The 115343-nt window shown below is 72.9% G+C and carries 92 protein-coding genes and 4 pseudogenes (1 of these 96 running past the window's edge); 47 read left to right on the top strand and 49 right to left on the bottom strand.

Features of this window, described 5'->3' with window-relative positions; translation table 11 throughout:
* Positions 1-506 carry the 5' portion of a hypothetical protein gene (locus tag ACZ5OX_RS00480; protein ID WP_465627847.1) on the bottom strand. The gene continues 157 nt to the left of window position 1, outside the view, so 506 of the gene's 663 nt are visible here — the first part of the coding sequence; it begins with the start codon at positions 504-506; its stop codon lies beyond the left edge, outside the window.
* Positions 507-758: 252 nt separating this feature from the next.
* Here ACZ5OX_RS00480 and def point away from each other — a divergent pair, with 252 nt between their 5' ends.
* The 4 genes from def to ACZ5OX_RS00460 all read left to right on the top strand — a co-directional run bounded on the left by def (position 759) and on the right by ACZ5OX_RS00460 (position 4962).
* Positions 759-1304 carry a peptide deformylase gene (gene def, locus ACZ5OX_RS00475; RefSeq protein WP_449789457.1) on the top strand — a complete coding sequence of 182 codons (546 nt, stop codon included), beginning with the start codon at positions 759-761 and terminating at the stop codon, positions 1302-1304.
* 64 nt (positions 1305-1368) lie between these two features.
* Positions 1369-2307, top strand: a complete 939-nt coding sequence (gene fmt, locus ACZ5OX_RS00470) for a methionyl-tRNA formyltransferase (protein ID WP_465627845.1) — start codon at positions 1369-1371, stop codon at positions 2305-2307.
* Between the two features lie 114 nt (positions 2308-2421).
* A complete protein-coding gene (locus ACZ5OX_RS00465) occupies positions 2422-3855 on the top strand; it encodes an RsmB/NOP family class I SAM-dependent RNA methyltransferase (RefSeq protein WP_465627843.1) in 1434 nt (477 codons plus the stop codon).
* Between the two features lie 102 nt (positions 3856-3957).
* Positions 3958-4962: a MerR family transcriptional regulator gene (locus ACZ5OX_RS00460; protein ID WP_465627841.1), complete on the top strand. Its 1005-nt coding sequence runs from the start codon at positions 3958-3960 to the stop codon at positions 4960-4962.
* Between the two features lie 60 nt (positions 4963-5022).
* On the opposite strand, the gene ACZ5OX_RS00455 is transcribed toward ACZ5OX_RS00460, so the two are convergent.
* The 9 genes from ACZ5OX_RS00455 to ACZ5OX_RS00415 form a co-directional block, all read right to left on the bottom strand.
* Positions 5023-5472, bottom strand: a complete 450-nt coding sequence (locus tag ACZ5OX_RS00455) for a hypothetical protein (RefSeq protein WP_465627839.1) — start codon at positions 5470-5472, stop codon at positions 5023-5025.
* 41 nt (positions 5473-5513) lie between these two features.
* Positions 5514-6497 (bottom strand): ChbG/HpnK family deacetylase, encoded by a 984-nt coding sequence (locus ACZ5OX_RS00450; RefSeq protein ID WP_465627837.1) that lies wholly within the window; start codon positions 6495-6497, stop codon positions 5514-5516.
* Positions 6498-6593: 96 nt separating this feature from the next.
* Positions 6594-6902: a sulfurtransferase TusA family protein gene (locus tag ACZ5OX_RS00445; protein ID WP_449789452.1), complete on the bottom strand. Its 309-nt coding sequence runs from the start codon at positions 6900-6902 to the stop codon at positions 6594-6596.
* Positions 6899-7588, bottom strand: coding sequence for a class I SAM-dependent methyltransferase (locus ACZ5OX_RS00440; protein WP_465627835.1), 690 nt, complete (start codon positions 7586-7588; stop codon positions 6899-6901). The genes ACZ5OX_RS00445 and ACZ5OX_RS00440 overlap by 4 nt, the downstream gene beginning before the upstream one ends.
* 169 nt (positions 7589-7757) lie before the next feature.
* Entirely contained in the window at positions 7758-8267 is a 510-nt protein-coding gene (locus ACZ5OX_RS00435) for a MarR family winged helix-turn-helix transcriptional regulator (protein WP_465627833.1), read from the bottom strand.
* A 76-nt stretch (positions 8268-8343) separates the two neighbouring features.
* The gene (locus tag ACZ5OX_RS00430) at positions 8344-8700 is read right to left on the bottom strand and encodes a DUF6204 family protein (protein WP_465627831.1); all 357 of its coding nucleotides are present in this window, start codon (positions 8698-8700) and stop codon (positions 8344-8346) included.
* A gap of 168 nt (positions 8701-8868) precedes the next feature.
* Positions 8869-9798 carry an aminoglycoside phosphotransferase family protein gene (locus tag ACZ5OX_RS00425; RefSeq protein WP_465627829.1) on the bottom strand — a complete coding sequence of 310 codons (930 nt, stop codon included), beginning with the start codon at positions 9796-9798 and terminating at the stop codon, positions 8869-8871.
* 385 nt (positions 9799-10183) lie between these two features.
* Complete coding sequence (locus ACZ5OX_RS00420) at positions 10184-10873, bottom strand: dienelactone hydrolase family protein (RefSeq protein ID WP_465627827.1); 690 nt, start codon at positions 10871-10873, stop codon at positions 10184-10186.
* A 32-nt stretch (positions 10874-10905) separates the two neighbouring features.
* The gene (locus ACZ5OX_RS00415; protein WP_465627825.1) at positions 10906-11235 is read right to left on the bottom strand and encodes a hypothetical protein; all 330 of its coding nucleotides are present in this window, start codon (positions 11233-11235) and stop codon (positions 10906-10908) included.
* A 758-nt stretch (positions 11236-11993) separates the two neighbouring features.
* Here ACZ5OX_RS00415 and ACZ5OX_RS00410 point away from each other — a divergent pair.
* The 3 genes from ACZ5OX_RS00410 to ACZ5OX_RS00400 all read left to right on the top strand — a co-directional run bounded on the left by ACZ5OX_RS00410 (position 11994) and on the right by ACZ5OX_RS00400 (position 16063).
* Entirely contained in the window at positions 11994-13505 is a 1512-nt protein-coding gene (locus ACZ5OX_RS00410; protein ID WP_465627823.1) for an outer membrane protein assembly factor BamB family protein, read from the top strand.
* 196 nt (positions 13506-13701) lie between these two features.
* Positions 13702-14511 (top strand): alpha/beta fold hydrolase, encoded by an 810-nt coding sequence (locus ACZ5OX_RS00405; RefSeq protein WP_465627821.1) that lies wholly within the window; start codon positions 13702-13704, stop codon positions 14509-14511.
* A 157-nt stretch (positions 14512-14668) separates the two neighbouring features.
* Positions 14669-16063 (top strand): alpha/beta fold hydrolase, encoded by a 1395-nt coding sequence (locus tag ACZ5OX_RS00400; RefSeq protein ID WP_465627819.1) that lies wholly within the window; start codon positions 14669-14671, stop codon positions 16061-16063.
* Between the two features lie 121 nt (positions 16064-16184).
* Here ACZ5OX_RS00400 and ACZ5OX_RS00395 read toward each other — a convergent pair whose 3' ends face one another.
* Together ACZ5OX_RS00395 and ACZ5OX_RS00390 are read right to left on the bottom strand one after the other, a co-directional pair.
* Positions 16185-16751: a hypothetical protein gene (locus ACZ5OX_RS00395; protein ID WP_465627816.1), complete on the bottom strand. Its 567-nt coding sequence runs from the start codon at positions 16749-16751 to the stop codon at positions 16185-16187.
* Positions 16739-17881 (bottom strand): serine hydrolase domain-containing protein, encoded by a 1143-nt coding sequence (locus ACZ5OX_RS00390; RefSeq protein ID WP_465628861.1) that lies wholly within the window; start codon positions 17879-17881, stop codon positions 16739-16741. The genes ACZ5OX_RS00395 and ACZ5OX_RS00390 overlap by 13 nt, the downstream gene beginning before the upstream one ends.
* Positions 17882-18000: 119 nt before the next feature.
* Here ACZ5OX_RS00390 and ACZ5OX_RS00385 point away from each other — a divergent pair, with 119 nt between their 5' ends.
* Positions 18001-18582: a DUF3885 domain-containing protein gene (locus tag ACZ5OX_RS00385; RefSeq protein WP_465627814.1), complete on the top strand. Its 582-nt coding sequence runs from the start codon at positions 18001-18003 to the stop codon at positions 18580-18582.
* A 213-nt stretch (positions 18583-18795) separates the two neighbouring features.
* Positions 18796-19629: a VWA domain-containing protein gene (locus tag ACZ5OX_RS00380; protein WP_465627812.1), complete on the top strand. Its 834-nt coding sequence runs from the start codon at positions 18796-18798 to the stop codon at positions 19627-19629.
* Positions 19630-19692: 63 nt separating this feature from the next.
* On the opposite strand, the gene ACZ5OX_RS00375 is transcribed toward ACZ5OX_RS00380, so the two are convergent.
* Positions 19693-20019 (bottom strand): hypothetical protein, encoded by a 327-nt coding sequence (locus ACZ5OX_RS00375; protein ID WP_465627810.1) that lies wholly within the window; start codon positions 20017-20019, stop codon positions 19693-19695.
* Positions 20020-20230: 211 nt separating this feature from the next.
* On the opposite strand from ACZ5OX_RS00375, the gene ACZ5OX_RS00370 reads away from it, so the two are divergent.
* Positions 20231-21610 (top strand): pyridoxal-phosphate dependent enzyme, encoded by a 1380-nt coding sequence (locus tag ACZ5OX_RS00370; protein WP_465627808.1) that lies wholly within the window; start codon positions 20231-20233, stop codon positions 21608-21610.
* Between the two features lie 111 nt (positions 21611-21721).
* Here the strand turns inward: ACZ5OX_RS00370 and ACZ5OX_RS00365 are convergent, their stop codons facing one another.
* A complete protein-coding gene (locus ACZ5OX_RS00365; RefSeq protein WP_465627806.1) occupies positions 21722-22396 on the bottom strand; it encodes a TetR/AcrR family transcriptional regulator C-terminal domain-containing protein in 675 nt (224 codons plus the stop codon).
* Positions 22397-22611: 215 nt separating this feature from the next.
* Here ACZ5OX_RS00365 and ACZ5OX_RS00360 point away from each other — a divergent pair, with 215 nt between their 5' ends.
* The 5 genes from ACZ5OX_RS00360 (at position 22612) to ACZ5OX_RS00340 (ending at position 27152) form a co-directional block, all read left to right on the top strand.
* A complete protein-coding gene (locus ACZ5OX_RS00360; RefSeq protein WP_465627805.1) occupies positions 22612-23634 on the top strand; it encodes an ATP-binding cassette domain-containing protein in 1023 nt (340 codons plus the stop codon).
* The gene (locus tag ACZ5OX_RS00355; protein ID WP_465627803.1) at positions 23634-24455 is read left to right on the top strand and encodes an ABC transporter permease; all 822 of its coding nucleotides are present in this window, start codon (positions 23634-23636) and stop codon (positions 24453-24455) included. Before ACZ5OX_RS00360 ends, ACZ5OX_RS00355 begins: the two co-directional genes overlap by 1 nt.
* Before the next feature lie 78 nt (positions 24456-24533).
* Positions 24534-25520, top strand: coding sequence for an aldo/keto reductase (locus tag ACZ5OX_RS00350; protein ID WP_465627802.1), 987 nt, complete (start codon positions 24534-24536; stop codon positions 25518-25520).
* 198 nt (positions 25521-25718) lie between these two features.
* A complete protein-coding gene (locus tag ACZ5OX_RS00345; RefSeq protein ID WP_465627801.1) occupies positions 25719-26351 on the top strand; it encodes a DUF4188 domain-containing protein in 633 nt (210 codons plus the stop codon).
* Between the two features lie 87 nt (positions 26352-26438).
* Entirely contained in the window at positions 26439-27152 is a 714-nt protein-coding gene (locus ACZ5OX_RS00340) for a C39 family peptidase (protein ID WP_465627800.1), read from the top strand.
* A 16-nt stretch (positions 27153-27168) separates the two neighbouring features.
* Here ACZ5OX_RS00340 and ACZ5OX_RS00335 read toward each other — a convergent pair whose 3' ends face one another.
* A complete protein-coding gene (locus tag ACZ5OX_RS00335; RefSeq protein ID WP_465627799.1) occupies positions 27169-28020 on the bottom strand; it encodes an SCO6745 family protein in 852 nt (283 codons plus the stop codon).
* Positions 28021-28285: 265 nt separating this feature from the next.
* Here ACZ5OX_RS00335 and rpe point away from each other — a divergent pair, with 265 nt between their 5' ends.
* The 3 genes from rpe (at position 28286) to ACZ5OX_RS00320 (ending at position 31983) form a co-directional block, all read left to right on the top strand.
* Positions 28286-28969: a ribulose-phosphate 3-epimerase gene (gene rpe, locus ACZ5OX_RS00330; protein WP_392874914.1), complete on the top strand. Its 684-nt coding sequence runs from the start codon at positions 28286-28288 to the stop codon at positions 28967-28969.
* A gap of 150 nt (positions 28970-29119) precedes the next feature.
* Entirely contained in the window at positions 29120-30079 is a 960-nt protein-coding gene (locus ACZ5OX_RS00325) for a pirin family protein (RefSeq protein WP_465627798.1), read from the top strand.
* Between the two features lie 461 nt (positions 30080-30540).
* Positions 30541-31983 (top strand): MFS transporter, encoded by a 1443-nt coding sequence (locus ACZ5OX_RS00320; protein ID WP_465627797.1) that lies wholly within the window; start codon positions 30541-30543, stop codon positions 31981-31983.
* 240 nt (positions 31984-32223) lie between these two features.
* Here the strand turns inward: ACZ5OX_RS00320 and ACZ5OX_RS00315 are convergent, their stop codons facing one another.
* A complete protein-coding gene (locus ACZ5OX_RS00315; protein ID WP_465627795.1) occupies positions 32224-33198 on the bottom strand; it encodes a M56 family metallopeptidase in 975 nt (324 codons plus the stop codon).
* 10 nt (positions 33199-33208) lie between these two features.
* A complete protein-coding gene (locus ACZ5OX_RS00310; protein WP_465627793.1) occupies positions 33209-33589 on the bottom strand; it encodes a BlaI/MecI/CopY family transcriptional regulator in 381 nt (126 codons plus the stop codon).
* Positions 33590-33809: 220 nt separating this feature from the next.
* Here ACZ5OX_RS00310 and ACZ5OX_RS00305 point away from each other — a divergent pair.
* Together ACZ5OX_RS00305 and ACZ5OX_RS00300 are read left to right on the top strand one after the other, a co-directional pair.
* Positions 33810-33971: pseudogene (locus tag ACZ5OX_RS00305) on the top strand (ABC transporter ATP-binding protein); the annotation flags it as partial.
* Between the two features lie 2 nt (positions 33972-33973).
* Positions 33974-36526, top strand: a complete 2553-nt coding sequence (locus ACZ5OX_RS00300; RefSeq protein WP_465627791.1) for an ABC transporter permease — start codon at positions 33974-33976, stop codon at positions 36524-36526.
* A gap of 412 nt (positions 36527-36938) precedes the next feature.
* Here the strand turns inward: ACZ5OX_RS00300 and ACZ5OX_RS00295 are convergent, their stop codons facing one another.
* Positions 36939-37490 (bottom strand): Chromate resistance protein ChrB, encoded by a 552-nt coding sequence (locus tag ACZ5OX_RS00295; RefSeq protein WP_465627789.1) that lies wholly within the window; start codon positions 37488-37490, stop codon positions 36939-36941.
* Between the two features lie 81 nt (positions 37491-37571).
* Here ACZ5OX_RS00295 and ACZ5OX_RS00290 point away from each other — a divergent pair, with 81 nt between their 5' ends.
* On the top strand, positions 37572-38213 hold the full coding sequence (locus ACZ5OX_RS00290) for a DedA family protein (protein ID WP_465627787.1): 642 nt from the start codon (positions 37572-37574) through the stop codon (positions 38211-38213).
* Between the two features lie 132 nt (positions 38214-38345).
* On the opposite strand, the gene ACZ5OX_RS00285 is transcribed toward ACZ5OX_RS00290, so the two are convergent.
* On the bottom strand, positions 38346-38756 hold the full coding sequence (locus ACZ5OX_RS00285) for a (2Fe-2S) ferredoxin domain-containing protein (RefSeq protein WP_465627785.1): 411 nt from the start codon (positions 38754-38756) through the stop codon (positions 38346-38348).
* Positions 38753-40720, bottom strand: coding sequence for a heavy metal translocating P-type ATPase (locus ACZ5OX_RS00280; RefSeq protein WP_465627783.1), 1968 nt, complete (start codon positions 40718-40720; stop codon positions 38753-38755). The genes ACZ5OX_RS00285 and ACZ5OX_RS00280 overlap by 4 nt, the downstream gene beginning before the upstream one ends.
* 104 nt (positions 40721-40824) lie before the next feature.
* Here ACZ5OX_RS00280 and ACZ5OX_RS00275 point away from each other — a divergent pair, with 104 nt between their 5' ends.
* From ACZ5OX_RS00275 to ACZ5OX_RS00255, 5 genes and pseudogenes are all read left to right on the top strand, one after another.
* Positions 40825-41202 (top strand): ArsR/SmtB family transcription factor, encoded by a 378-nt coding sequence (locus ACZ5OX_RS00275; protein ID WP_465627781.1) that lies wholly within the window; start codon positions 40825-40827, stop codon positions 41200-41202.
* Between the two features lie 285 nt (positions 41203-41487).
* Positions 41488-41643, top strand: a complete 156-nt coding sequence (locus tag ACZ5OX_RS00270; RefSeq protein ID WP_465627780.1) for a hypothetical protein — start codon at positions 41488-41490, stop codon at positions 41641-41643.
* Positions 41644-41676: 33 nt separating this feature from the next.
* Positions 41677-42198 (top strand): annotated as a pseudogene (locus ACZ5OX_RS00265) (transposase); the annotation flags it as partial.
* Between the two features lie 398 nt (positions 42199-42596).
* Positions 42597-42761 (top strand): annotated as a pseudogene (locus tag ACZ5OX_RS00260) (pirin family protein); the annotation flags it as partial.
* Between the two features lie 686 nt (positions 42762-43447).
* The gene (locus ACZ5OX_RS00255; protein WP_465627778.1) at positions 43448-47554 is read left to right on the top strand and encodes a hypothetical protein; all 4107 of its coding nucleotides are present in this window, start codon (positions 43448-43450) and stop codon (positions 47552-47554) included.
* On the opposite strand, the gene ACZ5OX_RS00250 is transcribed toward ACZ5OX_RS00255, so the two are convergent.
* Positions 47555-47737: a hypothetical protein gene (locus ACZ5OX_RS00250; RefSeq protein ID WP_465627776.1), complete on the bottom strand. Its 183-nt coding sequence runs from the start codon at positions 47735-47737 to the stop codon at positions 47555-47557.
* A gap of 227 nt (positions 47738-47964) precedes the next feature.
* Positions 47965-48936 carry a LuxR C-terminal-related transcriptional regulator gene (locus ACZ5OX_RS00245; RefSeq protein WP_465627774.1) on the bottom strand — a complete coding sequence of 324 codons (972 nt, stop codon included), beginning with the start codon at positions 48934-48936 and terminating at the stop codon, positions 47965-47967.
* 569 nt (positions 48937-49505) lie between these two features.
* On the opposite strand from ACZ5OX_RS00245, the gene ACZ5OX_RS00240 reads away from it, so the two are divergent.
* The 9 genes from ACZ5OX_RS00240 to ACZ5OX_RS00200 all read left to right on the top strand — a co-directional run bounded on the left by ACZ5OX_RS00240 (position 49506) and on the right by ACZ5OX_RS00200 (position 66881).
* Positions 49506-49820 (top strand): hypothetical protein, encoded by a 315-nt coding sequence (locus ACZ5OX_RS00240; protein ID WP_465627772.1) that lies wholly within the window; start codon positions 49506-49508, stop codon positions 49818-49820.
* Between the two features lie 277 nt (positions 49821-50097).
* Positions 50098-57468 (top strand): RHS repeat domain-containing protein, encoded by a 7371-nt coding sequence (locus ACZ5OX_RS00235; RefSeq protein ID WP_465627770.1) that lies wholly within the window; start codon positions 50098-50100, stop codon positions 57466-57468.
* Between the two features lie 305 nt (positions 57469-57773).
* Complete coding sequence (locus ACZ5OX_RS00230) at positions 57774-58331, top strand: hypothetical protein (RefSeq protein ID WP_465627768.1); 558 nt, start codon at positions 57774-57776, stop codon at positions 58329-58331.
* 457 nt (positions 58332-58788) lie between these two features.
* The gene (locus ACZ5OX_RS00225; protein ID WP_465627766.1) at positions 58789-59040 is read left to right on the top strand and encodes a phosphopantetheine-binding protein; all 252 of its coding nucleotides are present in this window, start codon (positions 58789-58791) and stop codon (positions 59038-59040) included.
* Positions 59034-62282: a non-ribosomal peptide synthetase gene (locus tag ACZ5OX_RS00220; RefSeq protein WP_465627764.1), complete on the top strand. Its 3249-nt coding sequence runs from the start codon at positions 59034-59036 to the stop codon at positions 62280-62282. Before ACZ5OX_RS00225 ends, ACZ5OX_RS00220 begins: the two co-directional genes overlap by 7 nt.
* On the top strand, positions 62279-63025 hold the full coding sequence (locus ACZ5OX_RS00215; protein WP_465627762.1) for an alpha/beta fold hydrolase: 747 nt from the start codon (positions 62279-62281) through the stop codon (positions 63023-63025). The genes ACZ5OX_RS00220 and ACZ5OX_RS00215 overlap by 4 nt, the downstream gene beginning before the upstream one ends.
* Positions 63022-63795 carry an SDR family NAD(P)-dependent oxidoreductase gene (locus tag ACZ5OX_RS00210; RefSeq protein WP_465627760.1) on the top strand — a complete coding sequence of 258 codons (774 nt, stop codon included), beginning with the start codon at positions 63022-63024 and terminating at the stop codon, positions 63793-63795. Before ACZ5OX_RS00215 ends, ACZ5OX_RS00210 begins: the two co-directional genes overlap by 4 nt.
* A gap of 100 nt (positions 63796-63895) precedes the next feature.
* Positions 63896-65470, top strand: coding sequence for an AMP-binding protein (locus ACZ5OX_RS00205; RefSeq protein ID WP_465627758.1), 1575 nt, complete (start codon positions 63896-63898; stop codon positions 65468-65470).
* A 61-nt stretch (positions 65471-65531) separates the two neighbouring features.
* Positions 65532-66881 carry a condensation domain-containing protein gene (locus ACZ5OX_RS00200; RefSeq protein ID WP_465627756.1) on the top strand — a complete coding sequence of 450 codons (1350 nt, stop codon included), beginning with the start codon at positions 65532-65534 and terminating at the stop codon, positions 66879-66881.
* A gap of 115 nt (positions 66882-66996) precedes the next feature.
* Here the strand turns inward: ACZ5OX_RS00200 and ACZ5OX_RS00195 are convergent, their stop codons facing one another.
* The 24 genes from ACZ5OX_RS00195 to ACZ5OX_RS00080 all read right to left on the bottom strand — a co-directional run bounded on the left by ACZ5OX_RS00195 (position 66997) and on the right by ACZ5OX_RS00080 (position 97616).
* The gene (locus ACZ5OX_RS00195; RefSeq protein ID WP_465627754.1) at positions 66997-69048 is read right to left on the bottom strand and encodes an AfsR/SARP family transcriptional regulator; all 2052 of its coding nucleotides are present in this window, start codon (positions 69046-69048) and stop codon (positions 66997-66999) included.
* Positions 69049-69080: 32 nt separating this feature from the next.
* On the bottom strand, positions 69081-70427 hold the full coding sequence (locus ACZ5OX_RS00190) for a lysine N(6)-hydroxylase/L-ornithine N(5)-oxygenase family protein (RefSeq protein ID WP_465627752.1): 1347 nt from the start codon (positions 70425-70427) through the stop codon (positions 69081-69083).
* A 73-nt stretch (positions 70428-70500) separates the two neighbouring features.
* The gene (locus tag ACZ5OX_RS00185) at positions 70501-72492 is read right to left on the bottom strand and encodes an FAD-dependent oxidoreductase (RefSeq protein WP_465627750.1); all 1992 of its coding nucleotides are present in this window, start codon (positions 72490-72492) and stop codon (positions 70501-70503) included.
* A gap of 37 nt (positions 72493-72529) precedes the next feature.
* Positions 72530-74122, bottom strand: a complete 1593-nt coding sequence (locus ACZ5OX_RS00180; protein WP_465627748.1) for a methionine--tRNA ligase — start codon at positions 74120-74122, stop codon at positions 72530-72532.
* Entirely contained in the window at positions 74119-74487 is a 369-nt protein-coding gene (locus tag ACZ5OX_RS00175) for a cupin domain-containing protein (RefSeq protein ID WP_392874953.1), read from the bottom strand. The genes ACZ5OX_RS00180 and ACZ5OX_RS00175 overlap by 4 nt, the downstream gene beginning before the upstream one ends.
* A gap of 67 nt (positions 74488-74554) precedes the next feature.
* Complete coding sequence (ddaH, locus tag ACZ5OX_RS00170; RefSeq protein WP_449792556.1) at positions 74555-75421, bottom strand: dimethylargininase; 867 nt, start codon at positions 75419-75421, stop codon at positions 74555-74557.
* Positions 75422-75567: 146 nt separating this feature from the next.
* On the bottom strand, positions 75568-76431 hold the full coding sequence (locus tag ACZ5OX_RS00165) for a hypothetical protein (RefSeq protein ID WP_465627746.1): 864 nt from the start codon (positions 76429-76431) through the stop codon (positions 75568-75570).
* 118 nt (positions 76432-76549) lie between these two features.
* Positions 76550-77140 carry a cupin gene (locus tag ACZ5OX_RS00160; RefSeq protein WP_465627744.1) on the bottom strand — a complete coding sequence of 197 codons (591 nt, stop codon included), beginning with the start codon at positions 77138-77140 and terminating at the stop codon, positions 76550-76552.
* 45 nt (positions 77141-77185) lie between these two features.
* Complete coding sequence (asnB, locus tag ACZ5OX_RS00155) at positions 77186-79027, bottom strand: asparagine synthase (glutamine-hydrolyzing) (RefSeq protein ID WP_465627742.1); 1842 nt, start codon at positions 79025-79027, stop codon at positions 77186-77188.
* Positions 79028-79032: 5 nt separating this feature from the next.
* A complete protein-coding gene (locus ACZ5OX_RS00150; RefSeq protein ID WP_465627740.1) occupies positions 79033-79788 on the bottom strand; it encodes an SDR family oxidoreductase in 756 nt (251 codons plus the stop codon).
* Between the two features lie 14 nt (positions 79789-79802).
* The gene (locus ACZ5OX_RS00145) at positions 79803-80501 is read right to left on the bottom strand and encodes an SDR family oxidoreductase (RefSeq protein ID WP_449792551.1); all 699 of its coding nucleotides are present in this window, start codon (positions 80499-80501) and stop codon (positions 79803-79805) included.
* A gap of 55 nt (positions 80502-80556) precedes the next feature.
* Entirely contained in the window at positions 80557-82278 is a 1722-nt protein-coding gene (locus ACZ5OX_RS00140; RefSeq protein WP_465627738.1) for an HAD hydrolase-like protein, read from the bottom strand.
* A gap of 21 nt (positions 82279-82299) precedes the next feature.
* On the bottom strand, positions 82300-82686 hold the full coding sequence (locus ACZ5OX_RS00135; protein ID WP_449792549.1) for an L-rhamnose mutarotase: 387 nt from the start codon (positions 82684-82686) through the stop codon (positions 82300-82302).
* Complete coding sequence (locus tag ACZ5OX_RS00130; RefSeq protein WP_465627736.1) at positions 82683-83603, bottom strand: dihydrodipicolinate synthase family protein; 921 nt, start codon at positions 83601-83603, stop codon at positions 82683-82685. Before ACZ5OX_RS00130 ends, ACZ5OX_RS00135 begins: the two co-directional genes overlap by 4 nt.
* An 89-nt stretch (positions 83604-83692) precedes the next feature.
* A complete protein-coding gene (locus ACZ5OX_RS00125; RefSeq protein WP_465627734.1) occupies positions 83693-84748 on the bottom strand; it encodes an NAD(P)/FAD-dependent oxidoreductase in 1056 nt (351 codons plus the stop codon).
* Between the two features lie 368 nt (positions 84749-85116).
* Positions 85117-86394: an MFS transporter gene (locus tag ACZ5OX_RS00120; RefSeq protein WP_465627732.1), complete on the bottom strand. Its 1278-nt coding sequence runs from the start codon at positions 86392-86394 to the stop codon at positions 85117-85119.
* Positions 86395-86456: 62 nt separating this feature from the next.
* The gene (locus ACZ5OX_RS00115) at positions 86457-87809 is read right to left on the bottom strand and encodes a hypothetical protein (RefSeq protein WP_465627730.1); all 1353 of its coding nucleotides are present in this window, start codon (positions 87807-87809) and stop codon (positions 86457-86459) included.
* A 97-nt stretch (positions 87810-87906) separates the two neighbouring features.
* Positions 87907-89136: a pyridoxal phosphate-dependent aminotransferase gene (locus tag ACZ5OX_RS00110; RefSeq protein WP_465627728.1), complete on the bottom strand. Its 1230-nt coding sequence runs from the start codon at positions 89134-89136 to the stop codon at positions 87907-87909.
* Positions 89136-90386 carry a glutamate-5-semialdehyde dehydrogenase gene (locus tag ACZ5OX_RS00105; RefSeq protein WP_465627726.1) on the bottom strand — a complete coding sequence of 417 codons (1251 nt, stop codon included), beginning with the start codon at positions 90384-90386 and terminating at the stop codon, positions 89136-89138. Before ACZ5OX_RS00105 ends, ACZ5OX_RS00110 begins: the two co-directional genes overlap by 1 nt.
* Positions 90387-90388: 2 nt before the next feature.
* Positions 90389-91471 (bottom strand): glutamate 5-kinase, encoded by a 1083-nt coding sequence (gene proB / locus ACZ5OX_RS00100; protein ID WP_465627724.1) that lies wholly within the window; start codon positions 91469-91471, stop codon positions 90389-90391.
* A gap of 361 nt (positions 91472-91832) precedes the next feature.
* A complete protein-coding gene (locus ACZ5OX_RS00095; RefSeq protein WP_465627722.1) occupies positions 91833-93248 on the bottom strand; it encodes a lanthionine synthetase LanC family protein in 1416 nt (471 codons plus the stop codon).
* Complete coding sequence (locus ACZ5OX_RS00090; RefSeq protein WP_465627720.1) at positions 93245-96355, bottom strand: lantibiotic dehydratase; 3111 nt, start codon at positions 96353-96355, stop codon at positions 93245-93247. Before ACZ5OX_RS00090 ends, ACZ5OX_RS00095 begins: the two co-directional genes overlap by 4 nt.
* A 123-nt stretch (positions 96356-96478) precedes the next feature.
* Positions 96479-96622, bottom strand: coding sequence for a hypothetical protein (locus tag ACZ5OX_RS00085; protein ID WP_392874996.1), 144 nt, complete (start codon positions 96620-96622; stop codon positions 96479-96481).
* A 106-nt stretch (positions 96623-96728) separates the two neighbouring features.
* Positions 96729-97616, bottom strand: a complete 888-nt coding sequence (locus tag ACZ5OX_RS00080) for an alpha/beta hydrolase (protein WP_465628860.1) — start codon at positions 97614-97616, stop codon at positions 96729-96731.
* Between the two features lie 208 nt (positions 97617-97824).
* Between ACZ5OX_RS00080 and ACZ5OX_RS00075 the strand changes: the two genes are divergently transcribed.
* The 9 genes from ACZ5OX_RS00075 to ACZ5OX_RS00035 all read left to right on the top strand — a co-directional run bounded on the left by ACZ5OX_RS00075 (position 97825) and on the right by ACZ5OX_RS00035 (position 107603).
* Positions 97825-98502, top strand: coding sequence for a TetR/AcrR family transcriptional regulator (locus ACZ5OX_RS00075; protein WP_465627717.1), 678 nt, complete (start codon positions 97825-97827; stop codon positions 98500-98502).
* Positions 98503-98844: 342 nt separating this feature from the next.
* A complete protein-coding gene (locus ACZ5OX_RS00070) occupies positions 98845-100137 on the top strand; it encodes an extracellular solute-binding protein (protein WP_465627716.1) in 1293 nt (430 codons plus the stop codon).
* A 153-nt stretch (positions 100138-100290) separates the two neighbouring features.
* Complete coding sequence (locus ACZ5OX_RS00065) at positions 100291-101142, top strand: carbohydrate ABC transporter permease (protein WP_465627715.1); 852 nt, start codon at positions 100291-100293, stop codon at positions 101140-101142.
* Positions 101139-101978 carry a carbohydrate ABC transporter permease gene (locus tag ACZ5OX_RS00060; protein WP_465627714.1) on the top strand — a complete coding sequence of 280 codons (840 nt, stop codon included), beginning with the start codon at positions 101139-101141 and terminating at the stop codon, positions 101976-101978. Before ACZ5OX_RS00065 ends, ACZ5OX_RS00060 begins: the two co-directional genes overlap by 4 nt.
* Before the next feature lie 464 nt (positions 101979-102442).
* The gene (locus ACZ5OX_RS00055; RefSeq protein WP_465627713.1) at positions 102443-103711 is read left to right on the top strand and encodes a PucR family transcriptional regulator; all 1269 of its coding nucleotides are present in this window, start codon (positions 102443-102445) and stop codon (positions 103709-103711) included.
* Between the two features lie 107 nt (positions 103712-103818).
* Complete coding sequence (locus ACZ5OX_RS00050; protein WP_465627712.1) at positions 103819-104649, top strand: alpha/beta fold hydrolase; 831 nt, start codon at positions 103819-103821, stop codon at positions 104647-104649.
* A 130-nt stretch (positions 104650-104779) separates the two neighbouring features.
* A complete protein-coding gene (locus tag ACZ5OX_RS00045; protein WP_465627711.1) occupies positions 104780-105655 on the top strand; it encodes a helix-turn-helix domain-containing protein in 876 nt (291 codons plus the stop codon).
* 161 nt (positions 105656-105816) lie between these two features.
* Entirely contained in the window at positions 105817-106848 is a 1032-nt protein-coding gene (locus ACZ5OX_RS00040) for an alpha/beta hydrolase (protein ID WP_465627710.1), read from the top strand.
* Between the two features lie 185 nt (positions 106849-107033).
* Positions 107034-107603: a histidine phosphatase family protein gene (locus ACZ5OX_RS00035; protein ID WP_465627709.1), complete on the top strand. Its 570-nt coding sequence runs from the start codon at positions 107034-107036 to the stop codon at positions 107601-107603.
* A 122-nt stretch (positions 107604-107725) separates the two neighbouring features.
* Here the strand turns inward: ACZ5OX_RS00035 and ACZ5OX_RS00030 are convergent, their stop codons facing one another.
* Positions 107726-108238, bottom strand: coding sequence for a DinB family protein (locus ACZ5OX_RS00030; protein WP_465628859.1), 513 nt, complete (start codon positions 108236-108238; stop codon positions 107726-107728).
* A gap of 455 nt (positions 108239-108693) precedes the next feature.
* Between ACZ5OX_RS00030 and ACZ5OX_RS00025 the strand changes: the two genes are divergently transcribed.
* The 3 genes and pseudogenes from ACZ5OX_RS00025 (at position 108694) to ACZ5OX_RS00015 (ending at position 112298) form a co-directional block, all read left to right on the top strand.
* Positions 108694-111621, top strand: coding sequence for a helix-turn-helix transcriptional regulator (locus tag ACZ5OX_RS00025; protein ID WP_465627708.1), 2928 nt, complete (start codon positions 108694-108696; stop codon positions 111619-111621).
* Positions 111554-111721: pseudogene (locus ACZ5OX_RS00020) on the top strand (alpha/beta hydrolase fold domain-containing protein); the annotation flags it as partial. The gene ACZ5OX_RS00025 and the pseudogene ACZ5OX_RS00020, both read left to right, overlap by 68 nt.
* Positions 111722-111833: 112 nt before the next feature.
* A complete protein-coding gene (locus ACZ5OX_RS00015; RefSeq protein ID WP_465627707.1) occupies positions 111834-112298 on the top strand; it encodes a helix-turn-helix domain-containing protein in 465 nt (154 codons plus the stop codon).
* Between the two features lie 22 nt (positions 112299-112320).
* Here ACZ5OX_RS00015 and ACZ5OX_RS00010 read toward each other — a convergent pair whose 3' ends face one another.
* Both ACZ5OX_RS00010 and ACZ5OX_RS00005 read right to left on the bottom strand, forming a co-directional pair.
* On the bottom strand, positions 112321-113760 hold the full coding sequence (locus tag ACZ5OX_RS00010) for a PucR family transcriptional regulator (RefSeq protein ID WP_465627706.1): 1440 nt from the start codon (positions 113758-113760) through the stop codon (positions 112321-112323).
* A 262-nt stretch (positions 113761-114022) separates the two neighbouring features.
* Complete coding sequence (locus ACZ5OX_RS00005) at positions 114023-115003, bottom strand: AraC family transcriptional regulator (protein WP_465627704.1); 981 nt, start codon at positions 115001-115003, stop codon at positions 114023-114025.
* Positions 115004-115343 lie beyond the last annotated feature (340 nt).

Here is a 115343-nt window from a genome sequence, read left to right as displayed (position 1 = left end):
CTGCCGCGCTCCAGGCTGCTGCGGTCCAGGCCGCCCTGGCGGGCCGCCGGGACGGTCGCGGCCAGCCCGGTGCGCTCGGCGCCGCCGGGCAGTTCCTCGGAGCGGTCCGGGCGGCTCTGGCCCGGGACGGCGCCGCTCGCGGCCAGGAGTTCGCTGGTCGGGCGGCGCATCCCGTAGCGCCGGTGCACCGCCTGCTTGGTGACCCCGAGGGCGGAGCCCACCGAGTCCCAGGAGAAGCCCAGCGCCCGGTCGAACTCGACCGCCGCCGCCACCAGCGTCTCCACGCTCTCCCGCAGCTCCTGCGCCAGGCGCACGGTCGGCGCCGGCGCCCGCCCGTACACCACGAAGCCGGCCGAGGTGCTCGGTCGGCGCGGACGGTAGACGTTGCCCAACTGGGCGGTGAGCGTCCGCAGCGCGTCGACCTGCCGCCTCACCCGCTCGATGTCCCGCACCAGCAGGTGCAGGCTCGCCCGCGCCCGGGCGTCGTGGTTGATCTGCTCGGCCATGGCCTACGTGCCACCTTCCGTACGGTTCGCTCGGCCGGGACGCGGTGTCCCGTGTGCCCGGCCACGGTCAATCTCTCTTGACCAACGCCGAAGCGGGGGCCGGGGTAACGCGGCTCGGCACAGTCGGCCGTGCCGGCCGCCGATCCGGGCCCGGGGAAGCCCCCGGCGGGCGGCCGCGCGGGTTGCATAGACTGGCGGGTGAACCAGCGGCCGACCGCAGCCCGCGCCCCTACGGACAGGAGCCCGTACCCCGTGGCGATCCAGCCGATCCGTCTCTTCGGAGACCCCGTCCTGCGGTCCACCGCCCAGCCGGTGACCACTTTCGACAAGGAACTGCGCAAGCTGGTCCGCGACCTCACCGACACCATGCTGGACGCCCCCGGCGCCGGTCTCGCCGCTCCCCAACTCGGCGTCTCCCTGCGGGTGTTCACGTACCACGTGGACGGTGTCACCGGGCACCTGATCAACCCGGACCTGTCGCTGAGCGAGGAGGAGCAGGACGGCCCCGAGGGCTGCCTGTCGCTGCCCGGGCTGCGCTACGACACCAAGCGCGCCTACGGCGTGGTGGCCAAGGGCTTCAACATGTACGGCGATCCGGTGACGGTCGAGGGCACCCAGCTGCTCGCCCGGTGCATACAGCACGAGACCGACCACCTGGACGGCATCGTCTTCATCGACCGGCTCGACCGCGAACAGCGCAAGGCCGCGCTGAAGGCGATCCGGGAGACGGACTGGGGCGGCGGGCCGGCCCCGGTGGTCAAGGTCTCGCCGCACAGCACCTTCGGCTCCGCCCGCTGAGGCCGTTCGGCTTCTCTGTTCGTCCGCTCCTCCGTTTCGACTCCCGTTCGCAGAAAGGCACTTGATGCGTCTCGTTTTCGCCGGCACCCCCGAGGTCGCCGTTCCCGCCCTGGACGCCCTGCTCGCCTCGGACCGGCACGAGGTCGTCGCGGTGGTCACCCGCCCCGACGCCCCGGCCGGGCGTGGGCGCAAGCTGGTCGCCAGCCCCGTCGCCCAGCGCGCCGAGGAGGCCGGGATCGAGGTCCTCAAGCCGGCGAAGCCCAGCGACCCCGACTTCGTCGCCCGGCTCACCGAGCTCGCCCCCGACTGCTGCCCGGTGGTCGCCTACGGCGCGCTGCTGCGCCCCGGCACCCTGGAGATCCCCGAGCACGGCTGGGTCAACCTGCACTTCTCGCTGCTGCCCGCCTGGCGCGGCGCGGCCCCGGTCCAGCACGCCGTGCTGGCCGGCGACGAGGTCACCGGCGCGTCCACCTTCCTGATCGAGCAGGGCCTGGACTCCGGCCCGGTCTACGGCGTGATCACCGAGGAGATCCGCCCCGCCGACACCAGCGGCGAGCTGCTCACCCGGCTCTCGCACTCCGGCGCGCGGCTGCTCGCGGCCACCATGGACGGCATCGAGGACGGCTCCCTGCACGCCGTGCCGCAGCCGGCCGAGGGCGTCACGCTCGCGCCGAAGATCACCGTCGAGGACGCTCGGATCGACTGGAACCACCCCGCGCTGCGGGTCGACCGGGTGGTGCGCGGCTGCGCGCCGGCGCCGGGCGCCTGGACGGAGTTCCGGGGCGAGCGGCTGAAGGTCACCGGCCCGGTCAGGCTGCTGCCGGACTCCACCGAGCTGGCGCCGGGCGAGGTCGCGATGGTGGGCAAGAACAGCGTCCGGGTCGGCACCGGCAGCCACGACGTCGAGCTCGGGGAGGTGCGGCCGCAGGGGAAGAAGGAGATGCGGGCCGCCGACTGGGCCCGGGGCGCGCGGCTGGAGGCGGGGGAGCGCTTCGGGGGCTGAGGCTCCGGTTTGGCGTTACTGTTCGTTTGATCCGTACTGTTCGTTCGATCGTTCGTGTACCTGATCCGTTCGTGTACCTGATTCGTTTGAGTACCGCAGCACCTTGAGGCACCTGTGACCACCCCCAGCGCCCAGCGCGCCCCCCGCCCGCACCGCCGTCCGAAGAAGGACCCGGCCCGGATCGTCGCGTTCCGCGCGCTGCGCGCCGTCGACGAGCGCGACGCGTACGCCAACCTGATCCTGCCCTCGCTGCTCCGCGAGGCCGAGCAGAAGGGCATGGACCGGCGCGACGCAGCCCTCGCCACCGAACTGGTCTACGGCACCCTGCGCCTGCAGGGCACCTACGACGCGATCATCGCCGCCTGCATCGACCGGCCGCTCGGCAAGGTCGACCCGCCGGTGCTGGACGTGCTCTCGCTCGGCGCGCACCAGCTGCTCACCACCCGCATCCCCAGCCACGCGGCCGTCTCGGCGACCGTCGAGCTGGCCCGGGTGGTGCTCGGCGACGGCAAGGCCAAGTTCGTCAACGCCGTGCTGCGCCGGATCAGCGCCCACGACCTGGACACCTGGATCGAGCAGGTCGCCCCGCCGTACGACAAGGACGCCGAGGACCACCTGGCGGTCGTGCACTCGCACCCGCGCTGGGTGGTCTCCGCGCTCTGGGACTCGCTCGGCCGCTGGCAGCCGGACGCCTCCGGGCGCACCGCTATGGAGGACCTGCTGCGGGCCGACAACGAGCGGCCCGAGGTCACCCTGGTGGCCCGCCCCGGCCGGGCCACCGTCGGCGAGCTGGCCGACGCTCTGCCGGAGGCCCAGCCGGGCCGCTGGTCCCCGTTCGCGCTGCGGCTCGCCGAGGGCGGCGACCCGGGCTCGGTCACGGCGGTGCAGGAGAACCGGGCGGGCGTGCAGGACGAGGGCAGCCAGCTGGTCGCGCTGGCGCTGGCCACCGCGCCGCTGGAGGGGCCGGACCGGCTCTGGCTGGACGGCTGCGCGGGCCCCGGCGGCAAGGCCGCGCTGCTCGGCGCGCTGGCCGCCGAGCGGGGTGCGGGGCTGGTGGCGAGCGAGAAGCAGCCGCACCGCGCCCGGCTGGTGGCGCGGGCCCTGGACGGCAACCCCGGCCCGTACACCGTGATCGCGGCGGACGGGACGCGCCCGGCCTGGCGGTCCGGCGGCTTCGACAGGGTGCTGGTCGACGTGCCGTGCTCCGGCCTCGGTGCGCTGCGCCGCCGCCCGGAGGCGCGCTGGCGGCGCCGGCCCGCCGACGTCGCCGCCTTCGGCCCGCTCCAGCGGGACCTGCTGCGCTCGGCGATCGAGGCCACCCGGGTCGGCGGCGTGGTCGGCTACGCGACCTGCTCGCCGCACCTGGCGGAGACCCGCGCGGTCGTGGACGACGTGCTGCGGGGCGGGGGCGGCCGGGTCGAGTGGATCGACGCGCGGCCGCTGCTGCCCGGCGTCCCGGCGCTCGGCGAGGGGCCGGACGTGCAGCTGTGGCCGCACCTCCACGGGACGGACGCGATGTACCTGGCGCTGCTGCGGCGTACTGCCTGAAGTCCTTCGGGTGTCGCAGCCCCGGCCGGGGTCGCCTCCGGTCGGGGTCGCCTCCGGCCGGGGCTTGCACCTCCCGTAGGGGGAGGTAGCAGGGTGGTGGCCATGAACGGCGACACGGCGTACACCATCGGTGAGTTGGCCCGGCGGACGGGGCTGACGGTCAAGACCGTCCGCTTCTACTCGGACCGGGGGATCGTGTCGCCGACCGGCCGCAACCCGGCCGGCCACCGGCGGTACGGCGCCGACGCCGTCGCGCGCCTGGAACTGGTCCGCACCCTGCGGGAACTCGGGCTCGGACTGCCCGCGATCCGGCGGGTGGTGGAGCGCGAACTGACGCCGGCCGACGCCGCCGCCGTGCAGGCGGAGGCGATCGACCTCCAGATCCGGGTGCTGCGGCTGCGGCGGGCGGTGCTCGGGGTGGTGGCCAGGCTCGGGTCGACACCTGAGGAGTTGACGCGCGTGCACCGGTTGGCCCGGCTCACGGAGGACGAACGGGGGCGCCTGGTCGGGGAGTTCCTGGCGGCGGTGTTCGACGGGATCGACGGCGGAGGTGGCGACGACGGGCAGGGCGATGGTGGAGGGGGCGAGGGTGGAGGGGTGGGCCGCGGCGGGTGGTTCGCCGCTGTGGCGCGCTCGTTGACGCCGGAGCTGCCGGAGGACCCGTCGCTCGAACAGGTCGAGGCCTGGGTCGAGTTGGCCCGGATGGCGGAGGACGCGGGGTTCCGGGCGCTGCTGCGGGGGCTCGCGGAGGCGGAGGCCGCGGAGGCGACTTCTGCGGAGGCGGCGGGCGGTACGGGGCTGCCGAAGCCAGGGCTGGCGGTGGCGGTGCGGGAGTCGGCCGCAGCGGCGGTCGCGGCCGGGGTGGAGCCGGGGTCGGCGGAGGCGGCGGCGGTCGTCGTGGCGCTGGTGGAGCGGTACGGACAGTGGTGCGCGGGGGCGGTGCCGGCGGACGCCGGGGCGGTGCGCGACCGGTTGGCGGAGCGGCTGAGGGCGATGGCCGATCCTCGGCGGGAGCGGTACCTGGAGCTGCTGGCGGTCGTCAACGGTTGGGCTGCGCCTGAGAGTTGGGCGGCTGAGGTGGACTGGGCGGTGCGCGCCGTGGGATGAGCCGGTGCGCGGGGGTGTGCGCGGCCGTAGGGCTGCGGGGGACGGCAGCGGCGGTGCGGCCTACCGGCGGGCGGGGCCGGGGTAGGCGGTCAGGAAGGCGTGGGCCTGGGCGCGGAGGTGATCGATCGGCGGGTCCTCGCAGATCACCTCCAGGCCGAGTCCGGTGGCCCGGCCCAGGTCGTAGTATGACTGGTAGGCGAGGTACGGGCGGTGGTCGTCGGTGGGGTCGAGGCCGACGGCGAAGGTCGCGAAGTGGGGCTGCTGCTCGCCCCGGGCGGCGGTCGAACCGGGGCGGGAGAGCTGCCACTCGAACTCGTACGGCTCGGGCTCGGCGGGCAGGTCCAGCAGGGCCTGGGCGAGTCGGCGGACCTCGTCCGGGTTCGCGAAGGGGATCGACTCGGACCAGTAGGGGGCCGAGGCGAGCAGTTCCCAGCCGTCGCCGTTGTGGCCGACGGTCAGGGCCCACTCGCCGCTCCGGTCCTGCCAGCGGCAGCTGATGATCGGGTCCACGGCGGTCAACCTCCCTGTGGCGCTGGGGTGTTCGTGTCTCCTCATCGTGGCACACCGGGCGGCCCCGGGGGCTCGGCCGTGAGCCGTTCCCGGGCTCGCTGCCAGGCCTCCTGGAGCGTGCGGTAGCCGAGGACGGTGATGCCGTGCTCGGTGAGCAGCCGGCGTGCCTCGGGGGAGACGAGGAACGCGTGGTCGGTGTGCCGCACGCGCCGACCGTCGTCCGGGGCGGGGTGCGGGGTGGGATGCGGGGCGGGGTGCGGGCCGGGGTGCGGCGCGGGGCGTAGGGCGGGGTGCAGCGCGGGGTGCAGGGCCCACTCGGTGAGGCCCGGCGGGAGGGCGGCGAGCAGGTGGGCGTAGTGGGCGGGCTTGTCGTCCAGGGGGACGGTGAAGCTGTCGAGGAAACCGTGGTCCACCACCGGCAGCCCGCGCTCGCGCATCCGGGCCAGCGCGGGCGGCAGCCAGACCCGGACCGCCAGGCCGTACTCGGCGCCGAGAGAGAGGGCGAGGTCGAGGACGTCCTCGCGGCCACCGTCGGCCAGGCAGTGGAAGTCGAGGTGGGTCGGGGCGAGGCCGGCCGCCGCCACCGCGTCGATCTGGGCGCGGAACTCGCGCTCCACGTCGTCGATCCGGGCCCGGGCGAGCAGTGCTGCGCGCCCGGCGGGGGTGGGGGCGAAGAACTCGCCGGAGGCGTCGAGGAGGGAGGGCACTCGGTCGCGGGCGGCGAGCGGGCCCCAGCGGCGGTCCGGGGTCTCGCAGACCAGCGTGAGGTGGACGCCGAAGGGGACCTCCGGGTGCCGGCGCAGCAGCCCGAGCGCGTGCGGCGCGGCGGCGCAGGGCGTCATCAGGCTGCACGAGGCGGCGATGCCGTTCCGGACGGCGTCGATCACGGCGAGGTTGACGGACTCGTCCAGGCCGAGGTCGTCGCAGTTGAGCAGCAGGAGACGGGCTTCGGGCGGGTGGCCGAGGAGGTGGTTGGCGGTGGTGAGTGGGGGTGGGGGTACGGGAGTGGGGCCGGCTGCGGGCATGGGCGCAGTCTGTCCCGGCGGCGGCGTCGGGCGCGCGGGGTTTTCCGGGCGACGGGGTCGGGCGGTGAGGCCCGCCGACGGGGACGGGCGGACCGGTCAGTCGGCTGCGGGGGCCGGGTGCCAGGGGCGGTCGGGGCGGGTCCGGACCGGGGCGGATGTGAGGCGCAGCGCGTACACCTCGCGGTCGGTGGCCTCGTACGGGACCCGGCCGAGGTACTCGTGGCCGGTCAGGTGACACCAGGCGGGGAGGTCGAGAGGGGCGGCGGGGTCGGTGGTGTGGATGTGGACCACCGCGCCGGCGGGGAGGTGCGCGATCCGGGCGCGCAGCCGGAGCAGGAGCTGGACGCAGAGCAGGCCGGTACCGTCGACGGTGAGGTCGGGGGCGGCGGTGTCGGGTGCGCTCATCGAGAGGTCTCCTGGGTGACGCGCCACAGGCGGCGGGGCAGGTCGCCCTCCTCGAAGGGGTGGACCTCGGTCAGGCTCCAGCCCTCGCCGGCGAGCGAGTCGACCAGCTCGCGGGGGAAGAAGTGGACGGCGAAGCCGCCGTGCTCCCAGACGTCGTCCCCGTGGCCGGTACCGGCGCCGTAGTGGGCGTCGCCGGTGTGGCGGACGGTGTAGACGAAGGTGCCGCCCGGGCGCAGAACCCGGCGGACCTCGGCGACCAGCGCCTCGATCTCCTCGGTGGAGAGGGCCATGCAGAGCAGCATGTGGGCGAAGACCCCGTCGACGGAGGCATCGGGGAGGGGCAGCGGGTCGCGGACGTCGTGGGTGAGGACCGAGAGCCGGTCGGCCAGGCCCTGCTCCGCCGCGGCGGAACGCAGTTGCCGCAGGCCGGTCGGGCTGAAGTCGGCGGCCACCACGCGGAAGCCCGCCCGGGCGAAGTGCAGTGCGTCGCGTCCGTGGCCGGCGCCGAGTTCCAGCACGTCCCGCGCCCCGGCGGCGGTGAACACCCCGGCCGCGTACTCGGCCGGGGCGGAGGGCTGCTCGCCGTACATCCCCGGGTTGGCGGTGTAGGTCCGCTGCCAGTGGTCGCGTTGGGCCTCGGCGAGGCCGCGCTCCAGGCCGGGCCCGGTGCCGGGGGTGTCGGTCATGGTGCCGTCCTTCGCGGGGTGAGGTGGTGTGGGTGGTGCCACCGGTGCGGGTGGTGCGGGTAGTGCCAGCAGTGCGGGTGGTGCGGGACCAGCCTAGGACGTGGGGGTGCGCGGTGGGTGGGGCAGGGTTTGCCGGTGGGGCCCGCGGCGGGGCGGGCGGATCGGCGGGTCAGCCGAGGCGCTGGCCGGGGGCGGTGCCGCCGAGGCGGGTGAGCAGGGCGGACAGCAGATTGAGGTCCTCGGTGCTCCACTGTTCGGCCGCGAAGTGGTCGGCGGCCACCTGGCGGGCGGTGTGCAGCATCTCGGCGAGCCGCTCGCGGCCGGTCGGGGTGAGCGCGGCGTAGGCGACCCGGGCGTCACGGGCAGCGGCCTCGCGGCTGACCAGGCCGATCCGCTCCAGCGGCGCGAGGCCACGGGTCACGCCGGAGGCGGTGAGCCCGAGGGCCTCGGCGAGGTCGACCCGGCGCATCCGGCCGCCGGGGGCCTGGGAGAGGTGGAGCAGCATGGTGAAGTCGGCCAGGCTGACGCCGTGCAGGCCGCTGAGGCTCGCGTCGAAGCGCTTGACCACGGCGGTCTGGGCGCGGACGAGCCGCAGGGCGGTGTCCAGCGGATCGGGGCCGGGGGCCGGTGTGGTGCGGGCGGGCTCGGTCTGCTCGGTCCGGTCCGAGTGGTCTGTCATTGCCACCTCCTTGACTGCTCAAGTATATCGCGAGGGGGAGCCGTCAAGGAGGTGGCGGAGGGGGGAGGGGGTCGGGTCAGTGCGCGGTGCCGGCGGCGCGGCGCTGACGCTTGCCGAGCGGCGCCTGGGAGAGGTCCTCGGCCTGGGAGCGGAGGTTCTTGTAGCCGTAGCCGTGTTCGGCGAGCCACTGCTGCGCCGACTGCTCGGCCCGCTCGGTGGCTTCCAGGATGTCCTCCTCGGCCTCGCCCTCGTCGAGGAAGCGGAAGGTGAAGGCGGCCCGTGCGGAGAGGTCGTAGCTCAGGTGGCCCTCGCGGGTGAAGGCGGCCCGCAGCACGTCGTGCTCGGGGGCGGCGGCGAGCAGTTCGGCGCGCTGTTCGTCGGTGAGGCCGTCGAAGACGCCGCGCACCATGATGCGGAAGGTTCGAGTGGTCATCCCCCGACCATAGGCACTACGGGCCGCCGACCGCCAACACGATTCCGGGCGCCGGGGCCTGCACAGCCGGAGGCGCGGCGGCGGACGAGGTCTCGGTGCTGTCGGAGTCGGCTCCTTTCACTGTCGGGACGGAGGGCCGTCGCGGGCTGGTCAGGTTGGGGCGGGCCCTCAGCTCGGGGTGAGGGCTTCGGCGAGCCCGTCCGCGTAGCGGATGAGCCGGTCGAGTTCGGGGCCGCCCCGGGCACGCCGGAAGCCGCTGCGCCGGCCCTGGAAGGCGGCCTGGACGGCGTGGAGTTGGGCCCAGCGGCGGGTGCGTTCGCGGTCGAGCTCGGCTGCTTCGGCGAAGACGTCGAGTGCGCGGAGGGCCGTGCGGCGCAGGTCCGTCGAGCCGAACAGCGTCAGGGCGTGGACCTTGAGCAGGGTGCCGCCGTCGTAGGCCCTGTCCCCTGCGTAGCCCTTGGGATCCACGGCCAGCCAGGGCTCGCGCTCCGCCCGCAGGATGTTGCGGGGGTGGAGGTCGCCGTGGATGAGCACATCCGGCTGGGAGCGGGCGAGTTCGTGGATGGTCGCGAGGGCGGCGCCCACCGTGCGGGCCGGCAGGGCGTGGGGCAGGGAGGCCGCGTCGGCGCGTAGCCGGGCCTCCCAGTCCGTAGCCCGCTCGCTCAGCCGGGGCAGGCCTGGTGGCGCCGGTACGTCGAGCCACCGGCTGAGCCGCCCGGCGACCGTCGCCACCTCGTCGCCGTCCCGGACCTCCGCGAGCGTGGCCGGGCCGGCCCGTTCGAGCAGCATGGCGAAGCGCTCGTCGTCTCGTTCGTACAGCCGGACGGCGCTCCGGCCCGCCCACACCGCGAAGGCGTCCGGCTCGTGCACGTTGCCCGGGTGGGGGAAGGAGACCTTCAGTACGGCCGCGCGCCCCGTGCCCTGCCGGACCGGGAGGATCAGGCCGACACCGCCGTGGGTGGCCTCGCCGTCCGGCATGCAGCCCCAGCGCTCCACCAGTTCGGCGGCGAGGCCGGGCAGTTCGGCGATCCAGGACGCACCGGCGGCCCCTGCGCGGTCGATGGTGGTGCGGGCGAACTCGTCGGGGACGGTGATCATGCGGGTCCTCTCGACTGGCGGGGTGGGCAGATCCTGCAACTGCCGGGGTGGCAGGAGCTCGCCGTCCGGCAGGGCGCGGGGGAGGCGGTCGCGTGCTCTTCGGTGCCGTCGGGGGCGGCTGTGGGTGGGCTGACGTGCCTTGGAGAAAGCAGAGTTGGCGATGGTTCAGGTGCGGCTCGGTGGTGCGGAGGTGGAGAGTGCGCTCGCGGAACACGGTGAGGGCCTCCCTTCGCGGTGGCCCGGATGGCCGCCGTCGTGGTGCCTCCCAGACTGATCGTCGGGGCCCGGTTCGCGCATGTGCCGATCGGCAGAATCCTGCCGGAAGACGGCCGGGCCTCCCCTGCCGATCGGCAGGGGAGGCCCGGGAAGTGGGCAAGGAGAGGGGCTACACCCGCGCCGGGAGTCGGGTGCAGACCGCCCCCGCCATCAGGGGGGCGGGCTCGGCGCCCAGGGTGGAGAGGGTGAAGGCGGTGGTCAGAGCGCTGATGTCGCGGGACTCGCGGATCAGGAGGTGGTTGGCGCCCGGGGCTTCGTACCGCGCGAGGTCCGGCACGACCGGCCGGGCGCGCAGCGCGTACTCCAGGGACTGGGTGGCGCCGGCGGAGCTGTGGTCCCCGGTGCCGTGGACGATCAGCACCCGCCGGCCGGCCAGCTGGTCGACCGGGTCGCCGCTGGGCAGCCAGGGCGCGATCCCGGCGACGCCGACCACCGACGGGTGCCCGGCGCACCAGAACGCGGCCCGCCCGCCCAGCGAGTTGCCGATCAGCACGACGGGTGCGCCCGGGTGCAGCCGGGCGAGTTCGTCGAGCGCCCAGCGGGTGTCGACGGCGGTGTCGGCGTCGGCGCCGTTCCAGCCGCCGTGGCGGTAGCGCAGCAGGTGCACCGCGAGCCCGTGCGCCCGGCCGCGGTCGGTGAGCTCCGTGGCGAGGTCCCGCAGGCCGAGCTCGGCGACCTTCAGTGGTGCGCGCCGGCTGCGGATGAATCCGCCCGGCAGCAGCAGGGCGACGCCGTTGACCGGCCCCTCTCCCTGCCACGGGGTCAGCTCTGCGGTGCGCGGACGCTGCGCTCGGAACACGCGAAATCCCTCCTGATGTGTACAGGCGGATTCTACGGTTGCGAGGACGGGTCCCTGTGCGCCAGTAAGGACCACAGGACCCAGCCGGAGACCCGGCTGCGCACCACCATGACCTTCGCCCAGCGGGCGCCGAGCGGCGAGGTCCAGGTGTCCACCACCTCGACCCGGTCACCCGAACGGGCGAGTCCGACGACGGTCTCCTCGCCGAAGTGGTCGACCCGGACGTTGGCGGCGGTGGCCGACACCTCCCACCAGCCCGCACCGGGCTCGGGCGGCAGGCCGGCGCCCGCCGTGACGGCCGCCGGGACGAGCAGGATGCCCAGCGCGACCACGGTGGCCGTCGCACGGCCGATCACTGCCACGGGAACCTCCGGATGGTGTCGAACGCGGGCAAGGGCGATGGCGTCGGGATCGAGGACGGCATGTACAGCAGAACGAGCCGACCGGGCGTGCGCGTACTGTCCGGGGCCGAGATCTACCCGGTCGGCTCAGCCCGACGCGGAGCTCGGGTGCTTCGGCCGCCCGGGCCAACTGTCGCTCCATGGCGAAGGGTTGGCGTGCCGTGGCGGACGGCTGGCGCGCCGGCCGGCCCGTTCGGTCCGTTGCAGGTTCCGCGCGGGAGTGACCTGTCGGCGTACCTCACCGGGTGCGGCCGCGCCTGGCGGGAGCGGGCGGTCGCCGAACCCGGCTGCTGCCGCGTGATGTTCGAGCGGCCGTCGCCCGGATCCCGGCCGGGCGGCGCCCAGGAGCGGTGTTCGGTTCGGCGTACCCGGCCACCGCTGCGAGCCGGCCCGTGCCCGGTATCCGATGGCGTACGTCCACGACCCGGGCCGGGGCGCGCGGCGGACCCGGTGGTCCTCGCCGCGAGGGACTGCCGGGCCGGTGCTGCCGGGCCGGGGCTGAAGGGCCAATACTGGCCCGTGTCCCGCCACGGGCTCCGGGCCGCGCTCCGTGGGGTGCGGCCCCGGGGATTCGTCACGATCCTGGCGATCGGGCCTGGTACGTGCGGTCATAACCTGGGTTTTCCCTGCTCTTTGTTCAGGATCACGGCGCGCTCTGCGACGATCCGATGATCGTCGCCCCGACGCGGTGGGCGGCGCGTCGCAGGGGAGAGACCGGCATGGCCGTTCGGCCCGAGGACAGTGTCGTCCGGGCGAGGAGGAGAGCCAGGTTCGCCTGGGACAAGGAGACCTGGATGGTGGTCTCCGGCGGGGTGCTGGGGGCGATGTTCGCGAGCATGGGCCTGGCGGTGCTGTTCGGCCCGGCGAACGGGTTCGGCGGCGACAGCCTCGCGTTCATGGGGATCATCAGCATCCTCGGGCTGATGCCCTGCGGCGCGGGCTTCGTCTGGGCGCTGATCCACCCCAGGGCCGGGTTCCCCTCGGCCGCCGTCGGCGCGCTGTTGGGGATCGGGATCTTCGTCGGCTTCGCCGGGGACGGCCTCAACGACGCCTGGAAGGCGCCGCTCGACCGGCCGTCCACGATCCGCGCCGTGGGCAGCTGGACCAGCGGGGACCTGGTGGTGCGGGTCCGGCCGGACCTGGTGGTGGCGTACCGCCGCGCCACCGGGGCCGTCGCCTGGCACTGGGCCCCGCCCGGGGAGGACACGGTGTGCGCGATGAGCCGGGGTACCGGGCCCGACGGGACGGGCCGCGGCGGCGCCCTCGGCCTGATCGGCCACGCGCCGCACGACAAGCCGTGCTCCGCCGTCACCGCCCTCGACCTCGCCGACGGCCGGCAGGGCTGGACCGCCGCCGTGGACGCCCCCGCCCGTGACGGGGACGACGCGGCGCCGGACGTGGTCGCGGTGGCCGGGCAGCAGGCCCTCCTCCAGGAGAAGGCCGGCTGGCGCGCCGTACGGCTGGCGGACGGCCGGGACCTCTGGCGCGGCGCCGCCGACCCCGGCTGCACCCCGCTGCAGGTCGCGGGCGGGCCCGCGGACGCCGTCACCGTCGCGCAGTGCGGCGACGCCGCGCCCGTGCTGCGCTCGCTGGCCCCGGCGGATGGCCGGGAGCAGCAGCGGATCGCGCTGCCCGCGGCGGGCGGGCTGAAGAACCTCGCCGTGGTGTCGGTCGACCCGCTCGCGGTCTGGGTGGACGCCCAGGCCGAGCGCGGCACCCACGCGGTGCTCAGCTACGACCGGACCGGTCGGCAGCGGGCGGCGATACCGGTCGCCGGGGACGAGTACGACCTGGACGTGATGCTGGGCGGGCTGCACGCCTTCGACGAGTTCAGTGCCCGCCCGCTGTTCGGCGGGGTGGTGGTGGGGGACCTGTTCGTCGTGCCGGGGGAGAAGCCCGGCGACATCGGCATCAGCGGCGGCCCGCACCCGAGCCGGACCGCCACCGGACGGCTGCTGGCGTACTCGCTCACGGACGGCGGCAAGCGGTGGACGGCCGGGCTGGACGACCAGGTGACCGGTCTGGTGGTGGACGGCGGCTCGGTGTGGGCGATGACCCGGGGCCGGATGACCAGGGTGGAGGCGGCGACCGGGCGGCAGAGCGCCGTGCTGGACGTCAACGACACCGCGTCGCTCTACCCGGTGGACCTGTCGGTGTCCGGCCCGGAGCGGTTCACGGTGGTCGCGGAGGACGGGACGCGGGACGAGCCGCCGGTGCGGGCGATGAGCTGACGGTGCCACGCGACGGGCGGTCACCGCACCGGAGCCGTACGGAGCTGCGCAGAGCCGCACGGGGCCGTACGGAGCCGCACCGGGCCGCACCAGGTGGCCGGTGACGCCGGGTGACCGCGACGGGCGCAGGACCGGAGCCTTCCGGACGGTTGTGTCAGGCTGGTGGGGGAGTACCGCCGAGACCGGGAGGCTCGTGATGGCCGAGATCAGGGTGAACGGGGTGGCGCTGTACTACGAGGCCCACGGCGCGGGCCCCGGCGTCGTCCTGGTGCACGGTTCCTGGAGCGACGCGGACTCCTGGGCACGGGTGCTGCCGGGCCTGGCCGAGTCCACCACCGCGGTCGTCTACGACCGCCGGGGGCACAGCCGCAGCGAGGACCTGCTCACCCAGGGGTCGGTGCACGAGGACGCGGCCGACCTGGCCGGGCTGATCCACGGGTTGGGCCTCGCGCCGGCCTTCGTCTACGGCGACTCCTACGGCGCACTGATCACCCTGCGGCTCGCCGCGGCCAGGCCCGACCTGCTGCGCGGGATCGCCGTGCACGAGCCGCCGGGCACCGGCATCCTGCTCGCCGACCCGGACCTGCGACCGATCGGCACCGACTTCTCCGGCCGGATCGCCGCCGTCCGGGAGCTGCTGGAGCAGGCCGAGTCGGCCGCCGCCGCCGAACTGTACGTGGACAGCCTCGCCTTCGGCCCCGGCGCCTGGGAGCAGCTGCCCGCGCCGGTGCGGCACACGTACGTCCGCAACGCGGCCACCTACCTCGACGAGTTGCGCGACCCGGACGCGTTGGACCTCGACCTCGCCGAGCTCTCCCGGTTCGGCGAACCGGCGCTGCTGACCCAGAGCGACGACAGCCCACCGATGTTCGGCGAGGTCCTGGACCTGATCGACCTCGCCCTGCCCAAGGCGGAACGCCATCTGTACCAGGGCGCGGGGCACGCCCCGCACCTGGCGCAACCGGAGGAGTGGGTGCGGGTGGTGCTGCCGCGGGCGCTGCGCTGAGGAGGCCGCCTTCCGTCCTCCATCGGTGTGCATTCCCGCTCCGGGGATTCGCTCCCGGGCGAATTCACCGATAACCGCTCGCGTTCGAAGTCTCCCGGGGCGCAGGCTGCTTCCATGACCGTGTCAGCCCGGACGCGGTGCGAGCGGAAGGACGAACATGAGGAGCACGCGTGCCCGCGTCGCCGCCCTGCTGGGCGCCGTCGCGGTGGTCGCCGGCACCACCCTGGCCACCCCCTCGGTCGGCTTCGCCGCCCCGGCGGACCAGGCCCGCCCCGGCGGCGGCATCACCGGACAGGCACCCTGCCCGAACGCGCCCGAGTTCACCTGCGGGACCCTCACCGTCCCGCTCGACCACCGCGGCGCCACCCCCGGGAGCCTCGACCTCGCGGTGGCCGTCGCCGGCAACACCACGGCGCCCAAGGGCGACCTGCTGTTCCTCACCGGCGGCCCCGGCCAGCCCGGCGTCCCGCTGATGAAGCGGATCGCCGGCAAACTGGAGCCCGTCCTCAAGGACTACCGCCTGGTGATGTACGACCAGCGCGGCACCGGCGCCCACGCGCTCCAGTGCCCGGGCCTCCAGGAGGACATGGGCTCCTCCGACCTCGCCGTGCCGCGCAGGCAGTCGATCGCCGACTGCGCCGCCGCCCTCGGCCCCGACGCCCGGTTCTACAGCACCGCGGACACCGTCGCCGACATCGACCTGCTGCGCCGCGCCCTCGGCGACCGGCGCCTCACCCTGGACGGCGTCTCCTACGGCACCTTCGTCGCCGAGCGGTACGCGCTCGCCCACCCCTCGCACGTGGCCCGGCTGGTGCTCGACTCGGTGGTGCCGCAGCAGGGGGACGACCCCCTCGACCTGGCCGCGCTGCCCGCCACCGCCCGGGTCCTGCGGGCCGCCTGCCAGGCCACCGGCTGCGGCACCGACCCGGCCGCCGACCTCGCCACCGTCGTGCGGCGGTACGGCGACGGGGCGCAGATCCTGGACGCCCTCACCAGCTACGAGTTCACCGACCCGAACTACGGCGGGGTCCCCGAGGTGCTGCACGAGGCCGCCGCCGGGCAGCCGGCCAAGCTCCAGGCCTTCGTCAAGGCCGTCCACGAGGGCGACGCCGCCCCGGCCGAGGCGCTCAGCCAGGGCCTGCACGCCGCCACCCTCTGCGCCGACTCGCACTTCCCGTGGGGCACCACGGACACCCCGGTCGAGGGGCGGGCGGCCGCGCTGGAGCGCACCCGTCAGCGGCTGACGGCCGAGCAGACCTGGCCGTACGACCCGGCGACCGCGACCGGGCTCGGCAGCCAACTGGTCTGCCTGGACTGGCCGCGCGAGCCCGTACCGCCGTCCCCGCCGGCGCACCGCAAGCTGCCGAACGTGCCGGTGCTGCTGCTCGGCGGCGACCGGGACCTCTCCACGCCCAACGAGTGGCTCTACCAGCAGGCGGAGCTGACGCACGACCCGCAGATCGTGATCGTCCCGGGGGCGGCGCACTCCGTGCAGAACCGGGCGGCGAACCCGGCCGGACGGCAGGCGGTGTACGACTTCCTGCTGAAGTAGCGGGCACTCGGACGGCGGGCCGTTCCGCACAGGGGACGGAACGGCCCGCCGCCGCGAGCCCGAAGAGCGGCCCGCCGCCGCGAGCCCGAAGCGCGGCCCGCCGCCAGTTCGAGGACCGGCCCTACCGTCCGGCGGCGCCCCAGCCGTCGTCGGGGAGCGAGCGGTCCGGCTCGGGGCAGTCGACGTGCTCGAAGCCCCACAGCACCGCCTTGTACAGCACCCACTCCGGAAGCGGCGGCTGGTCGTAGCCGTCGCGGTCGGTGAGCACCAGCTCCACCCGGACCTCCTCGGCCGGCGAGAACTCCAGGTTCCGCTGGCCCGGGAGGTTCTCGTACGTCACCGTCCGCCAGCCGTGGCCGGTGGCGGTCAGCGCCGCCATCAGGTCGGCCTCGCCGACGTGGGTGTCGAGCGTCACCGAACCGCCGTCCGGCAGCGGGAGGTCGAGCTCGCCGTGCCAGACCGGCAGGGACAGCGAGCGGAGCCGGCGGCAGCGGCAGAACACCGTCTGGACGTCGCCCCAGCCGAAGGCGTGCGGCCAGCGGTCGCCGCGGTGGATGCCGCCGCCGTCCCACGGATCGCCGTAGCGGGCGGCGAGTTCGGGCAGCGAGGCGCCGTAGCGCAGCTCGCCGATGCCGCCGGTGGTGGCCAGAGCGGTGACGAGCGGGAGGAAGCCGGTCAGTCCAGGCACCCGCGCACCGCCTCGATCAGGCGGTTCGCCCGGGCATCGCCGTGACCGATCATCCGGTTGGCGACGTAGCCGAAGCCGACGCCGAACTCGTCGTCCCCGAAGGCGAACTGGCCGCCGGCGCCGTCGTTGCCGAAGCTGCGCGCCCCGAGCAGCGGGCGGAAGGCGGGGGAGTCGAGCAGCAGGCCGGAGCCCCAGCGGGCACCCATGTCGAAGCCCAGGAAGCCCGCGCCGGAGGAGACTTCGCGCACCGCGTCGGTCACGGTGTCGTGCGCGAGCAGGCGGGGCGAGCCGTCCAGGCCGGTGGCCGCCGCCGCGTAGAGGCCCGCCAGGCCGGTGGCGGAGGCGACGGCGCCCGCGCCGGGCAGCTCGATCGCGTGCAGGGCCGGGTCGTTCCAGCCGTGCGGCACGTCCAGGCCGGGGAAGACCAGCGCGCCGTTCATGGTGACGATCCGGGTGAGCAGGTGCTCGGGGCTGGGCATCGGGCGGCGGCCCTCGGCCTCGACCAGCCGGGCCAGGCGCGGGAGTTCGCTCTCCGGCAGGCCGATCCAGACGGGCAGCCCGAGCGGCTCGGCGATCTCCTTGCGCAGGAACGCGCCCGGCGTCAGCCCGGTGATCCGGCGGATCACCTCGCCGACCGCGAAGCCGAACACGTGGCCGTGGTACTCGTGGGTCGTGCCCGGCTCCCAGAGCGGCTGCTGCGCCTCGACCGCCCGGATCACCGGATCCCAGGCGGCGACCTCCTCGAAGGAGAGCACCGCGTCCAGCGCCGGGAGGCCGGCGCGGTGGCCGAGGATCATCCGGGTGGTGACGGCCTCCTTGCCGTGGCGGGCGAACTCCGGCCAGTAGCGGGCGACCGGCGCGTCCAGGTCGAGCCGGCCCTGCTGGGCGAGCAGGTGCGCGCAGATGCTCACCGGGCCCTTGGCGCAGGAGAACACCGGGACGACGGTGTCCCGCGTCCAGGCCCGGCCGGTGCGGTCGTCGGCCGTGCCGCCCCACAGCTCGACCACCTTCCGGCCACCCGCGAACACGGTGACGGCGGCGCCCAGTTCGGGGAACTCGGCGAAGTTGGCGGCGAAGACGTCCGCGACGGCGCCGAAGCGCTCGTCGGCCCAGCCGTGGTGCTGCTGCATGGTGGGGTGCCCCGTTCTGTCCTCAAGATCCACCGAACCACGCTACGGGAGCCGGGCGGTCGTGACGAGAGGATTTCACCAGGCCGGGGCCGCTGGGGCGGATGTGGCACACTCGCCCGGTGAAGCGGGGCAGGAACCGGGTGGACCGCGAGGAACTGACGGCGCTCTGGGAGCGGCGGTGGCCCGGCGTGGAGCCCGTCGGGTACGAGATCGGCACCCGGACGCGGGACGTCTGGGTGCGCTTCCACAGCCTGCCGCAGTCCAAGCGGTACCCCGACGACGAGCGCGAGTACGCGATCGTCCTGGAGCGCCACAACACCGTGCTGGACGAGCTGTTCGCCGGTTCCGAGGTGTACGTCCTCACACCGCGGTGGAGCGGCCGGACGAGCGTGCCCCGGATGCGCCGGGACGCGAAGCACTGGCGCACGTGGCTCCAGGCGGACGACCCGGGGCCGGAGTTCCGCACCTACTGCCACGTGTTCGTGGAGCGGCGCCGGTGGCGGCGCGGCGAGCTGGACCGGCTGCTGCGCCGGGTCGCCGACGAGCGGGAGGGCGGGGTGATCGTCACCGACACCGGCATGCGGCGGCTCTACCACCCGTACGACGGCGGCGCGGACGTCTACCTGACCACGGCGGAGGAGCGCGACCGGCTGAAGGAGCGGCATGCCGACTGGCTCTCGCGGCACCCCGGCGGTTGGTGAGCGGCGCTCCCGGCCGGTGCGGACCCGGCCGGTGCGGACCCGGCCGACGCGCACCGGCCGGTGCGGGCCCGGCCGGTGCGGGCCCGGCCGGTGCGGGGCCGGCCCGCGCGAGGGCTTGCCGCCGTCCGGGTTCGCCCCACAGAGTGTCCGGAGCGCGTTGACGATCACGCGCCCCGGCAGTCCGGCTGCCGCACTGAGCAAGGGAGCGAGCCCATGGCCGTCAGTCTGAGCAAGGTCGAGCAGAGCGCGCCCGCGTTGGTGAGCCTCTACAAGACGGCCGGCGCCTCGGTGGAACGGCGCGGGCTGAGCGGTCAGCGCCTCGCGGTGTACCTGGTGATCGACTACTCCGGCTCGATGAGGCCCTACTACAAGGACGGCAGCGTCCAGGCACTCGCCGACCGGGTCCTGGGCCTGTCCGCCCACCTGGACGACGACGGGAGCGTGCCGGTCGTCTTCTTCTCCACCGAGGTCGACGCCCAGGCCGAGATAGCCCTGGCCGACCACGAGGGCTGGATCGACCGGATCGTCGCGAGCCTCGGCCACATGGGCAAGACCAGCTACCACCTGGCGATGGAGGCGGTGGTCCGGCACTACCGCGCGAGCGGCTCCACGGCGCCGGCCCTCGTCCTGTTCCAGACGGACGGCGGGCCGATCAACAAGAGGGCGGCGGAGGTGGGCCTGTGCGAGGCGGCGAAGCTGCCGATCTTCTGGCAGTTCATCGGCTTCGGTGACCCGGGCAGCCGGCAGTTCGACTTCCTGCGCAAGCTCACCGGGCTCGCGGTTCCGGAGATGCGCCCCATCGACAACGCGGGCTTCGTCCACCTGGGGCGTGATCCCCGGAAGGTCTCCGACCGGGACCTGTACGACCTGCTGCTCGCCGACGTCCCCGCCTGGCTCGCGGCAGCCCGGGCCCAGGGCATCGCGCCCCAGGGCCCGGCGGTGCGGCCGCCGGCCGAGCCGGTGGCCGAGCCGGCTCCGGAGCCGCCGCAGCGCCGGGGCCTCTGGGCCGCGCTGACCGCGTGGCTGGGGCGGCGAAGGGGCGCGTGAGCCCGGCTGCCGGGGTCCGCGCTCGGCGCCGCCGCGAGCGCGGTCGCGGGACCGGTCGCGGGCTCAGTCGAGGACGGGCTCGAAGAGGGGAAGGAAGTTGATCACCGCCTCCTCGTACGGGTGGACGGCACGGACGGCTCGCAGCACGGCGGCGGCCCGGTCCTGGTCGCAGACGGACTCCACGCGGACCTCCGGGGCCGTCTGGACGACACCCGCCGTGCCCTGGTAGGGCTGGGCGTCGGGCGAGGGCAGCCAACTGCCGGTGATGCGCCAGACGCTGGTGCAGCGGACGTACTCGCCGACCCGGCCCGCACCGGCCGTGTGGAGGGCCTCGAGGACCTGGTCGAGATGGCTCTCGGGGACGGATGTCTCGATCTTCAGACGCGTCATGCCGGGACTCTAGCGATCGCCACGGGCCGCGCCGCCCACGCGCCGAGCGCCACGGGCCTCGCCGCCCACGCGCCGAGGGGCGCGAATGCGCCTCCTCGCGCCCTCCGTGCTCCTCGGACCGTGTTTCGGCCGGATGAGCAGGGTGCCAGCGCCGTCTACCGACCCGCCGGGCTGGGCAGGCTCGGGCGGACAGCACCAGTGAAGGAGTCGGATGATGACCGCAGTGCACGAATCCGTCCTCGACGCGATCGGCGGCACGCCGCTGTTCCGCCTCGCCCGGCTCGGCGCCGGGATCGCCGCGCCGATCTACGCCAAGGCCGAGTTCCTCAACATCGGCGGCAGCGTCAAGGACCGCGCCGCGCTGTCCATGATCCTGGCCGCCGAGCGGGACGGTCTGCTGAAGCCGGGTGGGACGATCATCGAGGCGACCTCCGGGAACACCGGCATCGGCCTGGCGATCGTCGGCCGGCAGCGCGGGTACCGGGTGATCGCCGGGGTGGCGGACAAGTCGGCGCCCGAGAAGGCGGACATCCTGCGGGCGTACGGCGCGGAGGTGGTGCTCGCCCCGACGGCGGTGCCGCAGGAGGACCCGAGGCACCTGTTCAAGGTGATGGAGCGGCTGACCGAGGAGATCCCCGGGGCCTGGCTCGCCAACCAGTACGACAACCTGGCCAACCCCGACGCCCATGTCCGGACCACCGGTCCCGAGATCTGGGAGCAGACCGGCGGCCGGGTGACCCACTTCGTCGCGGGCGTCGGCACCGGCGGCACCATCACGGGTACGGGCGCCCACCTGAAGGAGGTGTCCGGCGGCTCGGTGACGGTGGTCGGCGCGGACCCGGAGTCCTCCTCGTACGGGGGCGGGGACGGCAGCCCGTGGTACGTCGAGAGCATCGGGCACTACCTGCACCCGGAGACCGTCGAGGACCGCTGGCCGCAGGCCTACCGGTCGGAGGTGGTCGACTCCTACGAGCGGATCCCGGACCGCGAGTCGCTGCTGACGGCGCGCCGGCTCGCGCGCGAGGAGGGCCTCCTGGCCGGGCCGTCCTCCGGGACGGCGGTGGCGGCCGCGCTGCGGGTGGCGCGGGAGCTGGGCCCGGACGACCTGGTGGTCGTGCTGCTGCCGGACTCGGGGCGCTCGTACCTGTCCAAGGTGCACAGTGACGCCTGGATGCGGGGGTGGGGCTTCCTGGAGGACGCGGACGGGCTGCGGCCGCTGCTGGAGGCCGCCCGCCCGCTGGTGACGGTCGACGCCGACGCGACCGTCGGCGAGGCGGTGGAGGCGGTGCGGGAGGCACCGGGCGGCGTCGCCCCGGCGGTGCTGGCGCGGGCGGAGCGCCCGTTCGGGGTGAGCGCGACCGAGGTGGTCGGCTCGGTGTCCCGGGAGGTGCTGACGGCGGCGCTCGCGGACGGCGCGGCCAAGCCGGGCGACCCGCTGGGCGCGCTGCTCGGCCCGGCGCTGCCGACGGTCGGCGTCGGGCAGTCGGCGGCCGAGGCACGGGCGGCGCTGACGGGCGGGCGGCCGGCGGTGCTGGTGCTGGTGGACGGCCGGGTGGCGGGGCTGCTCCCCAGGGAGGACCTCGCGGGCTGACGGAGCGTCAGGGCGACGGGTCCGGGGGTAGCTTGCCGGGCCCCCGCGGGATGGCTGGGCGTCAGGGTGGCGGGGCCGCTCCCCGGGGGCTCTCGCGGGATGGCCGATGTATCAGTTGTCGCCCGTCGGCGTCAGGATGGCGGGGATCACTCGGGCCAGGGCGCGCTCGAACGCCCGGTCCGGGTCGGCCGGCGGGCCCGCGGCGGCGAAGGCCTGTGCCAGGTGCGGGTACTCGCCGCTCGCCGCCGCCTGGCCGAGGTAACCGGCCAGCTCGGCCTGCCACTTGGCGCCGGCTGCCGCCGTCCGCTCGTACTGTGCGAACTGGCCGATGAAGCCGTTGAACAGGGCCATCGCCTCCAGTCGGGAGCCCCCGTCGAGGCCGGTGGGGGCGGTGATGGCGAGGAAGCGGTCGGTGTAGCGCAGGGCGTTGGGGCCGATGCCCGGGCGGGCCAGCACCAGTGCGGGCAGCCACGGGTGGCGGCGGCAGATGTCGAGCTGCTGGTGGGCGAGGTCGGCGAGGTCGGCCCGGACGTCGCCGCTCGGCGCGGGCGGGAAGCGGTACTCGGCGGCGACCGCGTCGAGCATCAGGTCGAGCAGGTGCTCCTTCTTCGGCACGTAGTTGTAGAGCGACATGGTGCCCGCGCCGAGTGCCGCCGCGACCCGCCGCATGGAGACCGCGTCCAGGCCCTCGGCGTCGGCGATCCCGATGGCCGCGGCGGCGATCGAGGCCCGGCTGTGGGCCGGGCGCGGGCCGCGGCCGGTGCGCTCGGGGCGCAGCCAGATCACCTCGGGGGCCTCGGGGGGCGTGGGCCTGCTCGATGGCGCGGGGCCGCTGGGCGGCGTGGGTCCGCTCGATGGCGCTGCGCTGCTCGACGGCGTGGACTCGCTGGACGGCACTGGAAGATCACCTCGGTTCCCCATCTTAGATACGTACGGCGTACGTAGTACGATGGCGCTCGCGCGCGCTTCTACGTACGCTGTACCTAGAGAAGGGCAGAGCCATGTCCGACACCACCCGACCCGCCATCGAGATGGCGGGCGTGGCGAAACGCTTCGGCGCCACCGAGGCCCTGCGCGGCCTCGACCTCGCCGTCCCGGCCGGCACCGTCTGTGGCCTGCTCGGCCCCAACGGCGCCGGCAAGACCACCGCCGTGCGCGTCCTCGCCACCCTGGTCGCCCCCGACCGCGGCACCGCCAGGGTCGCCGGACACGACGTCGTCCGCGCCGCCGAGGAGGTCCGCCGCGTCATCGGCCTCGCCGGGCAGCACGCCGCCGTCGACGAGGGCGTCACCGGCCGCGACAACCTCCGGCTGTTCGGCCGGCTGCACCACCTCGGTGCTCGCCGGGCCCGGGAGCGCGCCGACGAACTGCTCACCCGCTTCGGCCTCGCCGACGCCGCCGACCGGCTCGTGCGCACCTACTCCGGCGGCATGCGCCGACGCCTCGACCTCGTCGCCAGCCTGGTCACCAGCCCGTCCGTGCTCTTCCTGGACGAGCCCACCACCGGACTCGACCCGCGCAGCCGGCAGGCGATCTGGGACACCGTCAAGGAGTTGGCGGACGGCGGCACCACCGTGCTGCTCACCACCCAGTACCTGGAGGAGGCCGACCGGCTCGCCGACGACATCGTGGTGGTCGACCACGGCGCCGCCATCGCCACCGGCCCGCCCGACCGGCTCAAGGCCGCGATCGGCAGCCAGGTCGCCGTCACCCTGGCCGATCCGGCGCAACTCGCCGCCACCGCCGTGGTGTTGTCCTCGATGACCGGCGGCGACGCGCGGGTGGACGTCGCCGAGCGGACCGTCACGGTGCTGACGATGCCCGGAGTGTCCGTCCTGCTGCCCTCGCTGGTACGGGAGTTGGACGGCGCCGGGGTCGTCGCCGAGGACGTCGCGGTGCGCACGCCCTCACTGGACGACGTGTTCCTCGCGCTCACCCAGGAGTCCGCGGACGCCCGGGAGTTCGCGGGTACCCGGGAGTCGGCGGGCACCCGGGAGTCCGCGGACGCCGGGAGGGCCGCCTGATGGCCGTCGTGTACGCCGCCGCGGCGCGGCCCTCCGCCCTCGGCCGGCTCGCCTCCGGCACCTGGACCTCGATGCTCCGCGTCCTGCTCAACTACCGCCACTCGCCCGGGCTGTTGGCCGCCTCGCTGGGCGTCCCGGTGGTGATGGTGGTGGTCTTCGGGTACGTCCTCGGCAGCGCCATGCGGGTGCCCGGGGGCGGCGACTACCGGGAGTTCCTGATGCCCGGCCTGTTCGCCATGGTGGCCACCAACGGCGTCATGCCCACCATGGTCGGCGCCGCCCGCGACGTCGGGCGCGGGGTCACCGACCGGCTGCGCTCCATGCCCGTCTCCCGCACCGGACTGCTGCTCGGGCAGACCCTCGCCGACCTGCTGGTCAGCGTGGTCGTCCTGGCGCTGCTGGCCGGGGTCGGGCTCGCCGCCGGCTGGCGCGCCCGGCACGGACTCGCCGACGCGGCAGGGGCGTTCGCCCTGCTGTTGCTCTTCCGCTTCGTGATGACCTGGGTCGGCACACTGCTCGGACTGGCCGTCGGCAAGGAGGAGGCGGCCGGCCAGCTGTCCGTCGCGGTCTTCCCGCTGGCGATGGTCACCAACGCCTACGTGCCGACCGGCGGCATGCCCGGCTGGCTGCGGTTCCTCGCCGACTGGAACCCGGTCAGCTCCGTCGTCCAGGCCTGCCGGGAGCTGTTCGGCAACCCCTCGGCGGCCGGCACCGCCTGGCCGACGCAGCACGCCCTCCTCGCCGCGCTGCTCTGGAGCTCCGTACTGCTCGCGGCCTGCATGCCGCTCGCCGTAAGGAAGTTCGCCACCCACGGGCGGTGATCCCTCCGCGGGCGGTGATCCGCCGCGTCCGGTGGAATCCGCTGGACACCGGGGCCGGTGCGACGGAAGGTGGGCGCCATGGAGTACACCCACCTCGGCCGCACCGGCCTGACCGTCTCCCGCCTCTGCCTCGGCACCATGAACTTCGGCCCCCACACCGAGGAGGCCGAGGCCCATCGCCTCATGGACACCGCCCACGAGCGCGGCATCAACTTCTTCGACACCGCCAACAGTTACGGCCGCGACAGCGAGGGCCGACTGCGGGGCCGCACGGAGGAGATCATCGGCCGCTGGTTCGCCAAGGGCGGTGGCCGCCGCGAGCGCACCGTCCTCGCCACCAAGGCCTACGCCGACATGAGCGACTGGCCCAACGAGGGCAAGCTCTCCGCGCTCGCCATCCGCAAGGCCGTCGAGGCCAGCCTGCGCCGCCTGCAGACCGACCACATCGACCTGTACCAGATGCACCACATCGACCGGGCCACGCCGTGGGAGGAGATCTGGCAGGCGATGGAGGTCCTGGTCGCCCAGGGCAAGATCATCTACGTCGGCTCCAGCAACTTCGCCGGCTGGCACATCGCCCAGGCCCAGGAGGCCGCCCGTTCCAGGAACTTCCTCGGCCTGGTCAGCGAGCAGTCCCTCTACAACCTGCTCGACCGGGCGATCGAGCTCGAGGTCATCCCCGCCCTGCAGCACTACGGCCTCGGGCTGATCCCGTGGTCCCCGCTGCGCAGCGGCCTGCTCGGCGGCGTCCTGCGCAAGGAACGCGAGGGCACCCGCGACCGCAGCGCCATGCCGTACGTCAGTGAACTCCTCGCCAGGCACCGCGACCGCATCCAGGCCTACGAGGACTTCGCCGACGAACTCGGCGCCGACCCCGCCGCCCTCGCCCTCGCCTGGCTCCTCTCCCGCCCCGCCGTCACCGCCCCGATCGTCGGCCCCCGCACCCCGGCCCACCTCGACGCCGCCATCGGCGCGCTCGACCTCGAGCTCGACCGGAAGACCCTCGACCGCCTCGACGAACTCTTCCCGGGCCACAAGCCCGCCCCGGAGGACTACGCCTGGTAGGCCGCCGCACAGGCCGGCCCCGGCCCCCGCCCTTCGCGGGGGCCGGGGCCCCGGTGCGTCCGGAGGGGCCGGCCCGGGTTCGGCACCATCGGTGGTGGGGAGTGCCAACTGCCCAGCGCAGTAGCCGAATTGTGAGGGCGGCGAGCCTTGACCGGGGCGTCCGGCGCTGATGTAGTCACCGCTTGTACGGGCAAGGGGATGGGGGAGGAACAGTTGGCCTTGTTCGCCAAACCACAGCGGGGCATCACCACGGCGGCAGCCACCGGCGACACCGTGGTGCTGCTGATCGGCATGCGGATCAACCGGTTCTGGGCCGTGCACCACTGGGGCCCGGTGATGTTCGCGATGCTCCGGATGTTGTACGAGCTGCGCCGCGCCCCCGAGCGCGGCCTGCGCGGCCGCGTCCTGCTGACCGCCTCGCCGCGCACCTACTACGTCGTCCAGTACTGGGAGTCGAAGGAGAAGCTGTACGGCTACGCGCACGCGCCGGACGGCTTCCACCACACCGTGTGGGGCATCGCCAACCGCAAGCTGCGGGACGGCAAGGTGCGCGGGCACGTCGGGATCTGGCACGAGACGTACATCGCGCCGCCGGGCGGGTACGAGTCGATCTACCTCGACATGCCGCTGTTCGGGCTGGCCGGTGCCACCGGCTCGCTGCCGGTGGAGGCGCGCGGGCGGCACGCGGCGCAGCGGCTGGCCTACCGGGAGCCGGCGTCGGCGCCGACACCGGAGCCGCAGCCGCAGCCGGGCCCGCAGTCGCAGCCGGAGCCACAGTCGGAGTCGGAGTCGCAGCCGGTGCCAGTTGCGGGGCCCGAGTCCGGCGTCTGAGTCCTGGGCCCGAGTCCTGGGCCCGACTCCGGCGGCCCCGGGAGTGTCGCGGGTCGCCCGGCCGTCGGGCCGTGAGAGCGTCGGGGGATGGTGGATCGGGGCGACGCGCGGCCGCAGGCGCCGGCGCGGTCGGTGCGGGTGGTGCACGAGGTGCCGTACCACGCGCAGTGGGAGTCGGCGGAGCTGGTGCGGGAGATCGTCGACGGGCGGCTGGACGCGTCCGCCGACCCGCGCTGGGGGCAGTCCGGTGCGGCCACCGCGGAGGAGTACGCGTGGTGGTCCTGGCGGCTGTGCGGGGTGGCCTGCCTGCGGATGGCGCTGGCGCACTGGTGGGGCATGGCCCCGGCGGCGGTGGCGCTCGCGGGCGAGTGCCTGGCGGCCGGCGCGTACCTGCGGGACGGCGACAGCCTGCACGGGCTGATCCACGCGCCGTTCGCCGCGTACGTCCGGCAGCGCTGGGGACTGGCCGCGCAGGCAAGGGAGTTGACGCCCGGGGAGGTGTCGGCCGAGGTGGCCGGCGGCGCGCTGGTGATGGTCTCGGTGCACCCGTCGATCCGGGAGCCGTACGGGCCCGAGCCGGTGCGGCGCGGCGGGCACCTGGTGCTGGCGGTGGGCGCCACGGACACGGCGCTGCTGGTCCACAACCCCTCGGGGTTCCCGGGGGAGTCGCAGGCCTTCGCGCGCGTGCCGTGGCGGTCGTTCGGCCGGTTCTACGCCGGGCGGGGGATCGTGCTCGGCCCGCCCTGTGGCGAGGCCCAGGGGCGGCTCCGGGACCCGCTCCGGGCGTCGATCGCGCCCTGATCGCGCGGGCCGGTCGTCACTGGTTGTCCGGCAGCCCCATCGGGTTGATCGGCAGCTCGCCGCGACAGAGCGCCGAGATCGGCTTCAACGCCGCCGCCAGCCGGTCGAGTTCGGCGCGCGGGTAGTCGTTCCAGACCCGGGCGGCGGCCAGGTCGGTGGCGGCCTCCAGGGCCTGGTGGCGGGTCCGGCCGAGTTCGGTGACCGTCCCCTCGGCGGTCAGCCAGCCGCGCTCGACCAGGCGCGCGGCGGCCGCCTCCCACTCGGCGTCGGTCCACCCGCGCAGCGGCTGGATCATCTCGCGCCGCATGTCCATCGCGCAGCGGACCACCAGGGCCTCGCAGCCGTCCAGCCCGGCCGTCACCAGCGCGGCCACATGGCCGTCGCCGCGGTGCTCGCGCATCACGGTGGCGGCCTGCCAGAGCCGCTCGTACAGGCCGCTCGGGCGGGGGAGCGCGGCGTTGGCGGCGGCCAGCACCCGGCCGGCGCAGTCCAGCCGGGCGGCGGCCTGCTCCAGGGTCTCGGCGACCAGCTCGACCTGCTCCCGGTCCACGTGCTCCAGCAGCCGGCCCAGGATCGCCGCCGAGGCCTTCAGTCGGGCGGTGAGCGCCTCCTCCGGGCTCGCGTGGCCCCACACCTCCGGCAGGGCCCGTTCGACCATCGCCGGGGCGAAGTTGAAGAACGCGGCGGTCACCGGCGGGGCGTCCACCGCGCCGAGCGGGGCCGCTCGGGTGCCGAAGTAGCCGTGCAGGCGGCCGTGCAGACCGGCCTCCTCGAAGGCGGTGCGGCCCTCGGGCAGGAAGTAGGTGACGGCGTGCACCGGCTCGAAGAGCCACCACAGCGCGCGGGCGGGGTGGACGAGATCGGTCATCGGGGGACCTTCCTCGGACGGAGCCCCCGGCTGGGCCGGGGCGCTCGGCTGGTCGGGACGGCCCGGCGGGAGCCGCGGCGGGTCGTGGCCCGTTCCAGGGCTGATGACCACGGTGACGGCCCCGGTAACCCCGCGAGGGGTGTGATGACGGTCACGCGGGGGTCACCGTGTGCGGTCGGGGGCGGTGCGGCGCGGGATGATGGGACGAGGTGCCCGCTCCGGGGGTGCCCAGCCCTCGCAAGCCCTCGTACGAAGGTAGTCGGTCATGGCCCAGATCAACCCCAGCATCCTGTCCGCGGACTTCGCCCGGCTCGCCGACGAGGCCGAGGCCGTCCGGGGTTCCGACTGGCTGCACGTGGACGTCATGGACAACCACTTCGTGCCCAACCTCACCCTCGGCGTCCCGGTGGTCGAGTCCCTCGCCCGCGCCACCGACATCCCGCTCGACCTCCACCTGATGATCGAGGACCCGGACCGCTGGGCCCCGCAGTACGTCGAGGCCGGCGCCGGCTCGGTCACCTTCCACGTCGAGGCCGCAGCCGCGCCCGTCCGGCTCGCCCGCGAGATCCGCGCCAAGGGCGCCCGCGCCTCGATGGCGCTCAAGCCGGGCACCCCGATCGAGCCGTACGAGGACTTGCTGCCCGAGCTCGACATGGTGCTGATCATGACCGTCGAGCCCGGCTTCGGTGGCCAGGCCTTCCTGGACATCATGCTGCCGAAGATCCGCCGCACCCGGGAGCTGATCGCCAAGCACGACCTCGAACTGTGGCTCCAGGTGGACGGCGGCGTCGCGGCGAGCACGATCGAGCGCTGCGCGGAGGCCGGCGCGGACGTGTTCGTGGCCGGCTCGGCGGTGTACGGGGCCGAGGACCCGGCCGCGGCGGTGCGCAACCTGCGGGAGCGCGCCGACAAGGCGTCGGCCGAGGCCTGGTGGGCCTGCGGGCACTGAGCCGGCGGCCGTCCGGCGGTGCCGCGCCCTCGCGGGCGGGGGGCCGCCGGATGGCCGGGCACGGGTGGAGGAACGTCGCACCGTGACGCATGATCGGTGACGATGCCCCCGGGGGCCGCCCGGACCCTCTCGTACGGTGGTGGAACCGCGATGAGCAACCTCGACCTCCAGCCCACCCCGACCGTCTGCGGCCGCGAGGCCGGCACCGGACCAGTGAAGGATCTGCTGACGGCGCGTCAGGTCCCGCTCGGCGCAAGCACGGTGGTCCGCCGCCTGCTGCCCAACCTCGGCCGCCGGATGGTCGGGGCCTGGTGCTTCGTCGACCACTACGGCCCCGAGGACATCGCCGACGAGCCCGGCATGCAGGTCCCGCCGCACCCCCACATGGGCCTCCAGACGGTCAGCTGGCTCCACCAGGGCGAGGTGCTGCACCGCGACAGCCTCGGCAGCCTCCAGACCGTCCGGCCGTACGAACTGGGCCTGATGACCTCCGGCCGGGCGATCTCGCACTCCGAGGAGTCCCCCCGCCCGCACGCCCGTCACCTGCACGGCGCCCAGCTCTGGGTCGCCCTCCCGGAGGCCGGCCGGCACGTCGCCCCCGCCTTCGAGCACCACCCCGACCTGCCCGTGGTCACCGCCCCGGGCCTGCGCGCCACCGTCATCCTCGGCACCCTCGACACCGCCACCTCGCCGGGCACCACCCACACCCCGCTGGTCGGCGCCGACCTCGCCCTCGCCGGGGGCGCGGACCTCCGCCTCCCGCTCGTCCCCGACTTCGAGTACGCCGTCCTCGCCATGTCCGGCCGGGTCGACGTCGACGGCGTCCCGGTCGAGCCCGGCTCCATGCTCTACCTCGGCTGCGGCCGCCCCGACCTCCCCCTGCGGGCCGACGCCGACGCGGCCGTCCTCCTCCTCGGCGGCGAGCCCTTCGACGAGAAGATCGTCATGTGGTGGAACTTCATCGGCCGCACCGGCGAGGAGATCGCACAGGCGCGAACGGATTGGGAGAAGGGTTCCCGGTTCGGTGAGGTGCACGGCTACGACGGTGCGCGGCTGGCCGCCCCGGAGCTGCCGTCGATTCCGTTGAAGTCGCGCGGACGGGTGCGCTGACCTGCGGAAACGCTGGGCCCGCATTCCGCCCGTGTGCACCGAGGGCCTCGTCGCCTGTGGTGGACGGCACGCGGCGTGTGCGGCGCCGTACACGAAGTCGACATGGCGCCGCACACGACACGATCGCTCCTCGGCCGCGGCCCGGACCAGCGGATTCAGCGCCACGGGCTGGACCACGGCAGATCACTGACGCTGGGGTCGGATCTCGTGTGCGGTTCAGTGCGCCCGAAGGGGCGCTGCCCAGTGGTCGCCGCCGGTCAGGTACGGCCAGGGGTGTCGGCGCGCCTGAAAGGTGGACCACCGGGAGGAGCGTGCGAAGTCGTCCCACCATCGTCGATTACCCCTAGGGGGTAAGGGAAGGGGCCGTTGCATCGCGCCAATGTCCTTGCCAGAGATACCCAGTGGGGGTATGTTCCTCGACGTTGCCCGGTGATACCCCACCCCCGTATAGGAGTCTGGCTGTGTCGGACGTCAGTGCACCTCCCTCACCGCGCCGCTGGACGGCGCTCGGCCTGATCGCGCTCGCCCAGTTCATGGTGATCATGGACACCTCGATCATCGGCGTGGCGCTGCCGAAGATGCAGACCGCGCTCGGCTTCTCGCCGGAGAACCTGTCCTGGGTCTTCAACGCCTACGTCGTCGCCTTCGGCGGCTTACTGCTGCTCGGGGGTCGCCTGTCCGACCTCCTCGGCGCCAAGCGGCTGTTCGCGGCCGGCTGGGTCGTCCTCGGGATCGGCTCCCTGGTGGCGGGGCTCGCCGGCACCGCGTGGGTCGAACTCGCCGGCCGCGCCCTCCAGGGCGCCGGCTCCGCGCTGATCGCGCCCTCCGCACTCACCCTGCTGATGATGCTCTTCGGCAGCAGGCCGCAGGAGTTGGGCAAGGCGCTCGCCCTGTACGGCGCCGCGGCCCCGGCCGGCGGCACGGCCGGGGTGTTCCTCGGCGGCGTCATCACCCAGTACCTGAGCTGGGAGTGGGTGTTCTTCGTCAACGTCCCGGTCGCGCTCGCGGTGCTGGCCCTCGCGCCCGGCGTCATGCCCGCGGCCGCCGCCCGCCGGGGCTCGGTCGACTGGCTCGGTGCGATCACCGTCACCGCCGGCCTCGCCATCTCCGTCTACGCCATCGTCCGTGCCCCGGAGACCGGTTGGGGCTCGGCGAGCACCTGGCTCGTCCTCGCCGCCGGCGTCCTGTTGATTGCCGCCTTCGTCGGTATCCAGGCCCGGCGCCGCGAGCCGCTGATGCGTCTGGGCATCTGGCGCAGCCCCAACCTCGCCGGCGCCAACCTCGCCCAGTTCCTGATGGCCGCCGCGTGGATCCCGATGTGGTTCTTCCTCAACCTCTACCTGCAGCAGGTGCTCGGACTGAAGGCCTTCGCCTCCGGCGCGGCGCTGCTGCCGATGACCGCCGCGATCATGGTGATGATGATCGTGCTGGCGCCGAAGCTCATCGCCCGCTTCGGGCCCAAGCCGCTGATCGTCACCGGACTGGCCGCCCTCGCCGGCGGGATGCTCTGGCTCTCCTTCGCCCGCCCGGACGGCAGCTTCGTGGTCGACGTCCTGCCCGCCTCGCTGCTCGCCGCGGTCGGCATGTCGCTGGCCTTCATCCCCTCGCTCGGCACGGCGCTCTCCAGCGCCCGCCCGGAGGAGGGCGGTCTCGCCTCCGGCATCGTCAACACCGGCTACCAGGTGGGCTCCGCGCTCGGCCTGGCCGCGATGACCGCCGTCGCCGCCGCCCACGGCTCCCGGGAGACCGGCGACGCGACCGCGCTCACCGACGGCTTCTCCGCCGCCTTCCTCGGAGCCGCCGCCATCGCCCTCGTCGGGGCGATCGCCTCGGCCGTCACCATCCGGAGCGGCAACGCTCCGGCGCCCGCCGAGGCGTCGGCGGAGCAGACCGCCGGGGGCTGACCGGCACCGAACAGCAGCAGCCCGTCGTCGACCAGGGGCCTCGCCTGTGGTCGGCGGCGGGCCTTGGCGCTGCCCGGGAGTGAACGGTGCTCGATGAGCCGATCGAAACGACGTCTGCCAGGCCGACTGCGCAGTGCCGGGATGCCTTGCGGCCCCCGCGCGCCGGGCAGCCGGGGCGGTGGGAAGAGCCGTGACCACGCCGGCGGAACACCGGGAGGCCGTCCCTCGCGCTGGGGCCCGTCAGCTGCGCGTGGCGGCGTTCTTGGCCAGCTCCAGGAGTGCTTCCAGGTCATGTGCGGCTTTGGCCGCGCACAGCGCGGTCGCCACTGTGAGACCCGCGAGTGCGGCGATGGACCACACGTGGCGGCGCGGGGCGGGGGCGAGCAGGGCGGTGACCCGGCGCGGTACGGGGCCGAGGCCGCTGGGGTGGGCACGGCCCAGGCTGTCGAGTCGGCCGAGGACGCCGAGGGCGGCGGCCGGAATCCAGCTGCGGGCGCGGGTGCGGCGAGCGGCGAGGGCGGCCTTGCCGACGGTGCGGGCGACCCGTTCGCGGTCGCCGATGATGGCGGCGGCGCTCTCGTCGGCCCAGCGTTCGACGGTGAAGGTGACGGTGTCGGCCAGCGGGCGCAACAGCGGGTTGGCGGCGGCGGCGAGCTGGGCGAAGGCGACGAACAGGTAGTGGTGGTGCGCGAGGTGGGCGCGCTCGTGGGCGAGCAGGATCTGGTGCTCGGCGGGGTCGAGGGCGTCCAGCATGCCGGTGGAGACCACGATGCGGCCGGGGAGTCCCGGTATGGCGTACGCCTCGGCGGCCGGGTCGTCGATGACGACGAGCTGGTCGCGGCCGGGCAGGCAGGCGGCCTCGCGTGCGGCCTCGGCCAGGGTGCGCGCACGCCGCCAGAGCATCCGACCGGCCAGCACGGCCACGGCAGTCAGCAGCACGCCGGCGAGCACGGCCATGGAGAACGACGCGGGGTCGTGGTGCTGGGCGGCGTACGGCGACCAGTGATCCTGGGCGAGCCGGGCGAGGAGGGGGATGCGGATCAGGCCGGTGATCGCGAGCATGCCGAGCACCGCCGTGCTTCCGGCGGCGAGCACCAGGGCGCCGACGGTCAGCAGCCAGGTAGCCAGGCGGGGCGGCAGCTTCTCGCCGGCCGGCCGGGCGATGAGCGCGGCGAGCAGCGGGAAGAGCAGTGGCAGGTAGACGGCGACGCGCACCCGGCCGAGCCTACTTTCCGCTGTCCAGGAGCTGCCGCAGGAAGTCCTCGTCGGTGTCGGAGAGCTCGTCGACGAAGCGGGCCAGGACCGCTTCGCGGTCGCTGCCGCCGTCCAGGACCCGGCGCATCGTGCGGGCGGCCAGCCCCGAGTCGTCGGCGAGGGCGGTGTAGGCGAAGGCCCGGCCGCGCTTGGCGCGGGTCAGCAGGCCCTTGTCGTGCATCCGGGTGAGGGCGGTGACGACGGTGGTGTAGGCGAGCCGGGCGTCGACCCGCTCCAGAACCTCGCCCGGCGTCAGCGCTTCGGGGGCCGCCTGTTGCAGGGCGGCCAGGACCGCCGCCTCCAGCTCGCCCCTGCCCCGACCCGTGGCTGTGGTGGGTTCGTGTACGCCCACGGACTTGGTCACCTCCCGCGCTATCTTCTACATTCCACGTAGAAGTTCTACGTTCTCGTAGAAGCTGCTGCCTGCCCAGAGTCTGCCATGCCCGCCGCGCCCGATGAGTGGTGGGGCAGCGAACCCAGGAGGACGTGCCGTGAGCACAGCAACGGCGGCGGGTGCCCCGCCCCAGGCCATCGCGGCTCGCGCCGAGGGCCTGACCAAGGCCTACGGCTCCGGCGAGACCCGCGTGGTCGCCCATGACCCGGTCGCCGCCTCCCACGCCGATCGCGTGCTGTTTCTCGCGGACGGCCGGATCGTCGACGAACTGCTCGACCCGACGGCCGATTCGGTGCTCGACCGGATGCGCCAGTTCGACGGTGCCGGACGGACCAGCTGACGATGATCAAGGCAAGCATCCGCAACTTCCTGGCCCACAAGGGCCGGATGGTGCTGTCCACCCTCGCCGTTCTGCTCGGCGTCGCGTTCGTCTCCGGCACCCTGGTGTTCTCCGACACCATCAACCAGGCCTTCACCAACATCGCCGGCTCGACCGCCGCCGACGTCACCGTCAAGCCCAAGCAGGCCTTCACCCCCGAGGTCGAGGACCGCGGCCTGTCCGGCGAGACCCCGACCCTGCCCGCCTCCGCCGTCGCCAAGGTCGCCGCCGTGCCCGGCGTCAAGGCCGCGCACGGCCAGGTCGGCCTGCAGAACCTCACCGTCGTCGACAAGGACAACAAGCCCGTCGGCCCCACCACCGGCGCCCCGACACTCGGCCAGAACTGGTACGACGACCCCCAGGTCCACCTCGCCCAGGGCCATGCCCCCACCAAGGCCGGCGAGATCGTCCTCGACCAGGCCAGCGCCCAGCACAAGAACATCCACCTCGGCGACCCGCTGCACCTGCTCACCCCCACCGGCTCCACCCCCGGCACCCTGGTCGGCATCGTCACCTTCAAGGCCGGCAACCCCGGCGTGACCATGGCCTACGTCGACACCGCCACCGCCCAGGCCCAACTGCTCGGCAAGCCCGACCAGTTCACCGGCATCACGGTCGACACCGCGCCCGGCACCAGCCGCACCACCGCCCAGACGGCGATCAAGGCCACGCTCGGCGAGGGCTACTCGGTCGCCACCAAGGAACAGCAGGCCGCCACCGCAGCCCAGCAGATCAGCTCCTTCCTCAGCGTCGTGACCATGGCCCTGCTCGGCTTCGCCGGACTGGCGGTGCTGGTCGGCATCTTCCTGATCCTCAACACCTTCTCCATGCTCGTCGCCCAGCGCACCCGCGAACTCGGGCTGTTGCGCGCCCTGGGCGCGGGGCGGGGGCAGGTGATGCGGTCGGTCCTCGTCGAGGCGCTGCTGCTCGGCGTCATCGGCTCCACCCTCGGCCTCGGTGCCGGCATCGGCCTGGCCGCCGGGCTCACATCGCTGATCTCCCGCTTCGGCGTCGACCTCTCCGGCACCGCCCTGGTCATCAACCCCGTCACCCCGGCCGCCGCCTACGCCGTCGGCGTGATCGTCACCCTGCTCGCCGCGTACCTCCCGGCCCGCCGTGCGGCCCGGATCTCCCCGATGGCCGCCCTGCGCGAAGCCGCCACCCCGGCCGCGCCGAGGCTCGGCCGCCGCACCGCGCTCGGTGCCGTGCTGCTCGCGGCGGGCCTGGGCCTGCTGTACGGCGCCGCCACCCACCACGCCACCATCATCACGGCGGGCGCCCTGCTCGGCGGCGGCATCGTGCTGTCGCTGCTCGCCCCGGTGGTGCTCGGCCCGGCGCTGTCGCGGGTGGTCGTGTACGGGCTGGGTGCGCCGTACCCGGCGGTCTTCGGCGCCGTGGGGCGGATGAGCCGGCTGAACGCCGTGCGCAACCCGCGCCGCACCGGGGCCACCGCGGGCGCGCTGATGATCAGCCTGTCCCTGGTCGGCGCGGTCGCCGTGCTGGCGGCCTCGCTCACCACCTCGGTGGACAAGGGCGTGGACAACACCTTCGGCGCCGACTACGTGCTCTCCGGCAACGGCGCCACACCGATCGGCCACGAGGTCAACGACCGAGTGAAGGCGATCCCCGGTGTGCAGGCCGTCACCCGGGAGCGCTACGCCGTGGCGCACTTGAACGGGTTCCAGCTGGTGCTCTCCGGTGTCGACGTCGCCACCGTCGACCAGGCCGTCAAGCCGCAGTACGTGCTGGGTTCGACGGCGGATGTCGCGGAGGGCAAGGTGATGGTTGACCAGACCACCGCCAACGCCGACCACCTCTCGGTGGGGTCGCAGGTCGAACTTCACTTCCTGAACGGCAACGTGGGCACCCTGACTGTCGGCGCGATCAGCAAGCCGCCGGCGGGCGCGGGCAAGGACGGCGGCAGCTGGGAGGTCTCCCTCGACACCCTGAACAAGTACGCGCCCGAGGCCCAGGACTTCGCCCTCTACCTCAACACCGCGCCCGGCGCCGACCGTTCGAAGGTCCAGAACGCCCTGGACACGGCCCTTGCGGGCTACCCGCAGGTGACGGTGCAGAGCCAGGCCGACTACAAGAAGTCGATCACCGGCCAGGTCGACACCATCCTCTACCTGGTCTACGCCCTGCTCGCCCTCGCGATCGTCATCGCGGTGCTCGGGGTGGTCAACACCCTTGCCCTGTCGGTGATCGAGCGCACTCGCGAGATCGGCCTACTGCGGGCCGTCGGCACCTCGCGGGGCCAGGTCGGCCGGATGGTCCGCCTGGAGTCCGTCCTGATCGCCGTGCACGGCGCGCTGCTCGGCCTCGGCCTCGGCCTGGCCTGGGGCATCGCCGGGCAGAAGGCCCTCGCCCTGTACGGGATCACCGCGCTCAGCATCCCGTGGGCCACCATCCTGACCATCCTCGTCGGCGCGGCCCTCGCCGGCCTCGCCGCGGCCGTCCTGCCCGCGATGAAGGCCGCCCGCACCCGGGTCCTGACCGCCATCGCCACCTCCTGAGCCGCTGGTCGGTCCCGCAACTCCCCGGAACGGGACCGACCAGCACCTGACCGCCGCCCGCCGACGGGCGCGCCCCCGAGCGCCCGTCGGCGGGCGGCGCCGTCATGCGATCCTGCGGCGACACCCGGGCCAAGCCCGCGCCCTGGTGTCGCCCCTGGCCGTCGTCGCGGCCTTCGCCGTCGCCGAGGTCGCCAGGAAGCTGGTCGCCGAGGCACGGCCCTGCTACGCGCTGCCGCACGACTGCTTCGTCGATTCCTGCCCAGCCCCGGCCGACTACGCCTTCCCAGCGGCTACTCCCTCACGGCCTTTGCTCCCGTAGCCGCCCTGTGGCCGGCCGACCGGCGCCTGTCAGTGATCGCCGCCGCGTTCCCGCAGGGCCCGTTCGTCGGTGGTCGTAGGCGCCGTCATGACGTCAGCTCTGGTGGAGAGCGGCGAAGACCCGCTCGGTGTAGTCCTCCAGCCGGGCCGTGCACTCCTTCAGGCGCCCGGTGGCCTGCCCGGCCTCCGGCGTGCCGAACACGTCCCTGGCCTGCAGGTCGCGGTGCCAGCGGCGCAGCCGTTCCAGGCTCTGCTCCTCCTCCTCAAGCTCGGCGAGGGTGAACTTGCCCTGGCGGATGTCCTTGTCCAGCTCGGCCTCGTACTTGACGCAGTCGGCCAGGAACTCCTGCCAGCCCTCCTGCCGGGCCGCGTCGAACACGGCCCGCAGTCGGGCGGCGTCGGCGGGTGTACGGCCGGCGGCCTCCAGCACCGTCGCCTCGCCTTCGGCCCGTTCGCTCAGCTCGACCGCGCGGGCGAGCCCGGCAGCGAACACCGGCACGTCCGGCATCGCCCACAGGCCCTGCCCGAGCGAGACCGCGCCGACCTTGCGCAGCTCCCGCCACACCGCCACCCGGTGCCGGGACGGATCGGCCGGAAGCCGCACCAGCAGCAGCAGCCACCGCACATCAGGGTCCTGAGTCGTCACACCATCGACAGTAACAGGCGTTACATTGGGAAGGGCAGGGGTGCTGACCCGGTGCTGACCCCCTGGGAGCGAGGTGGCCTGATGCACGCGATCACCGACTGGCTGGGCGGCCTGTCCGGCCCGGTCGTCTACGCGGTCGTCGCCGCCCTCGTCTACGCCGAGGACGCGCTCTTCGTCGGCTTCGTCATCCCCGGCGAAACCGCCGCCGTCCTCGGCGGGGTCCTCGCCCACCAGGGAAAGGTCTCCATCGGCTGGCTGATGCTCGCCGTGGTCGGCGCGGCCATCCTCGGCGACTCCACCGGCTACGAGATCGGCCACCGCGCCGGCCCGGCCATCCTCAACACCCGCCCGCTGCGGCGCCACAAGGACCGGATCGCCAAGGCCCAGGACCTGATCAGACGACGAGGACCGGCCGCCGTCTTCTTCGGCCGCTTCATCGCCTTCTTCCGCGCCATGATGCCCGCCCTGGCCGGCATCTCCCACATGCCCTACCGCCGCTTCCTGCTCTTCAACGCCCTCGGCGGCCTCACCTGGGGTGTCGGCTTCACCCTCCTCGGCTTCTTCGCCGGCGCCGCCTACACCCAGGTCGAGGGAGCCGTCGGCCGCGCCATCGCCATCCTGCTCGCAGCCGTCGTCGTCATCGCCCTCATGGTCTGGCACCTGCGCCGACGCAGAGCCGAGGGCCGGACCTCACGGCGCGGTGATCACGGCGAGGAGCAGTGAGCCTCCGAGGGAGCAGCTCACCCGCACGGGGTCCGGATCCCTGCCCTGATATCCGAAAGTCGGGCTGAGCCGGCCGAGCAGTGCGGCCTGATGACGCGCCGGCGTGGGGCCGGGCCTCCGGGTCGGACCGCTTCAGCTGTCGATCTGCCGGCATATCCGGCGGGAAGGGCTGAACGCGTACAGGTCGAGGATGCCGGGCGGATCGGCGAGACCGGGGCCGCCGGCCTGGATCCAGGCGGTGATGTCGCGGGCGGCGTCGGGGTCGTTGACCAGACCGAGCCAGACGGGGCGCCCGCCGGCCTTGCGGCCTTCGGCGGAGGGCTGGACGACGATCACGTTGGCCTGCTCGCAGGCGTCCAGGCAGTCGGTGGGCCGCACGGTCGCCACGCCGGCGAGGGAGTCGCGCAGGTCCGTGAGCTGGGCGCGGTGGTCCAGGCCCGAGACCTTGGGGGTGCCGCAGCAGCAGCCCCGGCAGACCGTGACGGTGCAGCGGGCCGCCGCTCCCTGTTCGGGGGCGGCGGCCTTCTGGTTGCGCCGGCTCACCGGCGGCCCTCGGTGCGGGCGCGGGTCCAGGCGGCCTCGCGCAGCAGCCGCAGGCCGTTGAGGCCGACGATGACGGTCGAGCCCTCGTGGCCGAGGACACCGAGCGGCAGCGGGAGGGTGGCGACGAGGTCCCAGACCACCAGGACGGAGATGAACACCGAGGCGATCACCAGGTTCTGCACCACGAAGGAGCGGGCCCGGCGGGAGAGCGCGACGACGGCGGGGACGGTGGCGAGTTCGTCGCGGACGATGACGGCGTCGGCGGTCTCCAGGGCGAGGTCGGAGCCGGCCCGGCCCATGGCGATGCCGGTGTGGGCGGCGGCCAGGGCGGGGGCGTCGTTGACGCCGTCGCCGATGACCAGCACCTTGCGCCCGGCCTTCTCCTGGTCCTTGACGGCGGTGACCTTGTCCTGGGGAAGCAGTCCGGCGCGGACGTCGGTGATGCCTACCTCGGCGGCCAGTCGGGCGGCGGCACGCGGGTTGTCGCCGGTGACCAGCATCGGCTGGGTGCCGGTCAGAGCGGTGAGCGCGGTGACGGTGGCGGCGGCGTCCGGGCGCAGGCGGTCGGCGAGGCCGAGCACGCCGACCGGGCGGCCGTCGGCCTCGACCAGGACGGCGGTGCGCCCGCCGTCCTCCAGCTCGCCGGCGACCGCGTCCTCGGCCCCGTTCAGGAGTCGGGCCGGGGCGCCGACCGCGACGGCGCGGCCGTCGACGGTGGCGGTGACGCCGATGCCCGGGGCGGAGGCGAAGTCCTCGGCCGTGGCCAGGGCCAGGCCGCGGGCACGGGCGGCGTCGACGACGGCGCGGGCGAGCGGGTGCTCGCTGGGGTGTTCGGCCGCCGCCGCCAGGGCCAACAGCTCGTCCTCGGTCAGGCCGGAGTCGGCCAGGGGGCGGATGTCGGTGACGCGGGGGGTGCCCTCGGTGAGGGTGCCGGTCTTGTCGAGCGCGACGGCGTCGACCTGGCCGAGCCGCTCCATGACGACGGCGGACTTCACCAGCACGCCATGGCGCCCGGCGTTGGCCATCGCGGACAGCAGCGGCGGCATGGTCGCCAGCACGACGGCGCACGGGGAGGCGACGATCATGAAAGTCATCGCGCGCAGCAGGGAGCCGGTGAACGCGGCACCGAACGCCAGCGGCACCGCGAACACCGCGAGGGTGGCGATGACCATGCCGATCGAGTACCGCTGCTCGACCTTCTCGATGAACAGCTGCGTCGGGGCCTTGGTCTCGGACGCCTCCTCGACCATCTTCACGATCCGGGCGATCACCGAGTCCGAGGCGTCCCGCTCGACCTTCACCCGCAGCGCGCCGGTGCCGTTCAACGTGCCGGCGAACACCTCGTCGCCCATTTCCTTGGCGACCGGGAGGGGTTCGCCGGTGATGGTGGCCTGGTCGACGTCGCTCGCGCCGTCCAGCACCCGCCCGTCCGCGCCGATCCGCTCGCCGGGGCGCACCAGGATGGTGTCGCCGATGGCCAGCTGCTCGGTCGGGACGCTCTCCTCGGTGCCGTCGTCCAGCAGCCGGGTCGCCGTCGTGGGGGCGAGGTCGAGCAGGCCGCGCACCGAGTCGGCGGTCCGCGCGGTGGCCAGCGCCTCCAGTGCGCCGGAGGTGGCGAAGATGACGATCAGCAGCGCGCCGTCCATCACCTGCCCGACCGCGGCGGCGCCGAGCGCGGCCACGATCATCAGCAGGTCGACGTCGAGCGTCTTCTCCCGCAGCGCCTGCAACCCGGCCCAGGCCGGCTCCCAGCCACCCGTGGCGTAGGCGAGGGCGTACAGCGGGCCCCACGCCCACGCCGGGGCGCCGGTCAGCTGCAGCGGCAGCGCGATCAGGAACAGCACCGTCGCAGCAAGGGCCCACCGGGCCTCGGGCAGCGCGAACACCCGCGCGCGCCGCCGGGGGACGACACTGGCGGGAGCGGCGACCTCGGGGGCGGGGCGCTCGGTCAGGGTGGAAGACATGGCAGGCAGAACCCTTCGCGCAGGCCATGGGCGGGACTAGCGACCCAACTCACGATACAGGAACATATGAACAGTCTTTCATTCATGATCTGTAGTATTGACGCATGGGTCATGGAGCCGCTCCCGCGAAGAACGCCGTCCCGCGCACGCGCCTGGACGCGACCAACGCCGCCCGCGTGGCCACCACCCTCCAGGCCCTGGCCACACCCTCCCGGCTGCTGATCCTCGCCCGCCTGCGCGAAGGCCCCTGCGCCGCCACCGAACTCGCCCACGAAGTCGGCCTGGAGCAGTCCGCCTGCTCCCACCAGCTACGACTGCTGCGCAACCTCGGCCTGGTCGTCGGCCAGCGCCAGGGGCGCTCGGTGGTGTACGCGCTCTACGACAACCACGTCGCCGAACTCCTCGACCAGGCCGTCTACCACACCGAGCACCTACGCCTGGGACTCAGCGATTCCACCGGGTCCGACGACGAGCACAGCTGAGTGGTGCCGCGCAGATCGTCGGCCTGGAAGCTGATCGCTTGACCGCCGGTTCCGGTGGCCGTCGGGCAGTCCGGTACCGCTGGTGCACTTGTATGCCGAGGCTCTGTTGGGTCCTTCGCTGCCCGACCGATCCGCTGAAGCCGTCGACCCTTCTCCGTGCACTGCTCGTCGACGGCAAGTCGGGCTGCGATTGCGGCCGATGCGCACTCCCTACGCGACGGTGATTCCTCGCCCACTCTGGAACGGTCGACCGCTCGTGTGCGGGCCGAGCAGGGAGGGGACGGCATGTCGAAGGGCACCGCGGGGGAGTACTGGGCGGCGCCGGCGCTGCCCAGCCGGTTCAAGCACGATCTGCTGAGCCGTTACATCCCCCAGTTCGGTGGCATGACCGGCTCGCAGGGCGGTGAAGTCGTGTATCTGGACGGGTACCTTGAGTTCTAGTGGTCATTGCAACACCCCAGACCAGGGGACGTTGTGACCTTCGAGATCCGCAAGGACAGGGGCCCGCAGGGGGCGAAGAAGCTGACCGCTGAGCGGGCGGCATACTTCGAGCTCATGCGGCAGGGCTACAGCAACATCGAGGCGTGTCGAGTCGTCGGCATCAACACGCGCACCGGTAAGCGGTGGCGCAACGGCTGGCACTCGCCTCACAAGGGCCGGAAACCGGTACCTCCCATCCATCGGGAGGCGCCGGTTTCCGGCCCGTCGCGCTATCTCCGGGAAGAGGAACGCATCCACATCGCCGACCGGGTGCGGGAGAAGGCCACAATCCGCCAGATCGCCGCCGAGCTGGGCCGGAGCCCGTCCACCATCAGCCGCGAGATACGGCGCAACGGCTCCCACTGGACGAACGGCAGGTTCGCCTACCAGCCCCACGCCGCCCAGGCCCGGGCCGACGCCCGCAAACCCCGCCCCAAGCCCGGGAAGATCGGCCAGAACCCCGAACTGCGTGACTTCATCCAGGCCCGCTTCGAACGCGGGTGGAGCCCGGAGCAGAGCGGCGCCAAGGTGGCGCTGGCCGGCCTTCCACTCCTCGACGTAGGGCTCGAACTGCATCGGGCCGTACTCCTGGATCCGCTCGGCCTTGCGCTGGCTCTGCGGGGCGTTCTTCCGAGCCTGGTAGACCTCGGCGAGCCGGGCCTTCGCCTTGTCCTGCGTGGCGAAGCCCGACTCCTCCGTCTGCCTCTCGGCCGCGTTTCTGTACCGGATCTTGTACTCGTGCGGGCACCTCGGCCACCGGCTCTCGGGGTGCTCGCACTCCTTGAAGCTGCCCATGCCGCGGACGAATCTGATGGTGGCCATGGTTGTCGACTCCCGGGCGCCTTGCTGACCTTTTGCTGACCCCGAATGGTCGATCAGGCCTCTGACCTGGGACGAACCGTGAAACGCGTGGTATGTGGTGGAACTTCATCGGGCGCACCGGCGAGGAGATCGCACAGGCGCGAACGGACTGGGAGAGGGGTTCCCGGTTCGGTGAGGTGCACGGCTATGACGGTGCACGGCTGCGGGCCCCGGAGCTGCCGGCGATCCCGTTGAAGTTGCGCGGACGGGTACGTTGACCTGGGGAGACGCGCTTCAGCGGACCTATTGGGGGCTGGCCGCCGTGCAAGTTGCGGAGGGTCCTCAATGCCTCAAGAGCTGGGCACGTTCACTCGCACGTGGCTCAGGATATCCATGCGTACGCCGAACACCTGGGTTGGTTCACTGGGGGCGACCCGATCCCCTGCCCTGCCGCCTGTCCGCATGGAGAACATCTGGCGGTCGCCTGGTCGGGGGACAGTGTGAGATCGCTCTTTTGACGTGAGCGCAACATTGAGTCCGGATCCCGCCAGGCCGATTGGCGACATCTGCAACACCTTCCGACGGTGTCGGCGAGCAGTGAAGCTATCGATCGCCGCCTGTGGCGTCTGCTTCGTTCGCTCTATCGGGCGCGAGCATCCATGCGCTTCGCCGCCCCTTCGCTCGACCGCTTGCACGATGGGGGTGCCTGCGAACTAAACAGAAAGTGAAGGGTATGCATCGTCATGCCGACCGAACCGGGAAGGCCGCCCGAAGAGCAGCCGCCGTCCTGATCGTCGCCGCCGTCAGCGTCGTCACGCTGGGACAGGTCCCCGCTTTCGCAGACACGAAAAGCCCCTCGCCGCTTCCACAGACGAACACTCCGGAGCAGGCTGCTGTCCTGAAGGCACGCCAGAGCGGTAAGCCTGTGGAGGTCGCCGAGCGTCAGGACGAGACGACCGATCTCGTGGCGAATCCCGGCGGCAGCTTCACCCAGCGCCGGCACGCGCGGCCGGTCCGTGTCAAGGTCGGCGGGCAGTGGCAGCCGGTCGATGCCACGCTGGAGCGCCGTAGCGACGGGACGATCGCCCCGAAGGCCTCCGTCTTCCCGATGACGTTCTCCGCCGGCGGCGGCACTGCGCTGGCCACCATGCAGAAGGACGGCAAGTCCCTGGCCATCACGTGGCCGACGCCGCTGCCGCAGCCCGAGTTGAGCGGCAGCACGGCCCTGTACCGCGACGTGCTGCCCGGGGTGGACCTGAGGGTCCTCGCCGAGGCCGACGGGTTCTCCCACCAGCTGGTCGTCAAGACCCGTCAGGCCGCCGAGGATCCGCGTCTGGCCCAGGTCACCTACGGCCTCAAGACCGCGGGCATCACCCTCAGCTCGGGTCAGGACGGCCGGATCGCCGCGACCGACGGCTCCGGCGGCACGGTTTTCACCGCGGAGGCCCCGAGGATGTGGGACTCCCACGCTCCGGCCGCCGCCGCCGCCCAGCAGCAGCCCACCGTCGCTCCCTCACCGTTGGCCAAGAACATGCCGGTGGCGGCCCCGCGGTCCACTGACAACATCCCGCCGTCGAATTCGGCCGCGCCCGGTGCCACCGAGCACGCGCCGAAGACGATGGCCACCGAGATCACCTCGGACACGCTGAGGCTGACCCCGGACGCCGAGCTGTTGCACGGTGCGGACACCGTCTTCCCGGTCGTCATCGACCCGACGTTCACCGACGGCTGGCGCAACCGCTGGGCGGTCGTCTACTCCGCCACACCCAACGCCGCCTACCCGGACGGGAACGGCTGGAACTCGGACAATCCGGCGGACGAGCCCCGCGTCGGCTACAACGGCAGCGGCAACACCCGCTCCTACTTCGAGATGAACACCCGCGGCCTGGCCGGGGCCACCATCATGTCGGCGACCTTCCACGTGGAGGAGACCCACTCGTGGGGCTGCGACCCGGCTGCGGCGGGCAACACCGAACTCTGGGCGACCGGCCCCATCAACACCACAACGCCGACCTGGAACAGCCAGGCCTCCTGGATCTGGCAACTGGACGCCAAGGCCTTCGCCCACGGCAACCCCACCTACTGCCCCGGCGTCCAGGGCGTGGACTTCAGCACCGAGAACCTGCGCCAGGTCGTCCAGGGCGCCGCCGACCGGGGCGACGACAGCGTCGCCTTCGGCCTGCGCACCCCGGACAACTACCTCGGCAACAAGAACAGCTACAAGCGGTTCAAGAACAACCCCTGGCTCGAGGTCACCTACAACCGGCCCCCTGTCCTCCACGACTACGCGGCGTGGGAGAGCCAGTGGACACCGGGCAGCAGCAGCAACGTCAATGTGCCGTGCATCAGTGACCCGGCGGCCTGGCCCACCGTCGGGCGCAACGACGTCGTCCTGACTGCCAGGATCTCCGACCCGGACAGCGACGTCGCCCTGAGCGCCAAGTTCGAGGCCTGGGACCACGACACCGGGCAGTTCTTCCCGCCGGTCTGGGCGGGCGCCCCCAACGGTTCCTGGGCCGTCACGAGACTCGGCGCCGACAGCCTGCGTGACGGAGGCCGCTACAAGTGGCACGTCCAGGCCGAGGACGGCATCGTCGGCTCGGGCTTCGGCCGTGACTGCGGCTTCAACGTCGACCGTACCCCGCCGTCCAAGCCGACCGTCACCTCCGCGGATGGCCACAGCATCGATGTCGGGGAGGTGCCGGCCCGCACCCCGCGCACGGTCAAGTTCGCCTCCAGCGACCAGTTCGGCCTGAAGGGGTTCTGCTACTCCCTCAACAAGCCGCTGCCCGTGGTCAACCAGGGCTGCGGCGGCACGTGGGTGGACGCCGGCCCGGACGGGACCGCGACCGTCACGTTCACGCCCACCCTGTGGCCGACCAACCGGCTCACCGTCCAGGCGATGGACAAGGCCGGCAACCTCTCCCCCTACGACGGTTCGGACGGCGGCCCCGACTCCAGCACCAGGCTGATCACGACCGCCCCGAACAACTTCGTCCACGACGCCGCCGACCCGGCCCTGTCCGGCGACCGTCCCGGCGACCTGACCGGTGACGGGCACGCCGACCTGGTGGCGGCCACCAGCACCGGCGAACTCGTCCTCTACGCGGGCCACGGCGACGGCACCTTCGAGCAGCCCCGGACCGTCGCCAACCCGGGCTGGTCCGGCGCCCAGGTCACCCACCGGGGTGACTTCACCAGCCAGAGCCCCGGCCAGACCGCGGACGGTTACGAGGACTTCCTCGTCAAGCAGGGCACCCGGCTCTACCTCTACGCCGGCAACGGCATGGGCGCCCCCGACGAGTCCCGGCGTACCGAACTGCTCCACCCCAGCGGGGGTGACTGGTCCGCCACCAGCCAGATCGTCGCCACCGGCGACCTCGACAGCACGGCCGGCAGCGATCTGATCGCCAAGGACGGTGACACCCTCGTCCTCTACAGCGGCACCGTGGAAGGCCCCCTCGCTGCCGAGACCGGTACCAACAAGCTCAAGCCCGGCACCGTCATTTCCGCCTCCGGCTGGAGCGACTACGACGTCCTCGCCCCCGGCGACGTCAACGGCGACGGCATCCCCGACCTGCTCGCCCGCCGCAACACCACCGACCCGAACGACCCGGAGTACGGGCGCGTCCGCCTCGTCCCCGGTGCCCGCAACGCCGACGGCCGCGGTTACCAGGCCGCCGCCCCCGCCACCGGCACCGTCTACGCCACCGGCCTCGACCCCCAGCACCGGCCCCTGATCACCACGCCCGGCAACCTGCACGGCAGCGTCGCCGACGGCGGCAGGGGCTACCCCCTGTTCACCCCGACCCCGGGCCAGACCACCGGCGACCTCCTCGCCACCACGCCCGCCGACTCCGCCACCCCGGTGACCTACTACACCCCGGACGGAACCGCCCAGACCACCACCTGCCCCACCGGCTGCCTGCTGATGTACCCCGGCACGCCGACCGGGCTCGGACAACCGCGTCTGGCCGCCCAGGGCAACCTGCACACCGTCACCGCACTCGACGGCGGACAGAGCCTGCGCAGCCCCGCCACCACCATGACGCGCGCCGCCAACGGCACGCTCGTCGCGGTCAAGGTCACCGCCGACGGCAACCTGTGGGCGACCAGCCAGACCGGCACCACGGGCGGCTTCCGCAGCTGGTACCAGCTCAGCGGCCAGGGCGTCCACACCGGCGACCCGGCACCGATCCTCTCGCCGGCCGCCGGCGGCACCGTGCACGTCTTCGCCCGCACCCGCGCCGGTGGGATCGTCGACTACGCCCAGGCCGGCCCCGACGCGTCCTTCAGCCCCGCCACGGCGGTCGGCAGCTCCGCGCCGGTCTTCGCCCGGGACCCCGCCGTCACCCTCACCGCCAACGGCAGCATGATCGTCACCTCCGTCGACACGGCCGGCGACCTGTGGGCGACCACCCAGACCGCGCCCGGCTCCGCCTTCGGCACCTGGTTCAAGGTCAGCGCCAGCGACGGCCTCACCGGCCGCGCCGCAGCCGTGACATCCCCCGCGGGAGGCGGCACCGTCAACCTGTTCGCCCGCACCACCAACGGCCACATCGCCTTCTTCGGCCAGGGCAGTCCCACCAGCGGATTCAGCCCGGGCGCCTACCTCGGCAGCACCTCGCCCGCCTTCGCCGGGGACCCCAGCGTCACCACCGCCTCCAACGGCACCATGGTCGTGGCCGCCATCGACGTCAACGGCGACGTCTGGGCCATCGACCAGGCCGCACCCGGAAGACCGTTCCGCGAGTGGTACAAGATCAGCCTCACCGGCGGTACCGACGGTGCCACCAGCATCGTCCTGTCCCCCGGAGCCGGCGGCACCGTCAACATCGTCGCCCGCACCACCAACGGCCACATCGCCCTGTTCGGCCAAGGAAGTCCGACCAGCGGATTCAGCACCGGCGCCTACCTCGGCAACCCGAACATGATCTTCGCCGGAGACCCGCGCGTCACGCTCCTCGACAACGGCGCCATGATCGTCACCACCACCGACACCGCAGGCACCACCTGGGCCATCGACCAGGGCTCCCCCGGAGAATCCTTCCGCTCCTGGTACCAGGTGTAATCACAAGGACAGGAAGACCAACAGGTCGGCCGGCCTGGCGTGTTCCGCCAGGCCGGCCGACCTGTTGCCGTAGATGTCACCGGGGACATCGAACTGGGCATGGGCATGGGCATCGGCGGGTCGTGTCCGCTGTCCGCTGGGCGGGACCCGCAGCGCATCGGCACACTGGAGGATGTCCTCCATGCCGGGTCAAGGACGGCTCTGTTCCCGGCAGCGCTCACCTGTGCGATCTGCTTCGACACTTCACGACCGCATTCATCCAGAGCACCGCTTTGTGGGTGCCGGATCGTACTGCCGGATCCGGTTCCAACGCCATCGCCGGACGAACGCTGTCCACATACCCGTCGACCAGGGGTGACGGGACGGGCGGGCGACTGTACGGACGCCGAGGCGTGCGAGGAACGGCAGGTTCAGAGCCAGCCGCGATGGGCAGCCTTGATACCGGCTTCGAAGCGACTGCTTGCGTTCAGGCGTTCCATGATCGAGGCCATGTGGCGGCCGACGGTGCGGGAAGAGATACCAAGGCGCTGACCGGCCGCCTCGTCAGTGAGGCCGGAGCCGAGCAGCCGCAGAAGTTCCCGTTCGGTGGCGGTGAGGCCGGTGCGAGGGTCTTCGGGGTGCGTGGCGCCGAGGGGGACGGCAGTGTTCCAGGCCTGTTCGAAGAGGTCGAGCAGGGCTGCGAGGATGCCGGGCTCGGTCACATAGAGCGCGCCCTTGCGGTTGTCTGCCGGGTCGATGGGGACGAGCGCCTGAGTGCGGTCGACCACCACCATCCGGGGCGGGACCGCAGGCGACGTACGGACCTCGCCGCCGTGGCTGAGCAGCCAGTGGGCGTAGGCGGCCACGTGGGGCTGATTGCGGGTGGAATCCTGGTAGAGGGTCCGCATGACAACGCCACGGGAGAGCACCTCTGCGTCGGCGGGGCGGCTGGCCAGGAGATCCTCATGCCGTTGGTCGCCAGGCTGGCTGCCGAGCACCTCGGTGGTGGCGCTTCGGCCCATCCGCTCGAGCCTGCCGTGGATGGCGTCCAGGCCGAGGAGGCGCTCGCCATGAGTCGTGCGGTGCTCGGCGCGCTGGGCGACCATGCGCGTGACGGCGGCTCTAGAGGCAGCCAACTGGGCCTGACGGGCGGCCAGTTCAGCCTCCTGCATGGCAAGCATGTCGGCCAGGCCGATGTCGGGACTCACGGCGCGCATCTGCCCAGGCCGTTCGGCGGAGACCCGGATGAGAGCGAGGCCGCTCAGCTCGTCGAGATGGTCATGCACCTGGGCGATTGTCAGGCCGCAGTGCGCGGCGATCTGGTCCACATCGTAGGCGGGATGATCAAGCATCGCCTGATATACCACGGCAGCTGCGGCCGTCAGGCCCAGGGCTTTCAGCATTGCATTCCTCCATGTCGCCGCCTCCCAATTCGGCGGCCGGTCGCATCCAAACAGCTGTGCGGGGTCGATTCAAGATCTAGCCCGGGGTGGTCATGGCGGCGTGGGCAGCATGCGAGGTGAGTCGGTGGTCGCGCCACCACATAAATTGACGCGTGCGCGACATCTAGTCCGGATCCCGTCAGGCCGATTGACGACATCCGCAACGCCTTCCGGCGACGGCGGCGGGCGGCGAAGCTACTGATCGCCACCGAGGAACAACTCGGACCGGCAGCCGAACGGAGCGTCAACCGCGGGACGCCCGGACCGGTCACCCGTCTCTCTCACCTGTAGAAGAAGGACCTCCGTCATGCTCCGTACGCGTATCGCCCAGGCCACCGCGGTTGCCGTCGTCTCCATCACCGGGCTCCTGGCTGTCCCCGCCGCCGCCTCCACCGAAACCGTCGGGGCCGTACCCGGCCCGATCGCCGGCCCGTCCGACAGTCTTGGCTGGGGAGGGGTTGCCGCCGATGACAGCCTCGGTTGGGGCGGAGTCTCTCAGGCAAGCCTCGGCTGGGGCGGCTGAGCGCGCAATGGAGATCGTCTACGCCAGCCTGAGGCACCGCCAGGCAGGTGTGGTGGTGCAGGCGAGCGAGGTGGCCCAGTTCCTGGACGTCCTTTGGGCGCACTCCGAACCCGGTGACGGACTCCAGCACGCGAGCGCGCAGTCCGCCTCCGATCGCCTCGACCTCCTGCTCTATTTCACCAGCCAGGACCCGTCCGACAAGCCCGACGCCGTTCTCCGTGCCCACGGCCTACTGTCCCGCAGTCACCGGACCTCGCCCCTGCTCCAGCAGGCCTACTTGCCGCCGGAGCCACCGCAGCTCGCGGAGCACACCGCCGGGTGACCTCGGCGCCCCGCCCAATTGCCCCACCACACAGGCAACCGTCCCTGCCGGAGCCAAGCCGGCCCGCAACCCGGTTGGACCCCCGACATCGGCGACTGGCAATCAGCCCCTCACCGAAGGCGTGCGGTCCCGCCGGGTACTGCCGTGCCCTCGCACAAGCCAACCAACAGAAAAGGAACGGATGTACCCCTCCGATACGGGTGCCCCGCCCGGAGCGAGAAAGCGTCGCTCCGAGGCGATAACACGCCCTACGCTCCGTAGAGCTGCGCCCATCGCTGTGACGGCTCTGATAGCCGCCGTTGTACAGATTCCGGTCGTCGCGGTAGCAGCCGGCAGCGAGTTCAAGTTGCCGCCCGTCCAGCACACCGCGTCCGTCCCGCTCTCCAAGGTGGAGGCGGAGCGCCCTGACTCGAAGGCGGCTCAGCCCCCGACCGCGCCTGCGGCCGCGGCCTGGCCCAAGCCGGGTAAGGCCGAGATCGAGCTGCCAGCGGCCTCGGCACAGCAGCCGGCCCCGGAGGCGAAGGCGCCCGGCCTGCCGGTGACCGTTGCCGCCATCGGGCAGAATCCGGCAGCGGGCGGGCAGCCGAAGGTCCGGGTGGGCCTGTCGGACCGCGCCGCCGCGGCCACCGTGGGTCTCGACGGTGTCCTGGTCAACCTGGAGCCGGTGGCGGGCAGCGCCACGCCGGACAAGGCTCGGGTCCAGCTGGACTACAAGGCCTTCCGAGAGTCGTTCGGGGCCGACTGGGGTTCGCGCCTGACCTTCGTCCAGCTGCCGGAGTGCGCGCTGACCACGCCGGAGCAGCCGCAGTGCCGCACGGCCACGCCGCTGGCGGCGGCGAACGACACCAAGGCGGGCACCCTGACGGCTGAGGTCACGGTGTCCGCATCCGCCGGCCAGGCTCCCGCAGTTGGTCAGACGTCCTCCAACGGTACGGTCAAGGCGTCCTTCGCCCAGGCCTCCGAGGCATCGGTCGCCGGTGCGACGGTGCTGGCCGCCACGGCCGGTGCGTCGGGACCGGAGGGCGACTACAAGGCGACCTCGCTGGCCGCGTCCGGTACGTGGTCGGTGAGCGGCAACACCGGTTCCTTCACCTGGTCCTACCCGATCCAGGTGCCTTCGGTGCCCGGCGGGATGGCCCCCAAGGTCGCCCTCGGCTATTCGTCCGCGGCCATCGACGGGCGCACCGCGTCGACCAACAACCAGTCCTCCTGGATCGGTGACGGCTGGGACTACAATCCCGGCTTCATCGAGCGCAGCTACACCGGTTGCGCGGGTGACAAGGGTTCGGGCAGCAATGCTCCGGCCACGGGCGGCGATCTGTGCTGGAAGTCCGACAACGCCACCATCTCGCTCAACGGCAACGCCTCCGCGCTGGTGCGTGACGACGCCACGGGCACGTGGAAGCTGTCCAACGACGACGGCTCGCGTGTGGAGAAGCTCAACGGCACCGCGACGGACACCGCCAACGGCGACACCGGCAACGAGTACTGGAACGTCACCACGACCGACGGCACCCAGTACTTCTTCGGCAAGAACCGCCTGCCCGGTTGGACGACGGGCAAGCCTGAGACCGGCTCGGCCCTGACCGTGCCCGTCTTCGGCAACCAACCCGGCGAGCCGGGCTACGCCCCCGCGTTCAAGGACTCCTCGCGCGACCGCGCCTGGCGCTGGCAGCTTGACTACGTCGTCGACCCGCACGGCAATGCGGTGGCGTACTTCTACGACCAGGAGAGGAACGCCTACGCCAAGAACATCGGCGCCGCCACCAGCACCCCCAAGGCCGACGCGGTCTACACCCGTGCCGCCACGCTGAACCGCGTCGAGTACGGCCACCGGGCCGGCCAGGTCTACAACGCGTCGCCCGCAGGCAAGGTGACCTTCTCCACCACCGACCGGTGTGTGGCGGCCGACTGCTCCTTCACCAAGGCCAATGCTGCCAACTGGTACGACACCCCGGTCGACCAGTCCTGCGACAAGGACCAGGACTGCCGCAACGGCGCCCCGACCTTCTGGTCCAAGAGACGGCTGACGGGCATCAGCACGCAGGCCCTGCAGAGCAACGGCAGCTACCGGGACATCGACGCCTGGAGCCTGGACCAGGACTTCCCGCCCACCGGCAGCAGTGGCGGCCGGGCGCTGTGGCTGAAGACCATCACCCGAACGGCCAAGGCCGGCGCGACCGCGCTGACCCTCCAGCCGGTGACGTTCGGCGGGGACCTGCGTCCCAACCGGGTCGACTCCGCCGAGGGCCGTTCGCCGTTGTACCGATTCCGGATCAACCGGATCACCTCCGAGACCGGTTCCAACACCGACATCAAGTACACCGACATCGACTGCGTCGCGGGTGCCCTGCCCGCTCCGGACAGCAACACCAGGCGCTGCTACCCGACCTGGTGGACTCCCGAGGACGCGGTGGACCCGGTCCTGGACTGGTTCCACAAGTACCTCGTGGAGAAGGTCACCGAGCACGACATGGTGGCCGGGTCCGGTTCCCCCGACAAGGTCACCGCCTACGAGTACCTCGACGGGGCCGCCTGGCGGCGCGACAATTCCGAGTTCACCCCTGACAAGGAGCGCACCTGGAACGACTTCCGCGGCTACCAGCGGGTCCGCACCCGTGTCGGTGACTCCAACAAGAGCCTGACCGAGACCGTCTACTTCCGCGGCATGGACGGCGACACCCTCGCCAACGGCCAGTCGAGGCCCGTCAGCCCCCTCCAGGGCGTCAAGGACAGCAACGAACTCGCCGGTTACGTCCGTGAGACCATCGTCTACGACCAGGACGGTGGCAAGCCCCTCACCAGCACGGTGAACGCCCCCTGGGTCCGTGGCACCGCGAGCCGCGCCCTGAAGGCGCTGCCCAGCCAGGACGGCAAGCCCACCGCGACCCCGCCGGGTGAAACCCGGCGGCCCGAGGCCGCGGCCCTGCCGCCGCTGACCGCCGCGATGGTCCGTACCGAGAGCGAGACCACCAGGGCGTTCCAGCCGGACGGCGGCACCGCGCGGACCGTCAGCCTGAGCCGTACCTTCGACGACTACGGGCAGATCAGGACCGTCTCCGACGAGGGCGACACGAGCGTCTCTGGCGACGAGCAGTGCACCCGCACCGCCTATGTCGCCCCGGACACCGTCAACTGGCTGATCGCCTACCCGCAGTCCGTCCAGATCACCAGCACGCTCTGCTCGACGGCCGCCACGTCGGCCACCGTCACCAGTGAGACCCGTACCGCCTACGACGGCCGGCCCGTGGGGAGCGCGCCGGAGCCGGGCAAGGGCTATGCCACCACGGTGCAGGCCCTGGACCGCTACGACGGCACCACCCCGCACTACCTGACGGCCGCCACCACCGCGTACGACCAGTACGGCCGGGTGACCTCCGTCAAGGGCGCCAACAACGCGGAGACCACGACCTCGTACACCCCGGCGAGCGGATCCCAGCCGACGGTCGTCCAGTCGACCAACGCCAAGCAGTTCACGGTCACCACCACCTACGACGGCCTGCGGGCCCTCCCGGTGAAGGTCGTCGACGCCAACAACCGCACCACGTACATCGACTACGACGCGATGGGGCGTACCACGGCCGTGTGGAAGCCGGGCCGGGACAAGAGCGCTTCGGCCAGCGAGACGTACGCTTACACCATCGAAGCGGGCAAGCAGCCCGCTGTCACCACCAGGACCCTGTTGGAAGGCGGCGACTACCGCACCAGCATCTCTCTGTACGACGGCCTGCTCCGCCCGCGCCAGGTCCAGGAGGAGGCACACGGCGGCACCGATGCCCACAACGGCGGCCGCAACATCACCGACAGCTTCTACGACAGCCACGGCCGGGTCTACCGGGCCAACGCGGCGTACCACGCCGACGGTGCTCCGGAAGCGGCGCTGTGGATCGGGCTGGACAACAAGGTCCCGTCCCAGACGGAGACCGAGTTCGACGGTCTCGACCGGCCCACCGCCGCCGTCTTCAAGTCGCTGAACGTGGAGAAGTGGCGCACGGTCACGCGCTACGGCGTGAACTGGGTGGCGACGACCCCGCCCGACGGCGGCACCCCCACGCTCACCGTCACCGACGCGCACGGGCGTCCCTCGGAGGTGCGGCACTACAAGAGCGGGAGCCCGGACTACGATGCTCCGACCTCAGCCTACGAAGCGCTGAAGTACACATACGATGCCGCCGGCAAGCTCGCGAGGCTTGTCGATCCCGCAGGCAACGTCTGGGCCTGGGAGTACGACCTGCTCGGCCGTCAGACCAAAGCCGTCGACCCGGACAAGGGCGCCACCACCAGTACCTACGGCGCGGACGGCACGCTCGCCGCCGTTACCGACGCCCGGGGCAGGACGCTCGCGTACGCCTACGACGTCCTCGGTCGCAAGACGGCGATGTTCGACGGCTCCACCACGGGGACGAAGCTCGCCGAGTGGGCCTACGACACCCTGCCCGGCAGCAACGGCCTGGCCACCGGTAGCACCCGCTACGAGAACGGCAAGGCCTACACCACCGGCATCACCGGGTTCGACAGCGCGGCCCGGCCCACCGGAACCGCCGTCACCATTCCGGACAGCGAAGGACTCCTCGCCGGCACCTACGCCACCTCCCAGACCTACACGCCCAACGTTGGCCTGGTGGACAACACCACTTACCCGGCCGGCGGTGGACTCGCGCAGGAGACCGTTCACCACGGGTACACGCCGCTGGGCCTGCCCACCTCGGTGAGTGGCGGCAGCCGGGTGTACTCTCTGGGCAACTCCTACTCGCCGCTGGGCCAACTCCAGCAGAGCACCCTCGGCAAGGCCGGGTCCAGGACGGTCCAGACCTACGACTACGAGAACGCCACCCAGCGCCTCGCGGTAGTCCAGACCGACCGGGAGGAGAGCGGACCGCAGACCCTCGACAAGAAGACCTACACCTACAATCCGGTCGGGAGTATCACCCGGGTTCGCGATGACCGGGACGACGCCTCTGTCACGGACACCCAGTGCTACATGTACGACTTCGCCCAGCGCCTGACCAACGCCTGGTCGGCGACCGACGACTGCGTGGCCAAGCCGACCCCGACCGGCGAGCCCCATGTCGGCGGAGTGGACCCGTACTGGAGCAGCTACACCTACGACGCGGCCGGCAACCGCACCCAGGCGACCAACCGCACCTTCGGCGCCGCCCCCGGCCCGCTGATGGACACCGGCAAGGTGACCTCCGTCGCCATCGCCGGTGACGGCCAGACCAGCGCCGTCGCGGTAGCCGACGGCCAGGTCTACCTCTCCCAGCAGCGTGCCGACGGCACCTGGGCCAACTTCGAGAACCTGCACAAGACCCAGGCAGGGCCACTGCCCGCCCCTGTCGACTTCGTCGCGGCGACCTGGGCCGACAACACCCTGCAGATCATGGCCATCGCCGGCGGCCGGGTCTGGCACACCCTGCGCGGTGCAGACGGCAAGTGGGGAGGGTGGGGCGACGTCACCAGCGTGGTGGGACCCATCGCCAACCCCAGCCAGTTGTCACTGTCCGCGACCGCCTCCGGCCTGGAGGTCCTCGCCCTGTCCGACGGCGTGCTCAAGCACACCCTGCGCAGGCCCGACGGCGTCTGGGCGGGCTGGGGCAACGTCTACGGCGAGACCGGCAGCCTCACCGGAGCCACCCGTGTCGCCAGCGCGGCCACCGGTTCCGGCCTCGAGGTCATCATGGTCGCGGGCGACAGGCTCTGGCACACCATCCGCTTCGGCAACGGCGTCTGGCAGAAGTGGGGCGACGTCTACGGCGCCACCGGCGCTCTCAGCTCGCCCACCGGCATCACCGCCACCGCGACCGGCGCCGGCCTCGAAGTCGCCGCCATCGCCGGCGGAAACGTCTGGCACACCATCCGCAAGTCCGATGGCACCTGGGGCAGCTGGGGCAACGTCAGCCAGAGCGTCGGCCAGCTCAACCAGCCCACGTCGGCGGCGGTCGTCAGCTCGGGCGGGGACCTGAAGCTCATCACGGTTGCCGGGGGAACGCTCAACTACACCAAGCGGGCCTACTCCACCGCCACCTGGCTGCCCTGGAGCCAGCTCACCCAGACCCCCCAGAACCCGCCGAGCGACCAGACCCAGCGCACCTCCACCTACCCCGCCCCCGGAGGCACCCGACCCCACGCACTCAGCCGTGTCGACATCACCGGCACCGGCGCCCGGACCGACTCCTTCACCTACGACGAGGCCGGCAACACCGTCCGCCGCGTCACCGCCGACGGCGACCAGACCCTCGAATGGGACACCGAGGGCCACCTCGCCAAGTCCACCACCGCGGGCAAGAGCACCACCTTCCTCTACGACGGGAACGGCAACCGCCTCCTGCGCCGCGAGCCCGACTCGGTGACCCTCTACCTCGACGGCCAGGAACTCAAGCTCGACAAGACCGCCAACAAGGTCACCGGCACCCGCTACATCGCCGTCGCCAACGCCACCATCGTCAAGGCCTCCGACGGAACCCTCAACTACCTCATCAACGACCAGCAGGGAACCGCCCAACTCACCATCAGCGCCGACAACCTCGCCTACACCCGAGGCGACACCACGGCCTTCGGCACCCCCCGAGGCAAGAAGCCTGCCTCCTGGCCCACCGAACGAGGCTTCGTCGGCGGCACCAACGACGCCACCACCGGCCTCACCCACCTCGGAGCCCGCGAATACGACGCGGCCAACGGACGCTTCATCTCCGTCGACCCCGTCCTCGACCCCACCGATCCGCAACAGATCAACGGCTACACCTACAGCAACAACAACCCCGTCAACCTCAGCGACCCCAGCGGACTGCGTCCCGAGGGCACCTGCGGCGGCTTCGCCGCCTGCCAGACCCCGACCGGCGAGAAGGTCCAGGAGGTCTGGACCTCGGACCACGGAGCGTGGACCGTCACCATCACCAAGACGCGCCCGCCCTACCAGCCTCCGGCGCAGAACACGAGCTCCGGTATCCCGGGCCTCAAGAAGCCGGCGGCGCAGCCCGCGCAGTCGGACGACGCCTGTGGATCGAAGAAGGTCTGCGCCATGGCCGACAAGGTTGACGAAGTCAGCCGGGTCTGTGTCTCGGTCGGATGTGGGATCTACAGCGTGACGAACTACCCGCGCAACAACGACAGCGCCCACGACGTCCTGCGCGCCTGGGTGCTCAACGCCTTCGACAACCCCGACGTCGTGAACTTCGGTGCGGGCGATCCACTGCTGATGGACCTCGCTGACACGGAGGAGGTCGAAGAGCTTAGGTCGAGGTTGGTCGAGAACTACAAGAAGAAGGGGGACGCGGCGATCGGTAAAGAGGACCATAGGGATTATGAGGACGTAGGCCCTTTCGACGTAAAAATCTTTGGCATTACCACCGATATCCTCGGCACACTGACCAATGGGGCAATCGGCTCCAGAGAATCCAAGGCCGTGATCGGATCATTCACGGTCTACGGTCAGATCGACAGCGTTCAGTCGAGAAATGACGGGTATCGTGTCGTGAACATGCACTTCACGGTCGACAACGACTGGGACTTGAACTCCGCAACCAAGATGCCGCCCCGCGGATGGAACCTCACCTTCCAGACCCCTCTGGGTCGCGTACAGGGTCCGGGTAAGGCGATAAGGGGCCACTTCGAGTGGGGATATCGGGCCGTCCTCCTCCCCAGCGAATAGTCTGCTCCACTCGGACGTGTCCCGGCCGTCGGCCTCCTCGGCGGCCGGGACCGGTTGCCGTGTTCGCGCGCTGGTGGCAGCTCGGTTCGGGCGGAGATCCGCCGTGTCGTTCTCCGAGTGCCCCGGGCGGCCCTTCGGGCGGCCCGGGGCGGCTCTCGGGGTCGGTTGAACGGATCCATCAAGCTTAAATTGAACGTGTTCAATAGATGTGGCAGGCTGGCCGGACCAAGTGCCGGCGCTCGCCGCGGTCTGCCGTCGCGGTGCTCGCGGCGGCACTCTCAAACTGATGTGGTGGGGAAACGGATATGGAAGCGACGTATGAGAGCCTGGCCGAAGCCCGCCGTGGGGGTCGGCTGTCGTCCCGGCACGATGACAGGGCGCACAGCCCGACTCGTCGGCTCAACAGGGCGTCCGGTCGGGCGGCGCTGGTCCTCGGGTGCCTGGTTCTCGCGTGCACGTCCTGCGCCGCCGCCGGCGGCGAGACGGCCGTGATTAAGCAGGCCGAGCTGGTCGGGGACTGGAGCAACGCGGGAGGCGCGAGGATGCACCTCTCGGACAGCCATGGCCTGACGGCAAGCGGGATCGACCATGCGGTGCCCGACTACAAGTGCACGACAACTGTGACCGCCGGCAAGTGGAGCTTCTGGGTGCAGGACGGATCGCCGACCAGTTTCACGGAGTCGGACTCGGCGACCGAGGGCAAGCGGTTCGGGGTGGCGGCGAACACCAGCGGGAACCAGTGCAACCTCATAGCCAGGATCCAGCGTGACGACCGAGGCTTCAGCATCTGTCTGGTCCGGGACCTCGACCAGACCTGCACTGCCGAGGAGCTCCTCCGCAAGGACCCCACAAATGCCCAGTGAGCGGTGCTGATGCGACCAGGAACCGGTCTCACGCTCGGTACACCACGCCGTTGTCGGGCGTGAAGCCGTGGTCCGCAAGCGTCTGACCGGCCTGTGACGGCTGGTCCATCGCCGACCACATGCGTACCGATCTGGTCTCTGGCGCCCTGAAGATGGCGGCCGATGCCCGGAGCTGTCCGCCGTCCCGCTGAAGGCCCGGGGGTGCGAGCGCTGACCCGGGGGTTCGGCCCGGCGGGGGTGCGGTGAGCGGATCCACCGCGGTCTCCGTCCCCGCCCCGGGTGCTCACAGGGCAGGCGCATCGACAGCACATCGAGCGAACAACTCGGCTCGGAATGATGGCCGTGCAGGCGGCGCGAGCGCCCGGCGGAGCCTCTTCGCGGGCCGCACACACCGCTGCCTGTTGCACGAGCGGACCCGCGCTCGGCGTACGAGCCATCGGCATGAGGTGGAGACAACGTGCTGACCACACCGCCAGACCTTGATTCGACGATCGCGCGATATGCCACGGCAGACTTCGACGACTCCACGCTGATCCAGGAGGCCGGCCTCGAGTCGCTGTCGCTCCTGCGCCTCGCCGTCGAGATCGCCGACGAGGACGTGGAGATCGACGCCGCGGGCCTGGTCGAGGTACGGACCGTCGGGGACCTCAAGGTCTGGCTCACCAGCCTGCTCCCGGCCGGCGCGGACGAGCCCGGTGCCGCATGCTGAAGGACGACTCGGCCGTCGGCACGGCGGGCCCCGCCCTGCTGCCGATCACGGACCCCCAGAAGGGGCTGCTCGTCGTCGACAGCAGGGTGTCGGCCCGTGAGATCTACAACCAGACCATGCTGTTCGACCTCGACCCGGGGGTCTCGGACGACGCCGTCGGCGACGCCCTCACCGTCCTGGTCACGGTCCAGCCGGCGCTGCGTCAGGTCTTCGGTCACCTGCCGCGGATGCACGCCAGGTTCACCCCGCCGCCGGAGCCGGGGCAGGTGCCGTGCGAGCGGGTGGAGGTGGCGCCGGGCGGGTACGCCGAAGCCGTCGAGGCCCTGGCGGAGCGGCTAGGACGGCGTCCGTTCGACCTCGCGGCGGGGCCGGCCTACCGGTTCGGGCTCGTGCGCGCCGCCGACGGCTCTGCGGCCGTCCTCGTGATGTGCGGCCACCACCTCATCGGGGACGGCGTCTCGGCGGAGCCGCTCGTCCGTGACCTGGAGTCCGCGCTGACCTCGAAGCCCACCGCCGAGGCCGTCGAAGTGCTGCGGGTGGCACGCGAGTCCGCCTTCGTCCGGGAGCTCGAGGCGCAGAACCGGGCCTCCGGCTCGCCGGAGACGGCCGAGCAGGCCGAGGTCTGGGCCGAGCGGCTGCGTGACGTCCCGCCGCTGGTGCTGAATCCCCGGCCGGGGCGGCCGGAGGAGACGGACTTCACCGGTGGGCGCCTCTCCTGGCTGCTCGGCGAGCAGGAGACGGCCGCCTTCCAGGAGGCCTGCAAGCGGCTCTCCGTCACGCCGTTCGTCCTGCTCAGCGCCGTGTACGGGGCCGTCCTCGCCCGGCACGGCGGTGTGTCCACCGTCCTGATCGGCAGCCCGCTGTCGGCCCGGCGCACCGTCCGCGCGTACGACCTCTGCGGCTTCTTCGTCAACACCCTGCCCGTCACGGTCGACGTGGACTGGTCGCGCACGGTGGACGAGCACGTCGCCGGGACCGTCCGGGAAGCCGTCGACTACTGCCGCGCCAGGGTCGCCGTCACGCTCAACCAGCTCGTGGCGAACGTCGGGCAGGACCGCACCAGCAACCGCAACCCCCTGTTCTCCTGCATGCTCGCGATGCAGGACACCTTCGAAGGCACCTCGGACGGCGCCGTCCTCGGGGTGCGGGAACCGGGCAACGGAACGGCGAAGTTCGACCTGTGGCTCGGCGCCACGAAGGTGGACGGCCGATGGCTGCTGGAGCTCGAGTACGACCTGCAGTTGATATCGGAGCCGGTCGCGGAGGCGCTGCTCGCGTCGCTGCGCACGGCACTGCGACGCGCCCTCGAGGACGGCACCCGCTCGCTGGCCGAGCTCTTCGTCGACAGTGAACTCCCGTACCCCCCAGTCGAGTCGGCGGGCGATGGCGGTCCGGCGCCGGCCCGCGGTCTCACCGAGTGGATCGAGCGGGCCGCCCGGCGCACGCCCGACGCGATCGCCGTCGAGGAGCCCGGGCGCGAGCTGACGTACGGCGAACTCCTGGCCGCCGCCGAGCGGGCCGCGGACGGACTGGCCCGGCAGGGCGTCACGCCGGGGCAGGTCGTCGGCCTGTCCCTGGGCGGGCTGTGCGACGCCACGACCGCGATCCTCGCCGTCCTGCGCTGCGGTGCCACCTATCTGCCGCTGGACCCGAGCCTGCCGGCCGAGCGCCTCGCCCACATGGTGGACCGGGCGGGCTGCCGCCTGATCGTCGGCGACGGCCTGGACCTCCCCGGGACGCGCACCACCGGCCTGGCCGAACTCTCCGTCCCCGGGGACGGGCCCCGCGCCCCGGGCGGCTCCGCGGACTCGGCGGTGTACCTGATGTTCACCTCGGGATCCAGCGGCACCCCCAAGGGGGTGGTGATGGGCCACCGGCCGCTGCTGAACCTGGCGGCGTGGCAGATCTCCGCCCTGGAGCACGGCGCGACGACGCGCTTCCTCCAGTACGCGCCGCTCGGCTTCGACGTCTCCTTCCAGGAGATCGTTCCGACGCTCGCCTCGGGCGGCACCGTCGTCTCCCGCGAGCCCGCCGACCGGCGGGACTTCCCGGCGCTGGTCCGCCGCGTCGAGGAGACCCGGGTCAGCCACGTCTTCCTGCCGGTGGCGGCCCTGCGCCCGTTCGTCCAGGCCGCGCAGCGCGCCTCGGCCCGCTTCCCCGACCTGCGGCGCGTCTGCGTCTCCGGTGAGCAGCTGCTCGTCGACGACGAGATCCGCCGGTTCTTCGCCGACCACCCGGCGTGTGTCCTCGTCAACCTCTACGGCCCGACCGAGACGAACGCCGCCACGGTGCACGAGCTGCGGGGCGACGACCCCGACTGGCCCGCCCACGCACCGATCGGCCGCCCCCTGCCCGGTGTGGTGGCGTACGTGGTCGACGTGACGGGCCACCTCGCACCCGTCGGCGTGCCGGGCGAGCTCCACCTCGGGGGCGTCAGCCCCGCGGACGGCTACCTCGACGCGGAGCGGACCGCGGCGAGCTTCCTGCCCGACCGGTTCTCCGCCGACGGCACCGCGCGCATGTACCGCACCGGTGACCAGGTGGTGCGCGACGCCGACGGGACGATGGTCTTCCTCGGCCGGCAGGACAGCCAGACGAAGATCCGCGGGTACCGGGTGGAACTCGGCGAGATCGAGGCGGTCGCCAACGCCGCGCCCGGCGTCCGGCAGTCCGTCGCCGTGGCGCGCGGGCTCGGAGCCGACCGCGAACTGGTCCTCTTCCTCCTCGCGGAGCCCGGCGCCGAGCCCGACCACGCGGAGGTCCAGGCCCGGATCACCGCGGCGCTGCCGTCGTACATGGCGCCGTCCTGGATCCTCGACACGGACCGGATCCCGACCTCGCGCACCGGCAAGACCGACCGGGACGCCCTGGTCACCCTGGCGGAGGGGCTGATCGCCGAGCGGAGGACGAGCGCGGCCACGACCACGGTCGCCTACGCCTCCGAGCTGGAGCGCGGGCTGGCCGCCATCTGGTCGTCGATCCTGGACACCGACGGCATCGCCCGCGACCGGTCCCTGATCGACTACGGCGCCCACTCCCTGAACATCTTCGCGGCCTTCGCCGAGATCGAGGAGGAGTACGGCACGGCCGTCCCGGTGCCCGAGTTCTTCCGCTCGCCCACCATCGCGACGCTCGCCGAACTCGTCCGCGCGGGCCTGGCCGAGGACGCGCGGGACGCCCCGGAGGACGAGGACGCGCAGGACGGCCGAGAGGACGGCGACGCGGACGGGGCCCGGGCATGACCGCCGCGGCGGCGCCCGGCCGGCTCGTCAGGATGGCCCGGGGCAAGGACCGCCCCGGCTGCCTGCTCCTGCCCGGAGCCGGCGGCGGCCTCACCCCGTACCTGCAGCTGGCCTCGCTGCTCGGCGGGTCCCGTGCCGTGGACTTCGTGCGGCCCCTGGGGCTCATGCCGGGCGAGGAGCCGGAGACCTCGGTCGCGCAGATGGCCGCGTCGGTCCTCGACATCGTCGGGGCGACGGCCGCCACGGCCGCGACGGCCGCGGCGCCGCGGTTGGTGGTCGGCTGGTCGCTCGGCGGCGTCGTGGCGTGGGAGCTCTGCGTCAGGCTCGCCGAGGCCGGACACCGGCCCGATCTCGTGGTCATCGACAGTTCCCCACTGCCCCGGGTGCCCGGCCCGGGCGAGGACGAGGAGATCGCGGACAGGATGGTGGCCGACCTCGGCCCGAAGGCGGATCCGCGGACCGTCGGCCGGGTGCTGCGCACCCTCGCGGCGCAGGCCGCCGCCCTCGCCGACTACCGGGCCGAGTCGCCCTACCCGGGCCGGGTGCTGCTCCTCGTGTGCTCCCCGTACGACGAGGACGGCCGGGAGGACGCCGTACGGCGCTGGCGGGAGCTCGCGCCGCACCTGGACGTCGTCCGCCTCGACGCCGGCCACTACGAGGTCCTCGAGCCCGCGCACCTCCCCCAGTTGGCCACGGCCATTCACACGTTCCACGACCAGGACGAGAACCAGGACGAGCGATGACAGAGGAAACGGCGACGACCGCGACGGCCCGGCCCCCGGTGGCCGTCGTCAGCGGCGGCACCCGCGGCATCGGGCTCGCGTTCAGCCGCCGGCTGGTGAAGCTGGGCTTCCGGGTGAGCGCGCTGTACCGGTCCGACGAGGAAGGCGCGCGCGCGGCGGAGCGGGAGCTGGGCCCCCGGCTGGACACCGTGCGGGTGGACCTGTCCGACGGGACCGCGGTGGCCGCGGCCGCCGAGGCGGTCCTGGCGCGGTACGGGCCGCCGACGGTCCTGGTGAACAACGCCGGGATGAACATCGACCGCCCGTTCCTGGAGATGAGCCACGACGACTGGCGGCGGGTCATCGACACCAACCTCTCCGGCGTCTTCTACCTGACCCGCGCGCTCGCCCCGGCGATGGTCGCCTCGGGCGCCGACGCGACGATCGTCAACGTCGGTGCCACCACGGGCATCCGCCCCCGCCTCAACGGCGCCAACTACTGCGCGAGCAAGGCGGGCCTGCTGCACCTGACCAAGTGCCTCGCGCTGGAACTGGCACCCCGCGTCCGGGTCAACTGCCTGATTCCCGGCAACACCGAGACCGACGAACTGGTCGAACGGTTCAACCTGAACGATCCGGACTCCCGACGCCGGATGCTCGCCGAGATCCCGCAGCGGCGGATCGCCGACCCGGACGAGATCGCGGACGCCCTGGAGTTCCTCGTCGGCCCGAACAGCGCCTACATGACGGGACAGAAGCTCGTCGTGGACGGCGGACAGTTCATGTGGTGACGGGCCCGACGGCACGTTCGGAGGCGGGCGGCAGGCCGCTCCGTCGCCCTCCCGGTCCACGCGACCTCCCGACCAGCGACTCCTCCGAAAGGGAGGCACCATGACGACCCGTTCCCTCTACGACTGGTTCCGCGCCTCGGCCGAGGCGAATCCGGACGCCTCGGCCCTCGAGGTGCTCGACGTCACCCTCAGCTACGCCGAACTGCGGGCCGCCGCCGAGTGGATGTCGGCCCGGATGGTCGAGGCGGCGGGCGGCCGGCCCGGCCGGGTGGGCCTGCTCACCTCGCGCACCGCGGTCAGCTACGTCGCCTACCTGGCGGCGCAGCGGCTCGGCGCGACCGTCGTGCCGCTGAACCCCGCCGCACCGGCGTCGCGCAACCTGGACATCACCGAGGAGGGCGGGCTCAGCCTCACGGTGTTCGACGACAACGCGGGCGACGGCGCGGCCGAGTACCGGAGCGACTGCGCAGTGGCGCTGCTCGACATGACGGGCGACAAGTGGCGCCCCCTGCTCGCCCCCGAGCCCTCGGACGACATCCCGGACCAGGGCCACCCGGCGGAGACCGACACCGCGTACATCATCTTCACCAGCGGGACCACCGGCCGGCCCAAGGGCGTGCCCATCCGGTACGCCAGCATCAACGCGTTCCTCACGGACACCATCGCGCGCTACGAACTCGGCCCCGGCTGCCGGGTCTCGCAGTCCTTCGAGATGTCCTTCGACGGATCGGTGTCCGAGATCTTCGCCACCTGGGGCTCAGGAGCGACCCTCTGCGTGGCGCAGCACGGCGACGTGTTCACCCCGGTGCGGTTCATCAACGCCAAGCGGATCACCCACTGGATGTCGGTGCCGTCCGTCATCTCCTTCGCCAAGCGCCTGCGCGCGCTCGCCCCCGGGAGCATGCCGACGCTGCGGCGGGCCATGTTCGGCGGGGAACGGCTCGCCTTCGACCAGGCCGAGGCCTGGTCCGCCGCGGCGCCGAACGCGGTCATCAGCAACTGCTACGGCCCGACCGAGACCACGATCGTCATCACCGGGTACGCGGTGCCGCGGGATCGGGCCGACTGGCCGGAGACCACCGGCCGGTCCCTCCCGATCGGGATCCCGAACCCGCACATGGACTGGCTCCTGCTGGACGAGGACCTCCGGCCCACCGACGACGGGGAGCTGTGCGTACGGGGACCCCAGCGCTTCCCCGGCTACCTGGACCCGGACGACAACGTCGGGCGCTTCGTCCGCATGGAGCCGGGCCCGGACGGCGGCCCGCGGCGCGGCCGCCTCCACGACGGACGGGAGCCGCTCACGCCGGAGCACTACTACCGCACCGGCGACCGGTGCCGGCTCGAGCACGGCGAACTGTTCCACCTCGGGCGGATCGACGGACAGGTCAAGATCCGCGGCAACCGGATCGAACTCGGCGAGATCGAGACGGCGCTGCGCTGCCACCTGTCGATCGACGAGGCCATCGTCCTCGTCGTGCCGGCCGCGGACGGCGAGAACGAGCTGCGCACCGTGTACACGGGCAAGGAGGTCCCGGCGGAGGAGTTCGCCGAGCTGGTCTCCGCCCTGCCCCGCTACATGCGTCCGCGGAGCTACCACCACCGCGACTCGCTCCCGCTGACCACCGTCGGGAAGGTGGACCGCAAGCGGCTCACCGAAGAGTTGGCGCACTGACGTGCGTCCGGTGCCCGACCCGGCCGGTCGTACGGGCCGCCCAGTGACCGAGGAGACGAGCGTGACCGCCAGATCCCTGACCATCCCGGCGACGGCCCAGCAGGCAGCCAGGTGGCGCGCCCTGCGGACCGCCAGGGACAGGTCCGTGTACCACGTCACCTGGCGTCTGGGGTGCGCCGGCCGCGTCGACTTCGACGCGCTCGCCGCCGCCTGGCAGGTCGTGACGAACCGTCACGAGAGCCTGCGCTCCCGGTTCGAGGAGCTCGACGGCGAGCTGAAGATGATCACCGAGCCGACCGTGGACGCCGTCGCGCAGCTGATCGAGCCGGACGCGCCGGAGGCCGGCCGGGCCGCGGAGGAGTTCGCGCGCGTCGCCGCGGAACTGCACCTGCGGGAGTTCCACCTGGAGGCGGGCCCCGTGGGCCGGCTGGCCCTGGTCAGGATCGGCGCCCAGGAGGAGATCATCCTGACGATCCATCACATCGCGGTGGACGGCTGGGGGATGACCGTCCTGTTCGAGGAGCTCTCCGCCGCGTACGTGAGCCTGACCCGGGGCGAGAAGCCGTTCTTCGCCCACGACGCCGTCAGTTTCCACGAGTACGCCGAGAAGCTGCGCGCCGAGGAGGCGAAGGGCCGATGGCGGCGGACCATCGACCACTGGCGCACGGCGCTCGACGGGGTCACCCTCGGCACGGTCGCCCACGACCGTGAACTCGGCCGGCCCACGGCGGTCGGGGATCCCGGCACGACCGTGCGCTACCGGTTCAGCGAGCGGGCCGACGCGGCGCGTTCGGCACTGGCCCAGGAACTCGGCGCCACCCCGTTCGCCGTGATGCTGGCCGCCTGGCAGATCGTCCTGGCGCGGGGCGGGGTACGCGAGTCGACCATCGGGGTCCGCAGCATGAACCGGACCACCCGCAGCGAGCTGGCACTGGTCGGACTCGTCAGCAACGCCTGCCTGGTCCGTGCCACGGTCGACGACGGGGCGTCGATCCGTGAGGTGATCGGGGCGGCGCGGGACGCGACCTGGGACGTGCTGGGCCGCCAGGGCGTGCCGTTCCCGGTCGTGCACGCGAACCTCCCGGAGGAGACCCGGTCCCGTCTGACCAACGTCAAGCTGACCCTCAACTACCTCGGGCCGATCGGTCGCAACCTCAGCCTCGGCGACGTCCGCCTGACCATGCTGGAGACGCCGAACCGCGCCGCCCGCGCCGACATGGTCGTCGGCTACTGGGACGGCGAGGACGGGATCCTCTCCGAGACCGAGTACAACACCGAGGCGTACGAGGAGGAGACCGTGCTGCGGATGCTGCGCGACATGGACGAGGTCCTGGTCGCGGCCGGGGAGGACCTGGACCGGCCGGTGGGCGGCGTACGGGTGCGGACCCGGTCCGCGCTCGCCGCGTGGTAGGCCCTTCCCCCGCGACCCCTCCCGGACGGAAGGGCCTCCACGGAGGAGGCCGGGACGGAAGGGGCCCGGACGGCTGTCACCCGTCCGGGCCCCTTCCCCGCCGGCCGTGGCCGGCCTAGGACGCCGCGCGTGCCGAGCGGGACCCGTTCGCGCTCAACACGTACCGCGCTCCGCCGAGCGGCTCGGCCTGGGCCCCGGTCCGGTCGCGCGGGACCAGGGCCGTGAGCCTCGCCCTCGCCTGGTCCCTTGCGGCGCCGGCGTCGTGGTCGACGACGCGCCGGACGGCCTCGGCGTCCTCGTGCTCCGAGCCCGCGATGTGGTCCGAGGCCGCGATCTCCCGCGCCAGCGCCCGGACGCTCTGCGGAGCCCGGTAGCGGTCGATCGCCAGCGACTCGAGGAGCCCGACGTCGACGAGCCGTTCGGCGACCCGGTGGGCCTCGCCCTCGGCCCTGCCGAGAAGCACGGCCAGCGCCGCGACGGTGACGACGGCCCGGTCGAGGAAGCCCAGTCGGCGCAGCGCCGTCAGCGCCGACGCGTCCGTCCCGCCGGACCGGTGGCTCCCGTCGGCCCCGTCGCTCCCGTCGGCTCCGTCGGCCCCGTCGGTCAGGAGGCGGACGCTCGCCATCAGCGACTCCCGCAGGCTGACGTTGCCGTCGGCCAGGAAGTCGAGCCGCTGGTGCGGCTCGGCCACGTACCGGGCGAAGTCCGCGACCGTCCAGTCGGGCCGGGTCGCGAGCCGGTCCGCGGCGAGCCGCAGCGCGAAGGGCAGGTGGTCGCAGGACTCGACCAGTGAGGCGGCGGCGGAGAGTTCCGCGTCGATGCGCGGCACGCCGACGCTCTGCCTGAGCAGGTCGATCGAGGCGGACTCGGTCAGCCCTCCCAGGCGCAGATGTGTGAGGCCGTCCACCCCCGCGATGGGCGACCGGCTGGTGATGAGGAACGTGATGCCGGGCGCCGCCGGGAGCAGCTCCCGGATCTGCGCGGAGTCCCGGACGTTGTCGAGCACGACCAGGGCCCGGCGCCCGGCCGGACCGGACCCGGTGCGCAGCGCTGCCGCCTCCTCGCTGCCCCGCTCCATCCCGAAGGAGGCCAGCATCAGCTCCATCGCCTGCTCGGGCCGCAGCGCGCGGGTGCCCGCCGTGCCCCGCAGGTCCAGGTGGACCTGCCCGCCGGGGAAGTCGCCCGCCGCGGCGTGCGCGGCCTCGACGGCCAGTGCGCTCTTGCCCGACCCGGCCGGCCCGTGGATCGCGACCGCCGGGCGTCCCTCGGCCAGGAGCCCGACCAGCTCGTCGAGTTCGGCCGTCCGGCCGACGAACGGCACGCGCCGGCGCGGGAGCAGGCGCGGCGCAGCCTCCGCGGCCGCCGCCGGCCCGCCGGGAGCGGCCGCCGTCACCGTCACCTCGTGGCGGGCGGCCCGGTCGTTGAGGCTCGGATCCTCCTCCAGGATGCGCTGCTGGAGCTCGCGCAGCGGCCGGCTCGGGTCGATGCCCAACTCGTCCGCGAGCAGGTGGTGCAGGTCCCGGTACACCCCCAGCGCCTCGGCCTGCTGCCCGGTCCGGTACAGCGCCGTCATCAGGTACTCGTGGAGCCGTTCCCGCAACGGGTGCTGGGCGACCAGGAGTTTGAGCTCGGGCAGTACGTCCTCGTGTTCCCCGAGGGCGATCTGGACGCCGAGCTTCGCCTCCATCACCGCCAGCCGGGACTCCTCCAGGCGCGCGGACTCGGCCATGATCGAGGAGGTGAGGGCGACGTCGGCGAGGGGAGCGCCCCGCCAGAGGTCGAGCGCGGCACTGAAGGAGCTCAGGGCCTCGACCGGGTTCCCCGCGGCGCGCTGGGTGCGGCCGGCGGCGACCAGCGACTCGTACTCGTGCAGGTCGAGTCCGCCGGCCGGCACGGCCAGTTGGTACCCGGCGGGGCGGGTGAGGAGAACCTTTCCCTCCGGGTCGCCGATGGCGGCGCGCAGCCGCCACACACAGCCGGCGAGCAGGCTGCCCACGTGGCTCGACGGCCCGTCGCTCCACAGTTCCGCGTGCAACTGCGGTGCGGGTACCAGATGGTTGGCGTTCAGGAGCAGGACGGCCAGGAGCGCACGCTGCTTGGCGGCCTTGACGGCGACCCAGTTCTCCCCGTCGTGGTGCTCGACCGGCCCCAGGATGCGGAACTTCACAGGTTGTTGACGCATCGTTCGGCTCGCGTCCATCAGGCCGGGACGGTGACCGAGGCGTGGCGGCGGGCGACCAGCGAGGCCCGGATCTCGCCGGCCCGGACGGCGACCATGGACAGCAGGTTCGCGGTGATGCCGTGGGTGTGTTCCGTGCCGCCCTGCAGGTAGAAGCCCGTCTCGACGGTCTCGTCGGTGTCGATCCGGTAGTCGCGGTGGACCAGCGGCCGGCCGCTCTCGTCGCGCCGGCAGCTCCCGGCCAGGGCGCCGAGCAGCACGGTGGGGTCGGGCTCGGTGTAGCCGGTGGCGTACACGACGGCGTCGGCGGTCAGCTGCTCCACGGATCCGTCCGCCAGGTTCCGCACGTGGACGGTCACGGCCTCGGCCCCGTCCTCGACGTGCGTGACCCGGGCGGTGCCCATGATGCGCAGCCGGTTCTCGCCCCGGACCTTCTCCTGGTAGGCGCGCCGGTACAGCTCGTCGATGAGGTCGATGTCGACCACGCCGTAGTTGGTGTTGCGGTGGTAGTCCATGAGCCGGCGGCGCACCGAGGGGTCCGCGCGGTGGTAGAGGTCCACCGCCTCCGGGTCGAAGATGCGGTTGGCGTACGGGCTGTCGTCCGCCGGGCTGTAGCCGTAGCGGGAGAGCACGGCGCAGACCTCGGCCCCCTCGTAGGTGCGGTGGAGGTGGTCGGCGACCTCGGCGGCGCTCTGCCCGGCGCCGACCACGACGAAGCGGCGCGGCGCCGTGGCCGGGAACTCCGCGAGGCGGTGCAGGAACTCGCTGGAGTGCCAGACCCGTGCGGAGCGCGCGACGCCCTCGGGCATGCAGGGGACGAGACCCGTGCCGATCGAGAGGTTGCGGGCCCGGTAGGTGACCCGCTCGGTGCCGTCGACGCCCCGCGCGGTCACCTCGACCTCGCGGACCGGGCCGTGTTCCGTACCGCCGCCGACCGGGGCGACGGCGGTGACCTCCAGGCCGTAGCGCACCATGTGGTCCACGCCGGCGGCGCTCCAGCGCAGGTAGTCGTGGAACTCCTCGCGGCTCGGGAAGAGCAGCTTGTGGTTGATGAAGTCCACCAGCCGGCCCTGGTCGTGCAGGTACGACACGAAGCTGAAGCGGCTGCTCGGGTTGCGCATCGTCGCGAGGTCCTTGAGGAAGGACACCTGCATGGTGGCGCCCTCGATGAGCATGCCGCGGTGCCAGCCGAAGGACGGCTGCTTCTCCAGGAAGGCGGCGGTCAGCCGCTGGTCGGGGGCGACGGTCTCGTTGTGTTCCTCGATGGCGATCGCCAGGGCGAGGTTGGCCGGGCCGAAGCCCACGCCCACGATGTCGTGGACGGAGTCCGGCCGGTCGAGTTCGGACAGGGAGCTCAGGAAGGTCATCGTCGAACGTCTCTCGCTCGCGAAGCCCCGGCGAGAGGGCTTCTGGTGTGGGGGGAGGGGAAGGACGCAGGGGTCAGCCGAGCGCCGCGAGGGCGTGGGCGGCGGCCGACTCCGCCACCGCGGGAGCGGTCTTGAAGCCGGCACCGGAGCCGCCGGTGGCGAACACGACGCGGGGCGCGGACGGGTCCGGGCCGATCAGCGGGCGGCCGTCGGCCGTGAACAGGTCGACACCGTGGCGCCCGCCGAGGAACTCGGCCCGCGCGAGCCCGGGCCAGCGCCGTACGGCACCTTCGCGGATGTGCTCGGCCTGGGCGGCGGTGACGGTGTCCGCGCCGCCGGGCGGGACGTCCCACTCGTCCGCCGGGCGGCCCACCAGCCAGCCGCCCGCGCCGAGCCCGGTGTGCTGGGGGCGCGCCCACAGCCCCGTGACGAGGTCCACCACCGTCGGCGTGGCCGGGTTCCCGGGGAGCCGGAAGAAGGCGTAGCGGATGCGCTTGGTGCGCGGGTGCCCGGCGGGCGCGTCCGCCGTCGCCGTGAGGCCGTGTCCGCGGATCCACGGGGTGCCGGCGCCGGCCGCGAGGACCACGGCGCGGGCGCCGACCTCGCCCTGTTCCAGGGTGACGTGGACGTGGTCCGGCCGCTGGTCCAGGTGCCGGACCCGGCCGGGCAGGACGAAGGCCCCGTGCGCGGCGGCGTCCCGGCGGTGCCGCAGGCAGGTGGCGGCCGGGTCGGCGTAGCCGCCGCCCGGTTCCCACACCGCGCCGGCCACGTCCCGGGTACGGAGCCCGGGGAAGCGGTCGTCGAGTTCGCGCGGGGTGAGGAGGGCGGCCTCGATCCCGGCGCCGGTGAGCTCGGCCACGCCCTTCGCGGCCTCGTCCAGGTCCGCCTCGCCGAGCAGGACCAGGGAACCCGTCCGCCGGAAGCCGCTCGGGCCGTGCGGGGCGGCGCCTTCGCGCCAGGCCGACCGGTGGCTGCGCACGGCGAGTTCGCGCATGGCCGGGTCCGGTTCGTAGGCCCGGACGAGCCCGCCCGAGTACCGGGTCGCCGCCGGGTCCTCGGGGGACGGGGCCGTCATGGCGACGCGCAGGCCCTGGCGGGCCAGGAGGTCGGCGGTGGCGGCGCCGAGGACGCCGGCCCCGACGACCAGCACGTCGTAGGCCTTGCCGTCGTTCCCGGCGCCGTTCCCGGCACCGTGCCGGGCCGCCGTGGGCCGGGTGGGCGGGTCCAGCGGGACCACCTCCCAGCCGGGGCCGCTCGTGCCGGCCGCGCTCGGTTCCGGGTCCCCCTGGGGGGTGAAGCGGCGGTCCGCGTGGGCGCGCACGGCGTCCAGGAGCGCCGTCCCGGTGAGTTCCGGCCGTGCGGTGAGGACGGCGGCGGCGGTGGCGAGGGCCGACTCGACGTAGGCGGCGGCGCCGCCGCGCAGCCGGGCCACGCTCGCCGCGTGGCCCGCGTCCCCGAGGAGCCCGGGGAACTCGTCGACCGCGCAGTCGTCGGTGAAGTACAGGGCCCCCGTGAAGCCCGCCGCCCGCCGGGCACGGGCCTCGCGCGCGGCGCCCACGTGGGTGCCGCAGACGACGAGCGCGTCGGCGCCGCCCGCGTCCACGAGCCGCACACCGTCGGCGGGCAGGCCGCGCAGGAGCTGGGCGAGGACCGCGCCGTAGGTGCTGCCGTCGTCCGCCACCGCGAGGCGGGTGTGCCCCGCCCGGCGGATCGCGGAGCGCAGTTCGACGAGCTGGGCCAGGTCGTCCGGGCACCACCGCAGCGCGGCGCCGGCCGGCCCGTCGAGCAGGCGCGGCGCGGTCGCGAGCGGGAGCAGGAGCGGCACGCCCGCGCAGCGGTAGACCGGGAGGGCGAGCCGGGCACCGGCGCTGTTGAAGTGGCCGACGACCAGGGCGTGGCCGCCGTCGGCGACGATCGTCTCGGCGACCTTGCGGGCGACGATCGCGTCGCCCCGGTCGTCGTGGAACTCCCACCGCACGCCGTCGTGCGCCGCCGCGGCGCCTTCGAGCAGCTCGCCCCAGGCGGCGCGCGGACCGGAGAACGGGCCGACGACCGCGACGCGCACGGTGCCCGTTCCCCGGTCGTCGGCCGTGGTGCCCGCCTCAGCCACCGAACACCGCCGAGTCGGGCACGGCGAGCGGGGTGCCGGCCGGAGGGGCGGCCATCGCCGCCGCGTCCACCCGGCGGCCCGCCGGGACACCGAGGAGTTCCGCCAGGCGGGCCGAGGCCGCGGGCAGGACCGGGGCGGCCCAGGCCGCGAGGCCGACGGCGACCGCGAGCTGGGCGACGACGGCCGAGCGGTGGGCGGCCGCGCCCTCGGGGCGGTCCCGCTCGTGGCTGTGGACGTGCCCGAAGTCCGTCGCGAGCGCGACGGCCTCGTCGAGCAGGGCGACCGCGCGGCGGGTGTCGTAACCCGCCACCCCGTAGGCCTCCCGCAGGTCGTCGGCCAGACGGGCCAGCCGGCCCCGCAGCCGCTCCCAGGCCGCTCCCTGCGGGCGCTCCCGGGGCACGACGCCGCCGAAGTCCTCGGCCACCGTGGTCAGCAGGCCGTGCAGCCAGCCGTCCCAGGCGTCGGCGAGGTGCTGCCGGCTGCGTTCGAGCGCCGCCGGGGTGAAGTTGGTCTGACGGCCGTTGGGGCGGTCCGAGAGGACGTGGTAGCGCAGGACGTCCGCGCTGGTGCGGGCGAGTTCGTCCCGGGCCCAGACGGCGTGGCCGCGGCTGGTGGAGAACTTCAGCCCCTCCAGTCGGTAGAACTCGTTGACGACGAAGGCGCGGGGCAGCGGCGCGTCCGCGGAGCGGGCCAGGAAGGCGGCCGGGTTCAGCACGGCGTGGAAGTAGCCGTTGTCGAAGCCGAAGAACTGCACGGGGCCGGGGGCCGGGCGGCCGGTGTCGCACTGCTCCCACTCGACGAGGTACCCCGGGGCCATCTCGAACCAGACGTACACCCGCTGGTCCCGGAAGCCCTCGACGGGAACCGGCACGCCCCAGTCGGAGGGGTGGCTCACGGCGATCTCGGGCAGCCCCTCGTGCAGCATCCGCTCGCACAGCGCGCGCAGGTGCGGCGGCATGTCGACGCGCTGCCAGAAGTCCTGGAGCCGTTCGGCGAACGGGGCGAGCGGGAAGTAGAGCCGCTCGCAGTCGCGCAGTTCGGCGGGGGAGCCGCAGCCGGTGCAGACGGGGTCGCGCAGATCGCCGCAGTCGTTGGGGCGGCCGCACGGCTCGCAGGCGTTGCCGTTGGAGGCGGAGCCGCAGTGCGGGCAGTCCCCCTTGACGTAGGCCTCGTACAGCCAGCGCTCGCAGCCGGTGCAGTACGGCAGCGGGCGGGTGCGCGCGACGATGTGGCCGGCGTCGTGGAGCTCCTTGAAGAAGTCCTGGACGTGGGCCTGGTAGCCGGCGGTGCGGCGCGGGCGGACGACCGTGTCGAAGTCCGCGTGGGCCAGGGACCAGACCTCCTCGATGGAGTCGCCGTAGTGGTCGGCGACCTCCTCGCCCTTGAGGCCGCCGTCCTTCAGCCCGCGCACCGGCACGTAGCTCTGGTGGTCGTCGAGGCCGGTGGTGTAGCGGACGTCGACGCCGTCGGCGGTCAGGAAGCGGCGCAGCACGTCCCCCGCGAGGTAGGGGCCCGCCAGGTGCCCCAGGTGCAGGGGGCCGTTGGGGGTGGGCGGCGTGGCGGTGATCCACTCGGTGGTGCTCATGCGGAGGCCTCCTCGGCCTTGGCCGGCTCGTGCAGCGGCCAGTAGAAGGAGACCCACTGGAGCTCCGCGTCGCCCGTGCTGTGCACCACGTGCTCCTGGTTGCGGGGCAGCACCACCACGTCGCCGGCGCCGCAGGACGTCTCCTCGCCGGCGAGGGTGACCCGGCCGGTTCCGGACACCACGATCATGACCTCGTCCTGGTCGTGGCAGTCCGGTGCGGAGCTGCTGCCGGCCGGCAGGAAGCAGGCCATGGCACCGACCGGCGGCTCCTCCCCGGCGGCACCGGGCCAGGGGATGATCCGCTGGCAGCGCATGCCGAACTCCTCGGCGGCGGAGTTCCGGTCGATGCGGATTTTCGTGATCAACGGTCGGGTCCTCTCACAACGTGCGGGCGGTGATTCGGTGTTCGGGTCTCAGACGCTGGAGAGCACGTCAGCCGCGCAGTTCCAAGGTGCAGCACTTGGCGCCGCCGCCGGCCTTGAGCAGCTCGGGCAGGTCGATGCCGATGGGCTCGAAACCCCTCGTGCGGAGCTCCTCGGCGAGGTGGGTCGCGGCGCTCGGCAGCAGGACGTGCCGGCCGTCGCTGAAGGCGTTCAGCCCGAACACCTCGGCGTCCGCCTCGGTCGCGATGACCGCGTCCGGGAAGAGTTCGCGCAGTACGGCCTGGCTGCCGGCGGAGAACGCCCCGGGGAAGTACATGACCTCCTCGTCGGACAGCACCGCGAGCGCGGTGTCGAGGTGGTAGAAGCGGGGGTCCACCAGGGTGAGCCCGGTGACGGGGACGCCGAAGAACTCCTGCGCCTCGAAGTGCGAGCGGAGGTCGCTGCGGAACCCGGTGCCGGCCAGCAGGCGGCGTCCGGCCAGCAGGTAGTCGCCCTCGCCCTCGTTGATGAACTCCGGCCAGTGGACGTCGGTGTAGCCCTGCTCGCGGAACCACTCCAGGTAGGCGGGGCCCTCCGCGGTGCGCTCCATGTGGCGGAAGCGCGCGCCGAGGACCTTGCCGTCGACCATGGTGGCCCCGTTGGCCGCGAAGACCATGTCGGGCAGTCCGGGGATCGGCTCGATGAGTTCGACGGTGTGGCCGAGGTCCCGGTAGAGGTCGCGCAGCCGCTCCCACTGGACGAGCGCGCTCCCGGCGTCCGACGGCTTCTCGGGGTGCATCCACGGGTTGATGGAGTAGGTGACGTCGAAGTACCGGGGGGCGCACATCAGGATCCGCTTGGGCTTCGCGGTCCGCCGCGGCCGCGGCGCGATCGATCCGGGTCGGTCGGAGGGGGCGATGGAGTCCGAGTACGGCATGGTTGTTTCCCTTTGCGTAGACGAGAACCGGCCCACCGGAGGCCCGCGGGAGGCGCACCGGGTGATGGGCGCGAGGCAGCGCCGCGGCGGTGCGGTCGGCACCGGCGCGTCTGCGGGGGCGAGGAGGGGGGCGGACGTCGGTCGGATCAGTCGACGACGAACACCCCGGAGCGGTTGAGCTCCTGGAGGAATGCCAGGTCGCGGAGGAGGACGTCCTCGTCCGCGTGCCTGAGCAGGACGATGGCGCCGGCGCCCTCGTCCACGGTGGGCTCGACCGGATCGCCGAGCGCCGGCATGAAGAGGTCCTGGCGGTACGACGGGAGACGGCGCACCTCGTCCAGGCCGGTGAACCCCCTCAGCGTGCCGCGCCGCCGCACCTTGAAGGCGTAGTCGGCCACGAACCCGTCCGGGGTCTCGGCCGTCCGCCCGGCCTGGCCGGCGATGCCGACGAACGCGCAGAGGTCCGGCAGCGGCGCCCCGGCGACCCGGTGCGCGAACTTCACCACCTTGACCTGGTCGTCGCCGAGCACCACCTCGAAGCAGACCGGCCCGTCGCCGTCCGCCGTCGCCGCGGCCAGTGGCTGCAGCCGGTCGCGCAGCAGCTTGACCTCCGGCGCGTCGGGCAGGACGTTCACCACCGAGGTGAGGAGCGAGCGCGGCCCGTCGTCCATGGTGTAGCAGCGCCAGGTGTCGGTGAGGCACAGTTGCCCGTCCACCACGACGCCGTTGGCGAAGTAGGGTGTGCCCGGGACGTGGTCGTGGACGACGGCCCGGCCGCCCTCGCGCCACAGCCCGCCGAGCTCGGCCGCCGGCAGCGGCCGGTCCGGGCCGGTGAAGAACGCGGACCCCGTGTCGGTCGAGAACTCGGGCCGGAGTACCTTGAGTCTGCCCGCGGTGTCCTTCAGATAGCGGTCGAGTGCCTGCGGGTCGCTGAAACAGACCGTCTCGAAGGCGAGTTGCTCATCGACGTTCCGTACGGTCTCGTGCTGGACCACTTTGCTGTTCGTCATGGCGTGAGTAGCTCCACCGATTGTGTGTCGAGAAGGGTGTCCGGCGGGCCCCGGACCGCCCTGCGGGCATGGCGAATCCGGGGCATCCGCCCTTGCAGTACACGTCGGTGACTCCCGGTCACCCCGTCGTCGCGGTGTCCTCGCGTACGACGTCCTCCACGTACGGGAAACCGTTCGCGATCCGGTCCCCGGTGAACTCGCCGTCGAATCCCTCCGACGTGAGGTACAGCCGGATGGCGCGGTAGTCGGGGCGCAGCCCCATGTCGAACCAGTGCCGGGTCCCGGCGGGCAGGGACAGCAGGTTGCCGTCGGTGGCCACCAGGATGTGGACCCTGCCCTGGGCCCGGATGTAGAAGCAGGCTCCGCCGTCGGCGAAGAACCAGATCTCGTCCTCGGAGTGGGTGTGCTCGTTGAAGTACTTGTGGCGCGAGGCGAGGACGTCCTCGACCCACTCCCGGTTCGTCTCGTCGGGGCGGACCGTGATGGTCTCGGCCTTGCGGTGCCGGCCGTCGGAGTCGAACGACGCGATCTCCGGGCGGTAGGCGTCGATCAGTGCCGCGTCCGGTGCGTCCCGGTCGACCCGGCCGGTCTCCCAGTTCTCGAACCGCACGCCCAGCGGGGCCAGGACCTCGGCGATCCGCCGGTCGTCCCGGGTGCGGAGCAGCGTGTGGGCGGCGTCCGTCTCGGGCGTGACATGGAGCAGTGCCATCGGTGTCACCTTCTCTGTTTCCCTGTGGGGCGGACGGGCCCGGGGTCAGGCGAGTTGCAGCGTGGGACGGTGGATGTCGAGCCAGGTCGCCATGTCGAGCCAGCGTTCCAGGCCGGTCCTGAACGCGGGGGACACGTCCTGCGGGCGCCGGCCCAGGACCTCCTTCAGCACCCGCCGGTCGGTCAGTTCCTGGACCGGGTGGCCGCCGTCGGCCAGGACGTCGGAGGCCTGCCGCAGCAGTTCGCCGGTGTACGCCGGGTCCTGCGTCGAGGGGTAGGGGGCCTTCCTGCGCTCGACCACCGACCGGGGCAGCTCGTCCCGGGCGGCGGCCCGCAGCAGGCTCTTCTCCGCGCCGTCGAAGGTCTTCATGGACCACGGCGTGTTGAAGACGTACGACACCAGGCGGTGGTCGCAGAACGGGACGCGGACCTCCAGCCCGGCGGCCATGCTGAGCCGGTCCTTGCGGTCGAGGAGGATGCGCATGTACCGGGTGAGGTGCAGGTGCATCTGCGTCCGCATCCGGGCGTCGAGCCCGGTCTCCCCGGCCAGGCGCGGGGCCCGCGCCACGGCGTCCGCGTAGCCCTGCCGGATGTACCCGGGCAGGTCCAGGGAGGCACGCAGTTCGGGGGTGAACACGTCGATCCCGGTGTGCGGACTGGTGACGTGGGTGTGGTCGACCCAGGGGAAGTCGTCCGCGCCCTGGGCCGCCGGGTCGTGCATCCACCGGTAGCCGCCGAACACCTCGTCCGCCGACTCCCCCGAGAGGGCCACGGTGGAGCCCTTCCTGATCTCCTGGAAGAGCAGGTAGAGGGAGTTGTCGGCGTCACCGAAACCGGTCGGCAGGTCGCGCGCGCCCACGACCGCGTGGCGCACCTCGGGGTCGGCCATCCGCACCGCGTCGAGGACGACGTTCGTGTGGAGCGTGCCGGAGCGTTCGGCGACCTCGCGGGCGAAGGGGGCGTCCGGCGAGTCCCGGAACCGGTCGGCCGTGAAGCGCTCGCCGTGCCGCGTGAAGTCCACGGAGAAGCTGCGGATCCGCTCGGACGCGCCCAGCTCACGCTGGGCGAAGGCGGTGATGACACTGGAGTCGAGGCCGCCCGAGAGCAGGGTGCACCGCGGCACGTCGGTCACCAGCTGGCGTCGGATGATGTCCGACAGCAGCTCGTGGACGCGTTCCACCGTGGTGTCCGTGTCGTCCTCGTGGGCGGTGGCCTCGAGCTCCCAGTAGGTGTGCTCGCGCAGCCCGTCCCGGTCCACCGCGACGAGGGTGCCGGGCCGCACCTCGGACATCCCCCGCCACACGGCGTGGCCCGGGGTGCGGATCCAGGAGAACGCCTCGCGCAGGCCCGCCAGGTCGACGGCGCGCGGGACCTCGGGGTGGGCGAGGATCGCCTTGGGTTCGGAGCCGAACAGGACGTCGTCGCCCAGGCGGTACTGGTAGAGCGGCTTGACGCCGAGCCGGTCGCGGACCAGCAGCAGCCGTTCCGTGCGCCCGTCCCAGATCGCGAACGCGTAGATCCCGTTGAGCCGTTCGACGAAGGCGTCACCCCACTCGAGGTAGGAACGCAGCACGACCTCGGTGTCACTGGCGGTGCCGAAGTCGTGGCCGCGCCGGCGCAACTCGTCGCGCAGCTCACGGAAGTTGTAGAGCTCGCCGCTGTAGGTGAGCGCCACCTCCCCGCCGGCCGCGTCGACGACCATGGGCTGCGCCCCGCCCTCGAGGTCGATGACGGCGAGCCTGCGGTGTCCGAGCGCCACCCGGGGGCGCAGCCACACGCCCCCGGCGTCGGGCCCGCGCAGGGCCATCGTGTCGGTCATGGCCTCGACCGTCGCGCGCTCGTCGACGAGGACGCGGACGGGTGAGTACCAGCCGGTTATTCCACACATGTCGGCTATCCCTTGACGGTCTTGGACAGCGGCTCGAAGTTGAAGTTGCGGATGAAGCAGTCCCTGGGCTGGCCCACGGCGAACAGCACGCAGTCGAGCAGCGACTGCGCGGTCAGCGGCGCCCCGGCCCGGCGGTCGGTGGTCTCCCAGTCCGCGCTCAGCGGGTCCACGTTCTCGAAGTCCGGCGGGTACAGCGAGATGACCCGCACGCCCTCCGGGCGCAGCCGCTGGGACAGGATCTCGGCGAAGTTCGACTGGGCTCCCTTGGCGGCGTAGAAGGCCGGGCTGCCCGAGCACGAGTCGGTGCGCGAGGACGCGGCCACCGAGACCATGTTGACGATGTCGGGACGCTCCGAGGCGCGCAGCAGCGGCAGGAAGTGCTTGACCATCAGGACGGTGCCCGCGCCGCCGGACGTGACGGTCGCCACGATCTGCTCGTCGGTGGCGGTGCCGAGGTCGAAGCCCTCCAGCCACATGGCGCCGTTGTTGAGGAGGATGTCCACCCGGTCGGTGAGCGCGCCGACCTGCTCGGCGAACTCCCGGACCGAGGCCGGGTCGGTCAGGTCGCAGGAGAAGGCGTGGACCTTGTCGTGGCCGAGCGCGAGGATCTCGTCGCGGGTCGCCTGCGCCGCCTTCAGACTGCGGGCGGACAGGTAGACCTCGGCGCCCAGCTGGGCGAACCGGATGGCCAGGGTCCGACCGAAGTCACGGGCGGCTCCGGTGACGACGACGCGGGTGTTGTTCAGGAGTGCGGTGTTCATGCGTGTGGTGTTCCTCAGTTCACGGTGAGGCCGGTCGCGTCGCTGTGCGCCGGCAACCGGTGGAGTAGATAGTCGACGGCCTTCTCGGCCCACTCGTCGGCGCCCGGGTAGGTGTGGTGCTCGTCGGGCAGGCAGGTCGCCAGCATCGCGGTGTCCACGCCGCCGCCCGGGTCGACGGCCACCACCCGGACGCCCGGGCGCAGTTGGGCCGCCTCCTGGGCCACGGCCCGGGTGAACCCCTCGACCGCGAACTTGCTCGCCGTGTACGCGGCGAGCATGCCCCGGGGGTTGCGCCCCCAGCCCGACGAGACGGTGACGAGGGTGCCGCCGTCCGCGATGCGCGGCAGGAACGCCCGCGTCATCGCGTACACGCCGCCCACGTTCACCCGGATCACGGTGTCGAAGTCCTCCGGGGAGACCTCCCACACCGGGGCCGGCCCGGTGATGGCACCGGCGTTGGCGATGACCAGACCGGGTGCGCCGAGCTCGCGGTGCACCCGCTCGGCCCAGGCGTCGACCCAGTCGGCGTCGGTGACGTCGACCCGTTCGAAGCGGTGGCCGTCACCCAGTTCGGACGCCAGCCCGCTCAGCGCGTCGGCGTCGCGGCCGCACCCGGCCACCGGGTGGCCCAGGACGGCGAAGCGCTGGGCCAGGGCTCGTCCGAGCCCTCTGGTCACCCCTGAGATGACCACCGGCTGCCTGCTGTCCGTCACTGTGTGCCTCCCGTGTGACTCGGTACCTTGTTCTGCCGACGTCCGAACCGTCGGGTCAGTCGTGATGCTCGGTCAGAAGCCTGACCGGCGCGTTCGGGTTCAGTTCGGTGACGATACGGGCCGGGCGTCCGACGCGGTCGCGGAGGGTCCGCTCGGCCGGGAAGAACCCGTAGCGGGTCACGAGCACGAAGTCGATGCCCGTCTCGTCCGCGGCGAGGACGTCCTGGCGCGAGTCACCGACCAGCACCACGTCCCGCGCGTCGACCCCGGCGTGCCGCAGGATCTCCGCGAGACGGCGGGACTTCGGCTCCTCCCCGCCGAGCACGGCGCGGAAGGCACCGAGCAGTCCGCCCGCGGCGAGCACCTTGTCCGCCTCGCCGCGGGGCGTGCCCGTGGCGACGTAGAGCGGGACACCCCGGTCGGCCAGGTGCTGGACCGTCTCCGCGGCGCCCGCGCACAGCGGCGCCGCGGGGTAGCGGTGAGCCAGCCGGTCCGCGTACGCGCCCGCGTACCGCTCGTAGAACGCCTCGAAGTCCGGGCCCGCCAGGCCGCGTTCCACGCTCGTCCGGTGGAAGTGGGCGAAGTGCTCCTGCCGGGACCGGCCGAACGTGCGCCGGAATTCGTCCGTGAACTGCTCGACGAGGTCGGCCGGGAAGCCGTCGAACGCGGCGCGGACGCACTCGACCTTCAGCTCGTTGGAGTCGACGAGCACCCCGTCGAGGTCGAAGACGACCACCGGGTAGCGCGCCAGGACGTCCGCCAGCCGCTCGCCGGCCGCATGGGCGAGGGCCTCGTCGAGGAGGGCCGCGGAGAATCCCGCGGACGCGGCCTCGGCGAGGAAACCGACGGCCCGCAGCTTCTCCTCCGCGCCCAACGAGGCGTCCTCCTCGACGCGTTGGACGTAGGTCGGGTGGATGTCGCGCATGCCGGCGATCGCGTAGAGCCCGCTCGGGCCCCACCGGTACCGGTCCATCAGCGGGTGGAAGTGCCGCACGATGAGCTCCATCAGCGGCTGCAGCCGGTCCGCGTCCTCGCCGAGGACGGCGAGCAGCTGCTCGATGCGCGTGTTGCCGGCGCCGCGGCCCATGCCGTACGCGGTGCCGTCCAGCCACAGGGCGCCCTGCTGCGCCGCGACGACCGTGTTGTGCAGGGCGAAGCCCTGGTTGTCGTGGGCGTGGATGCCGACCGGGGCGTCCTGCCCGGTGCGGAACAACTCGACGAGTTCGACGGTGCGTTCCGGACGCAGGGAACCCAGCGAGTCGGCTATGTAGACCGCTTCGAGCGGGCCCATCGCGACCACGGCGTCCAGGCAGACGGCGAGTTCGTCTGCGGTCGCGAGGTCGATCTGCATGAGGTTGATGCAGACACCGTACCCGGCCTCGCGGAGCGATTGGACCGCGGCCACGGCGCCGGCTGCCTTGTCGTAGCGCACCGCGACCCGCACGAGGTCCACCGGAAGCGAGCCGGGGGCCAGCTTCTCCCTGAGCAGGCCGCCGACCTCCGCGGCGGGCAGAGCCACCATGTCGGCGGCGTCCACCATCACGGCGAAGCGCAGCGCGTGGTCCGCGGGAAGGGCCTCGCGCAGATTGGGGGTCAGCCCTTCGGGAAGCTGCCCGTACGGGCCGAACCCGCTCTTGGTGAAACGGACGTAGCCCAGCTCCACCACGTCGATGCCGAGCCCCGGACAGGCGGCCAGGTACTCCTCGACGAGAGCGGTGTCGAAATTCCAGTTGGTGTAGTAACCACCGTCACGCAGCGTGCAGTCGAGAACGGTCAACCCGACGCGGTCCACAGGAGCTCACTTCCCGTCGAGGTCGGGCAGCGTGTTGGTGAAGTCCACGTGGTGAATGCGCTGCATCTCGGCCCAGTTCAGCTTGTTGCCGTGGTTCTCGTGCCGGACGAGGAGGCCGCCGTCGGCGTGCATCATGTCGTCCCACTCCTGCACGGCCGGGTGCAGGTCGTTGGCGCGCAGGAAGTCACGGGTGGGGTCGAAGTGGTCCTCGGCCTCGACGTACATGAACAGCATCAGCGGCTCGATGAAGAAGATCTGGAGCTTGCGGACGCCGATGGTGTCGAGCGCGCCGCCAGGGGCGACGATCTCCGGGATGACGTCACGGTGCAGCGCGATGTACTTCTCGGCGGCGGCGGCGTCCTTGAGACGGATGGTGAAGGCGTGGTTCTTCATCGGGTGAGCTCCTTCGCGAGCGAAAGCAGGTTCTGGTAGGTGTGGTTGACTTCGGTCCACGTCTCGTCGTCGAGCACGTGCCGGCTCGGCCCGCGGACGTGGGTGCTCTTCACGATTCCGCGCTCCTTGAGGAAGCGCTTCGCGATGGACACGTAGTAGTCGGTGCTGTTCATCATGTGGCACATGAGGTAGGAGAGCGGGTGCGCGATCCGCTCCGCCTCCGCGCGCCTGCCCTGCTCGAGCAGGTTCCACAGCGCCACGACGATCTCGGCGATCTCGGTGGCGGGGATCGTGCCCGTCAGGCCGCGCCGGTGGCAGTCGAGCAGCATCATTCCGCCGTCGCCCTCGAAGATGCGGGCCCGGCCTCCGGTCGCGTCGCGCAGCAGGCTGACGCGCGGCGGCGTCGGCTGCGCCTCCGGCTTGAAGAGCACGCGCTCCTCGCCGTACTCCTCCAGCAGCCGCACCTGGGCGGCGATGCTCAGCGGCTGCTTCGCCAGGCTCTTGGCGTGATGGATGATCACGGGGATCTCGACGGACTCGATGACCTCGCTGTAGTACGCGACCATGCCGTCGTCGTCGAGCGGGATCGTCGCCGGGTGCATCACGAGAAGGGCGTCGACGCCGGCCTCCTGGGCGTGGCGCGAGTACTGCACCGCCGCCTGGGGGGTCTCGGCGCCGGTGCTCATGACGGAGACGCCCCGGCCCTGGGCGGCCTTGGCGGAGAGCTCGGCGACCCGCAGCCGCTCCTCGTGGGTCAGCCGCAGCACCTCGGACACCTGGCCCACGACGAAGCCGTTGCAGCCGGCCCGGAACATGAACTCCGTCTGCGAGAGGAAGTCGTCCTCGTCGACCCGTGAGCCGTCTTCCGTGTACGGCATGAGGACGACCGGGAGAACTCCTTTGATGTCCTGGGACATCGACATCCACCTTTCGTGTGGGCATGGCGGAGGAACGGCAGTCGGAATGGACTGTCGTGAACTGCGGGGAGACCGCGGCGGTCCGGTGCTCAGCCGGCCAGGAGTCGGGCTGCTTCTCCGGCGGCCCACGGGGCCAGCTTGAACGCGCCTCCGTTGAAGCCGGTGGCGAGCATCAGGCCGGCCTCCTGCGGAACCCACGCGACGCGGCCCCGCCCGTCCGGGGCGTAGCACTCCGCCGCTCTGAAGCCCCCGAGCGGCACGCTCGCCTCGACCCAGTCGAAGCGCCGTCGCCCGGCCTCGACGGCCAGCCGGGACTGCTCGGGGTCGACGGCGGTGCGTTCGATCGCACCGTCGACGCGGTACCCGGTGGGGTGGCCGAGGAGCATCCCGGCGGAGTCGGGGTCCGGCCTGCCGTTGACGGAGTGGACGTCGTCCATGTACGCGGGGTGGTCTGCCGGCGCACCGTCGACGCCGCGCAGCTCGACCTGGATGGCCTGCGCCCAGAGGTCGTGCGGGACGCCCCAGGAGTCGAGGAGCCGTGGCGTGTGGGCGCCGGTGGCGAGGACCACCGCGTCCGCGGCCACCACGCCCGTGCTGCCCCGCACCCCGCGAATGCGTCCCCCCACCCGGTTCAGGCCGTCGACCCGGACGCCTTCCAGCAGCCGGCCGCCCTTGCGGACCGCGGACCGGACGAGCGCGCGCGTCACCTGTGTGGCGTCCAGATATCCGGCGTGCGGTTCCCATACCGCGAATTCGGCGGAACTGTTGAGGAGATGGCCGAATTTGCGGTCCAGGTCGGCCGAGGAGAGCAACTCGGCGGGAAAGGACCGGGCGATGCGGTCCGTCAGGGACCGGGCTTGTCCACGCATGCTCGGGCGCGGTATGTAGAGGAATCCGCTCTCGATGAAATCCGCGTGAATCCCGGTCCGTTCGGCGAAGTTCCGGAAGAAGGAGAGCCCCTGTACCGCGCGCTCCACGAGGACCGGATCGTCATGGTAGCAGCGCACGATCCCGCCGCTCCATGCCGTGGTGCCGAGCCCGGTCCGGTCCTGCTCGACCAGGCACACGCGGGCGCCGCGGTCAGCGAGTTCGTGGAAGACGGCCGCACCCACGATGCCGCCGCCGACGACGACGGCGTCCAACATTTCAGACGTACCGGAAAGCAAGGCCATCCCCTTTCCCCCGAAAGGACCAGCTTCCAACCTACGGCCGGGCGACGCATTCGGTCCCCCTGTTTCTGACTTTCATTCAACTCTTAAGTCAGGTGCGCTGGTCGGCGTCTTGACGACCTGACGTCAAAGCGGCACCGGAGAAGTAGACCATGAAGCCGGGGCCCCGGCAAGGGGGTCAAGATCGAACCATCGCATCCTGATAGAAAACTGATAGAACGTCAGCGATCCTTGGCGCGAAGGCGACGACGGAATGCCCCCCCGGCGCGAGAGCGTCGAGGGGGCACGCCGGCGCCCGGGCGGCCCCACGACGGGTCGGTGTACCGCTCGGGAGAGGACAGGCGCTAGGGAAGGGTTTTCATTCGCCGAAGCGGGGAGAAGACATAGGGGAGCCAGGCGACCGCCAACCCCACCGCCCCGACGTAGAGCGACGCCCGTACACCGAAGAACTCCCCGACCAGTCCCGAGGCCCCCGCACCCAGCGCGGTGGCTCCGGTCAGGGCGAAACGCATGGTCGCGTTCATGCGGCCCAGCAGGTCGTTCGGGGTGACGCGCTGCCGGAAGCTCACCAGAACCACACTGTTCATCCCCATGCGGTACGTGACCACCAGCCAGCAGACGGCGGACACCCAGTACACCGCCCCGCCGTCGACCAGCGGCACCAGGCAGGCGAACGGCGCGGTGACCAGGCCGGCGAGCCACAGCACGCTGCCCTGTCCCACCCGCTCCGCCAACCGCGGCCCGGTGTACGCGCCGATCAGCGAGCCGACGCCCCCGACGGCCAGGTACAGGCCCAACCTCCACGCGGAGAAGTGGAGCGTGTGCTCGAAGAGCAGGGGCAGCATGATCGTGACCATCTGGAGCGAGAAGTTGGTGATCGCTCCGGCCATCGCGATCGGGCGGAGCAGGGGATGGGAGAAGACGAACCTCACCCCTTCCCAGATCCCCCGGTACAGCGCCTTCTTCTCCGCGGCCCCCGCGTGGGACTCGTCCACCCGCTCGATCCGGGAGATCAGGATTCCCGACAGCAGGAAGCCGAGCGCGTCGACGAGCACCGCGGCCGGGGCCGCCATCAGCTGGAGCAGAAGACCGCTCAGACTGGGCCCCGCGACCCCGGAACTCTCCCTGACGCTGCCGATGTACCCGTTGGCCTGGAGCAGGCGCTCCCGGGGCACGATGGACGGCAGGAAGCTCTGCGCGGAGATGTCGGAGAAGACCGTCAGCGTTCCGCTCACGAACACGACCAGGTACAGCTGCGTCAGGGTCAGCGCGTCGAACAGCCACGCCACGGGTATCGATCCCAGCAGCAGTGCCCGCCCGAAGTCGGCGGTGAACATGATCGGGCGCCGGGGCATGCGGTCGACCCACACGCCGGCCGGGAGGCCGATCAGGAGGAAGGAGACCGTGCTCAGGACCCCGAGCAGGCCGACCTGTGCCGCACTCGCGTCGAGGGCGGTGACCGCCGTGAGCGGCACGGCCAGATAACTGACCTGGGAGCCGTACAGACTGACGGAGTTCGCGGCGAAGAGCCTTCTGAAGTTTCCGTTCCTGAAGATCGACGGTTCGGCGGCGGTGCTGCTCTCCGCCGCCGCTTCGCCCTCGATCGGCGGTTGCCTCCCCACTGCCCTGGAAGGATCGTCCGCGCTCGTCCGGGACCGAGTCATTCGTGGAGTCCTCCGCGGTCTCAGGAAGCGTGGCGGAACACGGGGGCCGCCTTGACGCGCCGGTCGGCACCCATGTTGATGACCGCCTGACCGCCGGAAGGTGTGGCTCGCACCTGAGCCCCGCCGTACCCCTCCGGAGTGATGAAGACGCCCCAGACGGAGTCGTGGTCCTGGACGGCCCCGCTCTCCGGATCGACGATCGGCTCCGGATCCGGGACCACCCTCTCCTGGACGATGTACCCGCGCCCCCGGGCCCCGGCCAGGAGCTCCCGCCAGTCCCGGTCGGACTGCTCCCAGCCGGCGTAGCTGCCGATCCCCGAGTATCCGTTGACGGGCTTCATGATGATCTTCTCGCGGTGCTCCCGGCAGTAGTCGAGCAGATCCACCGTGGTCCCTCCGGCCTCGACGGTCCCGGAGTCCAGGACCCGGGCCCAGGGGAGGATCCGGTCGATCAGCGCCCTCTCCTCGGCCGAGAAGGCGTCGCGCCACCTCTGGTCGTGCAGCATCGCCAGACAGGCCTTGTTGTGCACCAGTCCCGTGCGCATCGTGGTCCACAGGACCACGCGGCCCTCCTCGTGCGCCCGGAAGATCGGCTCCAGGACCTTCTCGCCGTCGGGGCTCGCCACCACCTCCTCCACCGTGAAGTAGCGCGCGATGACGTCCAGCGGCCGGCCCTGGAGGTACAGCCTCCCTCCCTTCTCCCGGACCTCGCTCAGCTCGCCGAGGACCATCTCGATGCCGAACCCGCGCATCATCTCCTGGAGGCTCAGGTACATGCTCCGGTACTTGGCCATGGCGCCGTCGCAGTCGACCGCGCCGACGACGGGTGGCGCACCGCCGGTGACGGTCCTCGACGCCTCACGCAGGGCCCGGACGAAGCGCTCGCCGGTGTGGACGTAGTCGAGGCCGTGCTCGTCGGCGAACTCCCGGAACTCCGGCACCTCCAGCATGTACTTGGCCATGTCCGACCAGGAGACCCCGCCGACGCTGCTGTTGATGTTGAACTCGAGGAGCTTGAAGGAGCCGTCGACACGGTAGAGGTCGGCGCGCCCGTAGAGGGTGATCTCGCCCCCGAGCCGCTGGATCAGCGCCGCCCGCCGGGGGTCGATGCCCAGTTCCCGGGAGTAGCCGTCGACGTCCCCGCCGAAGAGCCGGTCCGGCAGCGAGGTCAGGACGTGGAACAGCGACGTCAGGTCGTCGGCGCACGCGGCGATGGAGCCGTGCGGCACGAACATCGGCCGGGGCAGGAGGATGCTCCGGTAGTCGGCGTCGGCTTCCTTGGGGAACGGCACGCGGCTCACGAGGTTCCGCAAGGCGCTGCCCTCTTCCAGGCACCGCTCGACGTAGCTGCGTGTGACGGAGTCCCTCGTCATGGGCCTTCCCCTCGGGTTGCTGTCGGATGATCGGGTTCCTTCCGGCCTCGCGGTCGGGACCGCGAGGCCGGAAGGACTCGGCGCTGCGGCTTGCGGGTCACACCCCGGATTCGACCCTCGACCGCGGTCGGGAGGTCGGGTGCTCGGGCGTGGTGCTCTCGATGAGGTCCCGGATCGCGGCCACGGCACGGGCGATGCGCTCCTCGGACTCACTGCCCACGGAGACCCGCACGTAGCGGTCGCAGGAGTCCCCGTACCCGATGCCGGGCACCACGCTGATCGCGCTCTCCCTCAGCAGCCGGTCGGCGAACTCGGTGGAGTCGAGGCCGGATGCGCCCAGGTGGACGAAGAGGTAGAAGGTCGACGTACCGGGCATGGTGTCGATGCCCTCGTCCGCGAACCAGCCGGCGACCCGGTTGCGCAACTGGACGGTGCGCTGGATCTGCGGCCGGGTGACGTCCAGGAGGTCGTCGAAGCGTTCGGCCAGGTAGGCCGCCAGGATGGTGGGCGCACAGGTGACCAGATGCTGGTTGATCTTCAGGATCTGCTCGGTGAGCCGTTCGTTGGCGATGAGGTAGCCGATCCGCCAGCCCGAGACGCCGTAGTTCTTCGACATCGAGTTGACCGTGATCGTGTGCCGCTTCTCCGGGTCGAGCGACCCGGCCGAGATGAACTCGGCGCCCGGCGGGATGAACTCGTTGTACGCCTCGTCGACGATCAGCAGGAGCCCGTGGCGGTCGGCCAGTTCGTGCAGGTACTCCAGCTCGGCCCGGGTGTAGACGTGCCCGCTCGGGTTGTTCGGATTGTTGATGATGACCGCACGGGTGCGCGCGGTGACGAACCGCTCGAAGTCGAAGACCGGCACGTCGTGCGGAACCATCACCGGCTCGCCCTGGCACATGCGGATCTGCGCCGGGTAGCTCAGCCAGTACGGCTCCGGCACGATCACCTGGTCGCCGGGGTCGACGATCGCCATCAGCGCCATGTAGATGGCGGCCTTCGAACCGGCGGTGACGATCACCTCGGTGTCCGGATCCACCGGGAGCGCGAACCCGGACCCGTAGTACTTGGCGAGCAGCCTCCGCAGCTCCGGCAGTCCCCGGGAGTGCGAGTAGTGGTGCAGGCCGGGCGTGGTGAGGCCGTCGAAGGACGGAAGCGGCAGGTCGAAGAAGGCCTCGCCGAGGGACAGCGTGATGATGTCCTGTCCGGCGGCCTTCATGTCGTAGACGACGTTGTTGTGCTGGACCGACAGTGCCTGGGTGATGCCCTCCATCAGCCGGGAGGTGCGCAGCGACCGCTCCGTCGCGGCGTGCGGCTGCCCGGCCATCAGACGACCCTCGTCTGGCCGCTGCCCCAGACCACGTTCTTCACCGTGGTCAGCGACTCCAGGCCCATCGGGCCGCGCACGTGCAGCTTCTGGGTGGAGACGCCGATCTCCACCCCGTAGCCGAACTCGCCGCCGTCGGAGTAGCGGGTGGAGGTGTTGACGAAGACGCTGCCGGAGTCGACCTCCCGGGCGAAGCGCCGCGCCACGTCGATGTCCTTGGCCACGATGCCCTCGGCGTTGGACGTGCCCCACCGGCGGATGTGCGCGAAGGCGGCGTCGGCGTCGGGAACGACCTTGACCGCGAGGACGAGCCGCAGGTACTCGGTGCCCCAGTCCTCCTCGGTCGCGGCGACCGCCTGCGGCCAGACGCGCCGGACGGTCTCGTCGCCGCGGATCTCCACGCCCGCCTCGGCCAGCAGGTCGAGGACTCCGGGCAGCCAGGACTCCGCCAGGTCCGCGTGGACCAGCAGGGTCTCCATCGCGTTGCACACGCTCGGCCGTGAGGTCTTGGCGTTGATCGTGACCGCGGTCGCGATGTCCGGGTCCGCGGAACCGTCGATGTAGGTGTGGCAGTTGCCGGCGCCGTCGATCACCGTGGGCACGGTGGCGTTCTTCTCGACGGAGGCGATCAGCTCGGGGCCGCCCCGCGGGACGAGCAGGTCGACGTACCCCTTGGCGCGCATCAGCTCCAGGGCGGCGTCACGGGACGGGTCCGAGATCAGCTGGACGGCCGCGGCGGGCACGTCGTCGTGCTCGGCGATGGCCTCCGCCAGCGCCTCCATGATCGCGGCGTTGGTGGCGGCGGCCATGGACGAGCCGCGCAGCACCGCGCAGTTGCCCGTCTTCAGGCACAGGGCGGCGACCTCGGCGGTGACGTTGGGCCGAGCCTCGTAGATCACCGCGATGACGCCCAGCGGCTCCCGCACCTGCTCGATCAGCAGGCCGTTGGGGCGGGTCCAGCCCTTGACGACCTCGCCGACGGGGTCCGCCAGCGACGCCACCGTGTGGATGGCCTTCACCAGCCCGGCCATCCGGCTCTCGGTCAGGGTCAGGCGGTCGATGAGGGTCGGGGTGATACCGGCCGCACGGGCGGCTTCGATGTCCTGCTCGTTCGCCTTGATGATCGAGTCGCGGTTGCGCTCGACGGCGGCAGCCATGTCCAGGAGGACCTGGTTCTTCTTCGCCGTGGTCAGCCTCTTGACGGCGGCGGTCGCTTCCGCGGCAGCACGGCAGATCTCGATTACCGACACAACTAGCCTCCAAAAATCCGTACGTAGTCACAGTCGTCGATGAGTTCCGAGGCAGACCGGTCGCCGGCCCGGACCTCCGCCGCGCCGAGGCGGACGGTGCCGCGGGCGATCACCCGGGAGTCCGGGCCGAGGACGTCCACGACGTCGCCGCGGTCGAACGGCCCCTTGAGCACGCCGACGCTCCCGGCGAGCAGGGCCCGGCCCGACTCGACGGCCTGCCGCCCCGCGGCGTCGCAGACCACGGTCCCGCTCGGGGGGTACCGGAAGGCCCGCCACAGGCGGCCGAGATCGGGCGCGGCGGCGTGGGTCGTGCGCGGCGGGAAGACGGTTCCCTCCACCTCGTCGCCGCGGAAGGCCGCGATCAGGACGGTGGAGTCCATGGCGTCGGCCACCACGGTGCGGACCCCGGCGTGCGCGGCGATCCAGCAGGCGCTCAGCTTCACGAGCATGCCGCCGGTTCCGCCGTCTCCGGTGGATCCTCCGGCCATCGCCTCGACTTCGGAGATCGGACCCGTCACCTCGGCGATGCGCACGGCGCCCTCTGCGAGCATCGGGTTGCCGTCGTAGAGGCCGGCCACGTTGGTGAGCAGCAGCAGGAGCCGCGCTTCGAGGAATCCGCCGAGCAGAGCGGCCAGGACGTCGTTGTTGCGCACGCCCAGCGCGTCGTTCTCGTTGACGATGGGCACCATGCCCAGCGAGCGCATCAGGTCGAACGTGCGGCGGACACCGCCACCGCGTTCCGGCGCGACGAGATCGTGCGGGGTCAGCAGGATCTGCCCCGTCTCCAGGCCGTACGCGGCGAACCGGGCACGGAGCGCCGAGTACAGCATTCCCTGACCGAGCGCCGCCGCGGTCTGGGCGGCCTCCGCCGTGTCCCGGGTCAGATCGCCGTGCCTGGTGCGGCCCAGGGCGATCGCCCCGGAGGTGACGAGCACCGGCGCCAGACCGGCCTCGATGCCCTTCGCCACCGTCGTGCAGAGGGTGTCGAGCTTGACGGGGTCGACTTCTCCCCGGGTGATCAGAGACGACGTTCCCACCTTGATGACGACGCGGTTGCCCGTGCCGTCGCTGATTGCATCCCGCATGGTCTCCTCGCCTGAACCTCGGCCGTCGGGTGTGGGAGAGCGGAGGGGCAGCCGCTTCCAAGAAGATGGTTACCGGGGGCGGTGTTCTCCCAATGTGCTGGCGATTCGCGGCCGCTGTCGGGGACTCGCGGCGCATGTGGGAGCGGGGGGAGGCGCGTCGCGCGCGGCCGCGCGACGGCGCGTCGAAGCCGGTGAAGGCGCGTCGAAGCCATGCCGGAGCCATGCCGGAGCCATGCCGGGGCCGCGTGAAGGCGCACCGAAGCCGCCACCGAAGCCGCGCCGAGGCCGCGCCGAGGCCGCGCCGACGGCGGGCGCTGTCGGTCCTCGCTCCCGCGTGACCTCGGGGGCGGCGTCGGCGGCCTCAGGTCAGCAGCAGGGCCGCGTCCCAGTCGGGTTCGTCCGCCCCGTCCGGGTCGGCCCGCGCGTCGGCGTAGCCGGCCAGGGCCAGGGCCGCTCCGGTGGCGCCGTCGATCAGGGCCGGGCTGTCCAGGTACCGGGGGCCCGTGCCGGTGGGGACGTGCTGGCGGTATCCGAACGGCGCGTCCTCGTCGAAGGCGGCGGCGAGTTCGGCGGCGGCACGGTCCGCGGCCGCCCACAGCACCGGGTCGCCGGTCGCGGCCGCCATCCGCACGGCGGTGTGCAGCACGCCGGCGCGGCCGTGGCACAGGCCGGGGTCGTCCGCCATCGTGCTCGGGAGCGGCCGGGTGACGGCGGCGCGCATGGCGTCCCGGGCGCGGGCCCCGACCGCCGGATCGGCGAGGGCGTGACCGGCGAGGTGGAGGGACCACGCGATGCCGGACGCGCCGTAGCACCAGCCCGCCCGGGGGGTGGCCGCACCGGTGCCGACGGCCTGGCCGGTCTCCTCCTCGTACGGGATCCGCGCGGGCCAGTAGGCGCCCGCCGCGTCCGTCAGCTCCCTGGCCAGGAGCCAGTCGGTGACGGAGCGGATCGCCTCCGACCCGCCGGGCACCACGACTCCCGCGCGGTGTGCGAGGGCGAGGAGTGAGAGCGGGCCGCAGATCCCGTGTGCGGCACCGAGGTTGAAGTCTCCGGACGGGTACGCCAGCCGGTCGCGGTCGACGACGTAGCGCTCCGGGGCGCACCACCAGCCCGGCACCTCGCGGCCCCGCACCTCGGTGGGGCGGGTCAGCCGGACCAGCAGGCGCAGCAGGTCGGACAGGACCGCCGCGACGCGCTCGTCTCCGGAGCTCGCGGCGGCCAGCAGGGCGCGGCCCCGGCCGGCGAGACCCGCGATGACGTCGTAGTCCAGGTAGGAGAGGCCCGGCCCGTGTTCGGTCAGCCGGGCGTCGAGCGCGGCGACCACGGCCGCCGTGTGGGCGGTGGCCAACTCGGTGCTGCGGGCGAGCAGTTTGGCGTATCCGCCGGTCAGGCGGGCGTGCAGCAGGGCCGGGAGGATCAGATCGCCCGCCCCGGCCGGGCCGGCCGCGGGGGCGGATCGGACGGCGGCGGCCAGGTGCGCGTGCGCGACGGACGACCAGTCGGGCTCGTGCCGCGCCCGGACGATGTGCAGCAGGGCGATCCCGGCATGCCCGAGCAGGGCGGAGGCGGGTTGCCAGCCGGGCAGCAGCAGGTCGGCCGGGGCGGTGGCGAACGCCCGCCCGGCGGTCTCGGCGACGTGCTGCGGGTCACGCAGGCGCTCGCCGACCCGGTGGGCGACGGCCCGGGCCGTGCGCGCGGTCCGTTCCGTGCCGCTCGGTCGCTCCTGGTGCGCGGCGGGCCGGGCCGTCCCGGTGCGGTGGGTCTCGTGGGTGCTCATCGGCCGTGCCGCTTCCGGTCGATGCGCAGGGACAGGGCCTCGCGGGCGATCGCGTGGGCCAGGGCCTCGTCGTCGGGGCGGGGGCCGAGGAGGCGGTTGCAGTGCATGTGGGCGAGGCTCGTCGCGATGGACGCCCGGCGGGTCGGAGCGGTCGCGGCGGCGGTCAGGGCGGTGCGCAGGTCGGCGAGGGCGTCCGCCCGTGCGGCCCACGGCCCGGCCGTCTGCGGTGTCAGCCCGGGCCCGGGCCGGCAGTTCTCGTCGAGCAGTGCGGCCATCGTCCTCTTGCCGTCCCGGTCGACGTCCCCGATACGGGCGCGGACGGGCTCGCCGCTCAGCCAGGCCAGGGCCTCCTCGGGGGTGCCGAGGGCGGTGACGAGGTCGAGCACGCCGAGGGCCGCGAGCGCCGCGCCCGACAGGCCGAACACCTCTTTGCCGGAGGCGAGTTGGGCGATCACCAGTCGACTGTCGGCGTGGAAGACCCGGGTGGCGCGGTCGTGCGGGGCGGGCCCGCCGTAGCGTTCGGTCTCCGGGTCGTAGGTGTCCAGGACGAGTCGCCCGCCGAGCCCGGCGTCGCGCAGGTCCTCGGCCCAGCCGTGCAGTCGGGGCAGGAGGGCCGTCCAGAGGCCGGCGGGCTTGCCGTGGAAGCGCAGCCGCAGGTGCGGATCCGGATCGGCGTAGCGCAGGAAGAACCAGTCGTCGACACCGGCCTCGGCGAGCAGGTCGGGGTCCGTGAGCAGCGCCGAGCGCCGGGCGAGGAGCCCGTCCTGGCGCGCCCGCGGGGCGTAGACCTTGGCGTACAGCCACTCCCCGCCGGGCAGGTGGGTGGCGGATGCCCGGTCCGGCAGGGGGCGGGGGGCGGGCCGCCGCGGCGCGGTGCGGTTCGCGGGCTCGCGTGCGGCGAGCAGCGGGAGGACGAGCTCGGTGGCGTGCGGGCCGTCCGGGCCGGTCAGCCACGTGCCGTGGCGGTCGGCGCCGAGGCGCTCCACGACGGCGAGCCCGGGGCGGGCGAGTTCCTCGGCGAGGACCGTCCGGTGCAGGGGCTGGTCGAGGTCGACGGCGATGCGGTGGTCCGCGCGGGTCAGCAGGACGTGCCGGGGCACGCTCCAGCGCCCGCGCCAACGCGCCACCTCCGCCTCCCAGTCGGGCCCTCCTGCGCTCGCGGTCAGCTCGCGGTCGGGCAGCCAGCGCGCGGGGGCGAGGACGGTGCGGCCGTGGCTGACCCGGGGTTGGACGGGGGCCGTCGACCACGAGCCCCAGTTCCAGGGCAGACACCAGTCCTGGCCCTCCTGCCCGAGCTCCAGGAGGAACCGGGCGACGTGCGGGAGGTGGCCGCCGGCCGGGTTGAGCATCGAGTACGAGACCGGGCGGACGGGCTCCCCGCTGCGGGTATCGGTGAGCCGGAGGCCGTCGAGGTCGGCGTGGACGGCCAGGTGCTCGACCGGCAGGTCCCGGGTGCCCTCCGTCGTGGCGGGGCCGACGCCCAGCGGGATCCGGTCCGGGAGCCACTGCGGGACGGCGGCGACGTTGCCCGAGCGGATCGCGCGGGGCCGGTAGGCGACGGTCGCGGCGCGTTCCCCGGGCTCGGCGCCGCCGCCGGCCCGCCGTACGAACGAGGCGACGTCGTCGGCCCGTTCGCCCAGGAGGTGGGCGAACCGGCCGAAGGTGGCACCGGCCAGCGGGGAGCCCGGGTTGCCACCCAGGACGAGCCGGAAGTCGCCCGCGCACAACGACTCCCAGCTGTCGGCGAGGAGTTCGGCGCCCAGTTCGAGGGAGCCGGGGCGTCGTCGCGACACCGGCCCGGCGAGGTCGCCCAACGCCCGCTCGTCGAGCCGGACTTCCGGCACCGAGCCGTCGGCCGCCCGCCGGACGGCGGCGAGGAGGAGTTCGCCGAGCACCCGGTCCCGGGCATCCGCCCCCGGATGCGGGGCCGGGCGTCCGGGGGCCGCGCGGTAGGCCGCGGGAAGCCCCAATCCGCGCCCCTCGTCGAGAAGTTCGAGCAACGGTACGGCCCGGTCGGTGCCGTACCGTTCCAGGAAGGCCTCGTGGTACTCGCGCAGGTGCGCACTGCCGGGCCGGATCAGGGAGACGCTCCACAGGGCGTCCGCCGCCCGTTCGGCCTCGCGGGCGACCTCCGCCGGCAGGACGACGCGGGCGTCCAGGGCGAGGTCGGTCTGGATCGGGTGCTCGGTCGGGTGCAGTGCGGCCATCCGCTCGCGCGCCGCCGTGAGCGCGCGTCCCCGGTCGCCCGGGGCGGCGGCGTCCAAGGCGGCGAGGCAGTCCCGGACACCGCGCAGGGCCGCGGCCGCCGGGTGGTCGAGCCCGTCCAGCCGGTCCAGGACGTGCCGGAGCGGGTCCGCGCACTCGGGCGGCGGGACGAGGTCGCTCAACAGGAAGCGGGTGCGGACGAGTTGGGTGATGGCTCGGTCGACGGCGGCGCTCTGCGCCTGCGGGAAACGCTCGGCCGTCCGGGCCAGCAGCTCCGACCAGCCGACGGGCTCGGCCGCGCACTCCAGCAGGTACCGCACGGCTGGACTCAGCCCGACCGAGTGGTGCAACTGGCTTGCGCCGTCGGCCTGGTAGACGTCGAGCAGCACCAGGCGCCCCTCGCGCTCGACCCGCAGGGCGTTGGCGACGAGCCGTCCGCCGCGGAGCACCGCGGGATCGGCGAGCAGGGCGCTCAGCACTTCGTCCAGCCACCCGGCGTCCGGACGGCTGACCGGCCGGTGCCCGGTGCCCAGGTCCGCGGCGGGCGAGGCTCCGAAGCCGGCGACGGCGACGCCGGCGAAGAGGCCGAAGGGGGTCGCGCGGTGGGTCATCCGCAGCCGGTACTTGAGGAGCGAGACGGCGAGGCGGCGCAACCGGCGGGGTTTGAGCGGCTCCCCGGCGAGCACCCGCCGGGCCTCGGCCGCCAGGGCGGGGCTCGCCAGGTCCACCGCGGCCATGAACTCCGGTTCGGATGCCAGGCGTTCGACTTCGGCCCGCAGGCGGTCGGGGTCACCGGAATCGGGCGAGGGTGACCCGCCGCCGTCCGCGGGCAGTGGCAGGACGGCCGCGCGGAGCAGCGCCACTCCCGCCGATTCGAAGCCGGTCCCGCTGTCCGTCCGCATCCCGTCCATCCCCGTTCCGCTCGTCCGTCCCGTCCGTCCGTCGTCCCGCGCGGCCCTGGGCGCGCGCGTCGGTGCCGGGCGGTGGACGCGGAGTGCGCGCACCGCCCGGCACCGGTCACCGGATCAGCAGAGCCAGGAGGTGATCGGGCAGGACAGGCAGGTGCCGGTCCCAGTGAAGGACTTCGCACCGGCGACGGCGCCTTCCTCCACGACGACCTCCAGGTCGAGGTCCAGGTCGAACTCGAGCTCGGCGGTGACAGTGCTCATGGTGTCCTCCAGTGGGTGGGTGGGTTCGCCGGAAGTCCGGCGGCCGGTCCGCGCGGCTGCGCGCACCGGAGCTTCGGGGTCCACTGCCGTACGGCGGCGGATCGGGTCAGGCGGCCCTCCGCGCGGGGCCGGCCGCGGCGCGTGCGGCCAGGCAGTCCGCCAGGAAGGCGAGCGCCCGCAGGTGGTAGGGGCGGGCGGCCCAGCCGAGGCTGATGTTGTGGCCGGCCTGCGGCTGGCGGTCCACCAGCACCCGGGGGGCGCCGGTGAAGCGGGCCGCGAGGTCGCTCAGCGCCCGGTCGTCGTGGCGCCACCAGGCCTCGTACTCGGCGAAGGTGAGCCGGAGCGGCAGCCGCACGCGCGGGGCGAGCGCGGCGAAGTCCTCGGCCCAGGAGATGGCGTCCGCCTTCTCGCGGTCGGGCATCGGGGCGAGCACCTGGCCGCCGGCGCGGAAGGTGTCCGGCGGGTACAGCCGCACCGGACCCCAGTGGTGCCGCCACAGTTTGCCGCCGGGCGCGAGGATGTCGCGCGGGTCGACGGCGTACTCGTGGCCGCAGCCGGAGACGTCGAGGCCGACGAGGTCGAGCCCGTCCGGGTCGGCGGCGAGGCCGAGGGCGAGCTTGCCGCCGAGCGAGTGCCCCAGCAGGAACAGGCCCGCGCCGGGGGCGTGCCGGGCGGTGAAGTCCCGCAGGGCCGCGCGGACGGTACCGGCCTGGTCGGCGAGCCGCTGCCCGTCCGGGAAGCGCCCGGCGGACCCGCGGTAGCCGGGACGGTCGACGGCGAGGACGGTGTAGCCGAGGTGTGCGCCGAGGGTCAGCAACGACTGGTCGGGGTCGGCCTGGCCGTCGAAGTACGACGCGCTGGTGCCGCCGCCGTGCAGGGCGACGACCACGGCCCGCGCGGGGCCGTGCTCGGGCTCGCGGAGCAGCGCGGACAGGGCCGCGCCGTCGGCGTCCAGGACGATCCGGCGGACGCCGGGGGAGACGGCCGCGCTCATGACGTCGAGCAGGTGTGGGGGTGCGAGCCGATCGGCCCGGTCTCGGGACATGGCTGCTTCTCCGGTCGAGTGCGTGGGTTGCGCCGGACTCAAAGATTGTGGATCAACGATTCGAACCTAACGGCCACTCAGTCAGGTTCGCAACCCACAAGTCCACAATTTTGAACCCGTGAGTCCAAGTCGAGTTCGCCGCGAGTACGATGACCGGGTGACCGAAGCACGTGCGACAGTCGAGGCCGGACGCGGGGCGCCGCGCGGCCGCATCGACAAGAGGCAGGCCATCCTGAGCGCCGCGTTCACGGTGTTCGCCCGCCAGGGCTACGCCAACGCGTGCGTGAAGGAGATCGCGGACGAGGCCGGTGTCGCCAAGCCGACCGTCTACAACCACCTGAACGACAAGGCGAACCTCTTCCGCCAGGCCGTCCTCATCGCCGCCGACGAGGCGACGGCCCGGAACCTGGCCGCCGTCGAGGGCCTGCTCCTGTCCTGCGACGACCTTCACGACGCGCTCGTGTCCGTCGCCCAGGCCCTGCTGCTCTGCCACCGCAGCGAACAGTCCTGGGCCCTGCGCCGGCTGCTCCACTCGGAGGTCGCCCGCTTCCCCGACCTGCTGGACACCGTCCAGGGCCGGGGCGTCGACCGGGTCACCGAGGCGATGGCCGACCGGCTGGCCCGGCTGACCCTCTCCGGGCGGCTGAACGCCACCGACCCGGCCTGCGCCGCCGAACAGTTCATGGCGCTGCTCGCCGGGCCGATGGAGGCCCGTTCCCGCTGTGGCACCCGGCAGGTCCCGGACGCCGAGCTGGACGGCATCGCCAGGGCTGCGGTGGACACCTTCCTCAAGGCGTTCGGTCGTGAACCCGGGGCGCCGGGGAGCGGCGCCTGAGCGGCGCGGCGCGCGGGTGAGGCGTCGGGGGCCGGCGGGCGGAGCGGCCCGCATCCGCATCGTTGTCAACTGACTGTCCGTCAAGTCCCCTTCAGTGTCGCCGCGATGGCGCACGTCGTCGACCTCTGTGACGGCCTCCGTCCTCTTTGCGCCATCGTCGGGGCCGATGGCGCGGTCGGCCGTCCGCGCCCCCGAGGGGATCCGCCCATGTGTCGGCGCCCTTGATCTGACGTCCCATCAGGATTCCCGCCGCACGGTCATGGCCGAAAAACGGTTTGTGTAGCGTGAGTTGACAAATTCCTGGGTAGTGGCGACCGGCAGATCGGCGGATGAGGAGGGGGCATGGTGAGAAGAGGGCTGCGCGGCATGGTCGCGATCGCGTCGGTCGTCGCGGTGCTGGCGGGCGCGGCGGGTTGCGAGAGCGGTGGAAGCGGATCGGCGAAGGGCTCCCAGCGCCTCACCGTGTGGCTGACCGTCGACGCGCAGGAGAGCTGGCCGGACCTGGTGGAGTCCACCAACGCCCGGTTCGCGCAGCAGCATCCAGGGGTGTCCGTCGCGGTCGAGTACCAGCAGTGGACCACCAAGAACCTGAAGCTGGACGCCGCCCTGGCGGGCCGCGACGTGCCGGACGTCGTGGAGATGGGCAACAGCGAGGTCGTGAACTACATCGTCAACGACGCCTTCACGGCGGTCGAGCCCTCGGCCTTCGACCAGTCGGCCCAGTGGCTCGGTGCCCTTCGGGAGCCCTGCGAGTCCAACGGCCGCACCTACTGCGTGCCCTACTACGTCGGTGCCCGGGTCGGCATCTACCGCACGGACCTGTTCCAGCAGACGGGTCTGACGAAGGCGCCCGAGAGCTACCCGGAGCTGATCGCGGACCTCGACGCGCTGAAGGCGAAGTTCGGCGCCCAGGACCACGCGTTCTCCGCGCTCTACCTGCCCGGCCGCTACTGGTACGCCGCGATGGCCTTCGTGAAGGACGCCGGTGGCGAGATCGCCGTCAGGACGGACGGCCACTGGCGGAGCGCCCTGTCCAGCCCCGGGTCCGTGGCCGGGCTGAAGGCCTGGAAGGGCCTGCTGGACGCCTACTACGTGGGGGACCGGTCCAAGGACAACGGCGACGAACCGGCCGTGGTCGGCCAGGGCAAGGTCGCGGTCTTCTACGGCAACACCTGGGAGGCGGAGGCCGCCGCCGACCCGCAGTCCGGAGGGGACCCGGCGCTGCGCGGCCGGTTCGCGACCTTCCCCTTCCCCGGCCCCTCGGGCGGACCGCTGCCGCCCTTCCTGGGCGGCTCCGAGCTCGCCGTCCCGGCGAAGTCGAAGAACGGGCAGCTCGCCCAGGACTGGATCCGGCTCTTCACCGACCGGACCTCCCAGCAGCGACTGATCAAGGCCAACACCCTGCCCAACAACACCGCTCAGCTCGCCGAGGTGGACCCCGCCGGCGTCAACGGCTCCGCGGCCAAGGCCGCCACCCGGGGCTGGGTCACCCCGCCGGCCCCCGGCTGGGCGGCGGTCGAGAAGGCCAACATCCTGCAGGAGATGCTCGAGGACATCGCCACCGGCAAGCACACGGTGGAGGAGGCCGCGAAGACGGCGGACGGCCGGATCGATGCGGTCATCGACAAGAACTGAGGCGCAGCGACCCTCCGGGGGCACACCGTGAAGAGCGCCACGTCCACGCGCCGCCGCTCCGGCGCCACGCCCACGCGCCGCCGGAGCGATGGGCGCGGGCCGACCACAGGGCGCAGGGGGCGCCGCGCCACCCCGTACCTGCTGCTCGCGCCCATGGTCGGCACGCTCCTCCTGGTGCTCGGCTACCCGCTGGTGGACATGGTCGTGCTCTCCTTCGAGGACATGACCCGCAAGCAGCTGTTCGCCGGCACGGCCCCGCCCTGGGTCGGGCTGGACCAGTACCGCGAGGTCCTCTCCGACGGGTTCTTCTGGACCGTCGTCGCCCGCACCGTGGCGTTCGCCGTCGTCTGCGCCGGGCTGACCATGCTGTTCGGCCTGGCGTTCGCGCTGTTGCTGCGCCTGGTATCGCCCTGGGTGCGGGTGGTGATCACCGGGGTCCTGGTCGCGGTGTGGGCGATGCCGTTCATGGTCGCCGCGTCGGTCTTCCGCTGGCTGTCCGACGCCGACTACGGAGTGGTCAACTGGCTGCTCGGCGGACTCACCGGCGCGGACTTCCGGGGGCACAACTGGTTCGCCGACCCGTGGCAGGGCTTCGCCGTGATCGTCGCCGTCGTGGTGTGGGGGGCGATCCCGTTCGCCGCCATCACCCTGCACGCGGCGCTCACCCAGGTGCCCGCCGAACTGGAGGAGGCCGCGCGGGTCGACGGCGCGAAGGGCCTGGTGCTCCTGCGCCACGTGACGTTCCCGGTGATCAGGCCGCTGTTCACGGTGGTCGCGGCGTTGTCGGCGATCTGGGACTTCGGGGCGTTCAGCCAGATCTGGCTGATGCGCGGCGGCCAGCCGGAGCGGGACTACTACCTGCTCGGCGTCTACTCCTTCATCGAGTCGTTCGCCGTCAACCGCTACAGCGCGGGAGCGGCCATCGCCCTGGTCACCGTCGTCCTGCTGCTCGGCGGGTCCGCGGTCTACCTGCGCCAGGTGCTGCGGACGGGAGAGGTCGAATGACCGGTGACGGGCGGCGGCGCCGAAGCCGCCGGATCGCGAACGCCGTCGGACTGCTCGCCGCCGCCGTCATGGCCTTCCCCGTGTACTGGATGGTCCTGACCGCCTTCCGGCCGGCCAGCGGGATCCTGCGGCTGCCGCCGATGTTCTGGCCCGGTCCGTTCACCCTGGACAACTTCCGCCGGGCGGTGGGCTCGGACTCCTTCTGGGCCAACGTGCGGTCGAGCGTCCTGATCGGGGCGGGGACGGTGCTGGTCTCCCTGGTCATCGGCACGCTCGCGGCCTTCGCCGTCGCCCGCTTCTCCTTCGCCGGTCGCAGGGCGCTGGTCCTGGCCCTGCTGTGCGTCCAGACCATCCCCCTCATCGCCCTCGTCATCCCCGTCTACCTGCTGCTCAACGACCTCGCCCTCACCGACACCCTGACCGGCGTGGTCCTCACCTACCTCGCCTTCGCCCTCCCGTTCACCGTGTGGATGCTGCGCGGGTTCATCGTCGCCATCCCCCCGGAGCTGGAGGAGGCCGCCATGGTCGACGGCTGCGGCCGTCTGGGCGCCTTCCGGCACGTCACCCTGCCCCTGCTCGCCCCCGGCCTGGTGGCCACCTCGATCTTCGCCCTGGTGCAGGCCTGGAACGAGTACGTCCTGGCGTACGTCCTCCTCTCCAGCAACGACAAGCGGACGCTCCCCATCTGGCTGGTCTCCTTCCAGACCAGCTTCGGCACGGACTACGGCGGTCTGATGGCCGGTGCGACCCTGACCGCGCTGCCGGTGGTCGTCGCCTTCCTCCTCGTCCAGCGCCGGATCGCCGCGGGCCTGGCGACGGGTGCGATCCGGGGCTGACGGCCCGCGGCGGCGCGGCGACGCGGTGGCCCGGCGGCGCGATGGCCGGCGGCTCAGGGTGGCGGGTCGGGTGCGGCCCCGGGGCCGGCCGGCCGATGTCCGGACATGCGGTGATGTGCTGGCGGTGCACCGCGATACGACACTCTGCGCACCGTTCGCGGGGTGCGCGGGCGCTCCTCGGACTCGTTCCCGTCCTGTCCGCCCGGTCCGGCGGCCGGGGAGCGGCACGGCCGAAGGGTCATCCCGGCCCGGCCGCCACCAGGAGTGAACTCCAAGGCGATGAAAGCCTTTTGGCCGTCCTCCGGTTCGCCCGGGGAGCCCCTGTGCGGCCCCCTCCGGGGGGTCGGCGCCGCCCCGGGTGACCGCCCGCCCCGGTCGGGTGGAGCCGCCGGATCCTCGGTTTGTTGAACGTTGTCCTTCCGCTTCGCTCCTTGTATGAATGGCATGCCAGGAAGGAGTTGATCATGACGATGTGGATCCGGCGCGCGCGTGCAGGAGGCGAAGTGCTGCAGGCGCTGGTGGACGGCCTGGCCGAGGAACTGGGGCGCTCCGTCGCCCTCGACGACCCGCTGGTGCGGATGATCTGCGCCAGCCGGCACTTCGGGGACGAGGACCGGGTGCGGGTGCGCACGCTGCTGCAGGGCATCGCGGACGACGAGGTCGTCCGCTACGTGCTCTCCCAGGGCGTCGCCGAGTGGACGGGCCCGGGTGTCCTGCCGGGCCGCGACGACCTGGGGCTGCAGCCGCGCTACTGCGTCCCGATCCGCGAGCGCGGCCACCTGCTGGGCATCCTCGTGGTCGTGGCGGTAAGCGAGCCCCTCACCGAGGCCGAGACCGAGGCCATCGACCGGGTCGCCGGCACGGTGGCGGTCGAGATGTACGCCGAGCGGCTGGCCTCGGAAGTGGACGAGGAGCGCACCCGTCAACTCGTGGGCTGGCTGGTCGGCTCGGACTCGGCGCTGCGCTGCGCGGCGCACCAGCGCCTGGTGGACGACGGACTCCTTCCGGTCGGCCCCCACGTCGTGGTGACCAGCGTGGCCGTCACCGGACACAGCGGGCCCTCCGGCCGGATCGCGGTGGCCCTCCGTGGCGCGCTGGAGCCGTTCCGGCACGCCCGTACGGCCCGCGGTCTGCTGATGCTCGAGCGGGACCGGGCGGTCCTGGTGCAGGTCTTCGACCGGGAACCGACGGAGGAGGACCTGGACCTGCAGGGCCGCGGCATCGTCCGCTCCCTGACGACCTTCCTGGGCCCCGGAGCGGACGCCGTGGTGGGTGTGGGAGGCCGGCGGACCGTGCTCGCCGACGCGTGGATCTCGCACGAGCAGGCTCTGGTCGCGGTGCGCGCGGCCCGTCGTCTGCCCCGGCTGGAGGGCGTCGGCGACTGGGAGCGGCTCGGGGAGTACACGATGTTCCTCCAGCTGCCCGACGGCGCGCTCAACGAATCCCTCGTCCCCAAACCGCTGCGGCGCCTGCGGGACGACAGCGCCGGCGCCCGGCTGGAGGAGACCCTGCGCTGCTTCCTGGAGAACGCGGGCTCCGTACCCAGGACCGCGGAGGTGCTGGAACTGCACCGCACCTCGCTGTACTACCGGCTGCGCCGGATCCAGGAGATCACGGGCCTGGACCTGGACGACGGCGCGCACCGCCTGGTGCTGCACATGGGGCTCCAGCTCCTGGACCTGCTCCAGGACCCCCGGGCGGACGGGCCCCCGGGCGGTCCCGCACCGCCATGACCGCGCCGGGGCCGCGGCCGCCGCCCCGCCCACCGCCCCGTCGACGGCACCTCCTGACGCCACCTCCCGAAGCCACGAGCCGAGAAGAACGGACGAGAACGAGCACCATGCACGAACTGATCACGAACGACGGCGTGCGCCTGGCCTACCGCGACAGCGGCGGTGACGGCGTCCCGCTGGTGCTGCTCCACGGCTGGGGGCAGACGCAGGAGATGTTCCGCCACCAGGTCGAGGGGCTGGCGCCGGGCCGGCGCGTCGTGACGGTGGACTTCCGCGGCCACGGCCGGTCCGGCAAGCCGCGCCACGGCTACCGCATCGCGCGCCTGGCCCGTGACGTCCTCGACCTGGTCGACCACCTGGGCCTGGACGGCTTCGACGCGCTGGGCTGGTCGATGGGCGCCTCGGTGTGGTGGAGCTTCGTCGACCAGTACGGCACCGGCCGGATCCGCCGGCTCGTCCTGGTCGACCAGCCGGCCGCGGTGGCGGCGGTGCCCTGGATGACGGAGACGGAGCAGCGCGAGTGCGGCGCCATCTTCGACGTCGCCGGGCTCCTCGACCTGGGCGACGCGCTGGCCGGCCCGGACGGGGAGAAGGTCCGCGAGGACTTCGTCCGCTCCATGTTCAGCGGCGACACCGACCCGGAGCTGCTCGCCTTCGTGACCGGGCAGATCCGCTCGACCCCGGCGTACGCGGGCGTCCCGCTGCTCTTCGACCACTGCGCCCAGGACTGGCGCGACGTCCTCGACTGCATCGACGTGCCCACCCTGGTGATCGGCTGCGAGGGGAGCCACGTGGACCCGGCGTCCCAGCGCTTCATCGCCGAGCGGATCCCCGGCGCCGGCCTCCACGTGTTCCCGAAGAGCGTGGCGAGTTCGCACTTCCCGTTCCTGGAGAACCCCGGCGCGTTCAACGCCGTCGTGGAGAAGTTCCTCTCCTGATCCCCCGATCGTTCTGATCCCCCCGATCGCCGCGCCCGTACCGAAGCGGCTCGGCGATCGTCACCAGCACCCGTACCGAACCCTCGCAACCGGTCAGGAGTCTCCCGTGATCCCGTCGGGTCCCTCGCCCATGCCCGAAACCCCCGCAGGCGAAAGCCCCACGCCCGAACGCCGAGCCCAGCAGTTCGCCCAGGCCGTCCGTGACGGTGGCGGCGGCTGCGTCGACGTCCTGTCCCCGCCGCCCGGGGCCGACCCCGAGGACTGCCTGTACGTCCTCCTGCACGTCGGCGGCACCGCCCTGGTCCGCCGCCATGGCGTCAGCACGGTGCTGGAGCCCGGGGACCTGCTGATCGGCGACACCCGCCACCCGGCGGTCCTGTTGCGGGACGCCGAGTGCCGGATGGTCGAGTTCCGGATCCCGTGCTTCTACCTGGGTGTGCGGCAGGCCGATGTCCGGCGGGCGGGCGGGCTGGTGGCGCGGGGGAGCGAGGGCGTCGGCTCGCTGGCCGCCCAGTTCCTGCGGACGCTCGTCGTCCAGTCCCGGGCGCACCGGGCCCGGCCGGGCAACCACCTGGCGCGCAGCGTCTGCGACATCGTGGCGGTCCTGGTGGCGGAGCTGCTGGAGCGGGAGGCGCCGGAGCAGCCGGGCGGCGCGGCGGAGCTGCTGGCACGCATCCGGGCCCACATCGAGGAGAACCTCGCGGATCCGGATCTGGCGCCGGAGTCGATCGCCCGCTCGCAGCACATCTCGGTGCGCTATCTGCACAAGCTGTTCCAGCAGGACGGGACGACGGTGGGCCAGTTCGTGCGGCAGCGCCGACTGGACGCCTGCCGCCGGGAGTTGGAGCGGCCGTCCCGGCGGCAGAGCAGCGTCTCCGCCGTCGCGCACCGGTGGGGTTTCGTCAGCCACTCCCACTTCAGCCGGACGTTCCGCGACGCCTACGGGCTCTCGCCGCGCGAGTGGCAGGCCTACGCAGCCCGGGCGGACGGCCGTCATTCCTCCTGAACCCGCTCCCGCCGTCCTGCCCCGACCGAACTCCCGGCATCGGCCGGACGCCCGCGCCCTCGAAGGGGGATCCGTGCACGATCGGGCCACCGGGGCCGGTTTCCCACACCAGGGCGGGCTTCGCGTCGCCGCGCCGATCCGACCAGGCCAGGAGCGATGAGTTGTCCGATCCCACCCCGCTGCCAGACCGCCGCCGTCCGGTGCTCGACCGGGCGTTCCAGGAGTTCCTGGACGCCGGAGCCGGCCGCTCCGCGACCGGGCTGCCGGACCTCTCCTTCCTCATCCCCGACGGCGTACCGGACGGCGGATCGGGCGGCGGATCGGGCGAGGCAGCGGCCGGCGACGGGTACGAGGACGAGGAGGACCCCAGCGGCGTCACCTCGCAGTGGCTCACCCTGCCCTGCGGAGCGGCCGGGCGGGTGCGCGTCCAGGTGACCAGACCCGTCGACACCGCCCGGCCCAGTCCGGTGGTGCTGTTCCTGCCCGGCCTGGGCTGGTCGCTCGGTGACGCCGACTGCTACGCCCGGCTGGTGCGGGAGTTCGCGCTGGGTACGGACGCGGCGGTGGTCTACGTGGACTACGCCCGGGCCCCGGCAGCGCGCTACCCGGTGGCCGTCGAGCAGTGTTACGCGGTGGCCCGGTGGATCCATGAGCACGGTCATGAGATCGGGTTGGCGGGGGAGCGGATCGCGGTCGTCGGGGATTCGGCGGGGGCGAACCTGGTGGCGGCGCTGACGCTGCTGGCCCGGGGGCGCGGTGAACTCCCGCTGGTCCATCAGGTGTTGCTCTACCCGGTGACCGACGCCGACTTCGACACCCCGTCCTACCACCGGTTCGCCACCGGCTACTTCCTGCACCGCGAGCACATGCGCCGGTTCTGGGACGACTACCTGCCCGAGCGGGACCGTCGTACGGAGGTGACGGCCGCACCGCTGCGGGCGTCCCTGGAGCAACTCGCCGGGTTGCCACCGGCGTTGGTGGTCACGGCGGAGGCCGACGTGCTGCGGGACGAGGGCGAGGCCTACGCGGCCAGGCTCCGCGCGGCCGGGGTGCCGGTGGTGGCCACGCGCTACCAGGGGGTGATGCACGGCTTCCTGCTCGTCGGCGGGATCCACCCCACGGGCACCACCCGGGCCGCGCTGATCCAGATCGTCGACACCGTGCACATGGCGCTGCACAGCCGACCCTGGTGAGGCCGGGCGACGCGCCGCAGGCGGTCCGTCGCCTCCGACCCCGCCGCGGTCGCGCCCGTCGACCGGTGACCCCCGCCACCGGACCCTCGGGCACGGCAGCGGGGGTGGTCTTGCTCCGGCGGCAGAGCCAGTGCCGTATCAGGCACCGTTCGCCCTGTGTTCGATGTGAGATATGGTCCTCAGCCATGGGCGAATTGCTGTTGATCAGGCACGGCGAGACCGCATGGAGCCGGACCGGACAGCATGCTGGCCGCACTGACCTGCCGCTGACCAAGGCGGGGGAGGATGTGGCGCGTGCGCTCGCACCTCGGCTGGCCGAACGGGAGTTCGCCGCCGTCTACAGCAGCCCGCTGACTCGCGCCGTGCGGACCGCCGAACTGGCAGGGTTGAGCGGCGCGGAGCCCGATACCGACCTGATCGAGTGGGACTACGGCCGCTACGAGGGGCTGACCGCCGAGCAAATCCAGGAACTCAAGCCCGGCTGGGAGCTGTGGCGCGACGGCGTCGACGCCGGCGAGGACCTCGGGCACGTGACGGTGCGGGTCGACGCCTTCCTCGGCCGGGTCCGGCCGCTGCTGGACAAGGGCGACGTGGCCGTCGTTGCGCACGGCCACCTGTCACGCATACTCACCGCGCGCTGGCTCGGGCTCGACGCGTCGGCCGCGCGGCAGTTCGGGCACCCGCATCCGGGGACGATCAACACGCTGGGTTACGAGCACAAGCTGCCAGTCGTGCTCGGGTGGAACGTGCCGTAATGGCGGCTGTCCATATCCCGTCCAAGGTGTAGCTACTGCCGTGCCATTAGGCGACGTTGGCCCTGTCGACGACCAACGCCTACGCGCTGTCGTCGACAGGGCCAACGCTGCCTGATCCGGCGCTAAACGCCGGTGGTGCCGTCTATGCGTTCCCGGACCAGGTCGGCGTGGCCGTTGTGGCGGGCGTACTCCTCGATCATGTGGACGTAGATCCAGCGGAGGTTGACGTCCTGCTCCATGAAGCGGCCCGTATCGGTCAGAGCACGGTCGGCGCAGTGCTCGCGGGCGCGGGCGATCTCCGCGTGCCAGGTGGCGAGGGCGTCGCTCAGGGCGGCGCCCTCAGCCACATCAAAGCCACCGTCGGGGGCATCCGGGTCGGCCTGCGGGTCGTAGATGGGCGGAGCCTGTTCTCCGGCGAACACGCGGCGGAACCAGTTCCGCTCCACCTCCGCCATGTGCTGGACCAGGCCGGTCAACGTGAAGCCGGACGGCGGCACGGACGCCACGGCGGCCTGCTCATCGTCCAGCCCCTCGCACTTCATGGCCAGTGTCGTGCGGTGAAAGTCGAGCCAGCTCTCAAGCGTCGTACGCTCGTCGGCGTTCAGGGGCGGCATGGGGCGATCGAAGGCACTCATCGGTCGATTATCGCCAGCGTCCGAGGCCGTCGACAGGCGGGGCCTCACCAGGGTGCCGTTGTCGTCGCGTACGACGCCGCCGAGGAACGGGGACTTCAGCACGGGAGTGGCCGCGTCCGCCGCCGGGGCGGGCAGGGTGGCGAGGATCCGGACGGCGCCGGGCGGCGCGGGATCCCGACCGCGCACGGCGCACCCCTCGGACGAGGTCCGCGGCCTCGCGGCAGGGGCGGAGATCGGGCCTGTCTTCGAACCCGAGGCCCCGGGGCCACGATCCGCGACACGGTCGCCCTAGGGGGCCGCCACTGCCCGTACCTGCGCCTCAGTGCACCGCTCCTGCTCCGGCAGGGAAGCGGAGCGCGGGGCCGGTGCGGTGCGAGGACGGGCCCGGCCCCGAGCAAGATCGACAATGTGGAGAGGTGCCGCGGTGGTCGCGGCGGGCAGTGTGGAGTGCGACGATGACGATCATGGAGACGGTTCGGGACGAACCGGAGGACCACGGGGGGCGACCGGCCTCCGCCCACGGCACCGGCACGCTGTTCGGGCGTGGCGCCGAACTGGAGCAACTGCGTCGCCACGTCCGGCGGGAGCCCGGGACCTCGGGGGCTCTGGTGCTCGTCGGCCCGGAGGGCGTCGGGAAGTCGCGGCTCCTGCGGACGGCCTGTGAGCAGGCGGCCGAAGCCGGAGCGGTGGTGCTGACGGCTCAGGGCTGGGCCCCGGAGAGCGGGGTTCCGTACGGGCTGCTCCGCCACCTGCTCGCCCGGTTGACGGACCGGGTGCCGACGCTGGGCGAGCCTCATCGGCAGGCCCTGCTCGCCGCGCTCGCCATCGGGCCGGATGCCACCGCGCCGTCCGTGCCGTCCGCGCCGTCCGTGCCGTCCGCGTCGGACGTGGCGGCCGGCACCGCGGCCCTGCTGAACCGGTCGGGCGGCCACGATCACGGCTGCGCCCCGGGCCCGGTCCTCATCGCGGTCGACGACGCCCACGCCTGCGACCGCCCCACCCTGGAGCTGCTGGGGTCGCTCGTCCGCCGTACGGAGGGGAGCCGGGTGTCGCTCCTGCTCGCCTCGCGCGACGACGAGGCCCTGCTGGACCTGCCCGCCGACGTCGAGCTGCTGCACGTCGCGCCGCTGTCGCCGCGCTTCTCCGCCGAGCTGCTGGACTCGGTGCCCGGCGCCCCCGTCGGGCGCACCCGCCTGGAGGTGCTGGAGGAGGCCGAGGGCAATCCGTCCGCCCTGCTGGAGCTGTGCCGTCGACGGGCCTCCGGCGCCGATCCGGCCCTGGCCCATGAGCGCACCCCCCGCCTGCGGAACCTCCGGACCAGGTTCGACACCCTGATCGCGCCGCTGCCCGCCCGGACGCGCACGGCCCTCCTCTACGCCGCCGTGGCCCTGCCCGGCGACGACGCGGCCGCCGTGATGGCCGCACTGGACACCTCCGACCTGGGAATCTGGGCCCCCGCCGAGGAGGCCGGGATCGTCGCCCTGATCGACGGTCACATCGTCTTCCGGCACCCGCTGGCCAGGGTCGCCGCGTCCACCGGGCAGTCCGCCGCGGTGCTGACCCGTGCCCACCGGGACCTCGCCGAGCGGGCCGGCGGGCGGCCGCTCGACCGGGCGCGGCACCTGGTGGCCGCCGCGGTGGTCCCGGACGCCTCGCTCACCGAGGGCCTGCGGGCGGCGGCCAGGCACTCGGCGGACGACTTCACCCTCGCGCGGGCCCTGGAGGACGCCGCCCGGTTCAGCACCAGCACCGACGAGCGGGCCCGGCTCCTCGCCGGGGCCCTGGACGCGGCCGTCGCCGTCGGGGACCCGGACTGGGTCAGCAGCCTCCACACGCGCTTCCTGAGCGTCAACACCGACCCCCGGCTCACCCGCGAGGCCGACCTGGCCGTGGCGACCGCCCTGTCCCACTCCTCCCGGCAGAAGGAGGCGTTCGCCCTCCTGCTCGGCAGCGCGGACCGGCACCCGTCGGTCGGTGCCGCCGTCGACGCGCGGTCGGTGACTCTGGCCTCGGCGATCGCCGAGCAGTCCGGCCTGCCGGAGCACCGCGCCCGGCTCTCGGAGCTGGTCGCCGGCCTCCGCGAGACCGGCCTCCGCGAGACCGGCCTCCGCGAGACCGACCTCCGTGAAGCCGGGCCCGGCCCTGACGACCACCGGGCGTCCAGGCCAGGAGCGACCGGCGTGCTCGCGGGCTTCGTGCAGGGCACGGAGACCCGGCCCACGAGCGCGTCGCGCGCCGTCGAAGGCCCCGACGCCCTCATGGGCAGCGGCCCCCTGGACGGACGGGACCAGCTGACCAGGCGCCTCGCCGTCGCCTCGGTCGGCTACCTCTCCGACGACCCGGGCGTCACCCTGGAGCACTACCGCGCCGCCGACACCTACCTGCGCGGGCGGCGGGCCTTCGGCCTGCGGGCCTGGCACCTGGCCCCCCTGCTGGACACCCTCCTGGCGACCGGCCAGTGGTCGGAGGTGTCCGCCCGGGTGGAGGAGGCGACCGACCAGGCGGCGGTGCTGCGCCTGACCCGCCCCCAGGCCGACCTGGAGGCCTTCGACCTGTCCCTGCGCGCACTGCGCGGGACCGCCCCCGCGAACCTGATCACCTGGCCGGAGGTCCCGTTCGACGGCTACGAGAACGCCGCCACCCGGGCCCGGCTCGTGCGGGCCGTCGCCCTGGTCGCGATGTCCCACGCGGAGTGGGCTGACGCCTACCGCTGGCTCCGGAGGCTGTTCGCCGAGGACGGCACTCCGGTGCACCCGTTCCTCTCGTCGCGCTGCGTCGCGGAACTCGCGCTGGCCGCCCAGCGGGCCGGCACGAGCGAGGACGCGGCGGAGGTGCTGGCGCGGGTGCGCTCGGTGCACGGGGAGCGGCCGACGGTCCGGATGACGCTCCTGCTGCACCACGCCACGGCCCTGCTGGATCCCGGCCCGGACCCCGAGCACCACTTCCGCCTCGCGCTGGTGGACGCCGAGGGCGAGCAGTGGCCGGTCGAGCGGGCGCAGGCCCGGTTCAGCTACGCGATCTGGCTGCGCCGCGCCAGGCGCCCCTCCGAGGCCCGGCAGCAACTCGTCGCGGCGCTGGACACCGCCGACGTCCTCGGATTCCAGCCGTTCGCCGCCGCGATCCGCCAGGAACTGCGCGCCAGCGGCGTGGCGAACAACACCGACCACGCCGTCGAATCCGCGGCCTCCCTGGACGGGTTGACCGCCCAGCAGCAGCAGATCGTCCGCCTGGCCGCGCAGGGCCTGTCGAACCGTGAGATCGGTGAACAGCTCTTCCTGTCGCCCCGCACGGTGGGCTCGCACCTGTACAACGTCTATCCCAAACTCGGGGTCAGCAGCCGGCACCAGCTGCGCGACCTGCTGCAGAGCAAGGCGGACCGTTGAGCCGCTCGCCGGGCTGCCACCGGCGCTGGTCGTCACCGCCGAGGCGGACGTCAGCCGGGACGGGGCCGAGGAGTACGCGGCCCGGCTGCGCGCGGCCGGAGTCCGGGCGGCGGCTTCCTGCGGGCACCTGGCCAGAGCGGCGCCGGCGCCGCCCGCGCGGACCAGTCACCTGACTCATGCGCCCGGCCCCGCCGCACCGGCATGCTGGCACCATGGCAGTTCGAATCCCCCCACTCATGGAGGACGGCGGTCGCTCCGCGGCCTCGACACCGCACGCCCGTCCGACGGCGACCCGGCCGGCGGACGAGCTGTCCGGCGTGAACGACGCCGTGCTGTTCCGCGTGCGGCAGTTCGTGCGCCGGCACCTGGCCGACCCCGGGCTCACCCCCGAGGGCGTCGCCCGGGCGCAGGGCATCTCCGTGCGGTACCTGCACCGGCTCTTCGAGGGCGAGGGCCGGACGCTCTGCCAGTGGATCCGGGAACAGCGTCTGGAGGGGTGCCGCCGGGCGCTGCTCGCGACCCCGGCGCACTCGCTCAGCGTCGGGCTCATCGCCCGGAGGTGGGGTTTCACGAGCCCCGGGCAGCTGAGCCGCGCCTTCCGCGGTGCCTACGGCCTGTCACCGACGGACTGGCTGGTGAACGAGCGTGCCCGCCGGGCGGCGGGGGAGAGGCAGTGACCCGCCCTGCCTCCCCCAGGCCCTAAGCGGCCTCGCGCCGGACGTGGTCGGCCCGATCCCGTCGGGCGTGCGTCGGCTGCGGCCGGGCCTGCCGTCCCGGGCGGGCCTGCCGTCCCGGGCGGGCCTTCGTGCCGCGCAGGCCCCGCGGATCGGCGCCGGGCGTCCGGTCGACGGGAGCGTCGCCCGCTGCGGCGGACTGCTGTCGGCGTCCGGCGTCCTCGCCCGACGTGCCGAGGGACAGCAGGAGTTCCCGGATGCGCAGGCCCAGGTGCAGGGTGATGCGGTCCGCCCCGTTGTCCAGGTCGAGCCCGGTGATCTCCTGGATCTGCCGCAGCCGGTAGTACAGCGAGGTGCGGTGGATCCGGAGCGCTTCGGCGGTCCTGGGGACCGAACCGGCCTGGTCGAGGAAGCACCGCAGGGTCGTCTCCAGACGCTGTCCGCAGCCGGACTCGAGCAGGGCGCGCAGCGGTTTCGGGAGCAGTGACTCGTTCAGGGCGTGGTCCGGCAGTTGCAGGATCACGGCGAACTCGCCGAGTTCCTCCCAGGAACCGATGCCCTTCAGCTCCGGCATCCGGCGTGCGGCGCGCACGGCGACGAGCGCCTGCTCGTAGGAGGCCCGGGCGTCGGCGAGGCCCGCCTGCCGGCCGCCGATGCCGATGACGGGAGCGGTCGAGGCGGCGGGATCGGTGCCGAGGGCCGCCATGATGAGGGCGGACTGCTCCCGGAGCACCTCCTGGTCCAACGGCCGGTCGGAGAGCTGGAGCAGGACGGCCCGGTTCGGGGTGACCGCGAAGGCGCCGTGCGCCGACCGGGTGCGGCGCAGTCCCTCCAGCACCCCGCGCAGTGCGGTCGCCACCCGCCCGGGAGGCACCCGGGAGCATCCCAGCTGCACGACGCTGACCACCGCGTGGGGCGCGTCCGGGAGCAGCGCGCCGTCCAGGAGCCGCTTGCGGGACTCGGCGCGCGTGGCGGGGCTCGGGTCCAGCAGGGACAGCAGGAGGTCCTGCTCCTCGCTCCGCGCGGCGCCGGCCAGGACGCGGTCGGCGTACAGTCGGCCGGCGATGGCGGGTGTGGCCCGGGCGATGGCCTCGGTCGCCTCCGGCGGCAGCGACGCGTCCGGCGCGATGACCGTCAACAGGCCGAGGAAATGGCCGCGTTCACGCAGCGGCACGCAGTAGCGGGGCAGCAGACCCGACTCCTCGAGGCCCTCGGTGAAACCCGGCCCGGTCCACTGGGTGACGCCCTGGTCGAGGACGTGGCGGACGACTTCGCCGCTCGCCCGTCCGTGCAGGAGGCTGTGGACGCGGGCCGGGTCCGCGTCGTCGAAGTGCCGGCTGGAGCGGATGCGCCCGATCGAGGAGTCGGCCAGGGCCACGGACCGACGGAGCTCCCCCGCGAGTTCGTCGAGCAGTTCCTGCAGCGCGGCACTGTCGGCGGGGGTTCGCCGCCACTGTTCGGTCATGGGCAGTCCTCGTCGGTGCTCGTCTCTCCGCGACGAGGGACCGGCAGGCCCGGGACCAGGGGCTTCCCGCGCCCTGGCCCCGGACCCGGTCTTTCGCCGGTTCCGCACGTCCTGGAGAAACGCTGACACTGCCGCGATGCCCCACCCTGCACGGTTCTTGTCCGTGGCTGCGGGGAGTGCCGGGCCGTCGTGGGCCCGGTGGGGAACCGCCCCGGACCGACCGCGGTGAGGACTGCGCGTCAGGTCACCCGAAGCCGCCGACTCACTCGAAGCCGCCCACCGGGACGGCGCCACCGAGCCGCCGGTACTCGCTCGGGGACACCCCGCAGGCCGCCTGGAAGCGGCGGCTGAAGTGGCTCGGGCTGCTGAACCCGCACCGGGCGGAGACCGCGGCGATGGTCAGGCGGTCGTAGCGCGGGGAGGCGAGCATGCGCCGCGCCTTCCCGAGCCGCTCCGCGATGATCCACTGCTCCAGGCTGATCCCCGCCCCGCTGAGCAGGGCGTAGAGCCGGCGGACGGAGACGGCGTGCTCCGCCGCGATCCGCTCCGGCGTCAGGTAGCGGTCCGCCAGGTGGGAGCGCACGTAGGCCGTGATCCGGGTGACCAGCGTCTCGTCCATCGTCGACCTGACCTCGACGGCCTCCTCGGCGTGCGCCGCCGAGAGGAGCAGGGCGCGGACGAGTTCCGTCGTGGCGGACGCCAGGGCCTCCGAGCCGGCGTCGGCCTCCAGCCGGCCGGGATCGCTCCACAGGCCCCGCAGGTGCTGCAGCACCAGGCCGTGGAGCGGGCTGGCGCGCAGCCGCTGGGAGGCCCTCACCACGGTGTCCACCGGCACGCCGAGGCGGTTCATGTCGAACATGACGACCTGGGACGCGCCGTCGCCGGACCAGCCGTACACCCGGGGCGACAACTCGTGGAAGACGCAGATGTCGTCGGAGCCCAGGAGAGTCTGCCGGCCCGCGACCTCGGCCCGGTGGACACCCAGGGGCTGGAGCGAGACCGAGACGATGGGGTGCTCCCGGTGGTGGCGTACGTGCCGCTCCGTCCGCCGCACCCGGAAGCCCGAGTTCCGGGTGGCGAAGAAGTCCAGTCCGCCGACGCGCCACAGCTCCATGCGCGCGTGGATACCGGTCGCCGGCTCCTCGTGGGCGATGTCGTTGGGTACCTGCGAATCCGTCAACGCGTGGTGGAACGCGTCCACGCGCTCACGAGGTGACACCGTGTCGAGGTCGAGCAGCAGCACACACCCTCCCGGGAAGAAGTCTGTCAGGAATTCCGCGCCGGCGGGGCCGGCGTTCGAACGCGGCCGGCCGCGCCGGCGGGGCGTCAGGCGGCTCTACCTTCTGAGTCGGGTTGATCGAGCCATTCGTAGGGTTGGGTCACCCAGGGGTGCTGGGTGTGGCTATCAGGCGGCTGCCGTCTCGTGGCTTGCGTCGCTTCGCCGCCCGGCACCCCACGACGACTCGGCCGCCGATTAGGAAGTGCGAGGAAGTCGCTGAGTAGAGCAATGCCGGCGAGGTCGTCCGTGGTACGAACAGCACGAACACGCACGTCAGGAGCACGATGAGCCGAATATGGGCGGG

The sequence above is a fragment of the Kitasatospora sp. NPDC032121 genome, assembly GCF_055580145.1.
This window is presented reverse-complemented; position numbering and strand designations above follow the sequence as displayed.

Coding starts and splice junctions, on each gene's coding strand:
- fmt (WP_465627845.1), top strand. CDS start 1,369: ATGCGTCTCGTTTTCGCCGGCACCCCCGAGGTCGCCGTTCCCGCCCTG.
- ACZ5OX_RS00460 (WP_465627841.1), top strand. CDS start 3,958: ATGAACGGCGACACGGCGTACACCATCGGTGAGTTGGCCCGGCGGACG.
- ACZ5OX_RS00450 (WP_465627837.1), bottom strand. CDS start 6,497: ATGCCCGCAGCCGGCCCCACTCCCGTACCCCCACCCCCACTCACCACC.
- ACZ5OX_RS00445 (WP_449789452.1), bottom strand. CDS start 6,902: ATGAGCGCACCCGACACCGCCGCCCCCGACCTCACCGTCGACGGTACC.
- ACZ5OX_RS00440 (WP_465627835.1), bottom strand. CDS start 7,588: ATGACCGACACCCCCGGCACCGGGCCCGGCCTGGAGCGCGGCCTCGCC.
- ACZ5OX_RS00435 (WP_465627833.1), bottom strand. CDS start 8,267: ATGACAGACCACTCGGACCGGACCGAGCAGACCGAGCCCGCCCGCACC.
- ACZ5OX_RS00430 (WP_465627831.1), bottom strand. CDS start 8,700: ATGACCACTCGAACCTTCCGCATCATGGTGCGCGGCGTCTTCGACGGC.
- ACZ5OX_RS00425 (WP_465627829.1), bottom strand. CDS start 9,798: ATGATCACCGTCCCCGACGAGTTCGCCCGCACCACCATCGACCGCGCA.
- ACZ5OX_RS00410 (WP_465627823.1), top strand. CDS start 11,994: ATGGCCGTTCGGCCCGAGGACAGTGTCGTCCGGGCGAGGAGGAGAGCC.
- ACZ5OX_RS00405 (WP_465627821.1), top strand. CDS start 13,702: ATGGCCGAGATCAGGGTGAACGGGGTGGCGCTGTACTACGAGGCCCAC.
- ACZ5OX_RS00400 (WP_465627819.1), top strand. CDS start 14,669: ATGAGGAGCACGCGTGCCCGCGTCGCCGCCCTGCTGGGCGCCGTCGCG.
- ACZ5OX_RS00390 (WP_465628861.1), bottom strand. CDS start 17,881: ATGCAGCAGCACCACGGCTGGGCCGACGAGCGCTTCGGCGCCGTCGCG.
- ACZ5OX_RS00380 (WP_465627812.1), top strand. CDS start 18,796: ATGGCCGTCAGTCTGAGCAAGGTCGAGCAGAGCGCGCCCGCGTTGGTG.
- ACZ5OX_RS00375 (WP_465627810.1), bottom strand. CDS start 20,019: ATGACGCGTCTGAAGATCGAGACATCCGTCCCCGAGAGCCATCTCGAC.
- ACZ5OX_RS00370 (WP_465627808.1), top strand. CDS start 20,231: ATGATGACCGCAGTGCACGAATCCGTCCTCGACGCGATCGGCGGCACG.
- ACZ5OX_RS00360 (WP_465627805.1), top strand. CDS start 22,612: ATGTCCGACACCACCCGACCCGCCATCGAGATGGCGGGCGTGGCGAAA.
- ACZ5OX_RS00355 (WP_465627803.1), top strand. CDS start 23,634: ATGGCCGTCGTGTACGCCGCCGCGGCGCGGCCCTCCGCCCTCGGCCGG.
- ACZ5OX_RS00350 (WP_465627802.1), top strand. CDS start 24,534: ATGGAGTACACCCACCTCGGCCGCACCGGCCTGACCGTCTCCCGCCTC.
- ACZ5OX_RS00345 (WP_465627801.1), top strand. CDS start 25,719: ATGGGGGAGGAACAGTTGGCCTTGTTCGCCAAACCACAGCGGGGCATC.
- ACZ5OX_RS00340 (WP_465627800.1), top strand. CDS start 26,439: ATGGTGGATCGGGGCGACGCGCGGCCGCAGGCGCCGGCGCGGTCGGTG.
- ACZ5OX_RS00335 (WP_465627799.1), bottom strand. CDS start 28,020: ATGACCGATCTCGTCCACCCCGCCCGCGCGCTGTGGTGGCTCTTCGAG.
- rpe (WP_392874914.1), top strand. CDS start 28,286: ATGGCCCAGATCAACCCCAGCATCCTGTCCGCGGACTTCGCCCGGCTC.
- ACZ5OX_RS00325 (WP_465627798.1), top strand. CDS start 29,120: ATGAGCAACCTCGACCTCCAGCCCACCCCGACCGTCTGCGGCCGCGAG.
- ACZ5OX_RS00300 (WP_465627791.1), top strand. CDS start 33,974: ATGATCAAGGCAAGCATCCGCAACTTCCTGGCCCACAAGGGCCGGATG.
- ACZ5OX_RS00290 (WP_465627787.1), top strand. CDS start 37,572: ATGCACGCGATCACCGACTGGCTGGGCGGCCTGTCCGGCCCGGTCGTC.
- ACZ5OX_RS00280 (WP_465627783.1), bottom strand. CDS start 40,720: ATGTCTTCCACCCTGACCGAGCGCCCCGCCCCCGAGGTCGCCGCTCCC.
- ACZ5OX_RS00275 (WP_465627781.1), top strand. CDS start 40,825: ATGGGTCATGGAGCCGCTCCCGCGAAGAACGCCGTCCCGCGCACGCGC.
- ACZ5OX_RS00270 (WP_465627780.1), top strand. CDS start 41,488: ATGTCGAAGGGCACCGCGGGGGAGTACTGGGCGGCGCCGGCGCTGCCC.
- ACZ5OX_RS00250 (WP_465627776.1), bottom strand. CDS start 47,737: ATGGAGGACATCCTCCAGTGTGCCGATGCGCTGCGGGTCCCGCCCAGC.
- ACZ5OX_RS00245 (WP_465627774.1), bottom strand. CDS start 48,936: ATGCTGAAAGCCCTGGGCCTGACGGCCGCAGCTGCCGTGGTATATCAG.
- ACZ5OX_RS00240 (WP_465627772.1), top strand. CDS start 49,506: ATGGAGATCGTCTACGCCAGCCTGAGGCACCGCCAGGCAGGTGTGGTG.
- ACZ5OX_RS00230 (WP_465627768.1), top strand. CDS start 57,774: ATGGAAGCGACGTATGAGAGCCTGGCCGAAGCCCGCCGTGGGGGTCGG.
- ACZ5OX_RS00220 (WP_465627764.1), top strand. CDS start 59,034: ATGCTGAAGGACGACTCGGCCGTCGGCACGGCGGGCCCCGCCCTGCTG.
- ACZ5OX_RS00215 (WP_465627762.1), top strand. CDS start 62,279: ATGACCGCCGCGGCGGCGCCCGGCCGGCTCGTCAGGATGGCCCGGGGC.
- ACZ5OX_RS00210 (WP_465627760.1), top strand. CDS start 63,022: ATGACAGAGGAAACGGCGACGACCGCGACGGCCCGGCCCCCGGTGGCC.
- ACZ5OX_RS00205 (WP_465627758.1), top strand. CDS start 63,896: ATGACGACCCGTTCCCTCTACGACTGGTTCCGCGCCTCGGCCGAGGCG.
- ACZ5OX_RS00190 (WP_465627752.1), bottom strand. CDS start 70,427: ATGACCTTCCTGAGCTCCCTGTCCGAACTCGACCGGCCGGACTCCGTC.
- ACZ5OX_RS00180 (WP_465627748.1), bottom strand. CDS start 74,122: ATGAGCACCACCGAGTGGATCACCGCCACGCCGCCCACCCCCAACGGC.
- ddaH (WP_449792556.1), bottom strand. CDS start 75,421: ATGCCGTACTCGGACTCCATCGCCCCCTCCGACCGACCCGGATCGATC.
- ACZ5OX_RS00165 (WP_465627746.1), bottom strand. CDS start 76,431: ATGACGAACAGCAAAGTGGTCCAGCACGAGACCGTACGGAACGTCGAT.
- ACZ5OX_RS00160 (WP_465627744.1), bottom strand. CDS start 77,140: ATGGCACTGCTCCATGTCACGCCCGAGACGGACGCCGCCCACACGCTG.
- asnB (WP_465627742.1), bottom strand. CDS start 79,027: ATGTGTGGAATAACCGGCTGGTACTCACCCGTCCGCGTCCTCGTCGAC.
- ACZ5OX_RS00150 (WP_465627740.1), bottom strand. CDS start 79,788: ATGAACACCGCACTCCTGAACAACACCCGCGTCGTCGTCACCGGAGCC.
- ACZ5OX_RS00135 (WP_449792549.1), bottom strand. CDS start 82,686: ATGAAGAACCACGCCTTCACCATCCGTCTCAAGGACGCCGCCGCCGCC.
- ACZ5OX_RS00130 (WP_465627736.1), bottom strand. CDS start 83,603: ATGTCCCAGGACATCAAAGGAGTTCTCCCGGTCGTCCTCATGCCGTAC.
- ACZ5OX_RS00125 (WP_465627734.1), bottom strand. CDS start 84,748: ATGTTGGACGCCGTCGTCGTCGGCGGCGGCATCGTGGGTGCGGCCGTC.
- ACZ5OX_RS00115 (WP_465627730.1), bottom strand. CDS start 87,809: ATGACGAGGGACTCCGTCACACGCAGCTACGTCGAGCGGTGCCTGGAA.
- ACZ5OX_RS00110 (WP_465627728.1), bottom strand. CDS start 89,136: ATGGCCGGGCAGCCGCACGCCGCGACGGAGCGGTCGCTGCGCACCTCC.
- proB (WP_465627724.1), bottom strand. CDS start 91,471: ATGCGGGATGCAATCAGCGACGGCACGGGCAACCGCGTCGTCATCAAG.
- ACZ5OX_RS00095 (WP_465627722.1), bottom strand. CDS start 93,248: ATGAGCACCCACGAGACCCACCGCACCGGGACGGCCCGGCCCGCCGCG.
- ACZ5OX_RS00090 (WP_465627720.1), bottom strand. CDS start 96,355: ATGCGGACGGACAGCGGGACCGGCTTCGAATCGGCGGGAGTGGCGCTG.
- ACZ5OX_RS00085 (WP_392874996.1), bottom strand. CDS start 96,622: ATGAGCACTGTCACCGCCGAGCTCGAGTTCGACCTGGACCTCGACCTG.
- ACZ5OX_RS00080 (WP_465628860.1), bottom strand. CDS start 97,616: ATGAGCGCGGCCGTCTCCCCCGGCGTCCGCCGGATCGTCCTGGACGCC.
- ACZ5OX_RS00070 (WP_465627716.1), top strand. CDS start 98,845: ATGGTGAGAAGAGGGCTGCGCGGCATGGTCGCGATCGCGTCGGTCGTC.
- ACZ5OX_RS00065 (WP_465627715.1), top strand. CDS start 100,291: ATGGTCGGCACGCTCCTCCTGGTGCTCGGCTACCCGCTGGTGGACATG.
- ACZ5OX_RS00060 (WP_465627714.1), top strand. CDS start 101,139: ATGACCGGTGACGGGCGGCGGCGCCGAAGCCGCCGGATCGCGAACGCC.
- ACZ5OX_RS00055 (WP_465627713.1), top strand. CDS start 102,443: ATGACGATGTGGATCCGGCGCGCGCGTGCAGGAGGCGAAGTGCTGCAG.
- ACZ5OX_RS00050 (WP_465627712.1), top strand. CDS start 103,819: ATGCACGAACTGATCACGAACGACGGCGTGCGCCTGGCCTACCGCGAC.
- ACZ5OX_RS00045 (WP_465627711.1), top strand. CDS start 104,780: ATGCCCGAAACCCCCGCAGGCGAAAGCCCCACGCCCGAACGCCGAGCC.
- ACZ5OX_RS00035 (WP_465627709.1), top strand. CDS start 107,034: ATGGGCGAATTGCTGTTGATCAGGCACGGCGAGACCGCATGGAGCCGG.
- ACZ5OX_RS00030 (WP_465628859.1), bottom strand. CDS start 108,238: ATGAGTGCCTTCGATCGCCCCATGCCGCCCCTGAACGCCGACGAGCGT.
- ACZ5OX_RS00025 (WP_465627708.1), top strand. CDS start 108,694: ATGACGATCATGGAGACGGTTCGGGACGAACCGGAGGACCACGGGGGG.
- ACZ5OX_RS00015 (WP_465627707.1), top strand. CDS start 111,834: ATGGCAGTTCGAATCCCCCCACTCATGGAGGACGGCGGTCGCTCCGCG.
- ACZ5OX_RS00010 (WP_465627706.1), bottom strand. CDS start 113,760: ATGACCGAACAGTGGCGGCGAACCCCCGCCGACAGTGCCGCGCTGCAG.